At 58.4% G+C, this 89,753-nt stretch carries 86 protein-coding genes and 1 pseudogene; 39 read left to right on the forward strand and 48 right to left on the reverse strand.

From position 1 onward, the window contains the following. Window positions 1–98: 98 nt before the first annotated feature. Entirely contained in the window at window positions 99–914 is an 816-nt protein-coding gene (locus tag PHQ58_RS15640; protein WP_300112464.1) for an exodeoxyribonuclease III, read from the forward strand. Between the two features lie 33 nt (window positions 915–947). Here the strand turns inward: PHQ58_RS15640 and PHQ58_RS15645 are convergent, their stop codons facing one another. Next, window positions 948–1,874 (reverse strand): response regulator, encoded by a 927-nt coding sequence (locus PHQ58_RS15645; RefSeq protein ID WP_300112466.1) that lies wholly within the window; start codon window positions 1,872–1,874, stop codon window positions 948–950. After that, a complete protein-coding gene (locus PHQ58_RS15650; RefSeq protein ID WP_300112468.1) occupies window positions 1,867–2,655 on the reverse strand; it encodes a helix-turn-helix domain-containing protein in 789 nt (262 codons plus the stop codon). Before PHQ58_RS15650 ends, PHQ58_RS15645 begins: the two co-directional genes overlap by 8 nt. Before the next feature lie 228 nt (window positions 2,656–2,883). Here PHQ58_RS15650 and PHQ58_RS15655 point away from each other — a divergent pair, with 228 nt between their 5' ends. The 7 genes from PHQ58_RS15655 (at window position 2,884) to PHQ58_RS15685 (ending at window position 11,073) form a co-directional block, all read left to right on the forward strand. Beyond that, window positions 2,884–4,089 (forward strand): hypothetical protein, encoded by a 1,206-nt coding sequence (locus PHQ58_RS15655; protein WP_300112470.1) that lies wholly within the window; start codon window positions 2,884–2,886, stop codon window positions 4,087–4,089. Next, window positions 4,086–4,448, forward strand: a complete 363-nt coding sequence (locus PHQ58_RS15660) for a response regulator (protein ID WP_300112472.1) — start codon at window positions 4,086–4,088, stop codon at window positions 4,446–4,448. The genes PHQ58_RS15655 and PHQ58_RS15660 overlap by 4 nt, the downstream gene beginning before the upstream one ends. Before the next feature lie 73 nt (window positions 4,449–4,521). Further along, window positions 4,522–6,984 carry an ATP-binding protein gene (locus PHQ58_RS15665; RefSeq protein ID WP_300112474.1) on the forward strand — a complete coding sequence of 821 codons (2,463 nt, stop codon included), beginning with the start codon at window positions 4,522–4,524 and terminating at the stop codon, window positions 6,982–6,984. A 41-nt stretch (window positions 6,985–7,025) separates the two neighbouring features. Beyond that, window positions 7,026–7,397, forward strand: a complete 372-nt coding sequence (locus tag PHQ58_RS15670) for a response regulator (RefSeq protein WP_300112476.1) — start codon at window positions 7,026–7,028, stop codon at window positions 7,395–7,397. Window positions 7,398–7,404: 7 nt separating this feature from the next. After that, on the forward strand, window positions 7,405–8,103 hold the full coding sequence (locus PHQ58_RS15675) for a PAS domain-containing protein (protein WP_300112478.1): 699 nt from the start codon (window positions 7,405–7,407) through the stop codon (window positions 8,101–8,103). 33 nt (window positions 8,104–8,136) lie between these two features. Next, window positions 8,137–8,499 (forward strand): response regulator, encoded by a 363-nt coding sequence (locus tag PHQ58_RS15680; protein ID WP_300112480.1) that lies wholly within the window; start codon window positions 8,137–8,139, stop codon window positions 8,497–8,499. Between the two features lie 33 nt (window positions 8,500–8,532). After that, window positions 8,533–11,073: an AAA family ATPase gene (locus PHQ58_RS15685; protein ID WP_300112482.1), complete on the forward strand. Its 2,541-nt coding sequence runs from the start codon at window positions 8,533–8,535 to the stop codon at window positions 11,071–11,073. 58 nt (window positions 11,074–11,131) lie between these two features. Here the strand turns inward: PHQ58_RS15685 and PHQ58_RS23655 are convergent. The 15 genes and pseudogenes from PHQ58_RS23655 to ompA form a co-directional block, all read right to left on the reverse strand. After that, window positions 11,132–11,242, reverse strand: a pseudogene (locus PHQ58_RS23655) (hypothetical protein); the annotation flags it as partial. A 145-nt stretch (window positions 11,243–11,387) separates the two neighbouring features. Further along, a complete protein-coding gene (ntrC, locus tag PHQ58_RS15695; RefSeq protein ID WP_300112606.1) occupies window positions 11,388–12,992 on the reverse strand; it encodes a nitrogen regulation protein NR(I) in 1,605 nt (534 codons plus the stop codon). Window positions 12,993–13,072: 80 nt separating this feature from the next. Then, entirely contained in the window at window positions 13,073–14,197 is a 1,125-nt protein-coding gene (gene glnL, locus PHQ58_RS15700) for a nitrogen regulation protein NR(II) (protein ID WP_300112484.1), read from the reverse strand. After that, on the reverse strand, window positions 14,184–14,687 hold the full coding sequence (locus PHQ58_RS15705; RefSeq protein ID WP_300112486.1) for a hypothetical protein: 504 nt from the start codon (window positions 14,685–14,687) through the stop codon (window positions 14,184–14,186). The genes glnL and PHQ58_RS15705 overlap by 14 nt, the downstream gene beginning before the upstream one ends. A gap of 157 nt (window positions 14,688–14,844) precedes the next feature. Then, window positions 14,845–16,260 carry a type I glutamate--ammonia ligase gene (glnA, locus tag PHQ58_RS15710; protein ID WP_300112488.1) on the reverse strand — a complete coding sequence of 472 codons (1,416 nt, stop codon included), beginning with the start codon at window positions 16,258–16,260 and terminating at the stop codon, window positions 14,845–14,847. A gap of 231 nt (window positions 16,261–16,491) precedes the next feature. After that, window positions 16,492–17,367, reverse strand: coding sequence for a molybdopterin-binding protein (locus PHQ58_RS15715; RefSeq protein ID WP_300112490.1), 876 nt, complete (start codon window positions 17,365–17,367; stop codon window positions 16,492–16,494). Next, window positions 17,333–18,223, reverse strand: coding sequence for an EI24 domain-containing protein (locus tag PHQ58_RS15720; protein ID WP_300112492.1), 891 nt, complete (start codon window positions 18,221–18,223; stop codon window positions 17,333–17,335). Before PHQ58_RS15720 ends, PHQ58_RS15715 begins: the two co-directional genes overlap by 35 nt. A gap of 42 nt (window positions 18,224–18,265) precedes the next feature. Continuing rightward, window positions 18,266–19,222, reverse strand: coding sequence for a sterol desaturase family protein (locus PHQ58_RS15725; protein ID WP_300112493.1), 957 nt, complete (start codon window positions 19,220–19,222; stop codon window positions 18,266–18,268). A gap of 17 nt (window positions 19,223–19,239) precedes the next feature. After that, window positions 19,240–20,088 carry a polysaccharide deacetylase family protein gene (locus tag PHQ58_RS15730; protein ID WP_300112494.1) on the reverse strand — a complete coding sequence of 283 codons (849 nt, stop codon included), beginning with the start codon at window positions 20,086–20,088 and terminating at the stop codon, window positions 19,240–19,242. Beyond that, entirely contained in the window at window positions 20,051–21,004 is a 954-nt protein-coding gene (locus tag PHQ58_RS15735) for a YncE family protein (RefSeq protein ID WP_300112607.1), read from the reverse strand. The genes PHQ58_RS15730 and PHQ58_RS15735 overlap by 38 nt, the downstream gene beginning before the upstream one ends. Before the next feature lie 159 nt (window positions 21,005–21,163). Continuing rightward, window positions 21,164–21,910, reverse strand: a complete 747-nt coding sequence (locus PHQ58_RS15740) for a 16S rRNA pseudouridine(516) synthase (RefSeq protein WP_300112496.1) — start codon at window positions 21,908–21,910, stop codon at window positions 21,164–21,166. A gap of 21 nt (window positions 21,911–21,931) precedes the next feature. After that, window positions 21,932–23,116, reverse strand: a complete 1,185-nt coding sequence (locus tag PHQ58_RS15745) for an acetate/propionate family kinase (RefSeq protein WP_300112498.1) — start codon at window positions 23,114–23,116, stop codon at window positions 21,932–21,934. A 10-nt stretch (window positions 23,117–23,126) separates the two neighbouring features. Continuing rightward, window positions 23,127–24,548: a bifunctional enoyl-CoA hydratase/phosphate acetyltransferase gene (locus tag PHQ58_RS15750; RefSeq protein ID WP_300112499.1), complete on the reverse strand. Its 1,422-nt coding sequence runs from the start codon at window positions 24,546–24,548 to the stop codon at window positions 23,127–23,129. A gap of 37 nt (window positions 24,549–24,585) precedes the next feature. Beyond that, window positions 24,586–24,993, reverse strand: a complete 408-nt coding sequence (locus tag PHQ58_RS15755; RefSeq protein ID WP_300112500.1) for a hypothetical protein — start codon at window positions 24,991–24,993, stop codon at window positions 24,586–24,588. Window positions 24,994–25,279: 286 nt separating this feature from the next. Further along, window positions 25,280–25,996, reverse strand: a complete 717-nt coding sequence (gene ompA / locus PHQ58_RS15760; protein WP_300112502.1) for an outer membrane protein OmpA — start codon at window positions 25,994–25,996, stop codon at window positions 25,280–25,282. Between the two features lie 247 nt (window positions 25,997–26,243). Here ompA and gyrA point away from each other — a divergent pair, with 247 nt between their 5' ends. From gyrA to crcB, 13 genes are all read left to right on the forward strand, one after another. Next, a complete protein-coding gene (gyrA, locus tag PHQ58_RS15765) occupies window positions 26,244–28,916 on the forward strand; it encodes a DNA gyrase subunit A (protein ID WP_300112504.1) in 2,673 nt (890 codons plus the stop codon). A gap of 75 nt (window positions 28,917–28,991) precedes the next feature. After that, window positions 28,992–30,080 carry a 3-phosphoserine/phosphohydroxythreonine transaminase gene (serC, locus tag PHQ58_RS15770; RefSeq protein WP_300112506.1) on the forward strand — a complete coding sequence of 363 codons (1,089 nt, stop codon included), beginning with the start codon at window positions 28,992–28,994 and terminating at the stop codon, window positions 30,078–30,080. Window positions 30,081–30,138: 58 nt separating this feature from the next. Then, entirely contained in the window at window positions 30,139–31,221 is a 1,083-nt protein-coding gene (gene pheA / locus PHQ58_RS15775) for a prephenate dehydratase (RefSeq protein ID WP_300112508.1), read from the forward strand. Further along, window positions 31,221–32,099 carry a prephenate dehydrogenase/arogenate dehydrogenase family protein gene (locus tag PHQ58_RS15780; RefSeq protein ID WP_300112610.1) on the forward strand — a complete coding sequence of 293 codons (879 nt, stop codon included), beginning with the start codon at window positions 31,221–31,223 and terminating at the stop codon, window positions 32,097–32,099. The genes pheA and PHQ58_RS15780 overlap by 1 nt, the downstream gene beginning before the upstream one ends. Beyond that, on the forward strand, window positions 32,093–34,090 hold the full coding sequence (locus PHQ58_RS15785) for a bifunctional 3-phosphoshikimate 1-carboxyvinyltransferase/cytidylate kinase (protein ID WP_300112510.1): 1,998 nt from the start codon (window positions 32,093–32,095) through the stop codon (window positions 34,088–34,090). Before PHQ58_RS15780 ends, PHQ58_RS15785 begins: the two co-directional genes overlap by 7 nt. A gap of 170 nt (window positions 34,091–34,260) precedes the next feature. After that, window positions 34,261–35,943, forward strand: a complete 1,683-nt coding sequence (rpsA, locus tag PHQ58_RS15790; protein ID WP_300112511.1) for a 30S ribosomal protein S1 — start codon at window positions 34,261–34,263, stop codon at window positions 35,941–35,943. Between the two features lie 82 nt (window positions 35,944–36,025). Then, the gene (locus PHQ58_RS15795) at window positions 36,026–36,337 is read left to right on the forward strand and encodes an integration host factor subunit beta (protein ID WP_300112513.1); all 312 of its coding nucleotides are present in this window, start codon (window positions 36,026–36,028) and stop codon (window positions 36,335–36,337) included. 63 nt (window positions 36,338–36,400) lie between these two features. Next, a complete protein-coding gene (locus PHQ58_RS15800) occupies window positions 36,401–36,709 on the forward strand; it encodes a lipopolysaccharide assembly LapA domain-containing protein (protein WP_300112515.1) in 309 nt (102 codons plus the stop codon). After that, on the forward strand, window positions 36,699–37,850 hold the full coding sequence (gene lapB / locus PHQ58_RS15805; RefSeq protein ID WP_300112613.1) for a lipopolysaccharide assembly protein LapB: 1,152 nt from the start codon (window positions 36,699–36,701) through the stop codon (window positions 37,848–37,850). The genes PHQ58_RS15800 and lapB overlap by 11 nt, the downstream gene beginning before the upstream one ends. Further along, window positions 37,847–38,776, forward strand: a complete 930-nt coding sequence (rfaE1, locus tag PHQ58_RS15810) for a D-glycero-beta-D-manno-heptose-7-phosphate kinase (protein ID WP_300112517.1) — start codon at window positions 37,847–37,849, stop codon at window positions 38,774–38,776. Before lapB ends, rfaE1 begins: the two co-directional genes overlap by 4 nt. Further along, a complete protein-coding gene (rfaD, locus tag PHQ58_RS15815) occupies window positions 38,773–39,792 on the forward strand; it encodes an ADP-glyceromanno-heptose 6-epimerase (RefSeq protein WP_300112519.1) in 1,020 nt (339 codons plus the stop codon). The genes rfaE1 and rfaD overlap by 4 nt, the downstream gene beginning before the upstream one ends. Before the next feature lie 140 nt (window positions 39,793–39,932). Beyond that, window positions 39,933–40,340 (forward strand): helix-hairpin-helix domain-containing protein, encoded by a 408-nt coding sequence (locus PHQ58_RS15820; protein ID WP_300112521.1) that lies wholly within the window; start codon window positions 39,933–39,935, stop codon window positions 40,338–40,340. 82 nt (window positions 40,341–40,422) lie between these two features. Next, window positions 40,423–40,806 carry a fluoride efflux transporter CrcB gene (crcB, locus tag PHQ58_RS15825; RefSeq protein ID WP_300112523.1) on the forward strand — a complete coding sequence of 128 codons (384 nt, stop codon included), beginning with the start codon at window positions 40,423–40,425 and terminating at the stop codon, window positions 40,804–40,806. 33 nt (window positions 40,807–40,839) lie between these two features. Here the strand turns inward: crcB and PHQ58_RS15830 are convergent, their stop codons facing one another. The 5 genes from PHQ58_RS15830 to PHQ58_RS15850 all read right to left on the reverse strand — a co-directional run bounded on the left by PHQ58_RS15830 (window position 40,840) and on the right by PHQ58_RS15850 (window position 45,528). Further along, complete coding sequence (locus PHQ58_RS15830) at window positions 40,840–41,139, reverse strand: hypothetical protein (protein WP_300112524.1); 300 nt, start codon at window positions 41,137–41,139, stop codon at window positions 40,840–40,842. A 58-nt stretch (window positions 41,140–41,197) separates the two neighbouring features. After that, window positions 41,198–41,452 (reverse strand): MoaD/ThiS family protein, encoded by a 255-nt coding sequence (locus tag PHQ58_RS15835; RefSeq protein WP_300112526.1) that lies wholly within the window; start codon window positions 41,450–41,452, stop codon window positions 41,198–41,200. 117 nt (window positions 41,453–41,569) lie between these two features. Beyond that, window positions 41,570–42,943 carry an FAD-dependent oxidoreductase gene (locus tag PHQ58_RS15840; protein ID WP_300112528.1) on the reverse strand — a complete coding sequence of 458 codons (1,374 nt, stop codon included), beginning with the start codon at window positions 42,941–42,943 and terminating at the stop codon, window positions 41,570–41,572. A 185-nt stretch (window positions 42,944–43,128) separates the two neighbouring features. Then, a complete protein-coding gene (locus PHQ58_RS15845) occupies window positions 43,129–44,982 on the reverse strand; it encodes an aldehyde ferredoxin oxidoreductase family protein (RefSeq protein ID WP_300112530.1) in 1,854 nt (617 codons plus the stop codon). Window positions 44,983–45,051: 69 nt separating this feature from the next. Beyond that, entirely contained in the window at window positions 45,052–45,528 is a 477-nt protein-coding gene (locus tag PHQ58_RS15850; protein ID WP_300112532.1) for a 4Fe-4S dicluster domain-containing protein, read from the reverse strand. A 236-nt stretch (window positions 45,529–45,764) separates the two neighbouring features. Here PHQ58_RS15850 and PHQ58_RS15855 point away from each other — a divergent pair, with 236 nt between their 5' ends. After that, on the forward strand, window positions 45,765–46,910 hold the full coding sequence (locus tag PHQ58_RS15855) for a sigma-54-dependent Fis family transcriptional regulator (protein WP_300112534.1): 1,146 nt from the start codon (window positions 45,765–45,767) through the stop codon (window positions 46,908–46,910). Here PHQ58_RS15855 and PHQ58_RS15860 read toward each other — a convergent pair. From PHQ58_RS15860 to modA, 4 genes are all read right to left on the reverse strand, one after another. After that, a complete protein-coding gene (locus PHQ58_RS15860) occupies window positions 46,907–47,701 on the reverse strand; it encodes a TOBE domain-containing protein (protein ID WP_300112536.1) in 795 nt (264 codons plus the stop codon). The genes PHQ58_RS15855 and PHQ58_RS15860 overlap by 4 nt on opposite strands. Window positions 47,702–47,793: 92 nt before the next feature. Beyond that, a complete protein-coding gene (modC, locus tag PHQ58_RS15865; RefSeq protein ID WP_300112538.1) occupies window positions 47,794–48,894 on the reverse strand; it encodes a molybdenum ABC transporter ATP-binding protein in 1,101 nt (366 codons plus the stop codon). After that, window positions 48,891–49,583 (reverse strand): molybdate ABC transporter permease subunit, encoded by a 693-nt coding sequence (gene modB / locus PHQ58_RS15870; protein ID WP_300112540.1) that lies wholly within the window; start codon window positions 49,581–49,583, stop codon window positions 48,891–48,893. Before modB ends, modC begins: the two co-directional genes overlap by 4 nt. A gap of 60 nt (window positions 49,584–49,643) precedes the next feature. After that, on the reverse strand, window positions 49,644–50,399 hold the full coding sequence (gene modA / locus PHQ58_RS15875; RefSeq protein ID WP_300112543.1) for a molybdate ABC transporter substrate-binding protein: 756 nt from the start codon (window positions 50,397–50,399) through the stop codon (window positions 49,644–49,646). A 166-nt stretch (window positions 50,400–50,565) separates the two neighbouring features. Here modA and PHQ58_RS15880 point away from each other — a divergent pair, with 166 nt between their 5' ends. Continuing rightward, window positions 50,566–50,760 (forward strand): hypothetical protein, encoded by a 195-nt coding sequence (locus tag PHQ58_RS15880; RefSeq protein ID WP_300112545.1) that lies wholly within the window; start codon window positions 50,566–50,568, stop codon window positions 50,758–50,760. An 11-nt stretch (window positions 50,761–50,771) separates the two neighbouring features. On the opposite strand, the gene PHQ58_RS15885 is transcribed toward PHQ58_RS15880, so the two are convergent. Next, window positions 50,772–51,353 (reverse strand): TIGR00730 family Rossman fold protein, encoded by a 582-nt coding sequence (locus PHQ58_RS15885; RefSeq protein WP_300112617.1) that lies wholly within the window; start codon window positions 51,351–51,353, stop codon window positions 50,772–50,774. A 290-nt stretch (window positions 51,354–51,643) separates the two neighbouring features. Between PHQ58_RS15885 and PHQ58_RS15890 the strand changes: the two genes are divergently transcribed. Both PHQ58_RS15890 and PHQ58_RS15895 read left to right on the forward strand, forming a co-directional pair. Next, a complete protein-coding gene (locus tag PHQ58_RS15890; RefSeq protein WP_300112547.1) occupies window positions 51,644–52,351 on the forward strand; it encodes an AzlC family ABC transporter permease in 708 nt (235 codons plus the stop codon). After that, window positions 52,348–52,668 carry a branched-chain amino acid transporter permease gene (locus PHQ58_RS15895; RefSeq protein WP_300112549.1) on the forward strand — a complete coding sequence of 107 codons (321 nt, stop codon included), beginning with the start codon at window positions 52,348–52,350 and terminating at the stop codon, window positions 52,666–52,668. The genes PHQ58_RS15890 and PHQ58_RS15895 overlap by 4 nt, the downstream gene beginning before the upstream one ends. A gap of 98 nt (window positions 52,669–52,766) precedes the next feature. On the opposite strand, the gene PHQ58_RS15900 is transcribed toward PHQ58_RS15895, so the two are convergent. Next, window positions 52,767–54,746 carry a sigma-54-dependent Fis family transcriptional regulator gene (locus tag PHQ58_RS15900; RefSeq protein ID WP_300112551.1) on the reverse strand — a complete coding sequence of 660 codons (1,980 nt, stop codon included), beginning with the start codon at window positions 54,744–54,746 and terminating at the stop codon, window positions 52,767–52,769. 304 nt (window positions 54,747–55,050) lie between these two features. Between PHQ58_RS15900 and PHQ58_RS15905 the strand changes: the two genes are divergently transcribed. Next, window positions 55,051–56,571 carry an aldehyde dehydrogenase family protein gene (locus tag PHQ58_RS15905; protein WP_300112553.1) on the forward strand — a complete coding sequence of 507 codons (1,521 nt, stop codon included), beginning with the start codon at window positions 55,051–55,053 and terminating at the stop codon, window positions 56,569–56,571. 227 nt (window positions 56,572–56,798) lie between these two features. Continuing rightward, window positions 56,799–57,197, forward strand: a complete 399-nt coding sequence (locus PHQ58_RS15910) for a DUF779 domain-containing protein (protein ID WP_300112555.1) — start codon at window positions 56,799–56,801, stop codon at window positions 57,195–57,197. Between the two features lie 47 nt (window positions 57,198–57,244). Here PHQ58_RS15910 and PHQ58_RS15915 read toward each other — a convergent pair whose 3' ends face one another. The 3 genes from PHQ58_RS15915 to PHQ58_RS15925 all read right to left on the reverse strand — a co-directional run bounded on the left by PHQ58_RS15915 (window position 57,245) and on the right by PHQ58_RS15925 (window position 59,621). Next, the gene (locus PHQ58_RS15915) at window positions 57,245–58,048 is read right to left on the reverse strand and encodes an extracellular solute-binding protein (protein ID WP_300112557.1); all 804 of its coding nucleotides are present in this window, start codon (window positions 58,046–58,048) and stop codon (window positions 57,245–57,247) included. Window positions 58,049–58,089: 41 nt separating this feature from the next. Then, window positions 58,090–58,818 (reverse strand): ATP-binding cassette domain-containing protein, encoded by a 729-nt coding sequence (locus PHQ58_RS15920; protein ID WP_300112620.1) that lies wholly within the window; start codon window positions 58,816–58,818, stop codon window positions 58,090–58,092. Window positions 58,819–58,880: 62 nt separating this feature from the next. Next, window positions 58,881–59,621 carry an ABC transporter permease gene (locus PHQ58_RS15925; protein WP_300112623.1) on the reverse strand — a complete coding sequence of 247 codons (741 nt, stop codon included), beginning with the start codon at window positions 59,619–59,621 and terminating at the stop codon, window positions 58,881–58,883. A gap of 109 nt (window positions 59,622–59,730) precedes the next feature. Between PHQ58_RS15925 and PHQ58_RS15930 the strand changes: the two genes are divergently transcribed. The 3 genes from PHQ58_RS15930 (at window position 59,731) to PHQ58_RS15940 (ending at window position 63,561) form a co-directional block, all read left to right on the forward strand. Continuing rightward, complete coding sequence (locus PHQ58_RS15930; protein WP_300112559.1) at window positions 59,731–60,945, forward strand: substrate-binding domain-containing protein; 1,215 nt, start codon at window positions 59,731–59,733, stop codon at window positions 60,943–60,945. 162 nt (window positions 60,946–61,107) lie between these two features. Further along, window positions 61,108–61,710, forward strand: coding sequence for a TRAP transporter small permease subunit (locus PHQ58_RS15935; RefSeq protein WP_300112561.1), 603 nt, complete (start codon window positions 61,108–61,110; stop codon window positions 61,708–61,710). Continuing rightward, on the forward strand, window positions 61,711–63,561 hold the full coding sequence (locus PHQ58_RS15940; RefSeq protein ID WP_300112562.1) for a TRAP transporter large permease subunit: 1,851 nt from the start codon (window positions 61,711–61,713) through the stop codon (window positions 63,559–63,561). A gap of 127 nt (window positions 63,562–63,688) precedes the next feature. On the opposite strand, the gene PHQ58_RS15945 is transcribed toward PHQ58_RS15940, so the two are convergent. The 5 genes from PHQ58_RS15945 to PHQ58_RS15965 form a co-directional block, all read right to left on the reverse strand. Next, window positions 63,689–64,771: a TRAP transporter substrate-binding protein gene (locus PHQ58_RS15945; protein ID WP_300112563.1), complete on the reverse strand. Its 1,083-nt coding sequence runs from the start codon at window positions 64,769–64,771 to the stop codon at window positions 63,689–63,691. A gap of 278 nt (window positions 64,772–65,049) precedes the next feature. Next, window positions 65,050–66,135: a TRAP transporter substrate-binding protein gene (locus PHQ58_RS15950; protein WP_300112564.1), complete on the reverse strand. Its 1,086-nt coding sequence runs from the start codon at window positions 66,133–66,135 to the stop codon at window positions 65,050–65,052. A 181-nt stretch (window positions 66,136–66,316) separates the two neighbouring features. Further along, window positions 66,317–68,197 carry a 1-deoxy-D-xylulose-5-phosphate synthase gene (gene dxs / locus PHQ58_RS15955; protein ID WP_300112626.1) on the reverse strand — a complete coding sequence of 627 codons (1,881 nt, stop codon included), beginning with the start codon at window positions 68,195–68,197 and terminating at the stop codon, window positions 66,317–66,319. An 85-nt stretch (window positions 68,198–68,282) separates the two neighbouring features. Further along, a complete protein-coding gene (locus PHQ58_RS15960) occupies window positions 68,283–69,308 on the reverse strand; it encodes a polyprenyl synthetase family protein (RefSeq protein WP_300112566.1) in 1,026 nt (341 codons plus the stop codon). Next, complete coding sequence (locus PHQ58_RS15965; RefSeq protein WP_300112569.1) at window positions 69,293–69,526, reverse strand: exodeoxyribonuclease VII small subunit; 234 nt, start codon at window positions 69,524–69,526, stop codon at window positions 69,293–69,295. Before PHQ58_RS15965 ends, PHQ58_RS15960 begins: the two co-directional genes overlap by 16 nt. Before the next feature lie 238 nt (window positions 69,527–69,764). On the opposite strand from PHQ58_RS15965, the gene PHQ58_RS15970 reads away from it, so the two are divergent. The 3 genes from PHQ58_RS15970 to PHQ58_RS15980 all read left to right on the forward strand — a co-directional run bounded on the left by PHQ58_RS15970 (window position 69,765) and on the right by PHQ58_RS15980 (window position 72,722). Further along, window positions 69,765–70,868, forward strand: a complete 1,104-nt coding sequence (locus PHQ58_RS15970) for an aromatic ring-hydroxylating dioxygenase subunit alpha (protein WP_300112571.1) — start codon at window positions 69,765–69,767, stop codon at window positions 70,866–70,868. 88 nt (window positions 70,869–70,956) lie between these two features. After that, window positions 70,957–71,844, forward strand: coding sequence for a DMT family transporter (locus tag PHQ58_RS15975; RefSeq protein ID WP_300112573.1), 888 nt, complete (start codon window positions 70,957–70,959; stop codon window positions 71,842–71,844). A 17-nt stretch (window positions 71,845–71,861) separates the two neighbouring features. Continuing rightward, window positions 71,862–72,722, forward strand: coding sequence for a sulfurtransferase (locus tag PHQ58_RS15980; protein ID WP_300112575.1), 861 nt, complete (start codon window positions 71,862–71,864; stop codon window positions 72,720–72,722). Between the two features lie 25 nt (window positions 72,723–72,747). Here the strand turns inward: PHQ58_RS15980 and lysA are convergent, their stop codons facing one another. Next, window positions 72,748–73,998: a diaminopimelate decarboxylase gene (lysA, locus tag PHQ58_RS15985; RefSeq protein ID WP_300112577.1), complete on the reverse strand. Its 1,251-nt coding sequence runs from the start codon at window positions 73,996–73,998 to the stop codon at window positions 72,748–72,750. 81 nt (window positions 73,999–74,079) lie between these two features. Here lysA and PHQ58_RS15990 point away from each other — a divergent pair, with 81 nt between their 5' ends. Further along, complete coding sequence (locus PHQ58_RS15990) at window positions 74,080–75,006, forward strand: LysR family transcriptional regulator (RefSeq protein WP_300112579.1); 927 nt, start codon at window positions 74,080–74,082, stop codon at window positions 75,004–75,006. A 33-nt stretch (window positions 75,007–75,039) separates the two neighbouring features. Here PHQ58_RS15990 and PHQ58_RS15995 read toward each other — a convergent pair whose 3' ends face one another. After that, window positions 75,040–75,951, reverse strand: a complete 912-nt coding sequence (locus tag PHQ58_RS15995; RefSeq protein WP_300112580.1) for a dienelactone hydrolase family protein — start codon at window positions 75,949–75,951, stop codon at window positions 75,040–75,042. A 266-nt stretch (window positions 75,952–76,217) separates the two neighbouring features. Here PHQ58_RS15995 and PHQ58_RS16000 point away from each other — a divergent pair, with 266 nt between their 5' ends. The 3 genes from PHQ58_RS16000 to PHQ58_RS16010 are packed head-to-tail and all read left to right on the forward strand — an operon-like array spanning window position 76,218 to window position 80,002. Continuing rightward, window positions 76,218–77,471 (forward strand): 3-methyl-2-oxobutanoate dehydrogenase (2-methylpropanoyl-transferring) subunit alpha, encoded by a 1,254-nt coding sequence (locus tag PHQ58_RS16000; protein WP_300112581.1) that lies wholly within the window; start codon window positions 76,218–76,220, stop codon window positions 77,469–77,471. A gap of 20 nt (window positions 77,472–77,491) precedes the next feature. Beyond that, the gene (locus PHQ58_RS16005) at window positions 77,492–78,553 is read left to right on the forward strand and encodes an alpha-ketoacid dehydrogenase subunit beta (protein WP_300112629.1); all 1,062 of its coding nucleotides are present in this window, start codon (window positions 77,492–77,494) and stop codon (window positions 78,551–78,553) included. Window positions 78,554–78,556: 3 nt separating this feature from the next. Further along, window positions 78,557–80,002, forward strand: a complete 1,446-nt coding sequence (locus PHQ58_RS16010) for a dihydrolipoamide acetyltransferase family protein (protein WP_300112582.1) — start codon at window positions 78,557–78,559, stop codon at window positions 80,000–80,002. A gap of 45 nt (window positions 80,003–80,047) precedes the next feature. Here PHQ58_RS16010 and PHQ58_RS16015 read toward each other — a convergent pair whose 3' ends face one another. The 7 genes from PHQ58_RS16015 to PHQ58_RS16045 are packed head-to-tail and all read right to left on the reverse strand — an operon-like array spanning window position 80,048 to window position 86,274. After that, the gene (locus tag PHQ58_RS16015; protein ID WP_300112584.1) at window positions 80,048–81,136 is read right to left on the reverse strand and encodes a chemotaxis response regulator protein-glutamate methylesterase; all 1,089 of its coding nucleotides are present in this window, start codon (window positions 81,134–81,136) and stop codon (window positions 80,048–80,050) included. Between the two features lie 10 nt (window positions 81,137–81,146). Continuing rightward, window positions 81,147–81,794 carry a chemoreceptor glutamine deamidase CheD gene (gene cheD / locus PHQ58_RS16020; protein ID WP_300112586.1) on the reverse strand — a complete coding sequence of 216 codons (648 nt, stop codon included), beginning with the start codon at window positions 81,792–81,794 and terminating at the stop codon, window positions 81,147–81,149. Next, window positions 81,781–82,644, reverse strand: a complete 864-nt coding sequence (locus PHQ58_RS16025; protein ID WP_300112588.1) for a CheR family methyltransferase — start codon at window positions 82,642–82,644, stop codon at window positions 81,781–81,783. Before PHQ58_RS16025 ends, cheD begins: the two co-directional genes overlap by 14 nt. A gap of 23 nt (window positions 82,645–82,667) precedes the next feature. Continuing rightward, window positions 82,668–83,156, reverse strand: coding sequence for a chemotaxis protein CheW (locus PHQ58_RS16030; protein ID WP_300112590.1), 489 nt, complete (start codon window positions 83,154–83,156; stop codon window positions 82,668–82,670). Window positions 83,157–83,184: 28 nt separating this feature from the next. Further along, entirely contained in the window at window positions 83,185–85,383 is a 2,199-nt protein-coding gene (locus tag PHQ58_RS16035) for a chemotaxis protein CheW (protein WP_300112591.1), read from the reverse strand. Window positions 85,384–85,431: 48 nt separating this feature from the next. Further along, window positions 85,432–85,794 (reverse strand): response regulator, encoded by a 363-nt coding sequence (locus tag PHQ58_RS16040; RefSeq protein ID WP_300112593.1) that lies wholly within the window; start codon window positions 85,792–85,794, stop codon window positions 85,432–85,434. Between the two features lie 36 nt (window positions 85,795–85,830). Continuing rightward, entirely contained in the window at window positions 85,831–86,274 is a 444-nt protein-coding gene (locus tag PHQ58_RS16045; protein WP_300112594.1) for a hypothetical protein, read from the reverse strand. A gap of 73 nt (window positions 86,275–86,347) precedes the next feature. Between PHQ58_RS16045 and PHQ58_RS16050 the strand changes: the two genes are divergently transcribed. Beyond that, window positions 86,348–87,463: a response regulator gene (locus PHQ58_RS16050; protein WP_300112596.1), complete on the forward strand. Its 1,116-nt coding sequence runs from the start codon at window positions 86,348–86,350 to the stop codon at window positions 87,461–87,463. Then, window positions 87,460–88,089 (forward strand): response regulator transcription factor, encoded by a 630-nt coding sequence (locus tag PHQ58_RS16055; RefSeq protein WP_300112598.1) that lies wholly within the window; start codon window positions 87,460–87,462, stop codon window positions 88,087–88,089. Before PHQ58_RS16050 ends, PHQ58_RS16055 begins: the two co-directional genes overlap by 4 nt. Before the next feature lie 9 nt (window positions 88,090–88,098). Here PHQ58_RS16055 and fliR read toward each other — a convergent pair whose 3' ends face one another. From fliR to fliP, 3 genes are all read right to left on the reverse strand, one after another. Continuing rightward, window positions 88,099–88,866, reverse strand: a complete 768-nt coding sequence (fliR, locus tag PHQ58_RS16060) for a flagellar biosynthetic protein FliR (protein WP_300112600.1) — start codon at window positions 88,864–88,866, stop codon at window positions 88,099–88,101. Between the two features lie 9 nt (window positions 88,867–88,875). Continuing rightward, complete coding sequence (fliQ, locus tag PHQ58_RS16065) at window positions 88,876–89,145, reverse strand: flagellar biosynthesis protein FliQ (protein ID WP_300112602.1); 270 nt, start codon at window positions 89,143–89,145, stop codon at window positions 88,876–88,878. A 9-nt stretch (window positions 89,146–89,154) separates the two neighbouring features. Further along, the coding region (gene fliP / locus PHQ58_RS16070; RefSeq protein WP_300112604.1) for a flagellar type III secretion system pore protein FliP at window positions 89,155–89,753 on the reverse strand (599 nt) is incomplete at its 5' end.

The raw sequence follows: 89,753 nt of genomic DNA on the forward strand, positions 1-89,753 counted from the left end.
CTCTCACCTTCATGTGGGTAGCTAGATGGGTAGCTGGGAAAAATTTAAGTCTTTAAATTTTCATTTTTACAATATAAATCAATAACATAGAACAAATCATGAAACTTGCCACCTGGAACATCAACTCACTCACCGTGCGCTTGCCACAAGTACTGGAATGGCTCAGCAGTAACCCGGTCGACGTGCTGGCCCTGCAAGAACTCAAGCTCACCGACGACAAATTTCCGCATGCCGCCTTCAAGGCGGCAGGTTATGAGTCGGTCTGCTTTGGACAGAAAACCTACAACGGCGTGGCCTTGATCAGCCGCACACCCGCGCAAGACGTGGTGCGCAACATTCCCGGCTTTGATGACGACCTGGCGCGGGTCATCAGCGGCAGCTTTACCCTGCCCGCAAGCGCTGGTGAAACGACGCCTGCAACGGGAGGTGCCGTTCAAACCATCCGCGTCGTAGGCGCCTATTTCCCCAATGGACAAGAGCCCGGCAGCGACAAGTTTGAGTACAAATTGGCTTGGCTAAAAGGCCTGCGCGACTGGTTGCGCGCTGAATTGCTGGTGCACCCCAACCTGGTGCTGATGGGCGACTACAACATCACCTTTGACGACGCCGATGTGTGGGACCCGGTGGGCATGAAAGACCAGATTCACTGCACCGATGAAGAGCGTTACGAGTTGAACGCCCTGGTGGCGTTGGGCCTGGTAGATGCACACCGGCTGTTTCCCCAGCCGGCAAAGAGTTATTCGTGGTGGGACTACCGGGACTTCGGCTTCAGGCGCAACCACGGCCTGCGCATTGACCACATTTTGGTCAGCAAGGCGCTGCAACCCCGCGTGGTGGCTTGCTCGATTGACAAGTTACCACGTAAAAATGAGCGCCCCAGCGACCACGCGCCGGTGGTGGTGGCACTGGGCTAGCCAGGTGCCGCACCGGCGACCGGGCCAATGCGCTCAACCAAAGGCGTCGGGTGGCAGCCCTGCCAGTGCAGCGAGTCCTTTCAGGTCTACGCGCCTACAGGCCAAATCAACCTCGGCAGCAAAGTGGGTAAACCCGGTCTCGGCGCTTGCCAGATCACGCGCCCAACGCTGCACGGCCAGCACATCACCCCACGCCAGCGCCTGTCTGAACACAGCAAGTTTTTCTTCTGGCGGACGCAGCAGGGCGGTCTGCGTTGGCCCGGCTGTGTCGCTCGCGCCCAGCACCAGTTGCAGCATGCACGACAGGCTGGCTTGGTTGAATGGCTTCATCAGCACGGCATCAAAGTCCAGACTGTCGGGCAAACCGGCTGGCCGCACCGCACTGCCTGACACCAGGATGACTGGCAACCGGCGCAGGCCGACCTCCTGACGCAGCGCTTGCAAAAAGTCCCAGCCCGTCATCCCCGGCATGTGCTGATCCACCAGCACCACATCAAAGCCCGCCTGTGCACGCTTGCAAACAACCAACGCCTGCGCGCCACTTTGTGCCAGCTCAACCCACAGACCCCACTGACTGCACATGACCTCAAGCAGTCGACGCGTATCTGCATCGTCGTCAACCACCAGAGCCCGGTATCGATGCCCCGCAGGCTCGGGGGTGCGGGTCGCTTCAACCGCCCTGGCGGGCACCTCGGCAGCCGGGGCAGGCAAGGACTGCGGCTGTGGCGCGGCATCGCAGCGGCACAGGGAGAGCACCTCGTCGATCACACCCAACAACGTCACGCCACTGCGCTCGACAATAGCCAATCGCTCATCCTCAACAAGGGGGTGTGCGTCACGCTGCATCAGGCGCGTGTAGCCCAAAATATGGTTCAAGGGCGCACGCATGTCATGACCCAAGAGCGTAATGCGCCTGAGCACATCCTCAAGACGTGCCAGTTGTGCCTGGGGATCAGACATCGCTCAAAGCGCTCTGCTGCCCACAGGATTGGCGGTACTCGCGCGGCGTGACCTGGTAGCGCCGCCGAAAGGCACGGGTAAAGTCGCCCGGGTTGCGGTAGCCAATTTGATCGGCCACCCGGCCAATGGCCTGCGAAGACGATGCCAGCAGACGGCGCGCCGTTTCCAGCCGCAAATCATCAAGATAGTCAAACACCGTCATACCCAGATGGTGGCGAAACAAATCGGTCAGCTTGCGTCCATTGCTGCCCACGCGGTGCGCCAGCTCGGTCAACGAAGGCGGTTCAGCCATCTCGGCACCCAGCAAATCAATGGCATGCTGTAACAGCACCTGGTCGCGATCTGTCGGCGGCGCAAACCGCTCCAATGTGCGCAACGTGCCCAGCGCCTCCAGCCGGTTGAACTGCTGGCGCAGCGTTAACTGCACGCCCACCCGGGCGATCACCTCATCCTCGATAAAAGGCTTGGTAATGTAATCAACCCCACCCAGAGCAAAACCCTTGAGTTTGTCTTGCAACAACGTGCTGGCTGTCAGAAAGATCACGGGAATGTTGGCGGTACGCATGTCAGCCTTGAGTTGCTGGCAAATGGCAAAGCCATCGATCCCTGGCAACTTGAGGTCCAGCAAAATCAGGTCAGGTTGACCTGCGAGCGCTTTGGCGACGCCATCAGTGCCGTCCAGAGCCACCATGATCTGCCCGGCGCGGTCACCCAGATACGCCAGCAATAGGCCAATGGACGCTGCTTCGTCGTCAATGATGAGGATTTTCTGGTGGGGCATGGCTGGCGAAAAACCCTCATTTTGCACGCTTCAAGCCAAGCACACCGCCCACCTTAACCTCCACTTAGTCTCTAGCGGCTAAGTATTCGTCGCTGTCGGCTCACTCTTGCTCGACCCTGGCTTACACAATTGAACCAAAAAGAATAGTGACTGCCTTCAAATGCTCCTCATCCCTACGCATCCCACTCCCCAGCCCAATCTCGCAAAATTTGCATCGCAGGTGTCAGCATGTCTGTAGGGTTGGACATCCAACTACTAGAGCGCATGAGCGAAGGGGTAATTCTGCTTGACCCCAAGGGTCAAATGACCGACTTCAACAAGGCAGCCATGCCTTGGGTCAAACATTGCCTGGATTCGGCTCCCATGTTGCGCCAACTGATTGACAGCGTTGCCCAGGGGCAGGCTACGACACCGCTGGCCATGCCTCAGTTGGGACTGAGCTTGCCCGCCAAAACCCGGCCGGATTTTTTCCTGTGCACAACGGATACCAAAGGCTACGCGATCTTCGTGGCGCAGGCACCACTACCAACGCTACCGCTGACGCTGCAAGCTCAGGACACCGACCTGTTTCAATTGCTGGGCAAGGAAACACGCCACGAACTTACGCTGTTTCGCCAGATGCTGAGCCAAATAGACACCGATCAGAATAACTTCAGCACAGACCTGCACCAACGCTCACACCGGCTGAGCCGGCTGCTGCTGGCCTTTGACCAACTTGCACAACTGCACCAGAGCAACAGTTTCTCGGCCGGTGAACGACTGTCACTGCTAACCCTGGTGGAAGAAGTCTTGCAGGGCATGCAAAAAAACAAATGCGGCTATGTGATGGATGTCCCAACTGCGGGGACGTTGCCGGTGGGCAGCGCGCTGTACGGCGATGCCCAGTGGCTCAAATGCGCCGTGCAAGTTCTGCTGGAGGGCATCAGCAACAGTGCCCCAAGCTACAGCCGGGTCACCTTGCGTATCCGCCAAAACGGCAGTTACATCGTGCTGAGCAGCCACTATTGCCACGAAATGACCAGAAACACTTCTGTGCCATTCACTCCCAGCAACAGTTTGCGCCGGATCCTGCATGTGGACGCCGACATTGGTGTGCAGATCAGCCAACGCATTGTAGAAATGCATCGTGGTCAATTGATTGTCACTGCGATGCCTGAGGAGGAAACTGACACCAACCCAACTGGCATCGAGTCTTTCACCCTGATATTGCCGCTGGGTACACCTGCGAACGGTGAACTGCCGCTGATTTGCCAACGTTGCCCGACCACGCTGCAGGCCGAGCAGTTCGCCAATGACTTGGCTTTGCTTATGCCGCACAGCCCGATTGGCGCCGGCCTGCAGGATGAAGAACTTCAGATGCTTGCCGAGATATCGTTCCCGCTATCCACACAAGGCAACTCGCCAGCAGCAACAACCTTGAAAGGACGCTCATGAAAAAAATCCTGATCGTGGATGATCATGCAGATTTAAGGCGCCTGCTCGCCATCACCCTGGGCAAGGAGTACGACATCATACAAGCCGATGATGGCGTGACGGCGCTTGAAGCAGTGCGGGCCAGCAGGCCGCAGATGGTCCTGCTGGATGTCATGATGCCCGGCGAAATGGACGGGCTACAGGTGCTATCTTGCATCAAGACCGATCCCGCACTCAAGAACACCCTTGTGGTCATGATCACAGCCCGTGGCCAGAAGACCGACATCGAACTGGGACGGTCATTGGGTGCTGACAATTACATCACCAAGCCATTCAGTCCGCTCAGTCTGGTGACCTGGATACAGACTCAACTGCAGTGATGTTGCTCAGGCCTTCAGAGGTTTTGGCATCCATGGCGTCATGGTTGGCGGGCGCACGTGCGGGGTACAGTGATTGAAGCTCAAATTCTTCCAGCCAGACACGGCTAAGGCGCCACCCCCGTTCAAGAAATTTATCGCGGTCTCCGTCGGCACCCTGCTACTGGCGCTCACCATCGGCTGGCTTATCTTGTTTGGCATACTGGAGATCATCCAAAAACGCCAGTTTGGCGAGGTCAGGCAGGTGGCCGGCAACATCGTGCGGCTCCACAGCCAATACGTCCAAACCACCGCTGACCGGTTGGTGACCCTGATGCAGCTTCAGGACAGCGCTGCACTGCCCCAGCTTCTTGACTTGCTGGCTGGCACCGAGCAAGGCATGGCGCTACAGGTCGGGCGCTTCAGTGCCCAGGGGGTCTTGCAACAAGGCAGCGGTTGGCTGGCCCAAGGTGCAGATATTTCTACCAGCGCTTTCTTTCTGCAACATCAGGCGCAGCCATCGAGCGCGCTGCTATTCACCCCACCGACCCTGCCCTCGGACAAATCCGTGATCCATGTCAGTCGGCGCATCAGCCGTAGCGATGGCGGTTTTGACGGTGTGTCAGTGGTGGCAGTACCGGTTGACTACTTCATCCGATACTTCCTCACAACTAACCTGCTTCCCGGCAGTGTGCAAATGGTGGCAACGCTGGACGGTAGTATTCTGGCGCGGGTGCGCGACAAGGTGTCGGTGCTCGGCACGGTTCGTGCCACGCTGCCGTTGATTGCCCAGATGCGCGAAGGAAAGTCTTCTGGCTACGGCGTCTTCCGCAGCCAAACCGATGGCATTGAGCGCAGCTACTACTACCAAACTGTTCCTGGCTACCCGCTGTTTGTCATGTTCGGGGTGTCCACCGAAAACATTCAGGCTCGCACAGAGATTGCCCGCAACGCCCTGATCCGCCTGGGACTCCTGATCAGCGGCATGATGCTGGTGACGACCCTGGCTTTGATCTACTTCGAAATTCGCAGACACCACTATCTGGCCGAGCAAACGAGACTGCTGCATGAGCTTCAGGTCAAGGACGAACGTTGGGAGGCTGCACTGGCGGGCTCTAACGACGGCATATGGGATTGGCACGCCGACACCAACCAGATTTATATCTCGGCACGGGCCATGGCCGAGTTGGGTTACCCGGCCATGGCCGAGACGTTCGACATGTCCGCCTGGCTACAGATGATTCATCCCGACGACCAGCAGGATGTGACCAACGCGTTCATGCAGAACCGTCGGGGTCTGCTTCCCATTTTTAGTACCGAACATCGCTTTCAGTGCGCCGACCGCAGCTACAAATGGTTTTTTGCGCGTGGCAAGGCCAGTTTTGATCAAAACGGCAAGGTGGTGCGCGCGGCAGGCTCGACAACCAACATCACGATGCAACGCTTGCTGGCGGAAAAAGTCCAGGACTACACCGCGCAACTCGACGCCCTCTTCACGATGAGTACCGACGGCTATGTGACCTTTGATGCCGATGCGAAGGTAAGCTACCAAAATCCAGCCTTCCAGAAAATGACCGGTTTGGCGCCGGCGATGTTACATGGGCTTGATGCGGCAAGATTTCAGACGCTGGTCAGCGGCTTGTGCGCACCCGACAGGCCATTCCCCCCATTGGAGATGCTGCGCCAAATGTCTGCTTCGACAGACGGGCCCGACCATGTGTTGGTCGAGTTGCTTGCGCCGGCCCACCTGATACTGCAAACCAGCCTGAAAATCGTCGATGAGAAGCAACTGACCCAGGTGCTTTACTTTCGGGATGTCACCCAGAGTACCCAGTTGGAGGAAATGAAATCCGATTTTCTGGCCACGGCAGCCCACGAGCTGCGCACGCCCATGACAAACGTCATGGGCTTTGCCGAGTTGTTGAACATGCGTGACTTCGACACCGCTGAGCGCAACGAATTTCATGGCCTGATCCTGAGAAATTCGCAGCGCATGGTCGATATTCTGGACGAGTTGCTCGATTTGTCCAGAATCGAATCAGGCGGTCACAAAGACATTCATCTGGCCTGTGTCAACTTGCGTGACGTCGTGCAGGGACTCTTGGACAGCTTCATACTGCCCGAGGGGCGCGAGGCACCGCTGGTTGTCTTGCCAGACCTGTATTGCCACGGCGATTTGCGCAAGGTCAGCCAGATTGTGCTTAACATCCTGTCAAATGCCTACAAATACTCGGCCGGCCAGGGTGGCCCCATCCTCATCACCAGGGCCGTGTCGGCCGCAGCCAAAGATGCCAGTCTGGTTGGCATCACCATTCAGGATCAGGGCATGGGCATGGCACCACAGCATCTGGCACGCATCTATGAGCGTTTTTATCGGGTTGACAAATCGTGCAACACGCCAGGCACCGGCTTGGGTATGAGCATTGTGAAGGAACTGATGGACCTGATGAATGGCAGGGTACTGATTGACAGCACACCAGGCCAAGGCACCACGGTCACGCTGCTTTTTCCCGCTGACCTTACAAACACAGACCAGCGCAGCGGTTGTGACGCAGCTTAGGTCACACCATTAACCGGCTTTTATTCAAGGAGTTACCCATCATGTACGCCGCACCCGTCGTCCTGATTGTTGACGACCACTCTGACATACGCCGCCTCCTCAGCATTACCCTGGGCAAGGAGCATCGGACCATTGAGGCAGCGGACGGCGTTGCGGCGCTTGAGGCCGTGCGCCACCACCGCCCGGGCATGGTCCTGCTTGATGTCATGATGCCCGGCGAACTCGACGGCCTGCAGGTGCTCGAGGCGATCAAGACCAACCCGAAAACCAAAAACACCCCGGTGGCCATGATCACGGCGCGGGGTCAGCTGGCCGACCAGGACAAAGGCCGTGCCCTCGGCGCCGACGCCTATTTCATCAAGCCCTTTAGCCCGCTGCAAGTTGCCTCCTGGGTGAGAAATCACCTGAAATAAGCACCCCATGGCTCTGTACCACCCCGCCATACCCACCGTACTGACAGACCCTCCACGTGCATTGCCCATTGAGTCGGGGCCACTTTGGCAGGCCATCAACCAGCACTCGCTGGTGTCCATGGCCGACCTAGCTGGCCGCATCACCTATGTCAACGACAATTTTGTCAATCTGAGTGGCTACAGCCGCGAAGAGCTGATCGGGCAAAACCACCGCATTGTTAAATCCACCGTGCAGAACACCACGTTTTGGGTCGGCATGTGGAAAACCATCTCTAGCGGGCAGGTCTGGCGTGGCGATGTGTGCAACCGGGCCCGGGATGGCTCTCTGTACTGGGTGAACTCCCAGATATCGCCGGTGTGCGATGCCCACGGTCGCATCGAGAAATACCTGTCCATCCGCACCGACATCAGCGCACTGAAAATGGCCACAGTTGAACTGGAGCTGACCCAGGCGCTGCAAGCCGCTAACGAGGCTCTCACGTTGAGCAAGTTCTATCTGCGCGCCATTCTGGACCTGAGTCCCGACGGTTTTGTGTCGTTTGATGCCGACCGGCGGGTGAAGTACGCCAACCCTGCATTGACCCGCATGACCCAGATCAGGCTCGACCAGATCATCGACCGCGATGAACAAGTGCTGGCAGAACTGCTGGCCAGTCAATGCTCAGCCGGTTGTCCATCCTTGACTTTTGAAGCCATGCGCTGTTGACCCACTCGACATGCCCTTAGTTAGGACTGCATCATGCGTTACATACTTGTCGTGGACGACAATTCCGATATCCGCCGTTTGCTGAGCATGACGTTGGTCAATCAGTATGAAGTTATAGAAGCTGACAACGGTACGGGGGCGCTCCATGCGATCCGAAAATTCCATCCGGCGGCGGTCTTGTTGGACGTGATGATGCCAGGCGAGATCGATGGCCTGCAAGTACTCGACGCCATCAAGTCTGACCCCAAGACAAGCGACATTCCGGTAGCCATGGTGACCGCGCGCGGCCAGCAGGCGGACCGCGAGGATGCAACGCGGCGCGGTGCGGATGCCTATTTCATCAAACCATTCAGTCCCCAGCATGTGATTTCCTGGATTCTGGAGCGTGCCCACTGAACCTTGACGCGCCAGCGCGTTTTCAAGCCTCCCATGACCGTTCCTCCCTACGCCACGTTGACAGTGCCCGAATTGCACCATTTGGCACGGGCAAGCACAACACACAAACCGGATGCACTGGCACGCTTCACCCTGGCGCAGCGCTACGCCACTGGCACAGGTGTTGCAAGAGATCACTGGCAAGCCGCGCACTGGTATGCCATGGCGGCAGACATTGGGCACCTTGAAGCACAGCGCAATCTGTCATTTGCCTATTTGAACGGCAGGGGCGTAGACAAGGACACGGTCGAGGGTATGCGGCGCCTGCGTGATGCCGCCGAGCGCGGCGACGCCCCGGCGCGCCGACAAATCGGTTACCACTACGCGACCGGCAACGGCATTAATAAGGACGAAAACGAAGCCGTGCGCTGGTTTCGCATGGCCGCTGAGCAGGGCGATGCCATTGCGCTGTACAACCTGGCGTTTGCCTATGACAACGGGCGCGGCATTCCGATTGACCCAGTGCTGGCAATTTACTGGTACCAGCGTGCCGCAGAGCAGGGCATGGCCGATGCCCAATGCGCTCTGGGGCTGATTTATGAGCACGGCTGGGGCGTGCCAGTGGATTACACAAAGAGTGTGCAATGGAACCGGCTGGCGGCACAGCAGGCGCATGCCGAGGCTTGCAGCAATATGGGCTGGCTGTATGAAAACGGCTTGGGTGTGACGCAAGACCTGGAGCAGGCTGCCCACTGGTACGAAGTGGCGGCGCGGCAGGAATTTGCACAGGGAAAAGAGCGACTGGCCCGACTGCGCCAGCATCGGCACTCGCATCCTGCGGGGCCCCCTCCCCCCGAAATAGCCAGCAGTCGCCTCACGCCAACAGACGAGGCCACAGCGGAGCAGCCATTCATGACAGAGTACTTGGAGAAGGCGTTTTCTGGCCTGGTCGGGCTGGAGGTTGTGCGCCAGGAAATTCTGCGCCAGGCCAGCTACATGCATGTGCAAAAGCTGCGTGCGCAACAGGGTCTTAGGGTGCCCAAATGGCCGTCTCGCCACCTGGTTTTCATGGGCAATCCGGGAACGGGGAAAACGACGGTGGCCCGAATCATCGTTGGTCTGTACCAGAGTCTGGGCCTTCTCAAGAGCGACAAGCTCGTCGAGACTGATCGCGCCGGATTGGTTGCCCCCTACATCGGCCAGTCGGCGCTGAAGACCCGAACCTTGGTGGAGTCGGCTCTGGGTGGTGTCTTGTTCATCGACGAAGCCTATGCGCTGGCCCGTTCCGGAGCGCAAGACTTTGGGCACGAAGCCATAGAGACACTGCTCAAGATGATGGAAGATCACCGCGACGACCTGGTGGTGATCGTGGCTGGTTACAGCGCCGAGATGGAGCGCTTTCTTGAATCCAATCCCGGTCTGGCATCCCGATTCAACCGTTACTTGCATTTTCCGGACTACAAACCTGATGAACTGCTGCAGATCTTGCTGAGTTTCTGCGCCACGCAGTCTTACGCCCTGGAGCCTGCCATGCACGCGGGCCTGCAAACGCTGTTCGGCCGCGAGATCCAACGCCAGCGTGGTCACTTCGGCAATGCCCGCCATGTCCGGAATCTGTTTGAAAAAATGACCGAGGCGCAAGCCCTGCGGATCTGCAAGCTGCCCCGCCCCTCCACCGTTGACCTGCAGAGTATCCAGGTCGCAGATGTAGAGTGCGCTCTTGGCCACGCGTTGCCGGTGGCCGACGGCAGTGCTGCCAACTATGACGAGGTGCTGGCCCAGCTCGACCACCTGGTTGGACTGCGCCAGGTCAAGCAACAGGTGCAGCGCCTGCTGGCCTTTGTACGCACCCAACACGCGCGAACCAAGGCCGGCAGCAAGGCAGCGCTGGGCTTTTCCCAGCATCTGGTCTTCACTGGCAATCCCGGCACCGGCAAAACCGTTGTGGCCCGCATCCTGGCCGACCTTTACTGCAGCCTTGGCATCATTCCTTCGAACCGGATGGTGGAGGTCGATCGCTCCGGGCTGGTGGCAGGCTATGTCGGCCAGTCCGCCCTGAAAACCCAGGCCGTGATTCAATCCGCCCTGGGCGGTTTGCTTTTCATAGACGAGGCTTATGCACTGAGCGACAGCAACGGTGGAGGCAGTTTTGGGACGGAAGTGGTGGACACCTTGCTCAAGGCCATGGAAGACCAGCGCGAACAGCTGGTGGTGATTGTGGCCGGGTACACCGCGCCCATGCAGGTCTTCATCCAGAGCAACCCAGGGCTGCGCTCACGCTTTAACCACCGTATCGCATTTGACGACTATTCGCCACAGGAATTGCTCGACATCTTCATGGTCTTCTGCCGGGAATCAGAATACGTGCTGGAAAACGCCGCGCGCGCACCCCTGCTGCAGGTCTTTGAGCAACTTTTCAACACTGGCGCCACGGCGTCCAACGGGCGCTTTGTGCGCAATGTGTTCGAGCGCGCCATCGAGGTGCAATCGGATCGCCTCTCGGTGCAAAGGCAATCACCGGGCAACGACATGAACCTGCTGCTCGGCGCGGACATTTTGCAGGCGCTGCAAGAGGTGGATGCCGAGCGTCTGTAAACGTCTTGAGGCCACGCATCACCAAATGCGCATCTTGCGCGGACATGACCGCGCCGGTCATGTCTTTCAGGCCAAACACACGCACGCGCAGGGCCAGTTCGGCATCAGCAAAAATCGCCGCACCGGCCATCAGGTCACCATGGCCACCGAGGTATTTAGTTATGCTCATGAACCCTTATCCGGGCACTGCCGGCGGTTCGGGAGCTTTCACAGAGTTGCCATCACTGGCTTGCGTATGCAGCCCATCGGTCATGAAATAACACTATATTTTTAATAGCTGCTAGCGATTTAAATATAAGGGCTAGAGGCATATTTTACTCAAGACCAAGCTCCTGAATCTTGCGCGTGATGGTGTTGCGGCCAATGCCGAGTTTTTGCGCTGCTTCGATGCGCCGCCCCCGGGTGGCAGCTAGCGCGGCAAGAATCAGGCGCGCCTCAAACCGCGCCGTCAGCACATCCCACACGTCGGTGCGATCGGTGACCAGCAAAGCGCTGGCCTCTGCCTCAAGGCCTTGCTCCCAGCTGCTGAGCACCAGGGGAATGGTGGGTGTGCCGCCGTCTTGCAGGGTTTGGCCCGACATCCATGAATTTGGGGCGCTGGATTTCGGCTCAGACAGCGCGTTCGCCGTAGGGGTAAAACCATCGCTCGACGAGTCGAATGACGGCGTGCTGGATGCCGGTGCACTATCGGGCGCTGAGGCCGACACTGCCGGTATGCCACCCGCGACACCCTGGGACGCGGGTGGCAAGCCTGCGCGCTCATCCACAGCCACCTCGGGCGGCAAATCTTTCGGCTCGATCACTTGCGCGGGGGCCATCACGGTCAGCCAATGGCACATGTTTTCCAGCTGGCGCACATTGCCCGGGAACGCAAATTTGGACAGCCACACCAGCGCCCCGTCTGAGATGCGCTTGGGCTCAACACCGAGCTGGCGCGCGCTTTGCTGCAAAAAGTGCTTGGTCAGCATCGGGATGTCTTCAAGGCGCTCACGCAAGGCCGGCAAACGCAGACGAATCACGTTCAGGCGGTGAAACAAGTCTTCACGAAACACACCGTCTTTGACACGCTGCTCCAGGTTCTGGTGCGTGGCGGCAATCACCCGCACATTGGTTTTGACAGCGCTGTGGCCACCGACCCGGTAGAAATGGCCGTCTGACAGCACCCGCAACAAACGCGTTTGCAAGTCAAACGGCATATCGCCAATTTCATCCAGAAACAGCGTTCCACCATCAGCTTGCTCAAAACGCCCGCGGCGCATGGTCTGGGCACCGGTGAAGGCACCGCGCTCATGGCCAAATAGCTCGGACTCCAGCAAATCTTTCGGGATGGCTGCGGTGTTGATGGCCACAAACGGCCCGTTGGCACGGGGTGAATGCTTGTGCAGCGCGCGCGCCACCAGTTCTTTGCCCGAGCCAGACTCACCGGTGATCATGACGGTGACATTGCTCTGGCTCAAGCGGCCAATGGCGCGAAACACATCCTGCATGGCGGGCGCCTGGCCGAGCATTTCGGGTGTGTCGGCCATGCCTTCATCGCTGACCTCCTCGCGCTGGCCTTCAAGCATCGCGCGGCGAATCAGTTCCACCGCTTTGGACACGTCAAACGGTTTGGGCAGGTACTCGAACGCACCGCCCTGAAAGGCCGACACGGCACTGTCCAAGTCTGAATAGGCCGTCATGATGATCACGGGCAAGCCAGGGTACTTAGCCTTGACCTTGTCCAGCAATTCCAAGCCGGAGCCGCCCGGCATGCGAATGTCGCTGACCAGCACCTGCGGCCCCTTGTCGTCTTCGCCCAGCGCGGTCAGGACATCACGGGCATTGGTGAAACTGCGGGTCGGCAACTGCTCGCGCAGCAGTGCTTTTTCCAGCACAAAGCGAATCGACTGGTCATCGTCTACGATCCAAATGGGTTTCATCACGTTGTCTCGCCTTCGGTTAAACCCAAATCTGCAGGGTTCCATGCCCACCCTGCAGTGCAACCTGGAAGCCCCTGCGCTCAGGGCAGTGGAATCAGAATCTTGAAGTCAGTACGGCCCGGCTCGCTGTCACACTCGATCAAGCCGTGGTGTTGCTGCACAAAGGTTTGCGCCAGCGTCAACCCCAACCCTGAGCCGCCATCCCGCCCTGATACCAGCGGATAAAAAATGCGGTCTTTGATCGCGTCTGGTACGCCAGGCCCGTTGTCAATCACATGCAATTCCAGTGCCAACCGATAGCGTTGTTTGCCAAAAGTGGTTTGGCGCGCCACCCTGGTGCGAAAAATCAGGCGCGCATCGCCCTGCGCGATGCGTTCAGACAAGGCCTGGGCAGCGTTGTGCGCAATGTTGATCAGGGCCTGAATCAGTTGCTCATGGTCGCCACGAAACTCGGGAATGGAGGTGTCGTAGTCGCGCACCACGGTCAAACCTTTGGGGAACTCGGCCAGAATAAGTGAGCGCACGCGCTCGCACACCTCATGGATATTGACATCCCCCACCACATGCGGACGCCGGTGTGGGGCCAACAAACGGTCTACCAGCGACTGCAGTCGATCGGCCTCATGGATGATGACCTGGGTGTACTCGGTGAGCTCGGGCGAGTCCATTTCAAGCTCAAGCAACTGCGCTGCACCCCGAATGCCGCCCAGCGGGTTCTTGATTTCATGGGCCAGGTTGCGGATGAGTTCCTTGTTGGCCTGCGCCTGCTCGGCCAGCCGCTCCTCGCGGTCTTGCCGCGCCTGCTGCTCCAGCGGCAGCAGTTCAATGATGATTTCATGCGCCTCGGTCAAAGTCACGATCACATGCACAGGCAGGGGCTCGCGCGCTGCCCGCAACAACCAGGCGTCATAACGCAGTGCGGCAAATTCGTTGCTGCCAGCACCTTGCAGCGCGGTCATCAAGTGGGCGGGTTCGGTAAAGCTGTCTGGAAAATGCGAGCCGACGATCGAGCGACGCGAAATGCCCAGCGCGTCTTCCAGCGCCGCGTTGGCAAACAGCACGGCGCCATCACTTTGCACCACGGCCACCAGCGTGGCCAGTAAATCAAAAGACTGGAAACGCTGTGCAGGCGCGCCCGGCGTCTCCGTCCCAAGCAATGGTTTGGATTTCAGAACCACCGCTGGTACAGGGCTAGCGCGCCGCATTGGCAGGCACGCGTCCCAGCTCACGCCTTATACCGGCAATGTCGCTCTCGTTGCGCGCCAGACTGGCTTTGAGTTCGGCCACCCGGTCGAGGTATTTTTGGTAATTGCGAGCCTCATCGCCGCGTTTTTCTGGCTCACCATTGTTGTATTCCTTGAGCAGCTCGGCCTGACGTGCTTCGGCTTTGGTCAGTTCGGATTGCAAGATCAGTCGGGCGTCAGAGTCGCGTGACTTTTGCTCGGATGCATCGACCCGCGCCGTGCCACTAACCGGCGCAGCGCCCGAGCCAGCCACCTTGGACGCCGCCGCCTTGGCTGGGCGCACGCCCTGCACCACAGTGACGTTACCCCCCTCAACCAGTTTGCAGCCCTTGGCCTGCGCCTGCGACACGTTGTTGGTGTACTCGTTGCCACAGCGGTAGATGCGTTCTTGCGCCTGTGCTGAAAAACACAAGGCCCAGACACCCAAAACGGCGAATACAGTTTTTTTCATACGAATGACCAACTCCTCAAACAGCGCGCGGTACAGACCTCACAGTAAGCCACTGCACAAACGCGCCAGCGACCAAGTTTCCCACAATAAAAAAGGACGGCCAAGGCCGTCCTTTTTTTCTACCTTCAGGTTATCAAGGACAACCTGAAGCGCTGCGTTACAGCGAGTAGTACATGTCAAACTCAATTGGGTGAGTTGCCATGCGCAGACGCGTGACCTCGCCCATCTTGAGTTCGATGTAAGCATCGAGCAGGCCGTCGGTGAACACGCCACCCTTGGTCAGGAAGGCGCGGTCTGCGTCGAGGCATTCCAGCGCTTGGTCCAGGCTGTGACACACGGTCGGGATCAATGCGTTTTCTTCGGGTGGCAGATGGTACAAATCTTTGGTGGCTGCTTCGCCAGGGTGGATTTTGTTTTCTACGCCGTCCAGACCCGCCATCATCAAGGCCGAGAAGCCCAGGTAAGGGTTCATCAGTGGATCAGGGAAACGTGCCTCAATGCGGCGACCCTTGGGGTTGGCCACGTAAGGGATACGAATCGAAGCCGAGCGGTTTTTGGCTGAGTAAGCCAATTTGACCGGCGCTTCAAAACCGGGCACCAAGCGCTTGTAGCTGTTGGTGCCGGGGTTGGTGATGGCGTTTAGGGCACGGGCGTGCTTGATGATGCCGCCGATGTAGTACAGGGCGAAGTCGCTCAAACCGGCATAACCGTCGCCAGCAAACAGGTTTTTGCCGTCTTTCCAGATCGACTGGTGCACGTGCATGCCGCTGCCGTTGTCGCCAACGATGGGCTTGGGCATGAAGGTGGCGGTCTTGCCATAGGCATTGGCCACGTTTTGCACCACATATTTCAACACTTGGGTCCAGTCGGCGCGCTCAACCAGCGTGCTGAACTTCGTACCTAATTCGCATTGGCCAGGGGCGGCCACTTCGTGATGGTGCACTTCAACCGGGATGCCCAGGGATTCAAGAATCAAGGACATTTCGGAACGCATGTCTTGGGTGCTGTCCACTGGCGGCACTGGGAAGTAACCACCTTTTGTGGAGGGACGGTGACCACGGTTGCCGCCATCAATTTTCTTGCCGGAGTTCCAGGGCGCTTCATAGTCGTCAATCTTGAAGAAACAGCCGGAGGCATCGGTGTTCCAGCGCACGTCATCAAACAAGAAGAATTCTGGCTCGGGACCGAAGTAGGCGGTGTCACCCATGCCGGACGCCTTCAGGTAAGCCTCTGCACGGTGCGCTACCGAGCGAGGGTCGCGCTCGTAAGCCTTGCCGTCGCTGGGTTCGATCACATCGCAGCTCATGAAGATGGTGGTTTCTTCAAAGAATGGATCGATGTTGGCGGTATTTGGGTCAGGCATGAGTTGCATGTCAGACGCTTCAATGCCTTTCCAGCCGGCAACGGAAGAACCGTCGAACGCGTGACCGGAGATGAACTTGTCTTCATCAAAGTGCGACACAGGCACGGTCACGTGCTGCTCTTTGCCACGGGTATCGGTGAAGCGGAAGTCAACAAACTTGACTTCGTTGTCTTTCACCATCTTCATCACGTCTGCGACGGTCTTAGCCATTGATTACTCCAAAGGAACTGTTGTTGAAAGGGTTTCAGGGGAAAGGAATGCAGTTTTTGTGCCAGACCCGCCGCTTGGGACGCGATCTGTCAAAGCTTATATTTTGCCTTGAGTTTGTAGGCTTTCAAACAGACAAATCATGGCAACGCAGTATTTCACTGACTGTGCGTTGCAGTCAGCTCGTCACATGCACCAATTAAGGGCGTATCAGCATCCAACAAACTTAAAACATCAAGAATGCACCAATTCGGGACCCAACTTGACATTAAATGGTTTCAGGCCCGCCAACAGGGCCGCGTAGGCCGCGGCCACCTGACCTGGCGCGCCTTTGACCCCCAACTCGATATGACGGCCAAACTGTGGGTGATCCACGCTCGGAAGGCTGAACACCTTGACGCCCACATGATCACGCTCAATGGCCTCCATGAGGGGTGTCAGTGTGGCCTCCATGGCACCAAAGACAATCACCGAGCGCTCCAGCCAGGCCTGCGCAGTAAAAAATGAACGGTAATAGGTGTCGAGCACCCACTCAATCATGGGCCAGGCCATCACCGGAAAACCCGGCACGAAGAAAACGCCTCCACCCTCCCCCACTGCGTGCGGGTCGCTGCCCCCCGTGCAGAAGAAGCCTGGAATCTTGTTGTACGGATTGGGGATGATGTGTGCGCCCTCTGGAAACACACCCATGTTCAGGCGGTGCAGGTTGTCAGCCTGATCGGGAACATAGACCTGCCCTTTTTCCAGCGCCATGTCTTTCATACGCTGCTCAATAAATAATTTGGCTTCTTCATTCAAAGTCAGCGCCACGCCCAGCGCGCGCGCAGCACATTGGCGGGTGTGGTCGTCCGGCGTGGCACCGATGCCACCGGTAGAAAACACCACATCGCCGGAGGCAAAGGCGCGCTTCAAGGTGGCGGTGATGCGCTGCGGGTCGTCACCCACGTACTCTGCGTAGTCAAGCGACAAACCACGTGCCTTCAGCAACTCGATGACTTTGGGCAAATGTTTGTCGACCCGTTTGCCCGACAGAATTTCATCGCCAATGATGATCAGGCCAAAACGGGGACGCGAATCAGTTGAGGGAAGGGGTTGCTGTGTTGGGTTCATGGTGAAGCGACGGGGTCGGAGAATCAATGACGACGGATTCAGATGGCACGGGCGCAGCGGCGCGCTCAGCCCGCAGTGCCTGCAAAGCCGCTAGGCAGTAATGTGCAAACCACAATGACGACAAGGCAAACACCAAGGTGTAAATCCAGATCGCAATCGGTACCAGGACAACAAACGCGGCAGCCAACAAGGCGCCAGAGGCCCAGATCAGGCTGGGCGCCGCACCCAGATAGCCGCAAAAAACACCGATACCCAGCAAAGGCAGGCGATGCCTGCGAAATATTTCTGCCCTTTCCTCAGCGCTGGCATGCTCAGCCAACGCGTCAAAGGCCATCACCCGGTAGGTCAGCCAACCCCAGATCAAGGGGGGCAACACCAAAATCAAGGGCGGGATCAGCCACAAAGGCACCGACACCACCAAAGCCACCAGCGCCAACAATGCGGACAACAGCGACCAACCGAGACTTGAAATAAAAGACGCACCGCGCAATCGTGCCAGCGCTGAGAAGCGCCTGTCAGCCACCAAGGCTGTCAAGGCGGGCGTCATCAACAGTGCCACCACCAGCAAAGATGACACCACGATCAACGGGGTCACCGCAAAAATCACAATCAGCGGCGCCAGCACCGACTTCAGATTGCCGCCCCCCATGGATTGCAGCCATGAGGAAATGCCGCTAATCAGCGTGGACGCTTCAAGCCATTGGCGCACGGCATCAAGTGCGTTGTCCCAATAAAGGTAGCCCAGGCCCAATGACACCGTGCCCATCAAGACCAGCGGTAAAAACGACAGCAAAATCACGCGAGGGCGGATGCAATAGGCCACCGCGCGCCAAAAGGAATCAAACAAAAGACTCATGTGGCCAAGCATACCGCAGCGATGCCGCCAGGCAGCAAACCGTCAGGCCCGCCCAAGCAAGCGCATGAACCCCAAGCGCTGTTGCGCCCAAAAGCCGCGACCGTAATCGCGCCCTTGCTCTACTTGATCACGCACACCGGTGGCGTCATAACGCAATTCGAAGTTGGCCGTGCCAAACAGCATGTCCCACCACGGCAGCAGCACGCCAAAGTTATGCCCTCCGAGCGTGTGTTTTCCTTTGGGCTCGTACCCGACGCCAATGCTGTGATGCAAGCGGTGAAAACGTGGACTGATCCACAAGCGTTCGCCTAACTCGCCAAACCAGATGCGTACATTGGCGTGTTGAAAACTCTCACTGAGCTGGGTCAACGCCACAATGGCAACAAATTGACCTGGTGCGATGCCAATGAGCTGTGCCACGACGACAAAAATCACGGCACGAATCACATCATCAAGCAAGTGATTGCGGTTGTCGCTCCACATCGTCACCTGGGTTTGGGCGTGGTGTAAGGCGTGCAACTGCCACCACCAGGTCCAGTGGTGTTCTGCGCGGTGAATCCAGTAGTTCACAAAATCCAGCACAACCAAGTACAGCAGCAAACTCACCCAAGGCAAATCCGTCACGCCAGGCCAGATGCTGTCCAGCTGAAAAGTGTGCCACCCAGCCACGCGCAACAGGCCAAAAAACTGGTCAAACAAGGGGTCAAGGGTAAAAAATAAGGCCAAGCGGAACACACCCAAACGGTGAATCAGGGTGTAGATCACATCCAGGCGCACGGCTGCAGAATCAGTCACCGCTTGAACCGGGCGCCAGCGCTGTAGCGGCCCAATCACCACCAGCAACACCACCAGTTGCAGCAAGCCAACCAACAACCAGCCGGTGGCGTTGTATCCATCTGGCAAAAAATTGCCCAACCCGGCGTGGAACATCAAGGGCTGCAACACGAACTCGAACAAAGTGCCTTGCCATTCAGCAAACAAATCAGCCAGCCATTGCATACTCAATGTCCTTTGGGTTACGGTTTTGGGGTGTTGGCAACGGCTTGCGCGATCGCATCGCGGTAATTCGGGTGTTGGCTCAAGGTGGCAAAGCAAAAACCCCGATCCTTCAAGCCCACGATCAGCGGCTCCAACACGGCTGGTGCCCAGGGGTCTTGGCGCGACCAAATCCCGAGGTGCGCCACCAGGATGTCGCCCGAGCGAATGTCGCGCAAAGCCTTGGCCAGCAATGCCTGGTTGCTGAACGTTTCGCTCGGCAACTCATCGCCCAGAAACCCGGCCGGCGCCCAGCCCACATGGGCAAAACCACACGCCTTGGCAGCTGCCAGCAGCTTGGGCGAGGTTTTACCGCCCGGCGCGCGAAACAGCGGCAGCGCCGGCTTTCCGGTGATGTCTTGCAGACGTTCGCTGGCTTGTTTCAACTGCTGGCAATACTGCGCCGCCGTCCAGGTGAATTCACGCCCGGCCAGCGCACCAGCCGAAGGCCGCACCCGAAACGTAGGGTTCACGCCGGGCAAATCACGGCGCCAGTACACATGGTCATAGGTGTGCGAGGCAAACTCATGCCCCTCAGCGGCCCGCGCCTTCCACCATGAGGCCCAATGCTGGCCCAAGCTGCCGTCACCCACCTTGGTGCGCTCGTTGGCAGCAAAAAAAGTCACGTGCACGGACTGCCGCTTGAGCACCTCGGCAATCAACGGGGCCACGTCCATGTGCCCCGTATCGAACGTCAGGTAAACCTGTTTTTCACAGGCTTTTTGAGCTGTAGCCCCCGAAGAATAAGCGCAAGCAGCTATTACTAAGATAGCATTTGAGAAGCGTACCAATTTACTGACGCGCGGCATGGTCCAGCGTCCAGACGCCATGCGGCGACTTGCCAACATTGACCTGGCGCACCACCGTACGGCTCTGGGTGTCAATCACGGTGAGTTTTTTGGCCCAGCGTGAGGCCACGTAGATAAAACGACCGTCGGGCGACACGTCCATGCAATCCGGGCCGCTGGGGGCCGGGTAGCTCTCCACCACTGTCATGGTTTTGTAGTCGATCTTGCTGATGGTGTTGGCGACCCGGTTGCTGACAAACACATGACGCTTGTCACCGGCTCCGCGAAAAGCGTGTGCGCCCTCGCCGGTTTTGATCAGTTGCACAAACTTGGGGGCGGGGCCGGTCACGTCATAGACCTCTACGCCTTGGCCACCCGTCAGCCCCACCAGCAAAAATTTGTCATCAGGCGTACCAAACACGTCGGCCGGCATCGGCCCGGTGGGACTGCGCCATTTGAGCGCTTGGGTGAACAAGTCGATGGCCACCAGCTCGTCGCTGTCTTGCATGCTGGCGTACACCGTGCGGCTGGTGCTGTCAATCCACACGTGGCTGGGAGTTTTGCTGGTCACGATGCGTTTGGCTAGCACTGGGGTTTGGCCGTCCCAGCGGTAAATGTCCACGTGGTTGAGCCGGTTGGCTACGGTCACAAACCACTTCATGTCAGGCGAAAACCGCAACTGGTACGGGTCCAGAATGCCGGTCACGGTGCGCTGCACCGCAGCGGTTTTGGGGTCGACAAACAACAACGAGTCACCCAGCGCGTTGGCGATGATCAGCGACTTTTCGTCTGGCGTGAGGTACAGGTGATGCGGCTCCTTGCCGGTCGGGATGCGTTTTGTCTCGGTCCAACTCACCGGGTCGATCACACTGACACTGGCATCAAGTGAGTTGAGCACAAACACAGGCGCTACCGCATGCGCTAAGCCAGCCGTGGCGAAGCTGATGAAAAACAACAAAAATGAGAGCAATTGACGCACGTGTGGCCTTGGTAAAAGATGGATAACCGGTTTATTACGGGTTAAAACCCAGCCACGGTGGTGGGTCAAGCCAAACAAAAAAAGGTCGGCCACCCCACAGCAGCAAAAAGCTGCGGCAGTGTAGCTGCCCAACACCACTCAAGCGCCCTGAATCAGCGCCAAATCTCCGGCGTTGAGCCAGCGCCATTGGCCAGGTGCCAAGTCGCCCGGCAAACCCAGCCCGCCAATTTGTGAGCGGTGCAAGGCCTCTACCCGGTTGCTGACCGCTGCCACCATGCGCTTGACCTGGTGGTATTTACCCTCGGTGAGGGTCAGGCGCAAGTGAAACTCACTCACCGCCTCGCAGGCGGCCGCGCGCACCGGTTTGGGGTCGTCATCCAGCACCACGCCTGAGAGCAGTTGGCTCACCTGACGCTCATCCAGTGGGTGTTTGACCGTGACCTCATACACCTTGGGCACGTGGTGGCGCGGCGAGCTCATGCGGTGAATGAACTTGCCGTCGTCGGTCAGCAGCAGCAGTCCGGTGGTGTCCTGGTCAAGCCGACCGACTGCTTGTACCCCTTGGACAGCACCTTTTTGCGGACGCAAACGCAGCGGCGATGGCAACAAGGTGTAGATGCTGGGGTAGGTCGAAGGCTTTTGTGAACATTCGGTAGCCGTGGGCTTGTTCAGCAAAATGTAGGCCTTTTCGGCATACGGCCAGTCCACGCCCTGCACCTGAAAGCGCAAGTCTTCTGCTACAAATTCTGCAGCTGCTTGCGCAAATTTAACGGGGGCTAGATGGCTATTTTGTTCATAAACAGAAACAAAACCCTGCTGAATCAAACCAGCACACACGCGGCGTGTGCCAAAGCCTTGGGAATACAGAATGTCTTGAAGTTGCATGGTGTAAGTATCTACGACCCGTCAGGCCACCAGCAGCCTGGCCGCTTCGCGTGCCGCTACCACACCTTCGTCGGTGGGCACCACCCAGACTTCAATGGCGCTCTCAGGCGCATGAATGGCCATGACCTGATCACCCGTGGCCTGCAAATTAAGCACCGGGTCAATCACTACCCCAAGCCAGGCCAGACGTGTGCCAAGCTCAAGGCGCAAGGCCACGTCGTGCTCGCCAATGCCACCGCTGAAGGCCAGCACATCCAGCCCTTGCAAACAGGCCACCAACGCGCCGCTTTCGCGTTGAACCCGGTAAGTGAACATGTCTACGGCCAATTTGGCACGAACGGAGGTGTCCGCGCGCAGGCGGCGCATGTCAGCCGAGCTGCCCGACACACCGAGCAGGCCACTTTGCTTGTAAAGCAGTTTTTGCAGCCGCGCGTGGTCCCAGCCCTGCTCCAGCAAATACAGCATGACACCGGAATCCAGCGACCCGGGTCGGGTGCCCATCATCAAGCCGTCCAGCGCTGAAAAACCCATGGTGGTCGCACAACTCTGGCCCGCGCGCGCTGCGCACAGACTGGCACCATTGCCCAGGTGCGCCATCAGCACCCTGCCAGTGGCTCGCGTGCTGCGCGCCAACAGCACACCCATCACGTACTGGTAAGACAAGCCATGGAAACCGTATCGACGCAGCCCCTCTTCATAGAGCGCTTCAGGCAAGGCAAAACGGTAGTCCACTTCCGGCAGCGTGGCATGAAAGGCAGTGTCAAAACAAGCCACTTGCGGCACGCCAGGAAACGCCTTGGCAAAGGCCCGTACGCCTTCCAAGTTGTGCGGTTGGTGCAGCGGTGCTAACGAATTGAGCTGCGTCAAATCAACCAACACATCGTCCGTGACCACCACGCTGGCACGGTATTGGGAGCCGCCATGCACTACCCGGTGCGCCACGGCCTGCATGGCGGGCGCACCCGGCAAACCGGTCAACAATTCACGCAAGCTCAGCAGTGCTTGGGCAAACACATGGTCAGCCGCCAGCGACAGTGTTTTGCGATGGGTTTCACCCTGGAATGTCCAGCACATTTCAGGATGGCCACCTGGCTCCAGACCCTCAATGGAGCCACTGAGGATTTGTGCCTGAACTTGCCCTATTGACAAGGGATAAAGAGAAAACTTGAGCGTGGACGAGCCCGCGTTGACAGAAAGAATAGCCATATAGAACCTTTTACCAGATTGGACGAGATTGGTCACGACGCGCGTTGTGCGCCACCAGTAGCGCCAGCAAGGCAGACGCCACACGATTAGAGGGCCCATCAGCCCGGCTGGTCAGGGCAATCGGCACACGGGCGCCCAACACAATGCCTGAGCCGCTGGCACCAGCCAGGTACTCCAGCTGTTTGGCCAGCATGTTGCCGCTTTCCAAATCAGGCACGGCCATGATGTCGGCTTGGCCTGCCACCTCGGACCGAATATTTTTGATTTGCGCGGCATGCGCTGAGATGGCATTGTCAAACGCCAGCGGGCCATCCAGCACCCCTCCGGTGATTTGCCCACGGTCGGCCATTTTGCACAGGGCAGCGGCATCCAGCGTCGAGGGAATATTGGGATTGACGTTTTCTACCGCCGACAAAATCGCCACTTTCGGCACGGCCACACCCATGATGCGGGCGAAGTCGATGGCGTTCTGAATGATGTCGACTTTCTCTTGCAAGGTCGGACGAATGTTCAGCGCGGCGTCGGTGATCAACAAGGGCTTGTGGTACAGCGGCACGTCAAAGCGAAACACGTGTGACATGCGCCGGCCGGTACGCAGTGCTGGTTTGGACAACACGGCGTGAATCAGCTCATCGGTGTGCAGGCTGCCTTTCATCAAAATCTCGACATCCCAACTGGCGGCCAGCTCTGCCGCTTTTTCAGCCGCCGCGTGGCTGTGCGGCTGGTCGATGATTTCAACGCCGGTCAAGTCGATACCGGCCTCAGCCGCCACATGACGAATGCGCACTTCGGGGCCAATCAGCACCGGAATGATCAACCCATAACGCGCCGCGTCCATGGCGCCGCTCAAAGAGCCTTTGTCACATGGGTGCACCACGGCACAGCGCACCGCTTCGAGCTTGTCGCCGAGGGCGAGCAGGTTGTTAAAGCGCGCTTGTGGGTCAAACAACTGAATCCTCGGGGCGGCCACACGGGGCAGGCGCACTTTGGTAACTGGCGCCAGAACTTTAGCCACACCATTCAGCACATGCTCGCCACGCTGGTTGATCACCTGGCAATCAAGTTCCAGGCTGTTGTCGGCGGCATTCTTGGCCGTGACAGTCACCGTGACCGTCAAGGTGTCGCCCACACGCACCGGCTTGACAAAGTGCAGCGCCTGGTCCTGGTAAATGGTGCCCGGGCCAGGGAACTGGGTGCCCAACAGTGCTGAAATCAAGGCGCCGCTCCACATGCCGTGGGCAATCACGCCATGAAACAAAGTGTCATTGGCGTACTCAGAATTCAGGTGGGCTGGGTTGGTGTCCCCCGAGACCGCAGCAAAAGCGGTGATATCTTCAACCGAGAGGGTACGCAAGAGGCGGGCACTTTGCCCTATCTTGATCTCAGGGAAGGTGTAGTTTTCAATCAATTCAGTGTCTAGAGGCGAGTTCATAACAGTCCAGGTTGCTCAAAAAACAATTTACCAAACGTCAAGTGATGTCAAAAAAATCGTTCAGACCCAAGCCATCTGCGCCTGGTTTGAAGCCTTGACGCACCAGTTGTTCTTCAGCCTGTTTCATTCCATCGCGGGTCACGTTCCAACCGTTGTCGGTCAGGCTGGTGACCTCCATCTGGTAGCGCAACAACAACAAGCCGCGCAACTCCTCACGTTGATGCGCCTGTCGCCGCTCTGAGGTCACTCTGACATGCGGCTCGTCAGCACCAGCCCGGCGGCGATCTTCAGCAACTGCCTGGATTTGCGGCTTAGCCATCAACGCATCAACCACTGCCCGCTCGTTCAGGTCGATACACAGCGCCAAGGCCAGCCGTGCGATGCGAGCGTTAAGCGCCTCCATGGAAGCCTGAAACCGTCGCGTCAAGTCATCGTCAATCTGCATAACGTTCCCCTTACATCATTACCAGCGGCATCGCCCAAAAAATATAAACCAACGAGTTCAATCACCATTCTGGTGGCGTGGCTCACTCAATTGGCAAAGGTCAGGTCAGGTGTTTATTTTAGGGTAAACCCTTACCCTAAAAATAGAGACACGTCCCACCGTACCAGGCCTGAAATCCGTATGTCAAACAATCAGATCAAACCACCTGCGTCACTTGTTCGCAAACAACAAAAAACCCGCCGAGGCGGGTTCTTTGTTGTGCTCAAAGAGCTAGGACATGAACCAATTATTTGGCGCGTGTACCAACCACTTCGATCTCAACGCGGCGGTTCTTGGAACGGCCTTCTGCGGTCTTGTTGTCAGCAACGGGTTGCTTTTCGCCCTTGCCTTCGGTGTAAACGCGGTTCTTTTCAATGCCCTTGGACACCAAATAAGCCTTGACGGCTTCAGAACGACGTACCGACAACTTCTGGTTGTAAGCATCTGAACCAACAGCATCGGTGTGACCGACAGCAATGATCACTTCCAGGTTGATGCCCTTGACTTTACCAACCAAGTCGTCAAGCTTGGCTTTGCCTTCTGGCTTGAGCACAGACTTGTCAAAGTCAAAGAATGCATCAGCAGCGTAGGTCACCTTGGCGGCAGCCACAGGTGCTGGCGCTGGTGCTGGAGCAGGTGCAGCAACCGGTGCTGGTGCAGCAGCAGGTGCTGGTGCAGCAGCGGCAACAGGCAAAGGCGCCAGAATGGAACCATCGCAACCTGGGTAGGCTGTCGCAGGTGTCCAAAAAGCATTGCGCCAGCACAGTTCGTTAGAACCGTTCATGACGGGCTTGCCGTCAGCTGAGCGCCATTGGTTTTCACCGGTAGCGTACTTGAAATCATCAGCCGTTGGGCTCACGAGTGGCTTGGCGGGAAATGCTTGGACGTTTTGAGCGATCGAAGCCATGGGCAAAGACAAAGCAGCTGCAGCAAACAGCATTGCCACGTTATTTAATTTCTTCATGGTTCTCCTTAGGGGAAAAAACCGCAGCAACGCTGCGTCGGTAAATCGGACGCCCAAGGTGCCTATCACATCGAGCGTTGGTTTTATTGTGCCACAGACCGATTCTTTTAAAGGACTGACCAAGCCGCGGCCAGACCATTCATCTTGTAAGTGTGAACATTTACCCAAAGCCGTTGCAAAGCAGCCACAAAGCGGCAGCTTAAAATCGCCAGCTAACTTAGATCTTGCTTAATCCCAAGTCACACCCATGACCCAGTTCGCCAAAGAAACCTTGCCCACCAGCCTTGCGGATGAAATGCGCCGCAGCTACCTCGATTACGCCATGAGCGTGATCGTGGGGCGGGCCCTGCCGGATGCTCGCGACGGCTTGAAACCCGTCCATCGGCGCGTGCTTTTTGCCATGCACGAGCTCAATAACGACTGGAACAAGGCTTACAAGAAGTCGGCACGTATCGTCGGCGATGTGATTGGTAAGTATCACCCGCACGGCGACAGCGCGGTATATGAAACCATCGTTCGCATGGCGCAGGACTTTTCTTTGCGCCACATGCTGGTGGACGGCCAGGGAAATTTCGGCTCCGTGGACGGCGACAACGCGGCGGCCATGCGTTACACCGAAATCCGCATGTCCAAAATTGCCCATGAATTGCTGGCTGATCTGGACAAGGAAACGGTCGACTTCGGCCCCAACTACGACGGTAGCGAGCACGAACCGCTGGTCATGCCAGCCCGTTTTCCCAACTTGTTGGTGAACGGCTCCTCTGGCATCGCCGTGGGCATGGCTACCAACATTCCGCCACACAACCTGAATGAAGTGATTGACGCCTGCCTGCACCTGCTACGCAACCCACAGGCCTCCATCGACGAGCTGATGGAAATCATCCCGGCGCCCGATTTCCCTACGGCCGGCATCATCTACGGCATCAATGGCGTCAAGGACGGCTACCGCACTGGGCGCGGACGTGTCGTGATGCGCGCCAAATGCCACTTTGAAGACATCGACAAAGGCCAGCGGCAAGCCATCATCGTGGATGAACTGCCCTACCAGTGCAACAAAAAGACCTTGCAAGAACGCATGGCAGAGTTGGTTCACGAGAAAAAAATCGAAGGCATCAGCCACATTCAGGACGAATCCGACAAATCCGGCATGCGCTTGGTGATTGAACTCAAGCGTGGCGAAGTGCCAGAAGTGGTGCTGAACAACCTGTACAAGCAGACCCAGCTGCAGGACACCTTTGGCATGAACATGGTGGCCCTGATCAATGGGCAGCCCAAGCTGTGCAATCTGAAAGACCTGCTTGAGGTGTTCTTGGAGCACCGCCGCGAAGTGGTCACGCGTCGCACCGTATTTAACCTGCGCAAAGCCCGCGAACGTGGTCACGTGCTTGAAGGCCTGGCCGTGGCGCTGGCCAATATTGACGATTTCATCCGCATCATCCGCGAATCACCCACACCACCGGTCGCCAAATCCGAGTTGATGAGCCGCCCATGGGACAGCAAACTGGTGCGCGAGATGCTCACCCGCACTCGCGCCGATGGCGGTGTGGTCAATGCTGACGACTACCGCCCCGATGGCCTTGAGCTGCAATACGGCATGGGCAAAGATGGCCTGTACCGCTTGTCTGAGACACAAGCACAAGAAATTTTGCAGATGCGACTGCAACGCCTGACCGGTCTGGAGCAAGACAAGATCGTGGCGGAATACAAAGAAGTCATGGGCGAGATTGACGACTTTCTGGACATTCTGGCCAAGCCAGAGCGCGTGTCGATCATCATCAGCGAAGAACTGACCGCCATCAAGACCGAGTTTGGCCAGACCAAGGTTGGTGCGCGTCGCAGCTTGGTGGAGTATTCATCCTTTGACCTGTCCACCGAAGATCTGATCACGCCCACCGACATGGTGGTGACCTTGAGCCACAGTGGTTACATCAAGAGCCAGCCACTCTCCGAATACCGTGCGCAAAAGCGCGGCGGTCGCGGCAAACAGGCCACGGCCACCAAAGAAGACGACTGGATCGACCAGCTTTTCATTGCCAACACGCACGACTACATCCTGTGCTTCAGCAACCGCGGCCGCATGTACTGGCTCAAGGTCTGGGAAGTGCCGCAAGGCTCACGCGGTTCGCGCGGTCGCCCCATCGTCAACATGTTCCCCTTGCAAGAGGGCGAAAAAGTCACCGTGGTGCTGCCGCTCACGGGTGAAAAACGCAGCTTCCCGGCGGACCAGTATGTGTTCATGGGCACCAGCATGGGCACGGTCAAAAAGACTGCTCTGAATGAATTCAGTAACCCGCGCAAGGCCGGCATCATTGCCGTTGACCTGGACGACGGCGACTTCCTGATTGGCGCGGCGCTGACCGATGGCCAGCATGATGTGATGTTATTCAGCGATGGTGGTAAAGCCGTGCGTTTTGATGAGAACGACGTGCGCCCCATGGGCCGCCAGGCACGCGGTGTGCGCGGCATGATGCTTGACGATGGTCAAAGCGTAATAGCCATGCTGGTGGCCGAAGACGAGACACAAAGTGTGCTCACGGCCACCCAAAACGGTTACGGCAAACGCACCAGCATCGCTGAGTACACGCGCCATGGCCGTGGCACCAAGGGCATGATCGCCATTCAGCAGTCTGAGCGCAACGGCAAAGTGGTAGCGGCCACCCTGGTGCACGCTGATGACGAAATCATGCTAATCACCGACCGCGGCGTCTTGGTACGCACCCGGGTCAGTGAAATTCGCGAACTGGGACGCGCCACTCAAGGCGTGACGCTGATCAGCCTAGACGATGGCTCAAAATTGAGCGGTTTGCAGCGTCTGGTGGAAAACGACGCCATTCCGGCCATCACCGATGCCACCGAGGGCGAGGATGCCACGGATACGCCCACTGACACAGATTCAGCCCCCGATGGTGCCGCCGAATAATTGCTATATTTAATATAGCTGCTTGTGCTTTATATGCAAGGGCTAGAGCCTGATTTCTTATAAATTATCATAACCATGCGACCTTATAATTTTTCTGCCGGCCCGGCTGTGATGCCCGACGAGGTGCTGCGCCAAGCCGCTGCCGACATGCTCGATTGGCATGGCAGTGGCATGGGCGTGATGGAAATGAGCCACCGCGGCAAAGAGTTTGGCCAGATTTATGCAGAAGCCCAGGCTGACCTGCGTGAACTGCTGGCCGTGCCTGCGAACTTCCAATTGCTGTTCATGCAGGGCGGCGGTCTGGCTGAAAACGCCATCGTGCCGCTGAACCTTTCCCGCGGCGAAACCGCCGACTTTGTCGTTACCGGCAGTTGGAGTCAAAAATCCTACGCTGAAGCCGCCAAATACTGCTCCGCGCACCTTGCTGCCAGCACCAAGGCCGATGGCCACACCACCCTCATCGATCCTGCTAGTTGGCAACTCAGCCGCAAGCCTGCCTACGTGCACATTTGCTCTAACGAAACCATCAATGGCGTCGAGTATCAGGAATTGCCTGACCTGAAAGCCCTGGGCTGCGATGCCCCACTGGTGATTGATTTTTCGTCCCACGTGGCCTCGCGCCCGGTGGACTGGTCCCGCGTGGGCCTGGCCTTTGGCGGCGCGCAAAAAAACCTCGGACCTGCCGGCCTGACCTTGGTGGCCGTGCGTGACGACCTGCTGGACCTTGCCCTGGCCATTTGCCCCAGCGCCTTTAATTACAAGACCGTGGCCGACAACCAGTCGATGTACAACACGCCGCCAACGTATTCCATTTACATCGCAGGGCTGGTGTTCAAGTGGCTCAAGGCGCAAGGCGGCATTGCGGCGGTCGAGGCGCGCAACATCGCCAAGGCGAGCTTGCTTTACCAGGCCATCGACAGTTCTTCCCTGTATGTCAACCGGGTGGCCAAAAACTGCCGTTCACGCATGAATGTGCCGTTTTACCTGCGTGATGAGGGCCTCAACGAGGCTTTCCTGGCGGGTGCCCGCGAACACAATCTACTGCAACTCAAGGGCCACAAGTCGGTAGGTGGCATGCGAGCCAGCATTTACAACGCCATGTCGCTTGATGGCGTGCAAGCGCTGGTCACTTACATGCGCGACTTTGAAGTGCAACGTGGCTAATGGCATGAGTTGCCACACCTCGCTCGCATTGACGATTACTCTTTCACGTTAACTTGCCATGGCCAAAACCCTTGCTGAGCTGCGCGTCGCCATCGACGCGCTTGATCTGGACCTGCTGACCTTGCTCAACCAGCGTGCCAATCTGGCCCACGAGGTGGGCGAGATCAAGCGCATTGACGGCTCGGCCGTGTTTCGCCCGGACCGCGAAACCCAGGTGATTGCCAACCTGCAGTCACACAACGGCGGCCCCCTTAAAGACCAGAGTTTGAGCTTGATCTGGCGTGAAATCATGTCAGCCTGTCGCGCCCTTGAAGCGCCACAGCGGGTGGCCTACTTAGGGCCTGCGGGCACTTTCAGCGAGCAGGCGGCCATCCAGTTCTTTGGCGGCAGCATGTCCCGCGTGTTGTGCGTCAGCATTGATGAGGTGTTTCGCGCCACCGCCGCGGGCAGTGCCGAATTTGGCGTGGTGCCGATTGAAAATTCGTCGGAGGGCGTGATTTCACGCTCGCTGGATTTGCTGCTCAACTCGCCGCTGCACATCATCGGTGAAACCAGTTTTCTGGTGCGGCACAACCTGCTGCGCCTGGAGCCATCGCTGCACGACATCGAAGCGGTCTATGCCCACCCGCAAGCCCTGGCGCAGTGCCAAGACTGGCTTACCACGCACCTGCCGAACGCCGAACGACGGGCTGCGGCCAGCAATGCTGAAGGCGCAAGGCTTGCCGCCACCAATCCGGCCTGGGCCGCCATAGCCAGCGAGAAAGCTGGCAGCGAGTTCGGCCTGCACATTGCCTCCTACGCGATTCAGGACGACGCCTTCAACCGCACCCGCTTTGCCGTCATTTGCCTGCCGCAAACACTAGCCGCGCCGCAAGCCACTGGCAACGATTGCGTCAGCCTGATTGTGTCGGTGACGAACCGGCCGGGTGCCGTTCATGACCTGCTGGTGCCACTCAAGAAACACGGCGTGTCCATGACCCGCTTTGAGTCACGCCCGGCGCGCTCCGGCCAGTGGGAATACTATTTTTACATCGACCTGGCGGGACATCCGTCACAACCCAACGTGCAGGCGGCGCTGGAAGAATTGCGCAGTTTGTGCGCGTTTTACAAAGTGCTTGGCACCTACCCGGTAGCTGAATGATGTTTGAGCAACTCGGGCTGATTGGCTGCGGCCTGATGGGTGGTTCTTTCGCCCTGGCGATGAAACGCGCCGGGCTGGTCAAACGGGTTGTGGGCTACAGCAAATCACCGTCAACCACCGAGCGCGCCCGGGCCATGGGCGTGATTGATGTGGAGGCGCCGTCGGCACTGCTGGCAGTCTCGGGTGCCGACATCGTGCTGATCGCGGTGCCGGTGGCATCCACCGAGGCCACGCTGAAATCCATCAAACACATGGTCACGCCGCAAATGCTGATCATGGACGTAGGCTCGACCAAGGGCGATGTGACTGAGGCCGGGCGGCGCGCATTGCGCGAACAAATCGGCTCGTTCGTGCCAGCCCACCCGATTGCTGGCAAAGAACGCGCCGGTGTCGAGCATGCCGATGCCGACCTCTACAACGGGTGCCATGTCATCCTGACGCCAAATGAGCGCACGCTCACCGCGCAACTCAAACAGGCACAAGCCGTCTGGACGGCGCTGGGCTGCAAGGTGCTGCAAATGTCGCCCGAATCGCACGATGCCACCTTTGCCGCAGTCAGCCATCTGCCGCACCTGTTGGCATTTGCCTTGATGAATTCAGTCGTCACACAACCGCAGGGAGCAGAATTTCTATCCTTGGCCGGGCCAGGTTTTCGGGACTTCACCCGCATTGCCGCCAGCGACCCGAATGTCTGGCGCGACATCTTGCTAGCCAACCGCCAGGAGTTACTGACGCAAAGCGAGCTATTTCGCGCCCAATTACAAGCCTTTGAAACCTTGATGGCGAGCGGCGACGCGCGAGCCATCGAGACCATGATTGAACAAGCCAGCACGGCACGTGCCCAGTGGCAAATGACACAACTCCCCAAACCATGCTGACCACCGCGTTCATTGACCTGCCGCCCCTGCAATCAGCCGGTGGCACCATCACTTTGCCAGGCTCCAAGAGCATCTCAAACCGTGTGCTGTTGCTGGCGGCCTTGTGCCAGGGCCGCACCACCTTGCACGATGTGCTGGACTCTGACGACACGCGGGTCATGCTGACCGCCCTGCGCGCTTTAGGCTGCAACATCGAGCAGTCCGGCAACAGCGTGACCATTGACGGTTTTGGCGGACAGCCCAAACAAAAAGAAGCCAAGCTGTTCATGGGCAACGCCGGCACCGCCATTCGGCCCCTGACGGCGGCACTGGCCCTGATGGGCGGCAGCTATGAGCTCAGTGGCATCCCGCGCATGCACGAGCGCCCGATTGGTGACTTGGTAGACGCCCTGCGCCAACTCGGTTGCCAGATTGACTACACCGGACAAGACGGCTACCCCCCGCTGCACATTGGTACGCCACAGGTGGCGATCAACGCCCCAATCAGGGTTCGCGGCGATGTCTCAAGCCAGTTCCTGACCGCCTTGCTGATGACCTTGCCACTGGTGGCCAAACAGGACATCGTGATTGACGTGGTGGGTGAATTGATTTCGCGACCCTACATTGAGATCACCCTGAACCTGCTGGCACGCTTTGGCATTCAGGTGAAGCGAGAGGGATGGCAACGCTTCACCATCCCGATGGGTAGCAACTACCAGTCACCAGGCACTTTGCATGTTGAGGCCGACGCCTCTTCCGCTAGCTATTTCATAGCTCTTGGCGCAATAGCAACGGGGGCTACAGACCAAAAAAGCATAAAGATTTTGGGTTTGGGTGCCGACTCGATCCAAGGTGACATTCGTTTCATGGAAGCCGCAACAGCCATGGGGGCACACATCACGAGTGGCGCCAACTGGTTGGAGGTGTCAAAAGGCAGCTGGCCGCTCAAAGCCATTGACCTGGACTGCAACCACATCCCCGATGCGGCCATGACACTGGCTGTGATGGCCCTGTATGCCCAAGGCACCACCACGTTGCGCAACATCGCCAGTTGGCGCGTCAAGGAGACCGACCGGATTGCCGCCATGGCCTGTGAATTGCGCAAACTGGGCGCCACGGTAATCGAAGGCGCAGACTTCATTCAAATCACACCACCCGCCAGCGTCCAAAATTGGTGCGCCGCCAGCATCCACACCTATGACGACCACCGCATGGCCATGTGTTTTTCGCTGGCAGCCTTTAACCCAGCAGGCTTACCGGTGCGCATTGAAGACCCAAAATGCGTTGCCAAGACCTACCCAGACTACTTTGAAGCCCTGTTTTCCTTGGTGAAAACCGAACGACAGCACATTCCTGTGATCTGTGTCGACGGCCCCACGGCCTCTGGCAAGGGAACCTTGGCCGCGCAGTTAGCTAGCCAACTAGGCTACCACCTGCTTGACTCTGGGGCACTTTACCGCATCACCGCATTGGCGGCCACACAAGCCCAGCTGCCGCTGGATGCCGACAACGAGGACGCGATTGCCGCCTTGGCTGGGCAATTGCAGATTGAATTCAGGGACGATAAAGTGCGCCTCGGCGGCCTGGATGTAACCGAGACCATCCGCACCGAAGCCATGGGCATGAACGCCTCCAAAGTATCCGCCCTGCCCAAGGTGCGGGCGGCGTTGATTGGCCTGCAGCACAGCTTTCGGCGTGTACCGGGCTTGGTGGCTGACGGCCGTGACATGGGCAGCGTGATCTTTCCCGACGCTCAGCTGAAGGTATTTTTGACCGCCAGCGCCGCGCATCGGGCGCAAAGGCGCTTCAGTCAGTTGATTTCAAAAGGAAATGCAACTACACTCGACAGTCTTCGCGCGGATCTGGAAGCACGCGACGCCCGGGACATGTCCCGAAGCGTGGCACCTCTCAAACCCGCAGCTGACGCCAAGCTCCTGGACAATTCGGATCTATCAATTGAAAAATCGGTAGATCTTGTTTTAACCTGGTGGCAAGGCAAACAGCCCTTTTGACAATTCGTTTTGAAGAGTCTCAAGGGCTAAACCGCAAGGGCTGACTCCTTTGCACCCGGCCCTCATCTGCCTTCTCGCGCTGCTCAAGCGCACCGCAAATGAGGTTCAAAAAAATCGTAACCCCACGGGTCAAACCGTGAAATAACCTGCGCTTAACACCGCATCAAAACATGTCCGAATCTTTTGCCGCCCTATTTGAAGAGTCCTTGACACGCACAGAAATGCGTCCCGGTGAAGTGATCACTGCTGAAGTGGTCCGTATCGAACACAGCTTTGTGGTCGTCAACGCTGGCCTCAAGTCTGAAGCCTACGTGCCACTGGAAGAGTTCAAGAACGATCAGGGCGAAACCGAAGTGCAAGTGGGCGACTTCGTGTCGGTGGCCATTGGCTCTATCGAAAACGGCTACGGCGACACCATTCTGAGCCGTGACACCGCCAAGCGTCTGGCTTCCTGGATGGCCCTTGAAAAGGCCCTGGAAACTGGCGAATTTGTCACTGGTCAAACCAGCGGCAAGGTCAAGGGCGGCCTGACCGTGTTGGTCAACGGCATCCGCGCCTTCTTGCCAGGTTCACTGGTTGACACCCGTCCGACCAAAGACCTGTCACCGTACGAAAACAAGACCCTTGAATTCAAGGTCATTAAGCTCGACCGCAAGCGCAACAACGTCGTGTTGTCTCGCCGTGCTGTTGTTGAGGCATCCATGGGCGAAGAGCGCAGCAAGCTGATGAACACGCTGAAAGAAGGCGCGATTGTTCAGGGCGTGGTCAAGAACATCACCGAATACGGCGCATTTGTGGACCTGGGCGGTATCGACGGCCTGCTGCACATCACCGACATGGCTTGGCGTCGTGTCCGTCACCCATCTGAAGTGGTGACTGCTGGCCAGGAAATCACTGCCAAGATCCTGAAATTTGACACCGAGAAAAACCGCGTGTCTCTGGGTCTGAAGCAAATGGGTGATGACCCTTGGATGGGCGTGAACCGCCGTTACCCCCAAGGTACACGCATGTTTGGAAAGATCACCAACATCGCCGACTACGGCGCATTTGTGGAACTGGAACCCGGCATCGAAGGTTTGGTCCACGTGTCTGAAATGGACTGGACCAACAAGAACGTGGCACCCGCCAAGATCGTTGCCCTGGGTGACGAAGTCGAAGTCATGGTTCTGGAAATCGACGAAGACAAACGCCGCATCTCCTTGGGCATGAAGCAATGCAAGGCCAACCCATGGCAAGAATTTGCTCAAAACACCAAGCGCGGCGACCGCGTTAAGGGCCCGATCAAATCCATCACCGACTTCGGCGTGTTCGTCGGCTTGGCTGCTGGCATTGATGGCCTGGTGCACTTGTCTGACTTGTCCTGGAACGAACCCGGCGAAGCCGCTGTGCGCGAGTACAAAAAGGGCCAGGAAGTTGAAGCGCTGGTGCTGGCTGTGGACGTGGACCGCGAACGCATCTCCCTGGGTATCAAGCAGTTGGATTCCGACCCGTTCACCACCTTTGCCACCATCAATGACAAGGGTCAAGTGGTTACCGGCAAGGTCAAGACCGTGGATGCTAAGGGCGCTGAAATCGACCTCGGCGACGACATCATCGGCTACCTGCGCGCCAGCGAAATCTCCCGTGACCGCGTGGAAGATGCCCGCAACGTGCTCAAGGAAGGTGACGAAGTTACTGCCGTGGTTGTCAATGTAGATCGCAAGACCCGCAACATCCAGTTGTCCATCAAGGCCAAGGACGCCGCTGATCAGAACGAAGCCATGGCATCGCTCACGCAGCAATCGTCTCGCGAAAATGCTGGCACCACCAGCCTGGGCGCTTTGTTGCGCGCCAAGCTCGACAACAACAACTAATTTATTGTTGTCAGCCTGAACAAACGACCGGTTGCCCTGTGCACCGGTCGTTTTTTTCTTAAGTTTTTGATCCGAAAAAATAATGACTCGCTCAGACCTCGTTGAAGAACTTGCCGCACGGTTTGCACAACTGACGCAACGGGATGCCGAGTTTGCTGTCAAGGCGATTCTGGATGCGATGAACGACGCCTTGGTACGTGGCCACCGCATTGAAATTCGTGGGTTTGGCAGTTTTTCTGTCAACCACCGCCAACCGCGCATGGGCCGCAATCCGCGCAGCGGCGAGAGCGTGGCCATCCCCGAAAAACGGGTGCCGCATTTCAAGCCTGGCAAGGCATTGCGCCAAGCCGTTGACCTACGCACGGATGAGTTGGAACAATCTGCCAAGCCGTAGTTTGACAATCAATAGACCAGCAGATGCCCAGCGGTAAAATCGCAAGGCCACTGGGGAATACAAATGAAACACATACTGTGGTTGCTTAAGTCGGTACTTAAAGCAGCCATTTTTTTTACCCTGTTTGCCTTCGCGCTGAACAACCAGCAAGACACCACTGTGCACTTTTTCTTTGGCAACCAATGGCGTGCGCCACAGGTGCTGGTCGTGCTGAGCGCATTCGCCGTCGGTGTGGCGGTGGGCGTGTTTGGTATGTTGCCTCGATGGTTGCGCCAGCGTGCGCCGGCACGCCCTGCCGAAACGGCAAGCCAAGACACCAATGCGTCACCCGCTCCTCAAACTGGTGCACCCAGTTACGCCGATGGAATTTAGCCTGAGCTGGATCTTGCTGGGGCTGCCACTGGTGTTCATTCTGGGATGGGGGGCCTCGCGATTCGATCTGCGGCAAATTCGCCTGGAAAACCATCAGGCGCCTAAAGCGTATTTCAAAGGACTGAATTTTTTGCTCAACGAGCAGCAAGACCAGGCCATTGATGCCTTCATTGAGGCGGTACAAAACGACCCTGACACCTCGGAACTGCACTTTGCCTTGGGCAACTTGTTTCGTCGCCGTGGCGAGTACGAGCGGGCCGTGCGTGTGCACCAACACCTGTTATCGCGCGGTGACATCAGCCAGGCCGATCGGCAACGTGCCCAACACGCGTTGGCACTGGACTACCTCAAAGCGGGTTTGCTGGACCGGGCCGAAGAAGCCTTGCTCAAACTTGAGGGTACGCCCTTTGAAGCCCAGGCACGACTGGCCTTGCTCGCCAACTATGAGCGCAGCCGTGACTGGGCACTGGCCGCGCAGGTTGCAGAAAAATTGGAACGTGCCGGGCAAGGCAACTTCAGCCCCAGGTTAGCCCACTACCTGTGCGAACAGGCAGCCACCCTTGCCACTCAAGGCGACTTGGACGCCGCCACACAATTGCTACGGCAAGCCATCGTAATGGCACCCGAGGCCGCCCGTGCGCAAATGGACCTGGCCCACTTGCTGGACAAGAAAGGCGATGCCGACAAGGCATGGCAAACCCTGTTGGACGCTTTGGGCGCCTCACCTTCTGCCATTCCCTTGATTGCGCAGCCCCTGGCTGACCTGGCGCTACGCACCGGACACGTCGAAGAAACCTGCGCGCAACTGCAAGCGCTGTACGCCAGCAACCCGTCGCTGGACGTGCTGGATGCCATCGTGACGCTTTCCAGCGCAAATGCCAGCACCAGCGCCCGAGACTGGTACGCCCGCCATCTGGAGAAAGAGCCTTCGCTGGTGGCAGCCACCAAATGGATTGCCGGCGAAAAGCTGGAGCATGAGCAGTTTCACCCCCAAGTGCAGCGAGCCCTGGACCACGCCACCAAACCCCTGCTGCGTTACCGCTGTGCCGCCTGCGGCTTTGAAGCCGTGCAACATTTTTGGCAATGTCCCGGCTGTCAAGCCTGGGACAGCTACCCAGCCCGACGAGTGGAAGAGTTATGAACATTTCAAAAGAGCGCTTGAACCAGGCCCGCGTACTGGTGGTAGGCGATGTGATGTTAGACCGCTACTGGTACGGCGCGGTCGACCGCATCAGCCCGGAAGCCCCGGTACCCGTGGTGCGCGTCACCCGTGAAGAAGAACGCAACGGCGGTGCCGCCAACGTCGCCTACAACGTGGTCACCCTGGGTGCGCAGGCCTCGCTGCTGACCGTGGTCGGTGATGACGAGGCCAGCCACAAGCTCGAAGCCTTGATGCTTAACACCGGCGTCCAAACCTATTTTGGCCGTGATGCACAGCTTAAAACTACCGTCAAACTGCGTGTGATTGGCCGCCAGCAACAGTTGTTGCGCTTGGATTTCGAAAACACACCGCAAACCGAGGTGCTGGCTTCACAAACGGCCACCTTCGCCGAGCTCTTGCCCAGCCACCACGCGGTGCTGTTTTCCGACTACGGCAAAGGCGGCTTGGCGCATGTGAGCGACATGATTACGCGTGCTCAGACCACGGGCACACCAATCTTGATCGACCCCAAGGGGTCCGACTATTCACGCTACCAGGGCGCCACGGTCATCACACCCAATCGCACAGAGTTGCAGCAAGTCATTGGCGGCTGGCGCGATGAGCCTGACCTGTCAAGCAAAGTTCAAAACCTGCGCGACAACCTGGGCTTGCAAGCTGTGCTGCTGACCCGCAGCGAAGAAGGCATGACGCTGTTTGACGCACAAGGCCAGTTGCATGTGAGTGCGCAAGCCCGCGAGGTGTTTGACGTGACCGGCGCTGGCGACACCGTGATCGCCACCATGGCCGCTTTGGTGGCTGCGGGTGCTTCCATGCGTGAGGCCCTGCCGCTGGCCAACCGGGCGGGTGGCCTGGTGGTGGGAAAATTTGGCACTGCAACCGTTTCTTTTGAGGAGTTATTTACATGACACGCATCGTCGTCACCGGCGCTGCCGGCTTTATTGGTTCTAACCTCATCAAAGGCCTTAATGCACGCGGCCTGACCGACATCATCGCGGTGGATGACCTCACCCAGGGCGACAAGTTTCTCAACTTGGCTGACCTGCAAATTGCCGACTATGTCGATGCCGATGTGTTTTACGACGCCTACACCGATGGGGCCTACGGTCAGGTCGAGGCCGTTTTTCATGAAGGTGCGTGCAGCGACACCATGGAAATGAACGGCAAATACATGATGCAAAACAACTTTGCCACCTCGGTTCAGTTGTATCAAACCTGCCAGAAGCGCGGTGCGCGCCTGCTCTACGCGTCCAGCGCGGCCACCTATGGCGGCTCTGATACTTTCCGCGAAGACCCCGCGTTTGAGCACCCGCTCAACGTCTACGGCTACTCCAAGCTGCTGTTTGACCAGCGCATGCGCCGCGAATGTGGCAACGAGTTTCAGCGAGCCTTTGCCGGCAAAACCATGCAGGTGGTGGGTTTCAGATACTTTAACGTCTATGGCCCACGTGAGCAGCACAAGGGCCGCATGGCCAGTGTGGCGTTTCACCAGTTCAACCAGTTCAGGGCCGAGGGCAAGGTCAAGCTGTTTGGCGAATACGGTGGCTATGCCCCAGGCGCCCAAATGCGCGACTTTGTCTTTATTGACGACGTGGTGGCGGTCAACCTGTGGTTTTTTGACCACCCCGGAATTTCCGGCATTTTCAACCTCGGCAGTGGCCGCGCCCAGCCTTTCAATGACGTGGCCAGTTCGGTGGTCAATGCCATGCGCCAGATCAGCGGACAGAGCGCTTTGACACTTGAAGAGTTAAGCGCTCAAGGACTGCTTGAGTATGTGCCCTTCCCCGACGCCTTGCGCGGCAAGTACCAGTGTTATACCCAAGCCGATTTGACGGCCCTGCGTGCCACCGGTTGCAAACACGCCTTTGCGGACGTACAAACGGGCGTGGCCAGCTATATCGCGTCGTTGATGCAACAGGCCTGAGTCCGCTTTGGGTGACAAAGTTGTCTGTTTTTCACCCCCTTGTCAACCTGCTGCGCCTTACACTCGTTAAGTTGCTGGCAGATGCACAAGCATTCGGCCACACACAACCCCTTATCTTTCAAACCCCCTGGAGTTCATTCATGTTGAAGAAAATTTTGGCCATCGTGGCCATGCTGTATGCCGCTGCTTGTTTTGCCGCCGTGGATGTCAACAAGGCAAGCGCCGCTGAGCTCGACAGCATCAAAGGCATTGGCCCCGGCATTTCCACCAAGATTCTTGATGAACGCAAAAAGGGTACTTTCAAGGACTGGAACGATCTGGTTGAACGCGTCAAAGGCGTGGGCGAAGGCAACGCCGCCAAGTTTTCAGCGGAAGGCATGACCATTAATGGCGAAGCCTTCAAGGGTGTGGCGCCAGCCGCCAAGAAGGCCGACGCAAAAGTAGTTAAAGCTGAAGCCGACAAAAAGGCCAAGGAAGAAAAAGCCGCTGCCAAGGCGCCAGCAAAAGCTGAGGCAGCCAAACCAGCCGCCAGCGCCGCCAAAAAATAAGCCACACGTTGAGTGACTTAAAGGCCCGCTTCGGCGGGCTTTTTCATGTGCGCCCGACCCACCTCAGTATGATGCGGTCCTTATGATGTCTGTCCTTGCCATTTGTCTCGGTGCCTGTGTCGGAGCGCTGGCGCGCTGGGGTTTGGGCTTGTGGCTCAACCCAGGCGCGGTGATTCCGCTGGGCACCCTCGCCGCCAACTTGGTTGGTGGCTATTTGGTTGGTATTGCGGTGGCCATTTTTCAGGCCATGCCACATTTGGATCCGGCCTGGCGACTGGCCATCATCACCGGCTTCTTGGGTGCCCTCACCACGTTTTCAAGCTTTTCAGCAGAGGTGGTGGGGCTGTTGGGGCAACAGCGGTACCTGCTGGCTTTTGGCACCGCTGCCGCGCACTTGTTTGGCTCTCTGCTACTGACCGTGGCAGGCATCAAGACTGCTACTTATTTTATAGCTTATAACACTTGATTAACAAGGGATACAGGCTGGATTACTATAAATTTAACCGCCGCCACGCTGCATGTACAAATCAAAACGCGTCATGAACGCGTGACGCGCAAGGTCTTCAACGCCAGCAAAGCGAAAGCTCACCAGCAAGCGCGGCAGGCTCACCAGACCAATCACCCGTGGCTCACCCACCTGCCATTTCAGGCCCAATGCACCGTCGCCAAGGCGCACACCGGCTGTGCCTGGTTGCAGTTTCCAGTGCAGGTCTCCCACGGCTGCGGGCAGCCAACGCAACCAATCTGCCTCGGTGCAGGACATATCGCGCTCGAACCGTTCCGGATAAAAAGACTGCATATTTGATAGCTACTAACGCATATTTTACTTGGTATAGAGGCCAATTTGATATATAAAATCAGCCGCCAGCAATGGGCGGCCAAATGGCCAGCACGTCGCCTTCAGCCAGTGTCCGGGTCACACGCTGGTCTGGGGCCACGTAGGTGCCATTGACCAGCACCAGGTGCACCAATTTTTCAGGCAAACGGTGCTGCGCCACCAGTTGCCCAATGCTTGTGTCTGGCGCAATGTCAAGCTCCACCAGATTGGTGTACTTGGCCTCTGGCGGCAGGTAGTCGGTCAAAGAAGCGAACAGTTTCAGGGTGATCTTCATGGTCGGCTTAATGGTTTTTTTCAAGGATGCTTGCCGTGTGGCTGTTGACTAGTCGGTGATGTGACGACGCAGCAAGACCGTTGCGACTTGTCACGCCGACCTTGTTCACCCATCACTTTAGCGCCGGCGCTCGTCTTGTGCGCCCGACCAGTCGCCTTGCCCTTGTGCACTGGCCAAGTAGGCTTCCATTAGCAGCGTCGGGTCTTTTTTCAAGGTGTCGGCCCACTCGCCAAGTTTGATCTGGCCTTCCACCAGCCCACGCATCACGCCCACATGGGCAGTCCAACCCACCGAGTTGCACCCCACCAGCACATCGTCCTTGAACTGCAGGCTCAAGTGGCGGCCAGCGGCCTTGTCTGTCAGCTCCACATGCGCGCCACCGGGCACGCCTTGCCAGTCACCAAAACTGGCCGAGATCAACCCTAGGGTGTCGAGCACGTTGATTTGCGTCACGCCTTTGAGCTCGGTGGTGGGTGGCAAGCCCTTCGAATAAGCCACCATGTTGGCCGCCGCCACACGGGCTTGCTCTGCCGCATTGGGCTGGATCGCGCTGACAATCATCTTGCCAGACACTTTATCGAGGGCTTCCGCGCAATCACCGGCGGCATACACGCCTGGCACGTTGGTTTGCATGTGCTCATCGGTCAGCACCCCAAGCAGGCAGGTGATGCCTGAATGCTCCAAGTAGCCAATGGCCGGGCGCACACCGGCGGCGCTGATGACCAGATCGGCCTGCATGGTGGTGCCATTGGAGAGCTTGACATTCAACACTGGCGCAGATGCGGCCGCATCAGATGAGCCAATACCAATCGTGCTGGCAATTTTTTCCAGCAGGCTGGGTTCGGCAGCGGCTTGCGGCGCAATCGACTCCACACGCGTGCTGGTGAACACTTCCACACCTTTGGCATCCACCCAGTCGCGGATCATGCCGCCGGCAGTGGGGCCCATCATCCGCGGCACCATGCGGTCACCCATTTCGACCACACTCAATTTCACGCCACGGGCGGCCAGCGCTTCCATGATGATGCAGCCGATGAAGCCGGCACCCAGTTGCAGCACGCGGGCACCTGGCTTGGCCAGCTTCATGATGGCGCGGGCATCCGCCAGGGTCCAGCAGGTGTGCACGCCGGATGACTTGATGCCGGGAATGGGCGGACTCACCGGGTGCGAACCAGTGGCCACCAGCAAAGTGTCATAAGCCAGGGTTTCACCATTCTCAAGCACCACTGTTTTGATAGCAGCCTGCACAGATTTCACCCGGTTTTGAACCAGTTTGATTTTCAAATCAGCAAAATGGCTGGGGCTTTTGCGCAGGTAGGTGCCCGACTCGTCAATGTTGCCCATCAACAAGTAGGGAATGGCCATGCGCGAATAAGACGGCTCGGGCTCGTCACCAATGAGGGTGATGCTGTCCAGCGGGGCCTGTTTGCGGATGGTTTCAGCGGCAATGACACCGGCCGGGCCGGCGCCAAGGATGACGTGGTGGGTCATGGTTGTTTCTCCAGAAAAAAGCGGTCGCTAAAGACCGCTTGTTTGTTGCTAGTGACTGAGCGTCCACACAATTCGGTGCTGAACACGTTGGGGTCCGGTTTATTGGGGTCTGAGCACGCTTCGTTCTCTGCGGTGATCCGACCCCTGGACTTGGGGTTTTGCCAATAAACCTGCGCTGCTTAGCTCTACAGGCTCAGGCGTTCTTTGGTGGCTGCTGTTGGGCGGCCTTCAGAATCCCAGCCACGGGCTTCGTAGTACAGCGGCAGCATCGTGGCCAACTCGTTGAACTTGCCCTTGGCCGGGCCGGTTTTGCAAGCTTCAGCCGCTGTGGTCAGGCGCGCGGGCAGGCTGTCATCGGCCTTGGTAAAACCAGCACGGTTGTTGAACTCACGCTCCATGTTCCAGATGCGTTCGCCAATTTTGGCCAACTCTTCAATGGTGTACTGGTCACCACAAGCGGCTGAAATTTGCGGCGCCAGGTCTTGCAGACCCCAGGCAAAGGTGGTGAAGATGCACAGGCCAGATGAGTCAAACGCCGCCGTGGCGTCCTGGAATGCTTTGACCAACTCAGGTTTACCTTGCGATTCAAGCGGATCGGTCTTGACCGGGATGCCCAGAATCTCGGAGGCAATGGTGTAGCCGCGCAGGTGGCAGCCACCACGGTTTGACGTGGCATAGGCCAGGCCAATACCCTGGATGGCGCGCCCGTCATAGGCCGGGAATTCCTGACCCTTGCTGCTCATGCTGAGTTCCGGGTGACCATATTTGGCGGTCAGGCGTTTCGAGCCCTGCCCAATTTCCTTGCCAAAACCACGGCCATTGACGGTTTCTTCAGCCAAAAACGCCAGTGCATGAGCCGAGCCAAACGGCGCTTCAATACCGATCTGCTCTTTGGTCAACACGCCCATACCGAAAAGCTCCATCACCGCGCCCACCGTGGCACCAAAGCTGATGGGGTCAATGCCTTCTTCGTTGCACAGCAGGTTGGCGTACTGCAGGCATTCCAGGTCATTCACACCGTTGGCGGCACCCAGCGCCCAGGCGGCTTCGTATTCCAGGCCACCGTTGGCACCACGGTATTGCGGCTTGTTTTCGATGGTGAAGTGGCCTTCGTCCATCTTGCTGATGCGCCCACACGCAATGGTGCAGCCAAAACAGGCCTGGTTGGTCACCAGGTGCTTTTTGCCGTCGGTCTTGCGTGGCGTGGCCATGGCTTCAGCGCCAATGTCTTTGGCCCCTTCAAACTGGTTGTCCTGGTGATTGCGGGTAGGTAGGCCACCCACTTCGTTGATCACGCTCATCAGCACTTGCGTGCCCATGGCAGGCAAACCGGTACCGGTGACACCGTTGTCGGCCAGCACTTTTTTGGCGGCTTTGGTGGCTGCCATGAAAGCTTTCGGGTCTTTGATGTTGCCCACGCCTTTGGTGCCGCGCACCGCAATGGCCTTGAGGTTTTTACTGCCCATGACAGCGCCTACGCCAGAGCGGCCAGCGGCACGGTGCAGGTCATTCACCACTGCGGCAAACAGCACACCGTTTTCACCGGCCTTGCCGATGCTTGACACGCGGGTCAGCGGGTCTTGCAGACCCTTCTTGATGATCTCTTCGGTTTCCCAGACGCTTTTGCCCCACAAATGAGCTGCATCACGCAGTTCAGCCAGGTCGTCATTGACATAGAGGTAGACCGGCTTGGCCGATTTACCTTCAAAAATAACCATGTCCCAGCCCGCCATCTTGAACTCGGCACCCCAGTAGCCGCCCGAGTTCGAGCAGGCAATGGCGCCGGTGAGCGGGCCTTTGGTGATGACGGTGTAGCGGCCACCGGTGGAGGCCATGGTGCCTGTCAGCGGGCCGGTGGCCCAAATGATTTTGTTGTCGGCAGACAAGGGATCTACTGTGGCGTCGACTTCTTCGACCAGGTACTTGGTACCCAGGCCACGCGAGCCAATGTAGGCTTGCGCCCAGTCCATATTGAGGGGTTCAGACTTGACGGTACCGGCGGTCAAGTTAACGCGGAGGATTTTTCCAGCCCATGACATGATTGTTTCTCCTAAAGTGTCGGGGTCAGAGCACGTTTGCTGCGCAAAGTGGTCTGACCTACAAAATTTTTAAACTGCTGTTGCTTGGTTGCCAAGCTTGTCGGCCCACTGTTCCATCTTGCCCAGACCCGTCCAGTTGGCATCAATGAAGGTGATGGCGCCGGTAGGACAGGCATCGGCACAAGCCGGGTCGCCACCGCACAGGTCGCACTTTTGCACCTTGCCGGTTTCTTGAACGTAGTTGATGGTGCCAAACGGGCAGGCGATGGTGCAGACCTTGCAGCCCACACAAGTGGCTTCATTCACCACTTTGGCGCCGGTGAGCTTGTCCACTGTGATGGCTTCTACCGGGCACGCATGCAGGCACCAGGCTTCATCACACTGGGTGCAGGTGTAGGGTACTTTTTTGCCGGTGTGGTGAAAGTTAAATACCTTGATGCGCGATTTGGCTGTGGCGAAGGTGCCGTAGTTCTCGAAAGAACAGGCCATTTCGCACTGCAGACAGCCTGTGCATTTGTCTGCGTTGATGTGCAACACCTTTTGCATATTGAGGTCTCCTGAGTAATTTAAAAAACCAAACAGCACCTATGCAATGCTGTTCCTATGAAATTTTCTACATAGCGATTGTTGGAGTTTGGCGCCCGATACCACCTAGGGCTAACCCTGATAGCAACAGGGCAATGGCCAGAAAATCTCAAAATGAGACAACCTCAAAACGTCAGTTTGGTGCCCTGAAGCCAGCGCTTTCGTAATGCGCTAAATTCGGTGCAACCGCAAACGTTATGAAATCAGCCAACCCCACAACAAACCTGGCGAGCCCGTCGCCGCGTCTGGCACGCATTGCCCAGGCACGGCAGGCTCTCCTGCTTGAAGGCAAACCACCCGCGCCCGGCTGGGTTGCGCCCTGGGTTGAGCGCTCATGGCAGCGCTGCCTTGGGCTGGGGCTGCAGCCGCACGCCAAGGTCGCGTTTGATCAGGTCAGCGACCCGCTGCTGCGTCACACGCTGGAGGCAAATCATGGCTTGATCCAGGCGGCGCAACCCATTTTGCAAAGCCTGGCCCGCGCCATTGTCAACACCCGTTACTTTGCCATTTTGACGAATGCCCAAGGTGTGGTGGTGGATGCCTGTGGCGCCATTGACCACGCCGACCGGCGCGCGCACCTGATCACCCGTGTGGGCACCGATCTGTCAGAACACAGCATTGGCACCACCGCCATTGGTACGGCATTGACCGAGCTGCAGCCGGTCTGGCTGCACCGGGGTGAGCATTTTTTTGACAGCACGTCAGCCTACAGCTGCGCTGGTGCCCCACTGTTTGGCCCGGATGGCAGGTGTGTCGGCATGCTCGACGTGACTGGTGTGGACGCGCAGGAGCGCCCGGAACTCAAGCACTTGGTGATGCAATCGGCCAGCAAAATAGAAAACGCCCTGGTCACCGCCCAACCCCACGTTTTGATGCTGCGGCTGAATTGGCCAGGCAACGCTCTGGGCAATGATGCCGACAGCATTTTGTGTCTGGATGCGGAAGGGTGGATCACCGGAGCCAACCCGGTGGCACGCCAAATGGTGCCGGGCCTGCCCACCGCTGGTGAGGCCGCGGTGCACGTCAGCGAAGTGTTTGGCCTGCCGTTTGAGCAACTCTTTGATGCGGCCAAACGCCCGGCTCACGCTCTGGAGTTGCCCTTGTGGAGCGGTCTGCGGCTGCAGGCGCAAGCGATTACTCGCGCGCATGAAACGCAAAACTTGCAAGCTACCCCCAATGTCAACGCCAACCCCGCCCTGGGCTTGCGCGATGTCGAGGCCGCCATGATCCGCAAAGCCTTGGAAGACACGCGCGGCAACGTGGGCCAGGCGGCACGCGCTCTGGGCATCAGCCGTGCCACGCTGTACCGCAAGCTCGGCCCAAAGGACAAAGACCCGGCTTAACCAGCCAGCCCCACCACCAGCGCCGCCGGGCTCATGCGGGCTACCGCGCTCTGTCCCGCCACTGCGGTGAACGGATGCGTGGCAAAACCCACCCAGTGGCCACCGCCTTCAAGCGCCAGCACCACTTCGTCGCGCCCCTGGCCCGGGGTCACACGCTCCACCAAGCCAACAAGCTGGCAATCGTCAGGCATTGTGGGGTCGGTCAACGCCGACGCAGTAGCGCCAATTTCTGCCAAGGGCTGCACCCGCACCGCCGTCGCCTTGCAGAGCACCTGTACCGCCAAGCCGGACGCCAGGCCCAGCAAATCCGCACTCTCCCAGGTCACGCTGGATTGCAACAAGGCACCACCCGGCGTTTGCAGCGTCACCGTGGCCATGGGGTCAAACGGCGCCAGCGCCTCACAACGCAGCACCGTGCAGGGCAACTGGTTGCGCATGCTGGTGCGCAGGCCCAAACCACTGATAAGCGCCGCCCCACCGGCAAAGCGCGAGAGCACTTGACGGCGCGCAGCGGCCAGCTCGTCGGCCAGCACCAGTAGCGCCTGGCCCTGCACCGTGATACGCGCGCCACCGCCGCCGCTGCCACCCACGGTGCGATCCACCAGCGCCACACCACTCAAGTTGGTCAGTGTGTCAAGGGCCTGCCAGGCCGCTTTGTAGCTGATACCCACCTCACGCGCAGCCTGGCTGATAGAGCCCGACTGCCCCACCAGCCGCAACACCTCCAGCCGCTTGTCGCTGGCAGGGTCACGCAAGGCATCGTTCAGGGTGGCGCAGCTTTCAGTGTTCATACGGAAATTGTGTCACATCAAATTTGATAGCTTCTAGCGCTTATTTCAAAAGGGCTAGAGGGCTATTTTTTATATAAATATCGACTCACGCCTCAGCGCACCAAAGCCACACCCTTGATTTGCGCGAACACCGGCAAGCCGGGAACAATGCCGAGCTTGCGGGCCGACAGCAAGCTGATACGCGACAGCAGACGTGTACTGCGCCCGACATCGCCCAACTGCAGGCCCACCAGCACTTGGGCGAGCCCATCGTCCACCACATCCACCACGGTGGCGGGCAAGATATTGAGCACGCTGGTGCGCTGCGGCCAATCCAGCGACAGACTGATGTCGCGTGCCTGGATGCGCATGCGCACCTTCGTGTTCGGCAGCAGTGCCACCGCGCGGGTTTGCGGCAACAACAAGCAACCACCATCAAAATCCATGACACACATGCCCTCGCTGGGGGCAGCACCACACACACGTGCCTCCACCAGCGCTGAGGCGCTGTCGCCATGGGCCAGTGGCAAGTCGGTGCGGGTCAGCATGTCAATCACCGGGCCGTACCCTTGCACGCGGCCAAGGTCCAGCAGCACCACCTCGTCCGCCAGATGCGCCACCTCGTCCACTGAGTGGGTGATGTACACCACTGGAATGTCCAGCCGCTCGTGCAGCTGTTCCAGCCACGGCAAGATTTCGGCCTTGCGGGCGGCATCCAGCGACGCCAGTGGCTCATCCATCAGCAACACACGGGGGCTGGCGGCCAAGGCACGGGCGATGGCGACGCGCTGGCGTTCACCGCCCGACAGCTCATGCGGCATGCGCGCCAGCAGATGACCGATGCCCAGCAATTCCAGGCCGTGGTCCCAGCCATGGCGGCGCTCGGCCTCAGGGGTACGCTTGAAGCCGTATTGCAGGTTGGCTTTGACGTTCAAGTGCTCAAACAGGCTGGCCTCCTGGAACACATAACCCAGTGCACGCTGGTGCGGTGGCAAAAAGACGCGCTGGGCACTGTCTTGCCACAGCTCGCCAGCCACGCTAATGCGCCCTTTGGCCTGCGGTTCCAACCCTGCCAGCACGCGCAGGCAAGTGGTTTTGCCCGAGCCCGAGGGCCCAAACAGCGCGGTCACGCCACGCCCGGGCAGGTTCAAATCCACATCCAGCGTAAAACCGGCGCGCTCAAGCGTGGCACGCAGTTGCAGTTCACTGCTCATGGCGCGCCCTTCAGTGCACGCTGTTGACGCTGGTTGTAGGTGTGCAGCGCCAGCAGCACGCCAAACGAAAACACCAGCATCACAGCAGCCAGGCGGTGGGCCTCGCTGTATTCGGCGGCTTCCACGTGGTCGTAAATCTGCACCGACACCACGCGCGTCACACCGGGGATGTTGCCCCCGACCATTAGCACCACGCCAAATTCACCTACGGTATGCGCGAAGGTCATGATCGCCCCGGTGATCAGCCCGGGCCGACACAGTGGCAGCACCACGCTGAAAAACGTGTCAAGCGGCGATGCGCGCAGCGTGGCCGCCACTTCCAGCGGGCGCGTGCCCATGGCTTCCATGGCGTTGTGGACGGGTTGCACCATGAAGGGCAGCGAATAAAACACCGATGCGGTCACCAGCCCCGCAAACGTGAAGGGCAGAACCCCCAGACCCAGCGCCTGCGTCCACTGCCCCACGGGGCCATGTGGCCCCATGGTCACCAGCAAGTAAAAACCCAACACCGATGGCGGCAACACAATTGGCAACGCAACCAAAGTGGTGATGGGGGTTTTGAGCCACGAACGTGTGCGTGCCAACCACCAGGCAATGGGCACACCCAGCACCAGCAGTATGCCGGTGGTCATCATGGCTGCCTTGAGCGTCAGCGCGATGGCTTGCAGATCGGATTCAGTCAGGAGCATGGGTCAGCAAGTGCAAAGTTGGTTGGCTAAGGGTGCAGGCATCGACATGGCCAACGCACTTCAAAGCTCGTAGCCGTAGGAGCGGATCAGGTCTTTGATGTTGGGGCTTTTCAGCAACGTCATCAGCGCCTGGGCGGCTTCGTTGGAGGCCGATTTTTGCATCACCACGGCGTCTTGGCGGATTGGGTCGTAAAGATTTTGGGGTATCACCCACATCGATCCGCTTTTGAGTTTGCCGACTTCGAGCACCTGCGACATGGCCACAAAACCGACATCAGCGTTGCCGGTGGAGGCAAAGGTAAAGGTTTGGCCAATGCTTTCGCCCTGCACCAGTTTCGGCGTGAGGATGGCGGTCAGGCCCAGCTTGTTCATCACCTGCACCGTGGCGGCCCCGTAGGGCGCGACCTTGGGGTTGGCGTAAGACACCTTGCCCAGATTAGAGGTTTTCAGCACATCGCCTTTGGCATCCACGCGCTTGGCATCGGCCGACCACAACACCAGTTTGCCGGTGGCGTAGGTGAAGCGGCTACCAGGTTGACCCAAGCCCTCGGCCTCCAGCTTTTCTGGTGTTTTGGTGTCAGCAGCCAGCAACACGTCAAACGGTGCGCCGTTCTTGATTTGTGCGTACAGCTTGCCGGTGACACCCAGCGTGACCTTGAGGGTGTGGCCGGTGGTTTTTTCCAACAAAGCGGCAATGGCCTTGATGGGCTCGGCAAAGTTGGCGGCCACAGCCACTTGGGCTTCGGCGGCCAAGGTGCTGGCGTGGGCGACCACGGCCAGCATGAGGATGGACAGGGTACGGGTGGTGTGGCGCATGGGATGTCTCCGGGAAGTAATCAAACGAATGGTGCTGGATGCATGGCTTGACACATACCGCGTTATTCAAAAATAGAATAGCGAGTCTAGCAAGTTGGTGAATACCCCCTTCAACCCACCGTTGCAACCCATCTGACCCAGGCGCTCGCCGCACTGTGGTCCACCCATGATTTACTTCACCCACGCCGAGATTGACCAGCTCATCACTGAAGGCCTGCCGCTGCACGACGAAACCACGCGGGCGCTGGGTATGCCCGACGTGCCCGGCACACTGAGCAACACCGAGCGTTTTTGCCGGGGCTGGACGTGGCCGCGCTGGCGCCACGGGTGTGGACATTTTGGTCACCTCCAACCCCTATAAACCTCAGCAGCTCAGGTTTCATCCTTGTCCAGCCACTTTTGCACGCCTGGCGGCTGGTAGCTGGCAAACCGGTCCAGCAAAGCCACGGGTTCCTGCTCAACGATCAACACCCCGCGGTGCTGCGGTTTCAGAAATTGCTCTGCAGCCGCATGGTCTAGAAACGTCGTCAACCCATCGTAATAACCCGCCACGTTCAGCAAACCACAGGGTTTGGCATGAATGCCAAGCTGGGCCCAGGTCCAGACCTCAAAAATCTCCTCAAACGTGCCGATGCCACCCGGCATGGCAATGAAGCCATCAGAAAGTTCGGCCATGCGGGTCTTGCGCTCGTGCATGGATTGGGTGATGTGCAGCTCGGACAGGCCTTTGTGCGCCACTTCCTTGCGTGCCAGGGCGTGCGGGATCACGCCCACAGCTCTGCCACCAAGTTGCAACACGGTGTCAGCCACCAGGCCCATCAGCCCGATGCTGGCACCGCCGTAGACCAGGCCAATGTCTCGCTGCACCAGCGCCTGGGCCAAGGCGCGCGCGCCATCAGCGTAGGCATCAAGTCGGCCAGGACTGGAGCCGCAATAGACACAGATATTTTTCATGGCGTGCGCTTCAACTGCGCACACGACGGTGGCCGCTTGTTTGATCAACACATCTTCGGGCATAAATTCTTCCGGTTGCGGCAATGTCAGCCAGCAGGGGGGCGGGCTACATCCAATGCCGTCTTTTCATGCGTTCATTATGTTCGCGCTGGTACCCAGACATCATCCTGCGCACATGGCAAGTCGCTCAAGGGAGATCAGCCGGCCCTTTGCCGTGTAGCCGCCCAACTTGCCACAGGGTGGGGCTGCTACATTCTTGGCTCTGCCCCTTTAGCGATTGCTCCTGTTTCATGCCTGCCACACCTCCTGACGCGCCACCGCCAACCGCCCCCGCCATTTCCGTCCTCTCACTTTCGGTGCCCGTGGCCATGGGTTACATCCCGCTGGGCATGGTGTTTGGCTTTTTGTTTGTGCAGGCAGGCGCGCCCTGGTGGCTGGCACTTACCGCCAGCGTGTTTGTTTACGCCGGTGCTTCACAGTTCATGATGGTGCCGATGCTGGCGATGGGTTTGCCGGTGGCCTCCATCGCCTTGGCCACGCTGGTGGTGAACCTGCGCCACATGTTTTACGGCCTGTCGTTGCTGCAAAAAATACCCACCCAGCCCTGGGCGCGCTGGTACCTGGTGTTTGCGTTAACGGATGAAACCTATTCTGTGCTGACCACCTTGCCACCAGGTACAAGCGCCGGCCAAATGGTGCTGCTTGCGCTGATGAACCAAGGCTGGTGGGTGTTGGGCACGCTGCTGGGTGCGGTGATTGGGTCGCAAGCGCAAATTGGGCTGGTGGGGCTGGACTTTGCCCTGGCGGCGCTGTTTGCCGTGCTGGCAGTGGAGCAATGGCGCAGCGCGCATTCAACTGCGCCGCTGTGGGTGGCGGTGGTCAGCTACGGTGTGGCCTGGGCCGTGATGCCGCAACAGGCGCTGCTGATCGCCATAGCCTTGAGTGTGCTGGCGGGGTTGTTCTGGCCAAAGTCTGCCGCCACCGAGGTGACGCCATGATCGACACCACTTACGCCTTGGGTGTGATAGCCGCCATGGCCTTGGTGACCTTTGGCCTGCGCGCCCTGCCCTTTTTAGCCGCGCGTTTTTTACAGAGTCACCCGCTGGTGCAGCGCCTGGGGCGCTTTTTACCGCTGGCCATCATGACGCTGCTGCTGCTTCACACGCTGGTAGGTAGCGCCAAAGAAAACCCGTCCGGGCCTTGGGCTGAACTGGCTGCCATCGCGACCGTCATGGCATTGCAATGGTGGCGCAGGCAGCCGCTGCTGAGTATTCTGGCGGGCACAGCGCTGTATGTGATGCTGCGCAACGCCTAGCAACCAGGCACTGATCGCCAAATTATTATATAAAATCAGGCTGTAGCCCTTATTAAATAATCGCAAGCAGCTATTATTTATATAGCTACCGATACCACTCATTCACCCAGTTTGCGGTAGAGCGTCTGGCGGCTGATGCCAAGGGTGCGCGCCGCTTGTGACATGTTGCCACCACTGCTGTGCAATGCGCGTTGAATCGCCAAGTGCGACAACTGATGCAGGTTTTGCGTTGACGCGTCGGTCACGGATGACCGTGTTTGCGGCGTTTTCGGTTGTGTCGGTGGCGCCACTTCAGCTGGCGGTTTGGCGGCTTGCGCGGCAAGCTCTTCAAGCAGGTCATCCGACATATGGTGCCAGTCAATCCTCAGCTCATGTGGCTCCAGCATGGCACTGGCGGTGCGCAAGGCGTTGGCATATTGGCGCAAATTACCCGGCCAGGGGTGACGCGCCAGGCGGGCCATCAACTCGGGGGCCACATGCACCTTGCGCTGCGGATTCAGGTCGGCCAGCAGGCGCTGCGTCAGCACGGCAAAGTCGGTGCGCTCACGCAGCGGCGGCAGCTGCACCATCAAGCCGTTGATGCGGTAATACAAGTCACTGCGAAAACGCCCCTGCTCTGCCGCCTCACGCAGTTTGCAATGGGTAGCGCAAATCAAGGCAAAGTCCACGGCCACGGCCGGGCCACCCCCGAGCGGACTGACCTCTCGCTCTTGTAACACGCGCAGCAGGCGCGCCTGCAGGGGCAACGGCATGTCGCCAATTTCATCCAGAAACAGCGTGCCGCCGTGGGCCTCCCGCAGGCGGCCCGGGTTGCCGTCGCGCCGGGCGCCGGTAAAGGCACCCGGGCTGTAGCCAAACAGCTCGGCTTCAATCAGGTTCTCGGGCACGGCGGCGCAGTTGATGGCCACAAATGGCTTGGCGCGGCGCGGCCCACTGTCATGCGTAGCCCGTGCAAAAAGCTCTTTGCCCACACCGGATTCGCCCTGAATCAGTAGCGCAATCGGCTTATCTGCCACGCGCCGGGCTTTGTCGGCGGCGCTGCGCCAGCGCAAGTCACCCGTGTCCAACTGTGCCAACGCATCCGCAGCACCCAGTTGCCCGGCCGCTTGAGTTGCCACCGGCGACTGTGGTGCAAGGCCATGCCAGCCCAGCGTGGCTGCATCATGCTGCACCAGGGCGAACAGTGCCGTGCCATCACGCCGGCGCACCTGCACCGGTTGGCCCGGGTGCCGCTTGTGCTGCAGCAGCAGTGCGTCCAGTGACATATCCAGCAAGGTCTTAACCGGCACGGCGCCCAGGTCGGCAATGCTCAAGCCCAGCTGCACCAGTGCGGCCCGATTCGCCCCCACCACCCAGCCGTCGCCAGACAGCGCCAAAATACCCTCGGCCACCGTGCCAATGCCCTCGCGCTGGGCGTGCAGATGAAGCCGGATATGCTGACGGCAAGTGGCCCCCATCAGGCGGTTTTCAATCAGCCGCGCGGCCATGCTGACCAAACCGTAGGTGTGCGGATGCCCGCCGCAGTGGTCACCCGAGATGTCCAGCACTCCCATGAGCTCACCGGTGGCCGACACAATGGGCGCGGCGGTGCAGGTTAAGAAGTCATTGCGCTCAAAGAAGTGTTCACCGCCATGGATCTCGATGTGACTGCGCTCGGCCAGCGCGGTGCCGATGGCATTGGTGCCCCGGTGTTGCTCGTGCCAGGACGCACCGTTTGACAATGCCACCTGCTGCGCACGCTGCAAAAAATCAGTACGGCCCAGCGTGTGCATCAGAATGCCCTGCGCATTGGCCAATATCACCATGCTTTGGCTGTCCTGCACCTGTTCAAACAACACCTCCATCACCGGGCGTGAATGCACCAGCAATTCGTGCTGGCTGGCCATGATGCGGCTCAGTTCAGCGGCGCTGGGATGCGCCGTGTCACGCGCCGGCCCATTCGGCAACAGCCCGGCCGCCAAGCTGCGCTGCCACGACCGCGCCACACTGGCATCGAGTCCCTCAGGCGGACAGTCGCCGTGTTCCAGAAAGTGCAATCGGGCCTGGCGCAAAGCCGGGGCGGTGGGCGGGGTGCGCAACGTGGTGTCTCCTGTGCAGGGGGTTAATCTGCTCGTTTTTGTTGGCGCAATGGTAGTCAGCAAAGCATGGCCTGACGATATGAAAGAGCGTGCATAGAGCACCTGCGCCATGACTGTCACAGAACTTGACAGGTGTTCCACAGCAAGACACCCAGTGCCCCACTTGGGCATCTACATCTTTATAAAAAGTTGTTTGAAATCAACGCTTTTGGCTGGCCTTGCGGCGTTGGCACGCAACTTGACTCATGACATGGCCCGCAAGGGAAACTTTTATCCATTCATCGCAAAAATTCAGGAGACACACATGATCTACGCAGCCCCCGGCCAAGTCGGCGCAAAAATCGCCTACAAATCCCGTTATGACAACTTCATTGGCGGCAAATACGTGGCCCCGCTCAAGGGCGAGTACTTTGACGTGATCACCCCCATCAGCGGCACGGTCTACACCCAGGCCGCACGCTCCGGCGCGGAAGACATTGAGCTGGCACTCGACGCTGCCCACGCTGCTGCGGATGCCTGGGGCAAAACATCGGTCACTGACCGTTCCAACATTCTGCTGAAAATTGCCGACCGCATTGATGCCAACCTGGAGCTGCTGGCCTACGCCGAAACGGTAGACAACGGCAAGCCCATCCGTGAAACGCTGGCCGCTGACATTCCCTTGTCAAGCGACCACTTCCGCTACTTTGCCGGTTGCATCCGCGCGCAAGAAGGCGCGTTGAGCGACATCAATGAAACCACCGTGGCCTACCACTACCACGAGCCGCTAGGCGTGGTCGGGCAAATCATTCCCTGGAACTTTCCGATTCTGATGGCCGCCTGGAAGCTGGCCCCAGCCCTGGCTGCAGGTAACTGCGTGGTGCTGAAACCCGCTGAATCCACCCCCATCAGCATTTTGATTTTGCTGGAAGTTATTGGCGACCTGTTGCCCCCAGGCGTGCTCAACATCGTCAACGGTTTTGGCCGCGAAGCCGGTATGCCGCTGGCCACCAGCAAACGCATTGCCAAGATTGCTTTCACTGGCTCCACCTCTACCGGCCGGGTGATTGCCCAGGCTGCTGCCAACAACCTGATTCCGGCCTCACTGGAACTCGGCGGCAAGTCACCCAACGTGTTCTTTGCCGACGTGATGGACAAGGACGACGGTTTTCTGGACAAAGCCATTGAAGGCCTGGTGCTGTTTGCTTTCAACCAAGGCGAAGTTTGCACCTGCCCGAGCCGCGCGCTGATTCAGGAAAGCATTTACGACAAGTTCATGGAACGTGTGCTGCCACGCGTCAAGGCCATCAAACAAGGCAACCCGCTGGACTCTGAAGTGATGATCGGCGCCCAAGCCTCCAAAGTACAACTGGACAAAATCCTGGCGTACATGGACATCGGCAAACAGGAAGGCGCACAAGTGTTGGCCGGCGGTGCCCAAGCCATGCTGGCGGGTGATCTGGCCGGTGGTTATTACGTGCAGCCCACGCTGCTCAAGGGCCACAACAAAATGCGCGTGTTCCAGGAAGAAATTTTTGGCCCCGTACTGGCCGTGACCACCTTCAAAGACGAAGCCGATGCGCTGGCACAAGCCAATGACACGCTGTACGGTCTGGGTGCTGGTGTCTGGAGCCGCAATGGCAACGTGGCCTACCGCATGGGCCGCGCCATCAAGGCCGGCCGGGTCTGGACCAACTGCTACCACGACTACGCGGCACACGCTGCGTTTGGCGGCTACAAAGAGTCCGGCATCGGCCGCGAAACCCACAAGATGATGTTGGATCATTACCAGCAAACCAAGAACCTGCTGGTGAGCTACAGCGAAAGCAAACTGGGTTTCTTCTGATCAACTAACTGACCTTGCTTTAACTCGCGGCACGCGTTGGGTATTTGACTACGCGAATGTCCCCCGGTTTGGGGTTTGGGGCTTGCCCCAAACCCCCTCCTTTATTTGGCAAAACCCCAAGTGCACGCTACGTCAAACACCCAACGCACGCCGCCCGACATCGCCTGAAATTTCTCAAGCAAGGGGAGCGGTTCATGGGCGTTTATGCCATTTTTTTGGAGAACCACATGGTTGACAAAGTCATTGCCACACCCGCTGCACTGGAACTGATTGCCTTCCTGAAGACAAAACACGGCCCAAATCTGATGTTTCACCAGTCGGGTGGTTGCTGCGACAACAGCGCGGCCAACTGCTACCTGCTGGGTGAAATCACCATGGGTGCGGGCGACGTGCTGTTGGGTCAGATTGGCGGCTGCTCGTTTTACATCGGCATAGCGCAGTACCAATACTGGAAACACACCCAGCTGATCATCGACATGATCGATGGCAGCGGGGGTGATTTTTCATTGGAAACGCCTGAGGGCAAAGGCTTTCTGACACGTTCACGGGTGTTTACAGCCGAGGAACTGGCCGAACTAGAAGCTGCTGATGCCGCAGCAGCCCTGAAGGCAAGTGTTACGCCGTAAGACCAGCACCTTAAGCAAGTGCCGAAAACGGCGCGGCCCTCACTTCACTACTTGGCTGCGTTCGGGAAAAACAGCTGCTCGCCACCTATTTTGTAGCTGGCAATCGCGGTTTGACCCGCGCTACCCGTCACCCAATCAACAAACTTCTGGCCGTCTGCGGCCTTCACATGAGGGTGTTTGGCGGGGTTCACCAGCATCACGCCGTATTGGTTGAACAGGCGTTTGTCGCCTTCCACCAGCACCTTCAGGTCGCCTCGGTTTTTGAAGTTCAGCCAGGTGCCACGGTCGGTCAGCACATACGCACCTGTGCTGGACGCCATGTTCAGCGCCGGGCCCATGCCGCAGCCGCAGGCCTTGTAACCGGTGCCTTGTTTGTCAGTCAGCTCTGCCATCGTCCAGAAACGCAACTCGGCGGCGTGAGTGCCGCTTTTGTCACCGCGGGAGATGAACTGGCCATTGGCTGCAGCGATTTTCTTCAAAGCTTCCACCACGTCACTGCCCTTGGCATGCACCGGGTCAGCGGCCGGGCCCACCACCACAAAGTCGTTGTACATGACCTCAAGGCGCTTCACGGCAAAGCCCTCGGCCACGACTTTTTCTTCTGCCACCTTGTCGTGCACAAATAACACGTCGGCATCGCCTCGGCGGCCCATGTCGATGGCCTGTCCGGTGCCCAAAGCAACCACTTTGACATCAATACCACTGGCTTTTTTGAACTCGGGCAACAGCACCGAAAACAAGCCGGACTGCTCGGTCGAGGTGGTCGATGCCACCACAATCGACTGCGCCTGAACGCTCAGCGTCGCGCCCAAAGTGGCTATTGAAAATATAGCTACTCGCGCATATGGCATAAGCGCTACAGGTCTAAAAAGCTTAAAATATTTCACAGTTTTCATACAAGTTCTCCTTTGACAAAAAGATGGGCCGCCGGATACTGCAACTGCAGCAACGGCCCGCTAAAAAAATCATTGACTGGCAAATCGGCCAGCACGCGGCCTTGCTCCAGATAAATGACCCGGCTGGCCAAGCGCTTGACCTGACCCAGGTTGTGGCTGGCAAAAATGAGCGTCATGGCGTCAGGCCCGCTGGAAAACTCTTCGATTAAGGCCTCAACCTCGCGCTTGGCGTGGGGGTCCAGGCTGGCGGTGGGTTCATCCAGCAGCAACACCTGCGGACGCAAGGCCCAGGCGCGCGCCATGGCCACACGCTGCTGTTGCCCGCCTGAGAGTTGGCGCGCACTGCGCTGCGCCAGATCGGTCAGGCCGACCCTTGAAAGCGCCTCAAGCGCCAAGGCTTTAGCCGCGCCCCAAGCCGTGCCACGCAGCCACAGCCCCAACGCAATATTTGCCTGCACCGACAAACGCATCAGGTGCGGCTTTTGAAACAGCATGGCCTGGCGTTGCTCCGTTGCCGCGTGCATTTGCCCTGCCGTGGGCAGGGCCAAGCCATGCAGCAAGCGCAGCAGTGTGCTCTTGCCGCAGCCATTGGCCCCAACCAGAGCCACACGTTCACCAGAATCAATGGTCAGGGAGACTTCTGACAAGGCCCGTACGGCACGGTTCGGCTGACCAAAATGCACACTGGCAGCTTTCAACGCAAACACTGGCGCCGATGCAGGCATGTGGCGCAGCTCAGGCGCAGCAGCAAATGCGCTGGCATCCTTACCCATCAAACCGGCCGGCTTCAAACCGCCACCCCAAGCGGCGAGGTGGCCGCACCACCAAGCTCCTGATGCTCACGCCAGCGCCGCACCAACGCAATCAGCACATTGAGCAACAGCACCACACTGAGCAAAATCAACCCCAGGCCCAGCGCCAGCGGCAGGTCACCCTTGCTGGTTTCCAGGGCAATGGCCGTGGTCATCACCCGGGTGAAACCGTCTATATTGCCACCCACAATCATCACCGCACCCACTTCAGACACAGCCCGGCCAAATGACGCTATCAACACCGTCAGCAAAGCGTAGCGCTCGTCCCAGGCCAGCAGCAGACTGCGCATCAGCGGGCTGGCCCCAAGCGACTGCAACTGTTCACCGTGCAGGCCCTCAGCATCTTCGACCGCTTGGCGCGTGAGCGCCGTCACCACGGGCAGCACCAGCACGGCTTGCGCCATCACCATGGCCTTGAAGCTAAACAGCCAGCCCAAATAGCCCAGCGGCCCGGTGCGCGACAGCAGCAGGTAAATCACCAGCCCCACCACGACCGAGGGCACGGCCAAAAAAGTGTTGAGCAGCGTCAGCACCGCACCACGCCCGGCAAAACGCGCCACGCCTAGCCAGGCCCCCAGCACCAGGCCCAGGCCGCAGGCGATCAGGCAAGCCGTGGCGCTGACCGACAAAGAGCGACCCACGATGGTGAGCAAACCTGAATCCAGGTCGGTGATGAGTTGCAGCGCGGTCGCGGCGCTTTCGTAGAAGGAAGTCAATGGCAAGAGCGGCTGAAGTTGAAATATGGGTCTGCCAAAGGTGACTCAAGGGCGTTTACAAGTTGCGGTATCGTAGCCATTGATCTAATCACTGACCATATGAACCACTGTGCATAGGCTTCAATTCCACTACACCCTGTCACGCGACAGCAGCCCGGCGCTGGTGCGCAATCCCTTGATTGACCTGCTGCAAGCTGTGTCAAGCCAAGGCTCTATTTCTGGTGGCGCACGCGCGCTAGGCTTGAGTTACCGCCACGTCTGGGGTGAGCTCAAACGCTGGGAGACCGAACTGGGCAACAACCTGGTGATCTGGGAAAAAGGCCAAAGCGCACTGCTGACCGAATTCGCCAACAAACTGATGTGGGCCGAACGCCAGGCACAGGCCCGGTTGGCCCCGCAAATCGAAGCCTTGCGAGCCGAGCTGGAGCGCAGCTATGCGCTGGCCTTTGACGACAGCGTGCATGTGGTCACGCTCTACGCCAGCCACGACGATGCCTTGTCCCGCCTACGAGAATTCGCCTTGCAGTCGGGCAGCAATGCCCTGGATAATGCAAATTCAATAGCTGCTAGCGCTTATTCCATGGGATCTACGGCCTTAAATGGTTTAAAAAACTCAAACCCGGTAACGCCTGAAAAACTGCACCTGGACATTCGATTCACCGGCAGCGTGGACGCCATTCGCGCCCTGAACGAAGGCCGTTGCGTGATGGCGGGCTTTCACACCCTGCAAGACACCGGCAAAAAGACCCTGACCGAGCGCACCTACAAGCCGTTGTTGCAACCAGGCCAACACAAGATCATCGGCTTTGCCCAGCGCACGCAAGGGCTGATGGTGGCCAAGGGCAACCCACTGCGGTTGCAATCGCTGCATGATGTGGCGCACACACAAGCGCGCTTTGTCAACCGGGTGCTGGGCAGCGGCACGCGCGTGGTGTTGGACGACTTGCTGGCGCAGCATGGTCTGTCTGCAACTCAGTTCAACGGTTATGAGCACGCCGAGCCGTCACACGCCGCCGTGGCCAATGCGGTGGCCTCGGGCCAAAGTGATGTGGCGCTAGGCATTGAAGCAGCAGCCCTGGGTGCGGGGCTTGACTTTGTACCCCTGGTGCATGAGCGTTACCACTTGGTCTGCCTGAAATCAGCCTTGAGCCAGCCGGGCATGGTGCAATTGCTGCAACTGCTGCGCACCCCCGAATGGCAGCGCGCCGCGGCGGCCATTGCGGGCTACATACCGTTGCAGAGCGGCGAGGTACTGACCATGCGCCGGGTGTTGCCATGGTGGGATTTCCCGGACAAGAAATCGGCCACGGAATCAAGCCGCTGACATCAGGGAAAACACCCACAAGACCCCCCAAATAATTTCAGCCCACCACCTAAAATTATTCAGGCTTTGCCCCGGGGTGAACCGCTAAACTTCGGCGGCCCCAATACTGCATCACACCATTACCGTGGTGGCCGTGCAAACAATTCAAACAATGGAGACACCATGCCCTTCCTACTCTCGCTGTCCCGGCTGATTGACAAAATCAGCACCGGGGTCGGCAAACTCACCATGTGGCTGATTTTGGCCACCACCCTGATCAGCGCTGGCAACGCACTGGTGCGCAAAATTTTCAACAGCAGCTCCAATGGCCTGCTTGAGATTCAGTGGTATTTGTTTGCCGCCGTGTTCATGCTGGGCGCGGGTTATGGGTTCCTGCGCAACTCCCATGTGCGCATTGACTTTATTTCTACCAAGCTCGGGGAGCGCACCCGCAACTGGATTGACGTGATCGGCATTGTGGTGGTTTTGATGCCGTTTTGTGTCATCGCCGGGACACTCGGTTGGTCGTTTTTCTATCAAGCATTTGTCAGTGGTGAAATGTCGCAAAACGCCGGTGGCCTGATCCGCTGGCCAGCCTACGCCCTGATTCCACTGGGTTTTGGTTTGTTGTTGATGCAGGCCACCTCAGAGCTGATCAAACGTGTGGCCTTCCTGACCGGGGCCGGGCCCGATGTCCTCAGTGGCGAAGACGCCAAGTCTGACGACCAGAAAAACGCCGAAGCTCTTGAGGCCAAGTTGGCTGAAACCTTGGCAGGAGTCAAATAAATGCAGACAACTTTTCTGGCACAACAATTTGTGCCGCTGATGTTCATGGGTTTGTTTGCACTGCTGCTGACAGGTTTCCCTGTGGCGTTTGGCCTGGCCGCTTGCGGACTGGGCTTTGGCTGGATTGGCATTGAAGCCGGTATTTTTCCAGCCGCCATGTTCCAGGCGCTGCCACTGCGTATTTTTGGCATCATGCAAAACGACACCCTGCTTGCCATTCCGTTCTTCACCTTCATGGGGATTATTCTGGAGCGAAGCGGCATGGCCGAAGACTTGCTGGAAACCGTAGGCCAGGTGTTCGGCCCGGTGCGCGGCGGCGTCGCCATTGCGGTGATTTTGGTCGGCGCCCTGCTGGCAGCCACCACCGGCGTGGTTGCCGCAGCGGTGATTTCCATGGGTTTGATCTCACTGCCGGTGATGCTGCGCTATGGCTACAGTCGCACCATTGCCACCGGGGCCATCACGGCATCCGGCACGCTGGCACAAGCCATACCGCCGTCGCTGGTGCTGATTGTGCTGGCTGACCAGTTGGGCCGTTCGGTGGGTGACATGTATTCCGGCGCACTTGTGCCGGGCCTGTTGCTGGTGGGTTTGTACATTCTTTTCATCGTGGCCACGGCCATCTTCAAACCGGCCTTGGTGCCCGCGCTGCCACCTGAGGCCCTGCTTTTCAAGGAAGATAACGGCAAGTCGGGCCACCGCTCGTTGCTGGTGCTGGTGCTGGTATGTGCGGCAGTTGGCTACAGCTGGGCGCAGGTGCATGACGGTCTGATGACCAGCTGGCTGGAACGCGCCACCAAGTCACCCGGTGATGAAATTGTGATTCTGTCCATGACGCTGGCATCTCTTACCGGTCTGGGCTTGGCAATCGTCAACCGCGTCACCAATATGGGGTTGCTCTCCAAGCTGGCAGAACAAGTGACCTTTGTGTTGATGCCGCCGCTGATTTTGATCTTTCTGGTGCTCGGCACCATCTTTTTGGGCGTCGCCACACCAACCGAAGGCGGCGCCATGGGCGCTTTGGGCGCACTGATTCTGGCCAAGGGCAAAAGCCGCCTGAGCATGAGCACATTGACACAGGCACTTGAAAACACTGCCAAGCTGGCCTCGTTCGTGCTGTTCATCCTGATTGGCTCCACGGTGTTCAGCTTCACGTTCAACGCTGCTGACGGTCACATCTGGGTGGAACACCTGTTCAAGGACATGCCTGGCGGCGCCTGGGGCTTTTTGATTGTGGTGAACATTCTGGTATTTTTTCTGGGCATGTTCATTGACTTCTTCGAGATTGCCTTCATCGTCATCCCGCTGCTGGCCCCGGTGGCCGAGAAAATTTTGCCTGGCCTGATCCCTGGCATGACCCCCGACCAAGCCATGATCTGGTTTGGCGTGATCATTGCCATGAACCTGCAAACCTCGTTCCTGACGCCGCCGTTTGGTTTTGCGCTGTTTTACTTGCGCAGCGTGGCCGCCAAGTTTGACTACAAGGACCGCGTGACTGGCAAAACCATTGCCGCCGTGAAAACCACCGAAATCTACAAGGGTTCGATTGCTTTCATCCTGTTGCAGTTGACCATGCTGGTAGCGATCATGGTGTTCCCAAATCTAGTGACAGGTGGCATTGAAAAAATTGAAACTCTCAGCGCCGAGCAGATCATGGAACAACTGCAAATGCCGGGAACCGAAGAGGAGCCGGCGGCTGAACCCGCAGCAGATGCGCCAGCAGACGCAGCTTCTGGTGCTGAAAATGCGCTGGATGCAGCTGCCGGTCCGGCCGATGCCAAACCCGACGACAACGACCCGATGAAAGCCATGCTGGAAGAAGCCAACAAGGACGCTGCAAAAAAACAGTAACCCGGTTTGCTTAACCCAAAGAAAAGGGCCTTCGGGCCCTTTTCTTTTGTGCCAAACAGGCATCTTCGGGCGAAAAAAAGCCCCGATTAGTTCGGGGCTTTTCAAGCAAATCAGTGTCAGGGACTGGTTACAGCTTTTGTGACTGCATGAAGCTGTCAAACTTGGCTTCAGTGAAGCGGAACCACAGGTTTTGGTCTTTGCGGAAGGCAGAGTAGTCGTCGTACACTTTTTTCCAGTTGGGGTTTTTAGCCGCCACTTCAGCGTAAAGTGCCATGGATTCTTTGTAGGCCAAATCCAGCACGTCTTTGGGGAAAGGCAAAACCTTGACCTTTTGACCCACCAACTGCTTCAATGCAGCCGGGTTGCGGGCATCGTACTTGGCTTGCATTTCGGTGTGCGCGAAAGCAGCTGCGGCTTCAACGATGGCCTTGTTTTCTGCTGACAGGCTGTCGTAGGCTTTTTGGTTGATGAACACGTCCAACTCAGGGCCGCCTTCCCACCAGCCAGGGTAGTAGTAAAACGGCGCCACTTTATTGAAGCCCAATTTTTGGTCGTCATACGGACCCACCCACTCAGCCGCGTCAATCGTGCCTTTTTCCAGTGCCGTGTAGATTTCACCGCCCGGAATGTTTTGTGGCACACCACCCATGCGCTCAAGCACCTTGCCAGCGAAACCGCCAATGCGCATCTTCATGCCCTTGATGTCTTTGACTGACTTTATTTCCTTGCGGTACCAGCCGCCCATTTGGGCGCCCGTGTTGCCGCATGGGAAATTGACCATGTTGTACTTGGCATAGAACTCGCGCATCAGCTTGCCACCGTTGCCTTGGTACATCCAGGCGGTCATTTGGCGGCTGTTCAGGCCAAAGGGAATGGCACAGCCTATGGCGAAGGTTTCGTCCTTGCCAAAGAAGTAGTAAGGCGCTGTGTGGCACATCTCAACTGTGCCGTCTTTCACCGCATCAATCACGCCAAAAGCGGGCATCAACTCGCCACCAGCGTGAACCGTGATGGTGAACTTGCCGCCGGACATTTCGCCAACTTTTTTGGCAAAAGTTTCGGCAGCACCGTAAATGGTGTCAAGTGCCTTGGGAAAGCTCGACGCCAGGCGCCAGCGAATAGCAGCTCCTTGGGCATGCACCACGGGTGCAGCGCCTGCAGCCAGTACGCCGGCGACACCAGCATTTTTTATTACGGAACGACGATCCATCGAATTACTCCAAGAGTTATATATTGAGTAGCTCACCCCGCCGGTAAGCGGGATGATGACTTATTTGAGTCAGCGCATATTTTATGAAGCGGCACCATGGGAAAGCCTCGGGTTTTCCCTTGCGGCGTGGGGCGAACTGCAGGTAAAAAGACCACACCTCAGAGGAGAATCATTCTGCTCACATACCTTGTGAAAACAATTCAGTTCGCAAACCAAAAAAAGCCCCAAGCCGCACAAAGTCGGCTTGGGGCACTGCAGATGCCAGGCGCTCGGCGCGCTTAAATCTTGGCCGTGGTCATATAGCTGCTAAAGCGGGACTCGGAAAAACGCTCCCACAAAATTTGGTCGCGCTGAAAGGCCCGCATGTCCTGGTGAATTTTTTTGAACTCGGGTGATTTGGCTTCGTGCTCGGCAAACACCTCCATCGAAGCCTTGAAACCAGCATCCATGATTTCTTTGGAAAACGGCTTGAGTTGCGTCTTGACCGCCACCAGCTTCTTCAGGGCGATCGGGTTGAACGCATCGTACTTGGCCGTCATGTCCCGGGCCGCGACCAGAGTGGCTGCATCAACCATCGCCTGGAATTCTGGCGACAACGCCGCGTAGGCTTTGGTATTGATAAAAAATTCCAGCTCGGCGCCACCCTCCCACCAACCGGGGTAGTAATAAAACGGCGCCACCTTGTTGAAACCCAGTTTTTGATCGTCATAGGGACCAACAAACTCGGTCGCGTCGAGTGTGCCTTTTTCAAGGGCCACATACACCTCACCGGCAGGCATGTTTTGTGACACCACACCGAGTTTTTGCATGGCCTCGCCAAACAAGCCACCACCCATGCGCATCTTCAGACCTTTCAGGTCCTTCACAGTCTTGATTTCCTTGCGGTACCAGCCACCCATTTGTGTGCCGGTGTTGCCCGCGCTGCGGCTCTTGATGTTGTACTTGGCGTAGAACTCATCCATCAGCTTGCGGCCATTGCCGTGGTCCATCCAGGCATCCATCTGGCGTGCGGTCAGGCCAAATGGCACGGCGCAGCCAAAGGCAAAAATGGGGTCTTTCCCGGTGAAATAGTAAGACGCGGTCTGGGCCATCTCAACCGTGCCGTTCTGGATGCCGTCCACCACACCAAAGGCGGGCATCAACTCACCCGCAGCGTGCACCGACACCTCGAACTTGCCGCCCGACAAGGCCTTGACGGTCTTGGCAAACATCTCGGCACTGCCGTAGATGGTGTCAAGGGATTTGGGGAAACTTGACGCCAAGCGCCAACGCACATTGGCCCCCTGGGCATGTACAGCGGGTGCGACAGCAGCAGCCAGCACACCGGCTAAGCCTGCGTGCTTGATAACAGAACGGCGATCCATTGGGTTCACTCCTAAAGACGTTGATCAACACTCTCAGATGCCAGCAGATGTGGCAACAACCCTTGCGGGTCCACAGTCATTATAGGAATCGGGCAGCAAAAAATCAGGGTTTCCCCTGATCTAAATGACGGCAAACCAAGGCCGCCCGATGCGGCCATTCAAGGCAGGAGAAACTCAGAACCTAAGCGCCATGCGCAACCAGCAGCGAGGCAAACCGCAGACGCACCGCTGCTTCAATGCCCTGGGCATCGAGACCCTGCAGCACCAGCAATTTGACCGGGTCACCGTGCTCGATGAATTTATCGGGCAAGCCCAGTTGCAGCACCGGCAAGGCCAGCCCTGCAGCGGCCAGGGCTTCGAGTACGGCGCTGCCGGCACCGCCCATCACAGCCCCCTCTTCCAGCGTGACCAGGGCCTCATGGTCGGCCGCCACTTGCAGCAGCAAGTCCACATCAAGCGGCTTAGCCCAGCGCATGTTCACCACCGTGGCGCCCAACAACTCGGCCGCCTGCAGCGCCGGGTACAGCAACGTGCCAAAGGCCAAAATGGCGATGCGCTGACCGGTGCGGCGAACCTCTCCCTTGCCAAAGGGCAGCGCATCCAGTGTGCAGGTGACTGGCACACCCGCGCCCGAGCCACGCGGGTAGCGCACGGCCACCGGTGTGGACTGCGCATACGCGGTGCTGAGCAACATGCGGCACTCGTTTTCATCGGCTGGGCAGGCCACGCTGATGTTGGGAATACAACGCAAATACGGGATGTCATAAACACCCGCATGGGTGGCACCGTCGGCCCCCACCAGGCCGGCGCGGTCCAGCGCAAACACCACCGGCAGGTTCTGGATGGCCACGTCATGAATCAACTGGTCATAGGCGCGCTGCAAAAAGGTGGAGTAAATGGCCACCACCGGCTTCAGACCCTCGCAGGCCAGGCCTGCGGCAAAGGTCACCGCGTGTTGCTCGGCAATGCCCACGTCAAAGTAGCGCTCAGGAAAACGCTTGTGAAACTCGACCATTCCCGAGCCTTCGCGCATGGCCGGCGTAATGCCCACCAGCCGGTCGTCGGCCGCGGCCATGTCACACAACCAGTCGCCAAACACCTGGGTAAAGGTGGGTTTGGCGGGTGTGACGCTTTTTTGCAGGCCAATGGCCGGGTCAAACTTGCCGGGGCCGTGGTAGGCCACCGGGTCGGCCTCGGCCAGCTTGTAGCCCTGGCCTTTTTTGGTGACCACGTGCAAAAACTGCGGGCCCTTGAGGTGTTTGATGTTTTCCAACACGCTGACCAGCGTGTCCACATCGTGCCCGTCAATCGGGCCCACGTAGTTGAAACCAAACTTCTCAAATAACGTGATCGGCTTGACCATGCCTTTGGCGGATTCTTCAAAACGGCGCGCCAATTCAAGCAAGGGCGGCGCGCCCTTGAGCACGGTTTTGCTGGCGTTTTTGGCAGCGGCGTAAAACTGGCCACTCATCAGCTTGGCCAGGTAGCGGTTCAGCGCGCCCACTGGCGGGCTGATCGACATGTCGTTGTCGTTCAGAATGACCAGCAGGTTGCAGTCAGACACGCCGGCGTTGTTCATAGCCTCAAAGGCCATGCCGGCAGTCATGGCGCCGTCGCCAATCACGGCAATGGCGTGGCGGTCTTCGCCCTTGATTTTGGAAGCCATGGCCATGCCCAGCGCGGCCGAAATCGAGGTGCTGGAATGGGCTGTGCCAAAGGCGTCAAATTCGCTCTCGGCGCGCTGCGGAAAACCGCTCAGGCCACCCAACTGGCGCAAGCTGGCCATGCGGTCACGTCGCCCAGTCAAAATTTTGTGCGGGTAAGTCTGGTGGCCCACATCCCACACCACGCGGTCGTTCGGGGTGTTAAACACATAATGCAGCGCCACGGTGAGCTCGACTGTGCCCAGGTTGGAACTTAAATGCCCACCAGTCTTGGCCACGCTTTCCAGTAAATAGGCACGCAATTCGGTCGCCAAACTGCCCAATTGCTCACGCTGCAGGTGCCGCACATCAGCCGGCGTTTGGATGGTCTGCAACAGGGAATACGGGTTAGTCATCAACATATACTTTACTTTTTATAGCTACTTGCGCACTGTTTATAAGGGCTACAGGCATTTTTTACCAAAAACTTCGCGGGTTTCAACCTCAATTGGTTCGGTCAACAACCAAGGCCGCCAAGCCGCGCAAGACGCGGGTGTCAACCAAACCAGTACTGCCCAGCGCTGCCAGGGCTTGGCCATGCAGGGTTTGCGCGTAGGCACGTGCGCCAGACAGCCCCATCAAGGAAACATAAGTGGGCTTGTCTTGCTCGGCGTCTTTGCCGGCGGTTTTGCCCAAGGCGGCAGAGTCAGCGGTGACGTCCAGAATGTCGTCCACCACCTGAAACGCCAACCCAATGGCAGCCCCAAAGCTTTGCAGTGCGGCCTGGACGGCGGGCGTTGACTCGCCGCAGGCGGCGCCCATCATCACGCTGGCCTGCAAGAGCGCACCGGTCTTCAGGCGGTGCATTTCCCGCAACTGGTCTTCTGTGAGCTTCAACCCAACGCTGGCGAGGTCAATGGCCTGGCCACCGGCCATGCCCGCACAACCCGCCGCACGCGCCAGCAAGCGGCACAAATGGGCTTGTTTGGCGGACTCGATCCGGGTGCCTTCAGGGGTGAGCAACTCAAACGCCAGCGCTTGCAGGGCGTCACCGGCCAGCAGGGCACTGGCTTCGCCAAACTGCACATGCACAGTGGGCTTGCCACGGCGCAGCACATCGTTGTCCATGCACGGCATGTCGTCGTGCACCAGCGAATAGGCGTGAATCAGCTCAACCGCACAGGCGCCACGCAACGCGGCCTCGCCAGCCATGAAGCCAGACAAATCTGGATCTGCAGCACCACGGCGGGCGACTTCTTCGTCACCCTCTTCGACCGGCAGGTAGTCATGGGTCAAGCCACTGCTGACGGCCTCGAACGCCGCCAGCACCAGCAGCGGGCGCAGGCGCTTGCCGCCATCAAGCACCGCGTAGCGCATGGCGGCCATCAGGTCGGCCGGGGCATGGTGCTCCATGTCTGCTGAGGCGTCCACGCTGACCCAACGGTCCAGGGCGCGCTCGACACGATCAAGCTGGGTGGCAATCCAGCCATCTAAATCTAAAGGGGCGGGCGGGTTCAATCGGGTGTCCATGTTTTCAGGGTGCCTTGGTCCAGAACTTTGACCTGGTTTTCAACCGCTTCGAGTCGGTCGCGACAAAATTTGAGCAGCTCGGCGCCGCGTTGGTACTGGGTGAGCAATTGCTCCAGGGGCATGTCACCAGATTCGAGTCTGACCACCAGTTGTTCCAGCTCTTGCAGCGCGGCCTCGTAGCTGGCCGGCGTTGCGCTGTGTTTGGAGGCTGTAGCCATAGATCGCGATACTCCCGGGGACAAAGTCGCGATTTTAGGCGTTGCAAGCCAAGCCTTACAATCACAACCCAGGCAGCTCTCAAGGTAGCTGCCCTTCAAGCCCCTCCATGAGGGGTTTTTTGCATCTTTGAAGGACCGAGTTGTGCAAACACTGTGCAAAACCACCCCCCGTGCCCGTCACGAAAATCCCGCCCGTTTATCTGATACCCAGGCGACACCCGTCCACCAAGCGCTCGGCATGCAACTGCCGGTGAGCAGTTATTTTGATGCGGCGCTGTACCAGCGCGAGCTGCAAACCCTGTTTCAGCGGGGACCACGCTACGTGGGTCACGCCGCCAGTGTGCCCAACGTGGGCGACTACGCCACGCTGGCGCATGAGGGCGAGGGCCGCGCGTTGGTGCACACGCCCACCGGCATCGAACTGGTCTCCAATGTGTGCCGGCACCGCCAAGCCATCATGCTCAAGGGGCGCGGCTCGCTGCAAAGCGGCGCTGCAGGCAACATTGTTTGCCCAATTCACCGCTGGACTTACAGCGCGGGTGACGCCACTGGCCAAACGCCAGCGGGCAAATTGATAGGCGCGCCACACTTCTCTCATGACCCCTGCCTGAACCTGAGCAACACCCCTTTGCGCGAATGGAATGGCCTGCTGTTTGAAGACAACGGCCGCGATATTGCGGGGGATCTGGCCGCCATGGGTGAGCGCACCGCGCTTGATTTTTCAGGCTATGTGCTCGACAAAACCGAGCTGCACGAGTGCAACTACAACTGGAAGACCTTCATCGAGGTCTACCTGGAGGACTACCACGTCGGGCCATTCCACCCCGGACTGGGCCACTTTGTGACCTGTGACGACCTGCACTGGCAATTTGGCGAGCAGTTCTCGGTGCAAACCGTGGGCGTGTCCAAAGCCTTTGACAAGCCGGGCTCCCCCACCTATCAGCGCTGGCATGAGGCGCTGCTGAAGTACCGCGGCGGTACCACACCCGAGCGGGGCGCCATTTGGCTAACCTACTACCCGCACATCATGGTCGAGTGGTATCCGCATGTGCTGACCGTGTCAACGCTGCACCCGATGGGCCCCAACAAGACGCTCAACCAGGTTGAGTTTTTTTACCCGGAAGAAATCAATGCTTTTGAGCGCGAGTTTGTTGAAGCACAGCAAGCCGCCTACATGGAAACCTGCATTGAAGACGACGAAATTGGCGAGCGCATGGATGCCGGGCGCAAGGCCTTGCTGCAGCGCGGCGACAACGAGGTTGGGCCGTACCAAAGCCCAATGGAAGACGGCATGCAACATTTTCACCAGTGGTACCGTCGGCAGATGGGTGGCAAGGTGTAATGACAACCGTCAAAATACTATACTTTTAATAGCTACTAGCACTTATTTAATAAGGTCTAGAGCCCGATTATTCATATAAATAGACACCATGCAAGCGCTCTGGATGATTCTGGCTGCCTTCTTTTTTGCCACCATGGCGGTGGGCATCAAGGTGGCCTCACACAGCTTCAGCACGCCTGAACTGGTGTTTTACCGGGGGCTGGTGAGCATGATCTTCATGGCCATGGTGTTGCGCGCACGCGGCACACCGCTGGCCACACCGGTGCCATGGATGCACGCCTGGCGCACCGTGATTGGTGTGTTTTCACTGGCCACCTGGTTTTATGCCATTGCCCATTTGCCGCTGGCCACGGCCATGACACTGAATTACATGAGCGGCGTCTGGGTTGCGGCCGTTGTCGTGGGCGGCGCGCTGCTTTACGGGCAAGGTGGCCGCCAGGGTCCACTCATGGCCACAGTGCTGGCCAGTTTTGCCGGTGTGGTGATGATGCTGCGCCCCACGCTGGACCAAGACCAGTTGTTTGCCGGCCTGGTCGGGCTACTGTCTGGCATGGGGGCTGCCATGGCTTATTTGCAGGTCACGGCCCTGGGCAAGGTGGGCGAGCCCGAGAGCCGCACCGTGTTCTATTTTTCAGCGGGCACCACACTGGCCGGTCTGACGGGGGTGGCTTGGAGCGGTTTCACGCCCTGGCACCTGGTGAGCTGGCAAGCCGCTGCCTGGTTGGTTCCCATTGGCGTGCTGGCGTCCGGCGGGCAATGGTGCATGACGCGCGCCTACAGCCGTGGTGCCACCCTGCTGGTGGCCAATTTGCAATATGCCGGCATTGTGTTTGCCGCGTTTTACAGCCTGTGGCTGTTCGATGACAAGATCGCCTTGTTAGGCTGGGCCGGCATGGCGCTGATTGTGGCGAGCGGCGTGGCCGCCACCGTGCTGCGAACCCGTGCCCTGCCCAACCCGCCTGCTGAAGAACATTGACCACCTGAGGATTTTTTATGTTCACCACCCTGATTTCTGTCCCCCAACTGCAAACCCTGATGGCCAGCGGCCAACCCTTTATGGTGTTTGACTGCAGTTTCGAGTTGATGCAGCCCGATGCGGGCGATGCGCAATACCAGCAAGCGCATATTCCCGGCGCCGTGCGCGCCAACCTGGACCGACACTTGAGCGCCGCCAAAGGGGCTGCAGATGCCGCCAGCGGTGGCCGCCACCCTCTGCCCTCGCGCGAAACGTTTGCAGCCTGGCTCGCAAGCGTGGGTTTCACACCCGACATGCAGGCCGTGGTGTATGACCGCCAAGGGGCCAACTACTGCGGCCGCCTGTGGTGGATGCTGAAATGGGTGGGGCATGAAGCCAGTGCCGTGCTCGATGGTGGCCTGCAAGCCTGGCAGGCCAGCGGTGCAACTGTCGAATCTGGCATCACGCCACCACTTCATGCATCAAATTACCCTCTAGCCCCTGTATGTACTGCGCTAGTAGCTACCGAAAATATAGTAAGCAATCTGGCTCGACCAACTCAAACCATTGTTGACGCTCGCGCCAACCCACGTTTTCTCGGCGAAGTCGAGCCGCTTGACCCGGTGGCCGGCCACATTCCCGGTGCTTTGAATCGCCCATTTGGTCAAAACCTGGACGCCAACGGCTTCTTCAAAAACCCGGAAATTCTGCGGGCTGAATTTGAGACCCTGCTGGCTGGACGCGACCCCGCCACGGTGGTGCACCACTGCGGCAGCGGTGTCAGCGCGCTGCCCAACCTGATCGCCATGGAAGTGGCCGGGCTGGGCCGCACTGGGCTTTATGCTGGCAGCTGGAGCGAGTGGTGCAGCGACCCGAGCCGCCCCGTGGCGCAAGGCTGAAGGCAGTTTTCTCTTGCCGCGCTGATCAAACAGCCTCCAGCGCCAGCAACTCCGCCACCGTCTGACGCCGCCGAATGAGCCTGGACGTGCCGTTTTCCACCAGCACCTCGGGGATCAGCGGGCGGGTGTTGTAGTTTGAGGACATGGACGCGCCATAGGCCCCGGTGTCGTGCAGCACCAGCAAGTCCCCCACCTGCGCGGTGGGCAGCGGGCGCTGCAACACCACACCGCCCTCGCCTTGGGTGAACACGTCGCCCGACTCACACAGTGGGCCGCCCACCACGGTGTCTTGCAGCGCGCCAGTGACCGGGCTGCCGTCGGCGTGGATGATTTCCATGCCATGAAAGCTGCCATACATGCTGGGGCGCATCAGGTCGCTGAAACCGGCATCGACCATCACAAACGTGTTGCGACCCATCTGCTTGGTGGCGCGCACTTCAGCCAGCAGCACGCCGGATTCGGCCACCAAATAACGCCCAGGCTCGATCTCCAAGGTGACGGGGTGGCCCAACAGCGCGGCAATTTGCGAGCGCGCGCCGTCCCACAAACTGAAGTAGTGCGCGGTGTCAATCGTGGGCGCGTCAGCCTGGTACGGAATCGACAAACCACCCCCGGCCGAAATGGCCGGCAGGTCCATGCCCTGTGCTTTGACGGTTTCAACCAGCTTGACCATGGCCCCACACACTTCCTGCAGATGGGCGTAGTCCACGCCCGAGCCAATGTGCATGTGCAGGCCCACAAGCTTCAAACCGTTGGCGCGCACACGTTCGCAAGCCAGCGGCAGATCGGCATGCCAGATGCCATGTTTGCTGTGTTCGCCGCCGGTGTTGGTCTTGTTGCTGTGGCCGTGGCCAAAGCCGGGGTTGATGCGCAACCACACCGGGTGGCCGGGGCTGGCCGCGCCCAACTGATCGAGCATGTCGACCGAGCCACAGTTCACCGGCACGCCCAGCTCGGCCACACGGGCCAGGGTGGCGCGGTCGAACAAGTCAGCGGTGAAGACGATCTCGGCATGGCCGCTGTGCACACCGGGCGTGAAGCCTGCGCTCAGCGCACGCTCAATCTCACCCAGCGACACGGCATCCACCATCACGCCACAGCGCTTCATCAGCTTCAGGATGTGGGTGTTGGAGTTGGCCTTTTGGGCGAAGCGGATCACGTCAAACTGGCGCAAGTTGGCAACCTGGCGCTCAATGGTGGCTGCGTCATACACCCACAAAGGGGTGCCGTGGGTGTGGGCCAAAGTGGCCAGGGTCGATGGGTTAAAGGTGTTCATGTGCTGGATCATGCCCGGTGCCATTCATTCAATCAATGCATTTTTCTTCACACATCTATTCACTATGGATATAGTTAATGCATGCTGCACGCTACCCATCTCCCCATCACGCCGGCCCTTACCCACCGCCAGTTGGCCATGTTCCGCGCCATCATGCTGCACGGCAACTTGAGTCGCGCTGCCGAGGCGTGCGCATCAAGCCAGCCCACGCTGAGCCGCGAGTTGGCCCGACTGGAACAGCTGCTGGGCTTTGACTTGTTTGACCGCATCCGAGGCCGCCTGCGCCCCACGGTGCGGGCACTGGCGCTGATGCAGGAGGTGGAGCGCTCGTTTGTCGGGCTGGAGCAGATTGCCGCCCGCGCACAGGAACTGCGCTTGCAGGCCACCGGGCGGCTGCGGTTGGCTTGCCTGCCGGCGCTGGCCCACGCGCTGGTGCCGCGGGCGCTGGCGCACTTTGTTGCCGCCCTGCCGCAAGCCGCGGTGAGTGTCTACCCGGAAGAGTCGCCTTGGCTGGAACAGGCCATGAGCGAGCAACGCTTTGACCTGGGCCTGAGTGAAACACTTGAGGCCCCGGCCGGGGTCGAACTGCGCCCCGTCCTGCAGGTCAATGAAGTTGTGGTGCTGCCACGCGACCATGCGCTGTGCCGAAGGTCGGTGCTGACGCCGCAGGATTTTGAAGGCGAACGTTTCATCAGCCTGGCCGCAGGCGACCGCTACCGGGTTCAAATTGACCACATGTTTGCAAGCGCTCAGGTGCAGCGCCAAACCAGCCTGGAAACCGCCAGTGCGGTAGCGGTGTGCGCGATGGTGCGCCAGGGTCTGGGCGTGGCCATCGTCAACCCGCTAACGGCCATGGAACTCGCCGGCCCCGATCTGGTGGTGCGGCCTCTGAGCGTGGCAATTGCCTTTCAGGTCAGCCTGCTGCTGCCCGAGGTGGCCGCACCACACCCGTTACGCGCCGCGTTGGTCGAGGCCATTTGTGAGGCCGCCAGGCTAGCCACCCCTTAGAGCGGCCCGGGCACCTGCTGACAACGGGTCTGGTTACGCCACGCCGTGCGTCTTGAACCAGGCCAGCGCGCGCTTAAAGCCATCAGCCGCCTCGTCCTTGCGGTAACTTGGCCGGTAGTCCGCATGAAACGCGTGCGGCGCATCCTTGTAAACCACAAACTCTGACGCCTTGGCAGCGGCGTTACCCTTGGCACCGGCTTCAGCCAGCGCCTCTTTCATCTGGTTGATGGTGCTCAATGGAATGCCACCGTCTTGCCCACCGTAGAGGCCCAACACCGGCGCTTTCAACTCTGCCGCCAAATCCAGCGGATGTTTCGGTGTCAGCGCGGTTGACGTGCCCACCAAACGCCCATACCAGGCCACACCGGCTTTCACGTTTTTGCTTTGTTCAGCGTAAAGCCAGGTGATGCGCCCACCCCAGCAAAAACCGGTGATGCCGACCTTTTTCAGGTTGCCGCCGTTTTCACCGGCCCATTTGACGGCGCCATCCAGGTCACCCATGACTTGTGCATCTGGCACCTTGGACACCACCTCAGCCATCAGTTTGGCCATTTCGCCATATTGACTGGGGTCACCTTGGCGCGCATACAACTCGGGGGCAATCGCCAGGTACCCGGCTTTGGCGAAACGCAGGCAGGTGTCGGCAATGTACTCATGCACACCAAAAATTTCTGAAATCACCAGTACCACCGGCAGGTTTTTCTTGCCCGCAGGAGCCGCGTAGAAAAACGGCACCGAGAACCCTTCCACGTCGTAAATACCCTCGCCGGTGTGCAAGCCTTCGGCAGATGTCTTGATGGCGGTTTGCGCCATGATGGGCATCGCCGCAGCCGCATAACCCACGCCCAAAGCCACTTTCAGCGCGGTGCGACGACTGGCCCCATCGGCAGTGGATTGGCCTGGCAAAAGGGCGTCAAAGTCACGGGTCTGGTCTTGATTGAGCATGAAAAGTCTCCTCGGTTGAAAAAGGCAACAGCTTAACGGCCTCGTAATTCCGACGGCATTTGGGGGCTTCTCCGTAGCCCGCGGATTCAAAAAACATAAGGAAAATTTGTGGTGCCCGATTGCGTTATGCTCTGCCCCGCCTGCCAAAACGCGCGGAGATCCCGTGGCGCTGGCAGCAACTTTGGCCTAAGTGCAATACCCAATGCACAGAAGCCCTGATTCAACGTATTCTGTTGCGGACCACAAGACCGCGAGGAGACCTCTTCATGCCACAGCGCAAACCTTTGCACCTGCACGTGCCTGAGCCCACCGGGCGTCCGGGCAGTGACACTGATTTTTCTTACCTGCCCCTGTCTGCCGCCGGCGCCAAGCGCCGCCCACCGGTCGATGTGGCCGCAGCACAAACCAATGACCTGGCCTTTGCGCTGATTCGCGTGCTGGACGACGACGGCAAGGCCGTCGGCCCCTGGGCGCCACAAATGGACGTGGCCTTGATCGAGCGCGGCTTGCGGGCCATGCTGCTGACCCGCGCCTTTGACGCCCGCATGCTGATTGCCCAGCGACAAAAGAAGATGTCGTTTTACATGCAATGCCTGGGTGAAGAGGCCATTGCCTGTGCCCACGCGCTGGCCATTGGCGACGGCGACATGTGTTTTCCCACCTACCGCCAGCAAGGCTTGTTGCTGGCGCGCGTTGACAACAACATGGTGGACATGATCTGCCAGCTTTACAGCAACACCCGTGACCCCATGAAGGGGCGGCAATTGCCGGTGATGTATTCGAGCAAAAAACAAGGGTTTTTCTCCATCTCGGGCAACCTCGCCACCCAGGTGATTCAGGCCGTCGGTTGGGCCATGGCCAGTGCCATCAAGGGCGACGACAAGGTGGCATCGGCCTGGATTGGCGACGGCGCCACGGCTGAGACCGACTTTCACACCGCACTCACCTTTGCCCACGTGTACCGGGCGCCGGTGATCATCAATGTGGTCAACAACCAATGGGCCATTTCCACCTTTCAGGCGATTGCCGGTGGTGAAGGCACCACGTTTGCGGCACGCGGCGTGGGCAACGGCATTGCCTCGTTGCGGGTCGATGGCAATGATTTTCTGGCCTGTTATGCCGCCTCCCAATGGGCGCTAGAGCGTGCCCGGTCAAACTACGGCCCAACCTTGATCGAGTGGGTCACTTACCGCGCCGGCCCGCATTCCACCTCGGACGACCCCACCAAATACCGCCCCGCCAACGACGCCGCGCGCTTTCCGCTGGGTGACCCGATTGAGCGCCTGAAAAAGCATTTGATCGGGTTGGGGGCGTGGTCTGACGCCGCCCACATCGCAGCACAAAAGGAGGCCGAGGCTGCGGTGTTGGCCGCGCAGAAAGAGGCAGAAAAATTCGGCACCCTGGCTGACAGCCACGCGCTTGATGTGGCCGACATGTTTGAGGATGTCTACAAAGACATGCCGACCCACCTGCGCCAACAGCGCCAGCAGCAGCAAGAACAACAAGCCCACGGAGCCTGACCATGACGAACACCCAAACCATGCGCACCAGCGCAACGCAGGGCGGCGCAGAGCCAGGCACCGGAGCCACATCGCCCATGACCATGATCCAGGCCCTGCGCTCGGCGATGGACGTGATGCTCGCGCGTGACCCGAATGTGGTCGTTTACGGCCAGGACGTGGGCTACTTTGGCGGCGTCTTTCGCTGCACCGAAGGGCTGCAGAAAAAATACGGCAACCAGCGCGTGTTTGACGCCCCCATCTCTGAGGGCGGCATCGTTGGCACGGCGGTCGGCATGGGCGCCTATGGCTTGCGCCCGGTGGTGGAAATCCAGTTTGCAGACTACGTGTACCCGGCCACGGACCAGATCGTGTCAGAGGCGGCACGCCTGCGCTACCGTTCGGCAGGCGACTTCACTTGCCCGTTGACCATCCGCATGCCGTGTGGTGGCGGCATTTACGGTGGCCAAACGCACAGCCAGAGCCCTGAGGCCATGTTCACCCAGGTATGCGGTCTACGCACCGTGATGCCGTCGAACCCGTATGACGCCAAGGGGCTGTTGATTGCCTCGATTGAAAACGATGACCCCGTCATTTTTCTGGAGCCCAAGCGCCTGTACAACGGCCCGTTTGACGGCCACCATGAGCGCCCGGTGGTGCCCTGGAGCAAACACCCGCTGGGCAATGTGCCCGAAGGCTACTACACCGTGCCGCTGGACAGCGCCCGCGTCACCCGGCCCGGCAACGCAGTCACCGTGATTGCCTACGGCACCATGGTGCATGTGGCGGAAGCGGCGGCCGTCGAGTCTGGCTTAGATGCCGAAATCATCGACTTGCGAAGCCTGTGGCCGCTGGACCTGGAGACACTCGTGACCTCGGTGAAGAAGACTGGCCGCTGCGTCATCGTGCATGAGGCCACGCGCACCAACGGTCTGGGCGCCGAGCTCTCAAGCCTGATTCAGGAGCATTGCTTCTACCATTTAGAGGCGCCCATCGAGCGCGTCACGGGTTGGGACACGCCTTACCCGCATGCCCAGGAGTGGGCGTATTTTCCGGGGCCAGCGCGCGTGGCGGCTGCTTTCAAACGTGTGATGGAGGCTTAAATCATGACCATTCAAAGCATCAAAATGCCCGATATCGGCGAAGGCATTGCCGAAGTCGAAGTGGTGGCCTGGCGTGTGCAGGTGGGCGATGTGGTGGCAGAAGACCAGATTCTGGCCGACGTGATGACCGACAAGGCCACGGTAGAAATCCCGTCCCATGTGGCGGGCACCGTGGTGTCACTGGACGCAGTGGTGGGTCAGGTTGTGGCGGTTGGCACACCTATTATTCATATAGAACAGGCCATAGACCACGTAAATATTGCGCAAGCAGCTATAAAAATAAAAGCAGAAGCAAAGGAAGTCCCAGACGCCAGGTCAACTGAGCCAATAGCGCCGCAAGACGCCCAACCCAAACCCCAGCGCCAACCCAACGCGCGCAGTGGTGACGGCCGTGACAGCGACAGTGACGTGGCGACAAGTCTTAAGCCTGCGGCTGCTGTGCCCCCACTAGCACAGCGGTTGCTGGCCGATGGGTCCCCATTGGCAGGCACAGCATCGCGCCCGATCGCGTCACCCGCCGTGCGACGACGCGCCTGGGAACTGGGCATTGACTTGGCACAGGTGCCGGCCAGCGGCCCGGCCGGACGCATCTTCCAGGCGGATCTGGCAGCACTCACCCCAGCCAATGCGGCAGGCACAGCGCCAGCCCAAGCGCCCATCAAATCCGAGGCGGCATCAACACGACCCCAAGCACCCATCAGCTCTGAAATAAATAGCTACTCACGCAATCAGGACGAGCGCTACAGGCCATTAGAGGCACAAGAAGTGATTCCTGTGATTGGCCTGCGGCGCAAGATCGCGCAAAAGATGCAGGATGCCAAACGTCGCATTCCGCATTTCACCTACGTGGAAGAAATTGACGTGACCGAGCTGGAAGACCTGCGCGCCCGCCTCAACACGCAATACGGCCAGGCGCGCGGGCGGCTCACCGTGCTACCGTTTCTGATGCGCGCCATGGTGCTGGCCGTGCGCGACCACCCAGAGGTGAACGCCCGCTATGACGACGATGCGGGCGTGGTGACGCGTTTTGCCGCCGTGCACCTCGGCTTGGCCACACAAACCGCAGGCGGCCTGATGGTGCCAGTGATTCGCCATGCTGAAACGCTGGATTTGTGGGCAGCGGCAAGCGCCGTGCTGAAGGTGAGCGACGCCGCCCGCAACGGCAAAGCGACCCGTGACGACCTGAGTGGCTCCACCCTCACCCTGACCAGCCTGGGTGCACTGGGCGGCATTGTCAGCACGCCGGTCATCAACCACCCTGAAGTGGCCATTGTGGGCACCAACCGCATCGTCGAGCGGCCCATGATCAAAGGCGGGCTGGTGGTGGCGCGCAAGATGATGAACCTGTCAAGCTCGTTTGATCACCGCGTGGTCGATGGCATGCACGCCGCTGAATTTATTCAGCAAATGCGCGGTTATCTGGAGTGCCCGGGCACGCTGCTGGTGTGAATTTTTGCAGCGGCTTGGTGCGGTCTCACGGCGCTTTGGCGCGGTCTAAACCCGAAAACGATCAGCGCTGGCGTTCAGTTTGGCGATCAGCGCGCCGGCAATATCGCCCAGCGGCAGCACCTCATCTGCGGCGCCGTGGGCAATGGCTTCTTTGGGCATGCCAAACACCACGCACGAGGCTTCATCTTGAACAAAGTTGTAGCTGCCAGCGTCTTTCATCTCTTTCATGGCCCGGGCACCATCATTGCCCATGCCGGTCAGCATGATGCCAAAGGCGTTGCGCCCGGCAACCTTTGCACCCGATTTGAACAACACCTCGACCGAGGGTTTGTGGCGATTGACCGGCTCACCATCATCAACCACCGCCACATAATTTGCACCACTGCGATCCACCCTGAACTGTTTGCCACCCGGCGCCAAGTAGGCATGCCCGGGCAATATCCGTTCGCCGTTGACAGCCTCGCGCACCGATATCCGACACAGGCTATCGAGCCTAGCGGCAAAACTGGTGGTGAAACCAGGCGGCATGTGCTGGGTGATGACAATGGCCGGAAAGTCGGCGGGTAGCTTGACCAGCACCTCCTTGATCGCCTCGGTACCACCGGTCGAAGCCCCGATAAAGACGATTTTTTCGGTCGAGATTCGCCCGGACAAGGTGGCGGTTGGCCGCTCAACGACCTGCCGGCCGCTTGTGTCCTGAACCCGCGCAGTGGCAGGCACGGTGCGCTTGATGTGTGCGCCAGCAGCAATGCGAATTTTTTCGACAATTTGGGTCGACAACTCACTCAAGCCATCGGACACGCCAATGCGCGGTTTTGAGACAAAGTCAACGGCACCAAGCTCCAGCGCCTTCATGGTGACTTCGGCGCCACGCTCGGTCAGCGTTGAAATCATCACCACGGGCATCGGGCGCAGACGCATCAGGCGGCCCAAAAAATCAATGCCGTCCATGCGTGGCATTTCAATGTCCAGGGTGAGTACATCAGGGTTGAGCTCCCGAATCATCTCCCGCGCAATCAGTGGGTCATTGGCCGCGCCGACACACTCCATGTCTGCTTGACGATTGATGATGCCAGCCAACAGGCTACGCACCAGCGCCGAATCGTCCACCACAACCACGCGTATTTTCTTCAATTCCCAATCCTCAAAACAAATCTACCGAGCCACCAGAGGTCGATTTGGCGACCGACAGTGCATTGCCCTTGCGCTCCTCCACCACCAAGCTCTCCGGGTGTGAATGCGCCAGCCGCTTCACCAATGCTTTTCCGGTGACCGGAAAAAAACAGACTTTTCTTGGGTGAATGTCAAGCACATCTTGCGACACCACCGGGATTCGCTCTGTCGCGAGGTAGTCAAGCACAAACTTGGTGTTTCGTTCACCCACGTTCATAGTCGTAAAACCTGCCATCACCTGGGCGCCACCAAACACCTTGGCCTGCATCGACTCACGACGCGCGCCAAGTTTGAGCATTTGGTTGATCAACAATTCCATCGCATAGGACCCGTAGCGCCCGCCCCCGTCGGCACTGTCACCGTCAGGCAACATGAAATGGTTCATGCCTCCGGCCCGCACACGCCCATCCCAAAGGCAGGCCGAGATACAAGACCCCAGCACGGTCATGATCATGATGTCTTCACTGGCCACAAAATACTCACCAGGCAACACTTTGACAGCGTCGTACTGAAAGTGGTGGTCGCTGTAAAAAAAAGAGGCCTCTCCCGGGTTGCGCGGCAACGACTTGAAATGGTCAATTCTTGACACCCGAGCGCTGACAACTCTAGCGACGCTCATAGACAGTTTTCCCCTTCAATACAAACAGATCGCGCGACTCACTGAAGTTCTCCGCATGTCCGACAAACAGCAAGCCACCCGGCACCATCACCCGATGAATGCGCTCCAGCACCTTGCGTTGTGTCGGTGCATCAAAGTAAATCATCACGTTGCGACAAAACACCACGTCAAAAGGCTCGCGAAATGGCCAGTCGTCACGCACCAGGTTGACCATGATGAATTCCACTAGGCGCTGCAGTTCCGGCTTGATCCTGACCATGCCACTGTTGCCTGCCTTGCCGCGCAAGAAAAATTTTTGAAATTGACTCTCACTGACATTTTTCAAGTTTTCATGGCGATACACACCTTGAGCCGCAGTCGCCAACACCTTGGAATCGATGTCACTGGCCATGAGCTTGAGTTGCGGATTTGCGCCCAATGCTTCAATGGCTGTCATGAGAATGGAATAGGGCTCCTCACCGGTCGAGGCCGCGCTACACCAGACACGCCAGGCGCCATGCGAGCGGTTGGATTTCAGGAGTTCATTGAAAATTTCAAAATGGTGGTGCTCGCGAAAAAAAGAGGTCAGGTTGGTGGTGAGCGCGTTCACGAACTCTTGCCACTCCGGGCCATCGTTGTTCTCAAGCCAACTCAAATAGGCCTTGAAACTTTGGTGCCCGGTGTCGCGCAAACGCCTGGAAAGCCGGCTGTACACCATGGCATGCTTGCCATCGTGCAAACTGATGCCAGCGCGTTGGTAGATCAGCGTCTGCACCCGGTCAAAGTCTGCATCGGTCCAGGCAAACTCGCGCCCTTGAACATCAGGCGTGCCAGCGTCCTGCTGAAACTGGCCTGGTTGAAAAACTGCCATCTGAATCTATAGCCTGCGACGCGTCAGCTCAGATCAGAGACCAACCCCATGTCAACCGTTGACATCAATTTTTCAATATCAAGTAAGATCAACATCCGGTCTCCCAGCGAACCCAGTCCGATCACGGAGTCGCTGTCAATCACGCTGTCAACATCGGGCGCAGCCCGCAAGTTTTCCTGTGCCAGCTCCATGACGTCGCTGACCGAGTCCACCACGATCCCGACAATGCGGTGGTGCAGGTTAAGAATGATGACAACAGTGAAAGAGTCGTACTCGGCGCTGGCGCAATTGAACTTCAGCCGCATGTCGACAATCGGCACAATCGTTCCGCGCAAATTGACCACACCCTTAATGAAGTGTGGCGCATTGGCGATGCGTGTGGGGGGCTCGTAGCCGCGAATTTCCTGCACCTTCAAGATATCGATGCCGTATTCTTCACGGCCCAACCTGAAGGTCAGGTATTCACGCGCACCAACCGCCACTGAATCATTCATTTTTTCAATCGCACTCATCTTGTTTCTCCTGAATCGACCCAATGCCTCAATGGCGTGAACGGCGAACCAACGCACCCGTGTCGAGAATCAGCGCCACCTTGCCATCGCCAAGAATGGTCGCGCCCGACACGTTGGGTACCTTGCGGTAGTTGGATTCAAGATTCTTCACAACCACTTGTTGCTGCCCCAGCAACTCATCGACCAACAGCACCACGCGACTGCCCTCAGCCTCGATCACCACCATGATGTCACTGGTTTTTTCCATGTCGAACCGTGGCACCTGAAAGACTTTCTCAAGTTCAATCACGGGCATATACTCGTCGCGCACTTTGACCAACTGTGACCCCTGGCCCACGGTGCTAACCGCGCCCGACTTCACCTGGAAGGATTCCACCACGGACGAAAGCGGCAAGATATAAACCTCGTTGCCGACGCCCACCGACATGCCATCCATGATGGCCAAGGTCAGGGGCAAGCGCACTGACACCTTCATGCCGTAACCTTCAACCGATTCAATGTCGACCGTACCGTTAAGCGAGGTGATGTTGCGTTTCACGACATCCATGCCGACACCGCGCCCAGATACATCAGTCACCACTTCTGCGGTTGAAAAACCAGGCGCAAAAATCAACTGCCAGACTTCACCATCTGTCATGGTGTCTGACACGTCCAAACCCTTTTCCCTGGCCTTCGCCAGAATCTTCTCACGCGACATGCCACGACCATCGTCGCGTACCTCGATCACGATCGAGCCACCCTGGTGCGCCGCCGACAAAGTAATCTTGCCGGATTCCGGTTTGCCAGCGCGGATCCGGTCGGCCGGCATTTCAATACCATGGTCACAACTGTTGCGCACCAAGTGGGTCAGCGGATCTGTGATCTTTTCAACCAGGCCCTTGTCCAGCTCGGTTGCCTCGCCCAGAGTTACAAAATCGACCTTTTTGCCCAGTTTGCCAGCAAGATCCCGCAACATGCGTGGGAACCGGCTGAACACAATGGACATGGGAATCATGCGGATCGACATCACCGACTCTTGCAAGTCACGGGTGTTTCGATCCAGATCTGTCAAACCAGTCAGCAGCTGTTGGTACAGCGCCGGGTCAAGCGCCCGGCTGTTTTGCGCCAACATCGCCTGTGTGATCACCAGTTCACCGACCAGATTGATCAACTGATCAACTTTGCTGATCGCCACACGAATCGTGGCGGCTTCAGGTTGCGCAGCGGCTGCCCCAGCAGGTTTGGCCGCGACTTTGGCAACGGCCGCAACCATTTGACTGACGGGCTGCGCATCTTCACTGTGCTCAGCTTCAGCGGAGACCAAGGCACCTGGGGCACCTGGGGCACCGTCAAAAAATCCAAAATCAGAAGCCGCGTGCGTTGCATCAGTGGCAGGCACTGGAGGCGCGGCAGCTTCAGCTTCAGCTTCTACCTGGGCTTGCGCGACCTCGCTGCCGCTTGCCAAATTAACGTCTTTTTCCTGGATGACAACTTGCTCGCGCGACACATGAAAAGCGAACAAGTCCAGCAAATCGTCGTTGGTTGACGTCGTCGTGACTTCAAACTGGCGACTGCCACCAGGCACCACTGGCAAAGCCTTGATCTCACCCAAACCTGGGATGTCACGAAACAGCTCCATCAACGAATCAGCTTGATCCTGACGCTCCATTTGACTGATGGTGATGTCTAGGTGGCGTACACCGCTGGCCACAACGATGCCGACCGGTGCCTGTGCTGCCGGCTGAACAATAACAGCTGGCTTGGGCGCTGCCGCAGCGACTTGTTGAGGCGCTGCAACAGGGGGCGGGGCCGCAGCAAGCGCTTCACCCGCAACCAAAGCGCGTATTCTGCGAACCAGCTCGCCAGTGGGCGGGCCCTCGCCCGTATCGCCGGCCTGATGGCGCGCCAACAGACCGCGCGATGCATCTGCTGACTCCAGCAATACATCCACCATGGCTGGATTGGGCTGCAATTCATGCCGACGCAAACGGTCAAGCAATGACTCCATCTGATGCGTCAATTCGGCCACGTCCGAAAAGCCAAATGTGGCTGCACCACCCTTGACCGAGTGGGCGCAGCGAAAGATGCCATTGAGCTCTTCGTCGTCTGCCGTTTCCAGATTCAAATTGAGCAGCATTTGCTCCATCAAATCCAGGTTTTCTCCGGCTTCCTCGAAGAATATCTGATAAAACTGACTCAAGTCAAAGTCAGCCCCGGAACCACCCGCATCTTGATGCACTTCAGCCATGACTATCTCCTGGTATCTTTATTAGATCGGTTGTTAAATCAACGCAATTTATTTGACGACTTTTTTGATCACTTCAATCAAGCGTGCCGGGTCAAACGGTTTCACCAACCAACCCGTTGCACCGGCGGCCCGCCCAGCTTGCTTCATGAGGTCACTGGACTCAGTGGTCAACATCAGAATGGGGATCGATTTGAATTGGGGATGCTCGCGCAACTTACGGGTTAGCCCCAAACCATCAAGACGCGGCATGTTCTGGTCAGTCAACACCAGATCAAAAGTCTGCGCCTGCGCCTTCTCAAAGGCATCAACACCATCCACAGCCTCCACCACCTGATAACCGGCACCCGTCAACGTGAATGACACCATCTTGCGCATCGACGGCGAGTCATCAACAGTGAGTATTAAAGGCATGAAAAACTCCGACTATTTCCATCTGTCACCAGATATTTAAAAAAGCTCAATCGATCCGGCCTGCATTTCATCCTGTGTGACAGGATTGGGGCGGTCGGGGACGTCTTCAACAAAAGGTACGGCTTCTCCGTCTTCATAACCCATGGCATCAGATGCCAGACGGTAGGCGCAGCCTTGAAGAATCTTTGACGTGTGAACAATCAGCTGCGAGGCCATGTCCTGAAACTGCAACTCAGTCACCGCTGCGCGCAAGGCAGATCGCACACCTTCAAGCTCTTTGACCGCCACCAGCGCAGGATCAGCAAGATCGGCACTGGCACTGGTGAAGCGCTGCATCAGGTTTTCCATCGCGTGCGCCAGCAACCCATCAAGTCGATTCAAGTCATGCACGACGACCAGCAACGAGTCTTGCACCTCAGCCACCAGCATCACAGGCAGCTCAACCGTCGGAACTAAAAATGGCGTTTGATCAGGCGACATGGCCAATAGACTCTCCTGTGCTCACATTGCAAACCAGAACCCCTTACTATCACAGACAATCATAGCGCCAAATATGACGAACCACCCCCCAAACCCCACCCCCTTGCGCATTTTGCATCTGGAGGATTCACCCCTTGATCATGCCTTGGTCAAGCGTGAACTGCAGCGCTCGGGTGGCGTCACAGAGGTCGAACGTGTCGATACTTTGGATGCCTTTGCTCAGGCACTTGAACAATGCACGTTCGATGTCATTCTGGCTGATTACCGGCTGCCCGGATTCACTGCGCTGGATGCTTGGCAAGTCATGCAGCAAAAGCAACTGAAAACGCCTGTCGTCTTGCTGTCCGGCGCCATTGGCGAGTCAGCGGCCGTCGCCGCCATCAAGGTCGGCATCAGCGACTACCTACCCAAAGAAGATATCGGCAAACTCGGGCGAGTTCTGGAACGCGCCATTGAAATGCATCGCATCCAGCTTGAAAAAGAAGCCGCCGATGTTGAACTTGCGCAGTCCGAAAAACGTCTGGCCAGTTTTGCCGAGTATTTGCAAAGCACCATCGAGAAAGAGCGCGCAGCCATTGCCCGCGAAATCCACGATGACATTGGTGGCTCACTGGCCGCCGTGCGTTTTGACCTGTCATGGATCTCGCGACACAGCTCAGACCCAGCCACCCAGTCCCACCTGAGTGCCGCCAGTGACATGCTGACGCATGCGCTTGAGGCCAGCCAGCGCATCATGATGAATTTGCGCCCTGCCGTGCTGGATCAAGGATTGGTCGCGGCCGTCAATTGGCTTGCCACCAGTTTTACCAAACGCACAGGCCTGCCCGCGACCGTGCGCGCGCCACAAAAAATTGAAGGTCTCCCCAAGTCGGTGCAACTCACGGCCTATCGCACCACACAGGAAGCATTGACCAACATTGGCAAGTACGCTCAATGCACACAGGTCAAGATTGAACTATCAGATGCGGAAGGCGTGTTGACACTGGAGGTCACGGATGACGGGCTGGGCATCACCAGCGAGGACCTTGCCAAGGCGAGCTCGTTTGGTATTCGCGGCCTGAAAGAGAGGGCGCGCACCGTAGGCGGATGGTTGGATGTAAGCTCTCAGCCGGGGCATGGCACTGCCATTATTCTTTCTGTTCCACTCACAAAATCAACGGCTTATGACACAGGAGACTCTGACACATGATTCGCGTGATACTTTGTGATGACCACGCCATGGTGCGTCGTGGCATTCGCGACACACTGGCGGAGGCGGTTGACATTCAGGTCACGGCTGAAGCCGGGAGCTACGCCGAGGTTCGCGAAGCCATGCGATCCCACGCCTGCGATGTGCTTGTGCTCGACATCAACTTGCCGGGCCGTGGGGGCCTTGAGGTGCTGTCTAGCCTGCGCGAAACAGACTCTCCCATCAAGGTGCTAATGGTTTCGATGTTTCCTGAAGACCAGTATGCGATTCGGTGTCTGAAAGCAGGCGCGCAAGGCTATTTGAACAAGGCCGGTGATCCGGCCGACCTGATCGCGGCGGTTCGCACGGTGGCACAAGGGCGCAAATACGTCACCCCAGGGGTGGCGCAAATGCTGGTAGACAACCTGAGCGCACCCGAGAACACCAGCCTGCATGCCTGCCTGTCAGAACGCGAGCTACAAACCTTGTTAAAAATTGCTTCTGGAAAGCGGCTTTCAGACATTGCTGAAGAGCTTATGTTGAGCCCCAAAACTGTCAGCGTGTACCGCTCACGCGTGCTAGAAAAACTCAAACTGACCAACAATTCCGAGCTGACGGTTTACGCCATTCGCAACGACTTGGTCTGAACCGAGCGTTTATCTGGGCGAAAAGATGTCGATGGCGCGCCCCATCAAAGCCAGAAATGGCTGGTCCAGCATCGGCAACGTGGCGGCCATGCCAACCAAACCAACGGTGAGCGTGATCGGGAAACCAATCGCATAAATGTTCATTTGCGGAGCCACGCGCGACACAATGCCCAGTGCCAAATTGGCAAACATCAACATACCCACCATCGGCAACGCCATCCACAGGCCACTGGCAAAAAGGTCTGTGCCCAGGTTGTAAATTTTCATCTGCTTGAGCGACTCCAGAAAATTCTGGTCGACTGGAAATGCGGTAAAGCTTGTAATGACCGTCATCAGCACCATCACATGGCCGCCCATGACAACAAACATCAACATCGCCATTTGCCCAAAAAAACGGGCCACCGCACTGGATTGGCCGCCCATGGAGGGGTCAAAAAATGACGCAAAACCCAAGCCCATCTGAAAACCAACCACTTCGCCTGCCAATTCAACGGCGGCAAACACGACCCTGATGGCAAATCCGATGGCCAACCCGACGCCGACCTGCTGCAGCACCGCACCAAACGCTCCCGGGTCATTGATGTTGACCATCGGCTGGCCCGCCAATGTTGGCTGCGCAGCCAATGCCACAAAAAAGGCCAGCGCAATCCGGACCCGCACGGGCACCGCTTTGGACGAAAAAACCGGGGCCGACGTGAACAGCGCCAGGGTGCGCAGGAAAGGCCAGATCAGCGGCGACAGCCAGGCCGTGAGTTGCGCTTCAGAGAACGTGATCACGGCAAAGGCTCACATCACCGCAGCGGGAATGGCCTCGATGGTGCGCCGAATGTAGTCCACCAATGAAGCCAGCATCCATGGTCCGGCCAACGCAAATACGGCAATGGCTGCGATCAGTTTAGGAACAAATGCCAGAGTCGCCTCGTTGATTTGCGTCACCGCCTGAAACAAGCTGATCAACAAGCCTACGACCAGCACCACCCCCAACACCGGGGCTGAGATCATCAACAGCATCCACAAGGCTTCCTGCCCCATGCTCAACACCAATTGCGAATTCATTGGTCCACCTCAGGTCACAAAACTGGCCGCAAGCGAACCCAGCAACAGATTCCAGCCATCGGCCAACACAAAAATCATAAGTTTGAAGGGCAACGCCACCAGCACCGGCGACAACATCATCATGCCCAGGGACATCAAAATACTGGCTACCACAATGTCAATCACCAAAAAGGGGATAAAGATCATGAACCCGATCTGAAAGGCCGACTTGAGTTCGCTGGTGACAAAGGCCGGAATCAGCACCCGCATCGGGGCGTTTGCCGCCGTGGTTGCAACATCAAGCTTGGCAAGTTTCACAAACAAGGCCAAGTCGGATTGGCGTGTCTGCTTGCTCATGAACTGGCGCATGGGCGCTTCCGCTTTTACCAACGCCTGATCAAACGGCAGCGTGTTGTTGCTGTAGGGCAAATAAGCATCTTCATAGACCTTATCCAGCGTTGGCCCCATGACGAAGAGCGTCAAAAACAATGACAAACCCACCACCACCTGATTGGGTGGGACCGCCTGCGTACCAATCGCCTGCCGCATCAATGACAGCACAATCACAATCCGTGTGAACCCAGTCATCATGAGCAAAATGGCCGGTAAAAACGACAATGCCGTGAAAA

Source organism: Rhodoferax sp. (assembly GCF_028688795.1).
In the GTDB taxonomy this organism is placed as follows: domain Bacteria; phylum Pseudomonadota; class Gammaproteobacteria; order Burkholderiales; family Burkholderiaceae_C; genus Rhodoferax.

Coding starts and splice junctions, on each gene's coding strand:
- PHQ58_RS15640 (WP_300112464.1), top strand. CDS start 99: ATGAAACTTGCCACCTGGAACATCAACTCACTCACCGTGCGCTTGCCA.
- PHQ58_RS15645 (WP_300112466.1), bottom strand. CDS start 1,874: ATGTCTGATCCCCAGGCACAACTGGCACGTCTTGAGGATGTGCTCAGG.
- PHQ58_RS15650 (WP_300112468.1), bottom strand. CDS start 2,655: ATGCCCCACCAGAAAATCCTCATCATTGACGACGAAGCAGCGTCCATT.
- PHQ58_RS15655 (WP_300112470.1), top strand. CDS start 2,884: ATGTCTGTAGGGTTGGACATCCAACTACTAGAGCGCATGAGCGAAGGG.
- PHQ58_RS15660 (WP_300112472.1), top strand. CDS start 4,086: ATGAAAAAAATCCTGATCGTGGATGATCATGCAGATTTAAGGCGCCTG.
- PHQ58_RS15670 (WP_300112476.1), top strand. CDS start 7,026: ATGTACGCCGCACCCGTCGTCCTGATTGTTGACGACCACTCTGACATA.
- PHQ58_RS15675 (WP_300112478.1), top strand. CDS start 7,405: ATGGCTCTGTACCACCCCGCCATACCCACCGTACTGACAGACCCTCCA.
- PHQ58_RS15680 (WP_300112480.1), top strand. CDS start 8,137: ATGCGTTACATACTTGTCGTGGACGACAATTCCGATATCCGCCGTTTG.
- PHQ58_RS15685 (WP_300112482.1), top strand. CDS start 8,533: ATGACCGTTCCTCCCTACGCCACGTTGACAGTGCCCGAATTGCACCAT.
- ntrC (WP_300112606.1), bottom strand. CDS start 12,992: ATGAAACCCATTTGGATCGTAGACGATGACCAGTCGATTCGCTTTGTG.
- glnL (WP_300112484.1), bottom strand. CDS start 14,197: ATGCGGCGCGCTAGCCCTGTACCAGCGGTGGTTCTGAAATCCAAACCA.
- PHQ58_RS15705 (WP_300112486.1), bottom strand. CDS start 14,687: ATGAAAAAAACTGTATTCGCCGTTTTGGGTGTCTGGGCCTTGTGTTTT.
- glnA (WP_300112488.1), bottom strand. CDS start 16,260: ATGGCTAAGACCGTCGCAGACGTGATGAAGATGGTGAAAGACAACGAA.
- PHQ58_RS15715 (WP_300112490.1), bottom strand. CDS start 17,367: ATGAACCCAACACAGCAACCCCTTCCCTCAACTGATTCGCGTCCCCGT.
- PHQ58_RS15720 (WP_300112492.1), bottom strand. CDS start 18,223: ATGAGTCTTTTGTTTGATTCCTTTTGGCGCGCGGTGGCCTATTGCATC.
- PHQ58_RS15725 (WP_300112493.1), bottom strand. CDS start 19,222: ATGCAATGGCTGGCTGATTTGTTTGCTGAATGGCAAGGCACTTTGTTC.
- PHQ58_RS15730 (WP_300112494.1), bottom strand. CDS start 20,088: ATGGCGTCTGGACGCTGGACCATGCCGCGCGTCAGTAAATTGGTACGC.
- PHQ58_RS15740 (WP_300112496.1), bottom strand. CDS start 21,910: ATGCAACTTCAAGACATTCTGTATTCCCAAGGCTTTGGCACACGCCGC.
- PHQ58_RS15745 (WP_300112498.1), bottom strand. CDS start 23,116: ATGGCTATTCTTTCTGTCAACGCGGGCTCGTCCACGCTCAAGTTTTCT.
- PHQ58_RS15750 (WP_300112499.1), bottom strand. CDS start 24,548: ATGAACTCGCCTCTAGACACTGAATTGATTGAAAACTACACCTTCCCT.
- PHQ58_RS15755 (WP_300112500.1), bottom strand. CDS start 24,993: ATGCAGATTGACGATGACTTGACGCGACGGTTTCAGGCTTCCATGGAG.
- ompA (WP_300112502.1), bottom strand. CDS start 25,996: ATGAAGAAATTAAATAACGTGGCAATGCTGTTTGCTGCAGCTGCTTTG.
- gyrA (WP_300112504.1), top strand. CDS start 26,244: ATGACCCAGTTCGCCAAAGAAACCTTGCCCACCAGCCTTGCGGATGAA.
- serC (WP_300112506.1), top strand. CDS start 28,992: ATGCGACCTTATAATTTTTCTGCCGGCCCGGCTGTGATGCCCGACGAG.
- pheA (WP_300112508.1), top strand. CDS start 30,139: ATGGCCAAAACCCTTGCTGAGCTGCGCGTCGCCATCGACGCGCTTGAT.
- PHQ58_RS15780 (WP_300112610.1), top strand. CDS start 31,221: ATGTTTGAGCAACTCGGGCTGATTGGCTGCGGCCTGATGGGTGGTTCT.
- PHQ58_RS15785 (WP_300112510.1), top strand. CDS start 32,093: ATGCTGACCACCGCGTTCATTGACCTGCCGCCCCTGCAATCAGCCGGT.
- rpsA (WP_300112511.1), top strand. CDS start 34,261: ATGTCCGAATCTTTTGCCGCCCTATTTGAAGAGTCCTTGACACGCACA.
- PHQ58_RS15795 (WP_300112513.1), top strand. CDS start 36,026: ATGACTCGCTCAGACCTCGTTGAAGAACTTGCCGCACGGTTTGCACAA.
- PHQ58_RS15800 (WP_300112515.1), top strand. CDS start 36,401: ATGAAACACATACTGTGGTTGCTTAAGTCGGTACTTAAAGCAGCCATT.
- lapB (WP_300112613.1), top strand. CDS start 36,699: ATGGAATTTAGCCTGAGCTGGATCTTGCTGGGGCTGCCACTGGTGTTC.
- rfaE1 (WP_300112517.1), top strand. CDS start 37,847: ATGAACATTTCAAAAGAGCGCTTGAACCAGGCCCGCGTACTGGTGGTA.
- rfaD (WP_300112519.1), top strand. CDS start 38,773: ATGACACGCATCGTCGTCACCGGCGCTGCCGGCTTTATTGGTTCTAAC.
- PHQ58_RS15820 (WP_300112521.1), top strand. CDS start 39,933: ATGTTGAAGAAAATTTTGGCCATCGTGGCCATGCTGTATGCCGCTGCT.
- crcB (WP_300112523.1), top strand. CDS start 40,423: ATGATGTCTGTCCTTGCCATTTGTCTCGGTGCCTGTGTCGGAGCGCTG.
- PHQ58_RS15830 (WP_300112524.1), bottom strand. CDS start 41,139: ATGCAGTCTTTTTATCCGGAACGGTTCGAGCGCGATATGTCCTGCACC.
- PHQ58_RS15835 (WP_300112526.1), bottom strand. CDS start 41,452: ATGAAGATCACCCTGAAACTGTTCGCTTCTTTGACCGACTACCTGCCG.
- PHQ58_RS15840 (WP_300112528.1), bottom strand. CDS start 42,943: ATGACCCACCACGTCATCCTTGGCGCCGGCCCGGCCGGTGTCATTGCC.
- PHQ58_RS15845 (WP_300112530.1), bottom strand. CDS start 44,982: ATGTCATGGGCTGGAAAAATCCTCCGCGTTAACTTGACCGCCGGTACC.
- PHQ58_RS15850 (WP_300112532.1), bottom strand. CDS start 45,528: ATGCAAAAGGTGTTGCACATCAACGCAGACAAATGCACAGGCTGTCTG.
- PHQ58_RS15855 (WP_300112534.1), top strand. CDS start 45,765: ATGAAATCAGCCAACCCCACAACAAACCTGGCGAGCCCGTCGCCGCGT.
- PHQ58_RS15860 (WP_300112536.1), bottom strand. CDS start 47,701: ATGAACACTGAAAGCTGCGCCACCCTGAACGATGCCTTGCGTGACCCT.
- modC (WP_300112538.1), bottom strand. CDS start 48,894: ATGAGCAGTGAACTGCAACTGCGTGCCACGCTTGAGCGCGCCGGTTTT.
- modB (WP_300112540.1), bottom strand. CDS start 49,583: ATGCTCCTGACTGAATCCGATCTGCAAGCCATCGCGCTGACGCTCAAG.
- modA (WP_300112543.1), bottom strand. CDS start 50,399: ATGCGCCACACCACCCGTACCCTGTCCATCCTCATGCTGGCCGTGGTC.
- PHQ58_RS15880 (WP_300112545.1), top strand. CDS start 50,566: ATGATTTACTTCACCCACGCCGAGATTGACCAGCTCATCACTGAAGGC.
- PHQ58_RS15885 (WP_300112617.1), bottom strand. CDS start 51,353: ATGAAAAATATCTGTGTCTATTGCGGCTCCAGTCCTGGCCGACTTGAT.
- PHQ58_RS15890 (WP_300112547.1), top strand. CDS start 51,644: ATGCCTGCCACACCTCCTGACGCGCCACCGCCAACCGCCCCCGCCATT.
- PHQ58_RS15895 (WP_300112549.1), top strand. CDS start 52,348: ATGATCGACACCACTTACGCCTTGGGTGTGATAGCCGCCATGGCCTTG.
- PHQ58_RS15905 (WP_300112553.1), top strand. CDS start 55,051: ATGATCTACGCAGCCCCCGGCCAAGTCGGCGCAAAAATCGCCTACAAA.
- PHQ58_RS15910 (WP_300112555.1), top strand. CDS start 56,799: ATGGTTGACAAAGTCATTGCCACACCCGCTGCACTGGAACTGATTGCC.
- PHQ58_RS15915 (WP_300112557.1), bottom strand. CDS start 58,048: ATGCCATATGCGCGAGTAGCTATATTTTCAATAGCCACTTTGGGCGCG.
- PHQ58_RS15920 (WP_300112620.1), bottom strand. CDS start 58,818: ATGCCTGCATCGGCGCCAGTGTTTGCGTTGAAAGCTGCCAGTGTGCAT.
- PHQ58_RS15935 (WP_300112561.1), top strand. CDS start 61,108: ATGCCCTTCCTACTCTCGCTGTCCCGGCTGATTGACAAAATCAGCACC.
- PHQ58_RS15940 (WP_300112562.1), top strand. CDS start 61,711: ATGCAGACAACTTTTCTGGCACAACAATTTGTGCCGCTGATGTTCATG.
- PHQ58_RS15945 (WP_300112563.1), bottom strand. CDS start 64,771: ATGGATCGTCGTTCCGTAATAAAAAATGCTGGTGTCGCCGGCGTACTG.
- PHQ58_RS15950 (WP_300112564.1), bottom strand. CDS start 66,135: ATGGATCGCCGTTCTGTTATCAAGCACGCAGGCTTAGCCGGTGTGCTG.
- PHQ58_RS15960 (WP_300112566.1), bottom strand. CDS start 69,308: ATGGACACCCGATTGAACCCGCCCGCCCCTTTAGATTTAGATGGCTGG.
- PHQ58_RS15965 (WP_300112569.1), bottom strand. CDS start 69,526: ATGGCTACAGCCTCCAAACACAGCGCAACGCCGGCCAGCTACGAGGCC.
- PHQ58_RS15970 (WP_300112571.1), top strand. CDS start 69,765: ATGCAACTGCCGGTGAGCAGTTATTTTGATGCGGCGCTGTACCAGCGC.
- PHQ58_RS15975 (WP_300112573.1), top strand. CDS start 70,957: ATGCAAGCGCTCTGGATGATTCTGGCTGCCTTCTTTTTTGCCACCATG.
- PHQ58_RS15980 (WP_300112575.1), top strand. CDS start 71,862: ATGTTCACCACCCTGATTTCTGTCCCCCAACTGCAAACCCTGATGGCC.
- lysA (WP_300112577.1), bottom strand. CDS start 73,998: ATGAACACCTTTAACCCATCGACCCTGGCCACTTTGGCCCACACCCAC.
- PHQ58_RS15990 (WP_300112579.1), top strand. CDS start 74,080: ATGCTGCACGCTACCCATCTCCCCATCACGCCGGCCCTTACCCACCGC.
- PHQ58_RS15995 (WP_300112580.1), bottom strand. CDS start 75,951: ATGCTCAATCAAGACCAGACCCGTGACTTTGACGCCCTTTTGCCAGGC.
- PHQ58_RS16000 (WP_300112581.1), top strand. CDS start 76,218: ATGCCACAGCGCAAACCTTTGCACCTGCACGTGCCTGAGCCCACCGGG.
- PHQ58_RS16005 (WP_300112629.1), top strand. CDS start 77,492: ATGCGCACCAGCGCAACGCAGGGCGGCGCAGAGCCAGGCACCGGAGCC.
- PHQ58_RS16010 (WP_300112582.1), top strand. CDS start 78,557: ATGACCATTCAAAGCATCAAAATGCCCGATATCGGCGAAGGCATTGCC.
- cheD (WP_300112586.1), bottom strand. CDS start 81,794: ATGAGCGTCGCTAGAGTTGTCAGCGCTCGGGTGTCAAGAATTGACCAT.
- PHQ58_RS16025 (WP_300112588.1), bottom strand. CDS start 82,644: ATGGCAGTTTTTCAACCAGGCCAGTTTCAGCAGGACGCTGGCACGCCT.
- PHQ58_RS16030 (WP_300112590.1), bottom strand. CDS start 83,156: ATGAGTGCGATTGAAAAAATGAATGATTCAGTGGCGGTTGGTGCGCGT.
- PHQ58_RS16035 (WP_300112591.1), bottom strand. CDS start 85,383: ATGGCTGAAGTGCATCAAGATGCGGGTGGTTCCGGGGCTGACTTTGAC.
- PHQ58_RS16040 (WP_300112593.1), bottom strand. CDS start 85,794: ATGCCTTTAATACTCACTGTTGATGACTCGCCGTCGATGCGCAAGATG.
- PHQ58_RS16045 (WP_300112594.1), bottom strand. CDS start 86,274: ATGTCGCCTGATCAAACGCCATTTTTAGTTCCGACGGTTGAGCTGCCT.
- PHQ58_RS16050 (WP_300112596.1), top strand. CDS start 86,348: ATGACGAACCACCCCCCAAACCCCACCCCCTTGCGCATTTTGCATCTG.
- PHQ58_RS16055 (WP_300112598.1), top strand. CDS start 87,460: ATGATTCGCGTGATACTTTGTGATGACCACGCCATGGTGCGTCGTGGC.
- fliQ (WP_300112602.1), bottom strand. CDS start 89,145: ATGAATTCGCAATTGGTGTTGAGCATGGGGCAGGAAGCCTTGTGGATG.